71 protein-coding genes are annotated in these 82,224 nt (G+C 71.1%); 38 read left to right on the top strand and 33 right to left on the bottom strand.

What is annotated here, in order from left to right; all coding sequences use genetic code 11:
- Positions 1 to 376 precede the first annotated feature (376 nt).
- On the top strand, positions 377 to 1,513 hold the full coding sequence (locus VFB40_RS05265; protein ID WP_324848144.1) for a winged helix DNA-binding domain-containing protein: 1,137 nt from the start codon (positions 377 to 379) through the stop codon (positions 1,511 to 1,513).
- Positions 1,514 to 1,660: 147 nt separating this feature from the next.
- Positions 1,661 to 3,364, top strand: a complete 1,704-nt coding sequence (locus VFB40_RS05260) for an aminotransferase class V-fold PLP-dependent enzyme (RefSeq protein WP_324848145.1) — start codon at positions 1,661 to 1,663, stop codon at positions 3,362 to 3,364.
- 22 nt (positions 3,365 to 3,386) lie between these two features.
- Here VFB40_RS05260 and VFB40_RS05255 read toward each other — a convergent pair whose 3' ends face one another.
- The gene (locus tag VFB40_RS05255; protein ID WP_324848143.1) at positions 3,387 to 5,147 is read right to left on the bottom strand and encodes an acyl-CoA dehydrogenase family protein; all 1,761 of its coding nucleotides are present in this window, start codon (positions 5,145 to 5,147) and stop codon (positions 3,387 to 3,389) included.
- Between the two features lie 239 nt (positions 5,148 to 5,386).
- Here VFB40_RS05255 and VFB40_RS05250 point away from each other — a divergent pair, with 239 nt between their 5' ends.
- The gene (locus VFB40_RS05250) at positions 5,387 to 6,001 is read left to right on the top strand and encodes a malonic semialdehyde reductase (protein WP_324848142.1); all 615 of its coding nucleotides are present in this window, start codon (positions 5,387 to 5,389) and stop codon (positions 5,999 to 6,001) included.
- 270 nt (positions 6,002 to 6,271) lie between these two features.
- On the opposite strand, the gene VFB40_RS05245 is transcribed toward VFB40_RS05250, so the two are convergent.
- From VFB40_RS05245 to VFB40_RS05230, 4 genes are all read right to left on the bottom strand, one after another.
- Positions 6,272 to 7,219, bottom strand: coding sequence for an aromatase/cyclase (locus VFB40_RS05245; RefSeq protein ID WP_324848141.1), 948 nt, complete (start codon positions 7,217 to 7,219; stop codon positions 6,272 to 6,274).
- A 61-nt stretch (positions 7,220 to 7,280) separates the two neighbouring features.
- Complete coding sequence (gene fabG / locus VFB40_RS05240) at positions 7,281 to 8,066, bottom strand: 3-oxoacyl-ACP reductase FabG (protein ID WP_324848140.1); 786 nt, start codon at positions 8,064 to 8,066, stop codon at positions 7,281 to 7,283.
- A gap of 67 nt (positions 8,067 to 8,133) precedes the next feature.
- Positions 8,134 to 9,228, bottom strand: coding sequence for an acyltransferase domain-containing protein (locus VFB40_RS05235; protein ID WP_324848139.1), 1,095 nt, complete (start codon positions 9,226 to 9,228; stop codon positions 8,134 to 8,136).
- On the bottom strand, positions 9,225 to 10,010 hold the full coding sequence (locus tag VFB40_RS05230; protein WP_324848138.1) for a cyclase family protein: 786 nt from the start codon (positions 10,008 to 10,010) through the stop codon (positions 9,225 to 9,227). The genes VFB40_RS05235 and VFB40_RS05230 overlap by 4 nt, the downstream gene beginning before the upstream one ends.
- A 236-nt stretch (positions 10,011 to 10,246) precedes the next feature.
- Between VFB40_RS05230 and VFB40_RS05225 the strand changes: the two genes are divergently transcribed.
- The gene (locus VFB40_RS05225; RefSeq protein WP_324848137.1) at positions 10,247 to 10,693 is read left to right on the top strand and encodes a nuclear transport factor 2 family protein; all 447 of its coding nucleotides are present in this window, start codon (positions 10,247 to 10,249) and stop codon (positions 10,691 to 10,693) included.
- 78 nt (positions 10,694 to 10,771) lie between these two features.
- Here VFB40_RS05225 and VFB40_RS05220 read toward each other — a convergent pair whose 3' ends face one another.
- The 7 genes from VFB40_RS05220 to VFB40_RS05190 form a co-directional block, all read right to left on the bottom strand.
- Positions 10,772 to 11,035 carry an acyl carrier protein gene (locus tag VFB40_RS05220; protein ID WP_324848136.1) on the bottom strand — a complete coding sequence of 88 codons (264 nt, stop codon included), beginning with the start codon at positions 11,033 to 11,035 and terminating at the stop codon, positions 10,772 to 10,774.
- A 50-nt stretch (positions 11,036 to 11,085) separates the two neighbouring features.
- Positions 11,086 to 12,324: a ketosynthase chain-length factor gene (locus VFB40_RS05215; RefSeq protein ID WP_324848135.1), complete on the bottom strand. Its 1,239-nt coding sequence runs from the start codon at positions 12,322 to 12,324 to the stop codon at positions 11,086 to 11,088.
- Complete coding sequence (locus VFB40_RS05210) at positions 12,321 to 13,589, bottom strand: beta-ketoacyl-[acyl-carrier-protein] synthase family protein (protein ID WP_324848134.1); 1,269 nt, start codon at positions 13,587 to 13,589, stop codon at positions 12,321 to 12,323. The genes VFB40_RS05215 and VFB40_RS05210 overlap by 4 nt, the downstream gene beginning before the upstream one ends.
- Before the next feature lie 332 nt (positions 13,590 to 13,921).
- Positions 13,922 to 14,905, bottom strand: coding sequence for an alpha/beta fold hydrolase (locus VFB40_RS05205; RefSeq protein WP_349261351.1), 984 nt, complete (start codon positions 14,903 to 14,905; stop codon positions 13,922 to 13,924).
- Between the two features lie 129 nt (positions 14,906 to 15,034).
- Positions 15,035 to 15,247 (bottom strand): acyl-CoA carboxylase subunit epsilon, encoded by a 213-nt coding sequence (locus tag VFB40_RS05200; RefSeq protein ID WP_324848132.1) that lies wholly within the window; start codon positions 15,245 to 15,247, stop codon positions 15,035 to 15,037.
- 9 nt (positions 15,248 to 15,256) lie between these two features.
- Positions 15,257 to 16,897 (bottom strand): acyl-CoA carboxylase subunit beta, encoded by a 1,641-nt coding sequence (locus tag VFB40_RS05195; RefSeq protein WP_324848131.1) that lies wholly within the window; start codon positions 16,895 to 16,897, stop codon positions 15,257 to 15,259.
- A gap of 171 nt (positions 16,898 to 17,068) precedes the next feature.
- Positions 17,069 to 17,884, bottom strand: a complete 816-nt coding sequence (locus VFB40_RS05190) for an AfsR/SARP family transcriptional regulator (protein ID WP_324848130.1) — start codon at positions 17,882 to 17,884, stop codon at positions 17,069 to 17,071.
- Positions 17,885 to 18,114: 230 nt separating this feature from the next.
- Here VFB40_RS05190 and VFB40_RS05185 point away from each other — a divergent pair, with 230 nt between their 5' ends.
- From VFB40_RS05185 to VFB40_RS05165, 5 genes are all read left to right on the top strand, one after another.
- Positions 18,115 to 18,438 (top strand): hypothetical protein, encoded by a 324-nt coding sequence (locus VFB40_RS05185; RefSeq protein WP_324848129.1) that lies wholly within the window; start codon positions 18,115 to 18,117, stop codon positions 18,436 to 18,438.
- Positions 18,435 to 20,711, top strand: a complete 2,277-nt coding sequence (locus VFB40_RS05180) for a TOMM precursor leader peptide-binding protein (RefSeq protein WP_324848128.1) — start codon at positions 18,435 to 18,437, stop codon at positions 20,709 to 20,711. Before VFB40_RS05185 ends, VFB40_RS05180 begins: the two co-directional genes overlap by 4 nt.
- A 61-nt stretch (positions 20,712 to 20,772) precedes the next feature.
- The gene (locus tag VFB40_RS05175) at positions 20,773 to 22,338 is read left to right on the top strand and encodes a SagB family peptide dehydrogenase (RefSeq protein WP_324848127.1); all 1,566 of its coding nucleotides are present in this window, start codon (positions 20,773 to 20,775) and stop codon (positions 22,336 to 22,338) included.
- Positions 22,339 to 22,499: 161 nt separating this feature from the next.
- Positions 22,500 to 23,813, top strand: a complete 1,314-nt coding sequence (locus tag VFB40_RS05170; RefSeq protein ID WP_324848126.1) for a sensor histidine kinase — start codon at positions 22,500 to 22,502, stop codon at positions 23,811 to 23,813.
- 128 nt (positions 23,814 to 23,941) lie between these two features.
- A complete protein-coding gene (locus VFB40_RS05165; RefSeq protein ID WP_324848125.1) occupies positions 23,942 to 24,556 on the top strand; it encodes a response regulator transcription factor in 615 nt (204 codons plus the stop codon).
- A gap of 10 nt (positions 24,557 to 24,566) precedes the next feature.
- Here the strand turns inward: VFB40_RS05165 and VFB40_RS05160 are convergent, their stop codons facing one another.
- From VFB40_RS05160 to VFB40_RS05145, 4 genes are read right to left on the bottom strand one after another with little or no spacing between them, the layout of a single operon-like run.
- Positions 24,567 to 25,412 (bottom strand): 4'-phosphopantetheinyl transferase family protein, encoded by an 846-nt coding sequence (locus VFB40_RS05160; protein ID WP_414642044.1) that lies wholly within the window; start codon positions 25,410 to 25,412, stop codon positions 24,567 to 24,569.
- Positions 25,412 to 26,653: an acyltransferase domain-containing protein gene (locus VFB40_RS05155; RefSeq protein WP_324848123.1), complete on the bottom strand. Its 1,242-nt coding sequence runs from the start codon at positions 26,651 to 26,653 to the stop codon at positions 25,412 to 25,414. The genes VFB40_RS05160 and VFB40_RS05155 overlap by 1 nt, the downstream gene beginning before the upstream one ends.
- Positions 26,650 to 26,997 (bottom strand): acyl carrier protein, encoded by a 348-nt coding sequence (locus VFB40_RS05150; protein WP_324848122.1) that lies wholly within the window; start codon positions 26,995 to 26,997, stop codon positions 26,650 to 26,652. The genes VFB40_RS05155 and VFB40_RS05150 overlap by 4 nt, the downstream gene beginning before the upstream one ends.
- Positions 26,994 to 28,784, bottom strand: a complete 1,791-nt coding sequence (locus tag VFB40_RS05145; protein WP_324848121.1) for a fatty acyl-AMP ligase — start codon at positions 28,782 to 28,784, stop codon at positions 26,994 to 26,996. The genes VFB40_RS05150 and VFB40_RS05145 overlap by 4 nt, the downstream gene beginning before the upstream one ends.
- Positions 28,785 to 29,153: 369 nt before the next feature.
- Between VFB40_RS05145 and VFB40_RS05140 the strand changes: the two genes are divergently transcribed.
- The 3 genes from VFB40_RS05140 (at position 29,154) to VFB40_RS05130 (ending at position 33,248) form a co-directional block, all read left to right on the top strand.
- Positions 29,154 to 30,206 (top strand): CaiB/BaiF CoA transferase family protein, encoded by a 1,053-nt coding sequence (locus tag VFB40_RS05140; RefSeq protein ID WP_324848120.1) that lies wholly within the window; start codon positions 29,154 to 29,156, stop codon positions 30,204 to 30,206.
- 14 nt (positions 30,207 to 30,220) lie between these two features.
- On the top strand, positions 30,221 to 31,885 hold the full coding sequence (cimA, locus tag VFB40_RS05135; protein WP_324848119.1) for a citramalate synthase: 1,665 nt from the start codon (positions 30,221 to 30,223) through the stop codon (positions 31,883 to 31,885).
- Positions 31,886 to 32,141: 256 nt separating this feature from the next.
- Positions 32,142 to 33,248 (top strand): acyl-CoA dehydrogenase family protein, encoded by a 1,107-nt coding sequence (locus VFB40_RS05130; RefSeq protein WP_324848118.1) that lies wholly within the window; start codon positions 32,142 to 32,144, stop codon positions 33,246 to 33,248.
- A gap of 115 nt (positions 33,249 to 33,363) precedes the next feature.
- Here the strand turns inward: VFB40_RS05130 and VFB40_RS05125 are convergent, their stop codons facing one another.
- From VFB40_RS05125 to VFB40_RS05105, 5 genes are all read right to left on the bottom strand, one after another.
- Positions 33,364 to 33,699, bottom strand: a complete 336-nt coding sequence (locus tag VFB40_RS05125) for a 2Fe-2S iron-sulfur cluster-binding protein (protein WP_324848117.1) — start codon at positions 33,697 to 33,699, stop codon at positions 33,364 to 33,366.
- A 28-nt stretch (positions 33,700 to 33,727) separates the two neighbouring features.
- A complete protein-coding gene (locus VFB40_RS05120) occupies positions 33,728 to 34,924 on the bottom strand; it encodes an NAD(P)/FAD-dependent oxidoreductase (RefSeq protein WP_324848116.1) in 1,197 nt (398 codons plus the stop codon).
- A gap of 3 nt (positions 34,925 to 34,927) precedes the next feature.
- Entirely contained in the window at positions 34,928 to 35,248 is a 321-nt protein-coding gene (locus VFB40_RS05115) for a 2Fe-2S iron-sulfur cluster-binding protein (RefSeq protein ID WP_324848115.1), read from the bottom strand.
- Positions 35,249 to 35,389: 141 nt separating this feature from the next.
- Positions 35,390 to 36,598 (bottom strand): cytochrome P450, encoded by a 1,209-nt coding sequence (locus VFB40_RS05110; protein ID WP_324848114.1) that lies wholly within the window; start codon positions 36,596 to 36,598, stop codon positions 35,390 to 35,392.
- A complete protein-coding gene (locus tag VFB40_RS05105) occupies positions 36,595 to 37,740 on the bottom strand; it encodes a ketoacyl-ACP synthase III family protein (protein ID WP_324848113.1) in 1,146 nt (381 codons plus the stop codon). Before VFB40_RS05105 ends, VFB40_RS05110 begins: the two co-directional genes overlap by 4 nt.
- 227 nt (positions 37,741 to 37,967) lie before the next feature.
- Here VFB40_RS05105 and VFB40_RS05100 point away from each other — a divergent pair, with 227 nt between their 5' ends.
- Complete coding sequence (locus VFB40_RS05100) at positions 37,968 to 38,498, top strand: SRPBCC domain-containing protein (RefSeq protein ID WP_324848112.1); 531 nt, start codon at positions 37,968 to 37,970, stop codon at positions 38,496 to 38,498.
- Positions 38,498 to 39,634 carry an alkene reductase gene (locus tag VFB40_RS05095; RefSeq protein ID WP_324848111.1) on the top strand — a complete coding sequence of 379 codons (1,137 nt, stop codon included), beginning with the start codon at positions 38,498 to 38,500 and terminating at the stop codon, positions 39,632 to 39,634. Before VFB40_RS05100 ends, VFB40_RS05095 begins: the two co-directional genes overlap by 1 nt.
- Positions 39,635 to 39,856: 222 nt before the next feature.
- Here the strand turns inward: VFB40_RS05095 and VFB40_RS05090 are convergent, their stop codons facing one another.
- From VFB40_RS05090 to VFB40_RS05080, 3 genes are all read right to left on the bottom strand, one after another.
- Positions 39,857 to 41,101 (bottom strand): condensation domain-containing protein, encoded by a 1,245-nt coding sequence (locus VFB40_RS05090; protein ID WP_324848110.1) that lies wholly within the window; start codon positions 41,099 to 41,101, stop codon positions 39,857 to 39,859.
- An 81-nt stretch (positions 41,102 to 41,182) separates the two neighbouring features.
- Entirely contained in the window at positions 41,183 to 41,932 is a 750-nt protein-coding gene (locus tag VFB40_RS05085; RefSeq protein WP_324848109.1) for a hypothetical protein, read from the bottom strand.
- A gap of 65 nt (positions 41,933 to 41,997) precedes the next feature.
- Positions 41,998 to 43,581: a sialidase family protein gene (locus VFB40_RS05080; protein WP_324848108.1), complete on the bottom strand. Its 1,584-nt coding sequence runs from the start codon at positions 43,579 to 43,581 to the stop codon at positions 41,998 to 42,000.
- 255 nt (positions 43,582 to 43,836) lie between these two features.
- Between VFB40_RS05080 and VFB40_RS05075 the strand changes: the two genes are divergently transcribed.
- Positions 43,837 to 46,443: a fibronectin type III domain-containing protein gene (locus VFB40_RS05075; RefSeq protein ID WP_414642042.1), complete on the top strand. Its 2,607-nt coding sequence runs from the start codon at positions 43,837 to 43,839 to the stop codon at positions 46,441 to 46,443.
- Positions 46,444 to 46,597: 154 nt separating this feature from the next.
- Positions 46,598 to 49,993: a GH92 family glycosyl hydrolase gene (locus VFB40_RS05070; RefSeq protein ID WP_324848106.1), complete on the top strand. Its 3,396-nt coding sequence runs from the start codon at positions 46,598 to 46,600 to the stop codon at positions 49,991 to 49,993.
- Positions 49,994 to 50,068: 75 nt separating this feature from the next.
- On the opposite strand, the gene VFB40_RS05065 is transcribed toward VFB40_RS05070, so the two are convergent.
- From VFB40_RS05065 to VFB40_RS05055, 3 genes are all read right to left on the bottom strand, one after another.
- Positions 50,069 to 50,521: a hypothetical protein gene (locus VFB40_RS05065; protein WP_324848105.1), complete on the bottom strand. Its 453-nt coding sequence runs from the start codon at positions 50,519 to 50,521 to the stop codon at positions 50,069 to 50,071.
- A gap of 7 nt (positions 50,522 to 50,528) precedes the next feature.
- Positions 50,529 to 51,821 (bottom strand): hypothetical protein, encoded by a 1,293-nt coding sequence (locus VFB40_RS05060; RefSeq protein ID WP_324848104.1) that lies wholly within the window; start codon positions 51,819 to 51,821, stop codon positions 50,529 to 50,531.
- Between the two features lie 99 nt (positions 51,822 to 51,920).
- Positions 51,921 to 52,484, bottom strand: coding sequence for a hypothetical protein (locus VFB40_RS05055; RefSeq protein ID WP_324848103.1), 564 nt, complete (start codon positions 52,482 to 52,484; stop codon positions 51,921 to 51,923).
- A gap of 119 nt (positions 52,485 to 52,603) precedes the next feature.
- On the opposite strand from VFB40_RS05055, the gene VFB40_RS05050 reads away from it, so the two are divergent.
- From VFB40_RS05050 to VFB40_RS05010, 9 genes are all read left to right on the top strand, one after another.
- A complete protein-coding gene (locus tag VFB40_RS05050; protein ID WP_324848102.1) occupies positions 52,604 to 54,265 on the top strand; it encodes an APC family permease in 1,662 nt (553 codons plus the stop codon).
- A gap of 23 nt (positions 54,266 to 54,288) precedes the next feature.
- Positions 54,289 to 54,516 (top strand): hypothetical protein, encoded by a 228-nt coding sequence (locus tag VFB40_RS05045; RefSeq protein WP_324848101.1) that lies wholly within the window; start codon positions 54,289 to 54,291, stop codon positions 54,514 to 54,516.
- 129 nt (positions 54,517 to 54,645) lie between these two features.
- On the top strand, positions 54,646 to 55,605 hold the full coding sequence (locus VFB40_RS05040; RefSeq protein WP_324848100.1) for an ATP-binding cassette domain-containing protein: 960 nt from the start codon (positions 54,646 to 54,648) through the stop codon (positions 55,603 to 55,605).
- Positions 55,602 to 56,255 carry a hypothetical protein gene (locus VFB40_RS05035; RefSeq protein ID WP_324848099.1) on the top strand — a complete coding sequence of 218 codons (654 nt, stop codon included), beginning with the start codon at positions 55,602 to 55,604 and terminating at the stop codon, positions 56,253 to 56,255. Before VFB40_RS05040 ends, VFB40_RS05035 begins: the two co-directional genes overlap by 4 nt.
- Positions 56,256 to 56,481: 226 nt before the next feature.
- Complete coding sequence (locus VFB40_RS05030) at positions 56,482 to 58,068, top strand: rhamnogalacturonidase (RefSeq protein WP_324848098.1); 1,587 nt, start codon at positions 56,482 to 56,484, stop codon at positions 58,066 to 58,068.
- Positions 58,069 to 58,236: 168 nt separating this feature from the next.
- A complete protein-coding gene (locus VFB40_RS05025; RefSeq protein WP_324848097.1) occupies positions 58,237 to 59,037 on the top strand; it encodes a C1 family peptidase in 801 nt (266 codons plus the stop codon).
- A gap of 395 nt (positions 59,038 to 59,432) precedes the next feature.
- Positions 59,433 to 62,090, top strand: a complete 2,658-nt coding sequence (locus tag VFB40_RS05020; RefSeq protein ID WP_324848096.1) for a pectate lyase-like domain-containing protein — start codon at positions 59,433 to 59,435, stop codon at positions 62,088 to 62,090.
- Positions 62,091 to 62,230: 140 nt separating this feature from the next.
- The gene (locus tag VFB40_RS05015) at positions 62,231 to 63,043 is read left to right on the top strand and encodes an SAM-dependent methyltransferase (protein ID WP_324848095.1); all 813 of its coding nucleotides are present in this window, start codon (positions 62,231 to 62,233) and stop codon (positions 63,041 to 63,043) included.
- 145 nt (positions 63,044 to 63,188) lie between these two features.
- A complete protein-coding gene (locus VFB40_RS05010; RefSeq protein WP_324848094.1) occupies positions 63,189 to 63,839 on the top strand; it encodes a DUF998 domain-containing protein in 651 nt (216 codons plus the stop codon).
- 27 nt (positions 63,840 to 63,866) lie between these two features.
- Here VFB40_RS05010 and abmR read toward each other — a convergent pair whose 3' ends face one another.
- The 3 genes from abmR to VFB40_RS04995 all read right to left on the bottom strand — a co-directional run bounded on the left by abmR (position 63,867) and on the right by VFB40_RS04995 (position 67,472).
- Positions 63,867 to 64,394 carry an ATP-binding transcription factor AbmR gene (abmR, locus tag VFB40_RS05005; protein ID WP_324840419.1) on the bottom strand — a complete coding sequence of 176 codons (528 nt, stop codon included), beginning with the start codon at positions 64,392 to 64,394 and terminating at the stop codon, positions 63,867 to 63,869.
- 207 nt (positions 64,395 to 64,601) lie between these two features.
- Positions 64,602 to 65,612, bottom strand: coding sequence for a hypothetical protein (locus tag VFB40_RS05000; protein ID WP_324848093.1), 1,011 nt, complete (start codon positions 65,610 to 65,612; stop codon positions 64,602 to 64,604).
- A 372-nt stretch (positions 65,613 to 65,984) separates the two neighbouring features.
- Positions 65,985 to 67,472 (bottom strand): glycoside hydrolase family 6 protein, encoded by a 1,488-nt coding sequence (locus VFB40_RS04995; protein ID WP_324848092.1) that lies wholly within the window; start codon positions 67,470 to 67,472, stop codon positions 65,985 to 65,987.
- 451 nt (positions 67,473 to 67,923) lie between these two features.
- On the opposite strand from VFB40_RS04995, the gene VFB40_RS04990 reads away from it, so the two are divergent.
- Complete coding sequence (locus VFB40_RS04990) at positions 67,924 to 68,313, top strand: YccF domain-containing protein (protein ID WP_324848091.1); 390 nt, start codon at positions 67,924 to 67,926, stop codon at positions 68,311 to 68,313.
- A 13-nt stretch (positions 68,314 to 68,326) separates the two neighbouring features.
- Here VFB40_RS04990 and VFB40_RS04985 read toward each other — a convergent pair whose 3' ends face one another.
- From VFB40_RS04985 to VFB40_RS04975, 3 genes are all read right to left on the bottom strand, one after another.
- Entirely contained in the window at positions 68,327 to 68,938 is a 612-nt protein-coding gene (locus VFB40_RS04985; protein WP_324848090.1) for a DUF5134 domain-containing protein, read from the bottom strand.
- Positions 68,939 to 69,007: 69 nt separating this feature from the next.
- Complete coding sequence (locus VFB40_RS04980) at positions 69,008 to 69,748, bottom strand: DUF899 domain-containing protein (RefSeq protein WP_324848089.1); 741 nt, start codon at positions 69,746 to 69,748, stop codon at positions 69,008 to 69,010.
- Between the two features lie 108 nt (positions 69,749 to 69,856).
- Complete coding sequence (locus tag VFB40_RS04975; protein ID WP_324848088.1) at positions 69,857 to 70,849, bottom strand: sigma-70 family RNA polymerase sigma factor; 993 nt, start codon at positions 70,847 to 70,849, stop codon at positions 69,857 to 69,859.
- Between the two features lie 64 nt (positions 70,850 to 70,913).
- On the opposite strand from VFB40_RS04975, the gene VFB40_RS04970 reads away from it, so the two are divergent.
- The 12 genes from VFB40_RS04970 (at position 70,914) to ptsP (ending at position 81,991) form a co-directional block, all read left to right on the top strand.
- Positions 70,914 to 71,342 carry a protein-tyrosine phosphatase family protein gene (locus tag VFB40_RS04970; RefSeq protein WP_324848087.1) on the top strand — a complete coding sequence of 143 codons (429 nt, stop codon included), beginning with the start codon at positions 70,914 to 70,916 and terminating at the stop codon, positions 71,340 to 71,342.
- Between the two features lie 171 nt (positions 71,343 to 71,513).
- Positions 71,514 to 72,821, top strand: a complete 1,308-nt coding sequence (locus VFB40_RS04965; protein WP_324848086.1) for a GAF domain-containing protein — start codon at positions 71,514 to 71,516, stop codon at positions 72,819 to 72,821.
- A gap of 136 nt (positions 72,822 to 72,957) precedes the next feature.
- On the top strand, positions 72,958 to 74,481 hold the full coding sequence (exaC, locus tag VFB40_RS04960; RefSeq protein WP_324848085.1) for an acetaldehyde dehydrogenase ExaC: 1,524 nt from the start codon (positions 72,958 to 72,960) through the stop codon (positions 74,479 to 74,481).
- A 43-nt stretch (positions 74,482 to 74,524) separates the two neighbouring features.
- Entirely contained in the window at positions 74,525 to 74,905 is a 381-nt protein-coding gene (locus VFB40_RS04955; protein ID WP_349261350.1) for a DUF779 domain-containing protein, read from the top strand.
- A gap of 206 nt (positions 74,906 to 75,111) precedes the next feature.
- Positions 75,112 to 75,873 carry a DeoR/GlpR family DNA-binding transcription regulator gene (locus VFB40_RS04950; RefSeq protein ID WP_324848083.1) on the top strand — a complete coding sequence of 254 codons (762 nt, stop codon included), beginning with the start codon at positions 75,112 to 75,114 and terminating at the stop codon, positions 75,871 to 75,873.
- Positions 75,870 to 76,808: a 1-phosphofructokinase gene (gene pfkB / locus VFB40_RS04945; protein WP_324848082.1), complete on the top strand. Its 939-nt coding sequence runs from the start codon at positions 75,870 to 75,872 to the stop codon at positions 76,806 to 76,808. The genes VFB40_RS04950 and pfkB overlap by 4 nt, the downstream gene beginning before the upstream one ends.
- A 163-nt stretch (positions 76,809 to 76,971) precedes the next feature.
- Positions 76,972 to 78,144 carry a mannitol-specific PTS transporter subunit IIC gene (mtlA, locus tag VFB40_RS04940; protein ID WP_324848080.1) on the top strand — a complete coding sequence of 391 codons (1,173 nt, stop codon included), beginning with the start codon at positions 76,972 to 76,974 and terminating at the stop codon, positions 78,142 to 78,144.
- Positions 78,145 to 78,147: 3 nt separating this feature from the next.
- Entirely contained in the window at positions 78,148 to 78,456 is a 309-nt protein-coding gene (locus VFB40_RS04935) for a PTS sugar transporter subunit IIBC family protein (protein ID WP_324840405.1), read from the top strand.
- A 19-nt stretch (positions 78,457 to 78,475) separates the two neighbouring features.
- A complete protein-coding gene (locus VFB40_RS04930; RefSeq protein WP_349261349.1) occupies positions 78,476 to 78,913 on the top strand; it encodes a PTS mannitol transporter subunit IIA in 438 nt (145 codons plus the stop codon).
- A gap of 31 nt (positions 78,914 to 78,944) precedes the next feature.
- The gene (locus VFB40_RS04925) at positions 78,945 to 79,985 is read left to right on the top strand and encodes a zinc-dependent dehydrogenase (RefSeq protein ID WP_324848078.1); all 1,041 of its coding nucleotides are present in this window, start codon (positions 78,945 to 78,947) and stop codon (positions 79,983 to 79,985) included.
- A gap of 28 nt (positions 79,986 to 80,013) precedes the next feature.
- Positions 80,014 to 80,304 carry an HPr family phosphocarrier protein gene (locus tag VFB40_RS04920; RefSeq protein WP_324848077.1) on the top strand — a complete coding sequence of 97 codons (291 nt, stop codon included), beginning with the start codon at positions 80,014 to 80,016 and terminating at the stop codon, positions 80,302 to 80,304.
- Positions 80,297 to 81,991 carry a phosphoenolpyruvate--protein phosphotransferase gene (ptsP, locus tag VFB40_RS04915; RefSeq protein WP_324848076.1) on the top strand — a complete coding sequence of 565 codons (1,695 nt, stop codon included), beginning with the start codon at positions 80,297 to 80,299 and terminating at the stop codon, positions 81,989 to 81,991. The genes VFB40_RS04920 and ptsP overlap by 8 nt, the downstream gene beginning before the upstream one ends.
- The last annotated feature ends 233 nt before the right edge of the window (positions 81,992 to 82,224 follow it).

The raw sequence follows: 82,224 nt of genomic DNA, 5'->3' as shown, positions 1-82,224 counted from the left end.
ACCTCGCCGTCGCGGATCAGGGTCACCATGCTCGCGACCCGGTCGCCGACGTATCCCTCGGCTAGGGCGTGTTTTGGAACTAGCGCCGGTTAAGGCCGCGGTGTCTGGCGCGTGCGATCGCAAGGCGGAGGGTCGTCCTCGTACCGGGCGTACGTGGACGATCCGACAACGCAGCGAGCGTGCGTGGCAGGCGCCGCGGCCCAGGCGAGACTTTCCAAACAGGCCCTAAGCGCGACAGACCCGCCGAGGGCTTCACGAATCCGTGCGACCACGGGCGGAAGCCCTCGGCGGGTCGTCGCCGCGCACAAGCGCCGGTGGATACAGTCAGACCCGACCGAAGCGCCCGCGAGCGGGCCCGATCACGGAAGGCTGTCGCATGCCCGCGCAGCAGCGAAGCCGGGCCGGGACCGAGCGCCTGCGGGCGCTGCCGGTACTCGACCGCCGCGCCCTCAACCGCGCCACGCTCCACCGGCAGGGGCTGCTTGAGCGCTGGCGGATTCCGGCCGCCGAGGCGGTGCACCGGCTGTTCGGGTTGCAGTCCCAACTGCCTGATCCGCCGTACTTCTCGCTGTGGACGCGCGTGGACGGCTTCACCCAGCCCGATCTGACCCGCCTGATCGAAGACAGGACGGTCGTACGCTCCGGCCTGATGCGCGCGACGCTGCACGTCGTCACCGCGGCGGACTTCCTGTGGCTGCGGCCGCTCCTGCAGCCGGTACGCGAGCGCGCGCAGCGGACGTACTACGGCAGGCAATTGGCCGGAGTCGACCTCGAGGAGCTCAAGCGAGTCGGCCGCGAACTGTTGGACGAGCGGCCGTTGAACAACCTCGAGCTGCGCGAGGCGCTCGGCGCGCGGTGGCCCGGCCACGACCGGACGGCGCTGATGCACACGGTCCGCTACCTGCTCCCGCTGGTGCACGTGCCGCCCGCGGGCATCTGGGGATCACACGGCTCCGTGCCGTGCACGACGGACGTCGCATGGCTCGGGCGCCCGATCTGCACGGACGCGAGGCCCGAGGAGATGGTGCTTCGCTACCTGGCGGCCTACGGTCCGGCGACCGTCAAGGACGTGCAAGCCTGGTCGGGGCTCACGAGACTCGCCGAGGTCGTCGAGCGGCTGCGGCCCCGGTTGCGCACGTTCGCCGATGAGCACGGTAGGGAGCTGTTCGACTTGCCGGACGCGCCGCTGCCGGATCCGGACACGCCCGCCGCGGTGCGGTTCCTTCCCGAGTTCGACAACCTGCTGATGGCGCACGCCGACCGGACGAGGGTCATCAGCGATGAGCATCGGGAGATCACGCATACGAAGAACGGGCTGGTGGCCCCGACGATCCTGGTCGACGGCGCGGTGCGGGGCCAGTGGCGGATCGAGCGCGGGCAAGGGAGCGCCGCGTTGGTCATCCAGCCGTTCGCGCCGATCACGCCGGCCGAGCGGCAGGAGCTGGAGGAGGAGGGGCTTCGGCTGCTCGCCTTCGCGGCAGGCGGCCGCGCCCACACGGTGACCTTCAAATGAGCACGGCCGCCGACACCGTGCCGCGATAGGCGGCCGCATCGAACCCTCTGTTCCGTGTTCTGAAGCAGCGCCAGGCCAAGCTCGCGCGGCCCGGCGCCCGCGCACTCTCGCATCGGGTCGCGAACACCTATCCTGGGCAACGTGTCCATGTCCACACGTTCCGAGGCCCCTCCCGCCGACTTGCCGACCTCGCCCCTGCTCGAGCGGGTACGGCGAGGACTGATCGGTGACGATGAGGTGCTCGACGGCCCCTACGGGCCGTGCCGCGCCGTGTACGCCGACTACACCGCCTCGGGACGTGCGCTCGACTTCATCGAGGACTTCATCCGCGGCCAGGTGCTGCCCCGCTACGCCAACACGCACACCGAGAGCTCAAGCACCGGCCGGGCCACCACGCGGCTGCGGGAGGACGCCCGGCGGATCATCCGGGACGCGGTCGGCGGCACCGAAGACGATCTGGTGATCTTCACCGGATCCGGGGCGACGGCCGCGATCAACAAGCTCGTCGCGATCCTCGAGTTGCGCGGGCGCGAACCGCGCCTGGCCGAGCAGGACACCCCCGTGGTGTTCGTGGGACCGTTCGAGCACCACTCCAACGAACTTCCCTGGCGCGAGTCGATCGCTGACGTCGTGGTCGTGCCCGAGGACCGCGACGGACACATCGACCAGCGGTACCTGGCCGAGCAGTTGCGCAAGTACGCGGACCGCCCGCTGCTTATCGGCAGCTTCTCCGCCGCGTCCAATGTGACCGGACTGCTTTCCGACACCGACGCGATCGCCGCCCTGCTGCACTCGCACGGCGCGTTGTCGTTTTGGGACTACGCGGCGGCCGGGCCCTACGTGCCGATCCGGATGCGGGAGAGCGCTCCGGGGCGCGGCGACCACAAGGACGCCGTCTTCCTGTCCCCGCACAAGTTCCCGGGCGGGCCGCAGACGCCCGGCGTGCTCGTCGTACGCCGCGATCTCGTGCGCAACCGGGTTCCGACAGCCCCGGGCGGCGGCACGGTCTTGTTCGTCGACCCGTTCGGGCACCGCTACCTCGATGATCCGGTCGCGCGGGAGGAGGGCGGCACTCCCGCGATCGTCGAGTCGATCCGCGCCGGGCTCGTCTTCGCGCTCAAGCAGGCGGTCGGCACCGATCTGATCCGGGCGCGCGAAGAGCGGCTGTGGCGCCACGCCCTGGAGCGCTGGTCCGCGAATCCGGCCGTCGACATCCTCGGCAACCGGGACGCGCGGCGGCTCTCGATCGTCTCCTTCCGGATTCACGCGCCGGAGCCGGGGCTGTTCCTGCACCACAACTTCGTCGTCGCGGTGCTCAGCGACCTGTTCGGCATCCAAGCCCGCGGCGGCTGTTCCTGCGCCGGTCCGTATGGGCACCGTCTGCTCGCCATCGACGCCGAGCATTCCCGCGCCTTCGAGCACGAGATCGGACTCGGCTGCGAGGGCATCAAACCCGGCTGGGTCCGGGTCAACTTCAACTACTTCATCAGCGATTGCGTGCGCGACTACCTGGTCGACGCCGTCGACCTGCTGGCGACGCACGGTCACCGGTTGCTTCCCCACTACGCGTTCGACGCGGCCACCGGCCTGTGGCGGCACCGCGGCGAGGTCGGCGAGCCGCCGGTGCGCCTCACGGACGTCCGGTTCGAGGGTGGAGAAGCAGGCATCGAGTATCCGCACCGGCGTACGACCGCGGGTGAGGAAGTGCTCGGGCCGCAGCTGGAGCGGGCGCGCGCGATCCTCGGCGCACTGCCGGACCTGGCGGATCAAGGGCCGACGGGATTGCCGGAGCGAGTCGAGGCGTTGCGGTGGTTTCCGCTGCCGGCCGAGTGTCTCGCGCCGGACGTCTGAGAAGGGCCGGGCACGACGCGGGTCAGTGCGGGTGCGCGGCGAGCGGGCTGTTGTAGAGGTCGTAGCTGCGCTCGCCGGTGAAGCGGGCCATCACCTCGTCGAGCAGGCGCTGTGAAGTGGCCACGGGCAGCTTCGCGGCGGGCAGGCCCAGGCGCCCGCCGATGCGGACGAGCGCGCACAGCAGCCATGCCGGGTCCGCGAGGAACGGATCGTCGCCGAGCTGCGCGCGCCAGACGCCTAGGCACGCGGCGGCGGCGCACAGCAGGGCGTAGCGATCGGCCAGCGCGTAGCTGAACGGCGTGGAGAGCGTGTTGTGGCCCCTGCCGGCGAGCGCCGCGCATGCCTTGCGCAGATCGGCGAGCTCCTTGGCGAAGTGGCCGCCCACCTCGCGCAGCGCCGCGCGTTCCGCCTCGTCCGCGCCGTCCGCGTCGTCGAGCAGTCCCTGGATGCCGAGCAGAGACGCGGCAAGCGGATCGGCCTCACCGAGAACCTCCAGCCGGTCGAGTTCGAGCGGCGGGAGGCAGTCGCTCGCCCGGAACAGGGTCTCCGGGGGCTGGGTGGCCGTCGCCGGGTCGGCGCGGGCGAACAGCGGCAGTTGCGGGATGATCGTGGCTTGGCGGGCCGCGCTTCCCGCGTGACCGAGGCCCATCACCGGCAAGTCGCGCAGCTGCTTCTGGAACATCCCGTACGGGCCGAAGCGGTGGTACTGGGCATCGCCGAGGATGACGGTCAAATCGTCGCAGCTCTCGGTCAGGACCTTGGGCACCAGGTACGCCGCGGCGGCGGCGCCGGCGGACATCCGGTCCGGCAGCAGGTGCGCGGCGCGGGAAGCGACGAGGGTGACGCAGTCGCTGAGCAGCAGGTCCAGGAACGCCCCTACGACGACCGTACGGGCGTGCGGAGTGCGCAGCGGTACTCCGCCGCGCTGGTTGTCTACGGCGTAGCGTACGGCGGTGCGCAGGGCCGAGTCACCGCACGCGATGAGAGTGGCCGGCACCAATCCGCGTATGAGCAACGAGGAGCGCAGCGAGAGTTCCAGCGCGCCGTTGGCCTCGCCGACCACGCAGTCAGCCGGTGCCGGACAGTCGATCATCTCCAGACCGCCGAAGTGGCAGCCGCGCATTCCGACGGTCGGGTACCTGGGCAGGTCCTCGACGCATTCGGCGGGCAACTGCTCGCGGTCGAGCAACAGCAGGCTGTGGCTGCGCGCCGTGGGGCGGTCGTCGACGCGCGCGAAGATGACCAGGCCGCGCGCTCTGTCGGCGTTGGCGACGACTGTCTTGACTCCGTTGAGGCGGAATCCCCCGGACGCCGGCCGGGCCGCGATCTCGTCGCGCACGAAGTCGTTGGCGTGCGGCTCGCCGCGGCGCGCGACGGCGACCCGGCCGCCGGACAGCAGCAGGCCCGCGACCCAGCGCTGCTGCCGCTCGGTGCCGGCGAACCAGACCGGCGCCGCCGCGATGAAACTGGCCAGCCCGTAGCCGAAGCCGAGCGAGGGATCGCGGCGGAACACCGGTCGCAGGATCCTGCCGAGCGTGTCCAGCCGGTCGAGCCTCCCGCCGAGCCACGCGGGCACGAACTCGGCGCCCATGCCGAAATCGTCGAGCAGCGCCTCGCCCTCCCCCAGCACCTCCCAGTGGTCGTCCGCGGCGAGCACCGCCTGCTGCCCGAGCGGATTGGCAGGGTCGGCCATCACGCCGAAGCGGCGCTCCAGTTCGTCCGCGCGCACTCGCGCCCCCGGCGGCGTCGCGGCCGGGACAGCTGGGGCAGTACCCTGATTCACTTGTGGCTCCTCATGTCATGTGCCGTGGTGCGGTGGGGCGTACGCGGTGGGCGCGCGGCCGACGAGCGCATTCGCACGGACTGTCCCAATTCGCGTTGGAGGGTGGCTGGAGGACGGGTGAAAGGCGGAACGGGCCGGGGTGCCCGCGGCGCGGCGGCCGGCTCGCGGCTCAAGGGATCCTCGGCCGCGCGACGAGCCCGCCGCACGACCGTGGAGGCATCCGAGGAAGGACGGTCCCGATGTCCGAAACCCTTGTCCGCGCCCCGCTGGTCCTCGACGACGCCGCCGCGGACCTGCTCTTCCGCGACGCGCGCACGCCGAACAACTTCAGCTCGGAGCCGGTGTCCGACAAGCAGCTGCGGGCGATCTACGAGCTGATCAAGTGGGCCCCCACGGCGTTCAACGCCCAGCCGCTGCGGGTGGTCCTGGTGCGCTCCGCGGCGGCGAAGGACCGCCTGCTGCGGCATCTTTTCGGCAGCAACGCCGAAAAGGCCCGCTCGGCCCCGCTGGTGGCGATCCTGGCCGCCGACCTGCGCTTCGACCAGGAGCTTCCACGCGTCTTCCCGCATTTCCCGCAGGCGAAGGACGTGCACTTCAGCGACCCGGCGACGCGCGAGGAGGCCGCGCTGTCCTACGCGCAGCTGCAGGTCGGCTATTTCATCCTGGGCGTGCGTGCCGCCGGCCTCGCCGCCGGTCCGATGATCGGCTACAACGCGAGCGGCATCGATCTGGAGTTCTTCCCCGACGGGGAACACAAGGTGCTGACGGTCGTCAACATCGGCAAGCCCGGCGACGACCCGTGGTTCCAGCGGCTGCCCAGGCTGGAGTACGAAGAGGTGTTCAGCGAGGTGTGAGCGCGCTCCGCACCCGAGCCCGCGTCCCGCCGCGCGAGTGCGTCGTAGACATCTGGCGACGAAGTCCGGGAGCTCTTCGGCGGTCTTCTGCCGCACGAGCGGCCTCAGTCGTCGCTCCGCGTCCGTCGGGCAGGGTGCCCCGCCCGACGGACGCGGCCTGTCGGCGAGACGCTTCGGACAGGACGAAGCCCGGCGGTCCGGACGAGCGCAGTGCTCGCACCGGACCGCCGGGCTTCGCGCTTCACCGCGATTCGACGGCTTTGTTCGCGCTCACGCGGGCGGCGCCTCCACGTGCTCTTTGGCGTGGCGCAGTGTGGTGAGGCTGTTGGTGCCCAACGCGTGCCGCACCTTCTGCCTGGCCTCCTCCATGCTCGCCTCCTGGCCCAGCGCCTCGCGCACGCCCGCCGGGTTGAGCGTGACGGTGTGCCAGGACCTGGCCTCGACCAGGCCGTCCGCAGCCGCGCGGAACTCCCACCGGCCGGTGTGAGCGCTCATCACCGGCGGGACCTGCAGCTGCTTGTAGAGGATCTCGCCGCGGTCCGCGAAGCACAGCCGGACCGACTCGGTGGTGTGGATCGAGCCGTCCGGGCTGCGGGTGTCCATGACCATCCGCTGCACGCCCGGCACCCGCTCGGTCAGGTCGAGCCGGCTGACGTGCGGCAGCCGCCGCGGCCACAGGTCGGCCCGGTTGATGAACTCGAAGATCTCGGACACCGGGCCCCTGATGGACACCCCGTCGCTGAAGGTGAAGCGCAGCCGGTCCGGTCCGTCCTGCTGCTCGGCCGCGGTCTTGAGCGCGGCCAGCTCGGCGTTGCTGTTGCGGTCGACCGCCTGCTGGATGAACGCGACCGCGTCCGGGTCGTCCGCGATCGCCTCGAACTCGTGGGTCAGCGTCACCGAGCAGCGCTCGCCGTTTCCGAGCGGCTCGATGATCCACTTTCCGCCCATCGAGGCGACCGGCGGGCTGGAGACCACCTGCTGGAAGGAGATGGTGCCGGCGGCGCGGTCCAGGGTGCGGCGGGAGGTCCAGTCGCGCACCTCGCCGTTGGCCATCGCCCAGATCCGCAGCAGCTGCTCGCCCGCCTCGTCGCGCAACAGGTCGACGTGCACGGTGGGGCCGAAGACCTGCGGCCAGCCCGCGACGTCCGCGACCAGCCCGAAAACGGTTTCCGCCGCGGCCTCGACGGTGATGTCGTGCTTGGTGTTGTGGGTCGCCACTGTGGTTCTCTTTTCGTTCGCTGCGACCGCCGGCCCGGGCTCCGCGCCGGCGCCGGGGTCTTCAGTAGTTGCCGAGGCCGCCGCACACGTTGAGCGCCTGGGCGGTGATGGAGGCGGCGGTGTCGCTCGTCAGGTATCCGACGAGTCCGGCCACCTCCTGCGGGGTCGAGTAGCGGCCGAGCGGGATCTTGGCCTGGAACTTGGTGAGGACCTCGTCCTGGGTGGTGCCCCAGTGGTCCGCGTAGCCCTGCCGCACCTTCACCGCGAGCGGGGTCTCGACGTAGCCCGGGCAGACCGCGTTCACGGTGATGCCGCTGGTCGCCAGCTCGAGGCCGAGGGCCTTGGTGAAGCCGACCACGCCGTGCTTGGCCGCCGAGTAGGGCGCCCCGAACACCACTCCCTGCTTTCCGCCGGTGGAGGCGATGTTGACGATCCGGCCCCAGCCGCGTTCGCGCATGCCGCCGTGCGCGAGCACCTGCCGGGTGACCCGGAAGACGCTGTTGAGATTGGTTTCGATGACTGAGTACCACAGCTCGTCGGGGATTTCGGCGGTCACGCCGCCGCCGTTGCGCCCGGCATTGTTAACCAGGATGCCGAGCGGTCCGTAAGTATCCACCGCGGCCGCGACGAGGTTCTCGACGTCCCGTCCTTCGGTCACGTCGGTGCGCAGGCCGGCCGCGGTGTGGCCGTCCGCGCGCAGTTTCTCCACGGCGCCGTCAACGTCCTCCTGGGTACGTGCGCACAGGAATACCGGGTGCCCCCGCTCGGCCAGCAGCCGGGCGGTGGCCAGCCCGATGCCGCTGGTGGAGCCGGTGACCAGCGCCGGTGCCGGTGTTTTCGCTGACATCATCCCAATTCTTTCCGCTCGGTTGGTAAGAGTTCGAATGTGGTGGTGTGTCACGCCGGGGCCGGGGTCACAGCGCGATCCCGGCCGGGATGAGCACGGCGGGCACGGCGGCGGCCGGCTGCTCGTCGACGAGGCAGTCGCGGACCGCCGGCGGCACCCGGTAGCCCTCGGAGACCAGCCGGTCGACGGCGCGCACCACGGCGGCCCGGTCGGCCTCGGGCCCCGCGGGCCGGTGGCCGAGCAGCGAGACGACCGCGCTGCGGCGGGAGAGCACCTCTGGGTGGCGGCGGGCCAGCACGGAGAGGCCTTGCCCGGGCCCGGTTTCGACCAGCAGGTAAGAGCCCTGCGACAGGAGGTGATCGAGCGCCGGGCCGAAGAGCACCGGCACGCCGGGCACCATCGCCCAGAACTGCGGGTCGCGGGCGGTCGCCTTGTCCAGGAACCCGGGGCGCGAGGCGGACACGATCCGGATCGCCGGGGCGTTCAGCTGGATCCCGGCGAACGCGGGGACGGAGGCGGCGCAGGCCGGCAGGATCGAGGGGCTGTGGAAGCCGCGCAGCGCCTTGGCGGGCATGCAGGTGATCTCCGCGCGCTCCAGGGCCGCGCGCACCTCGGAGAGCTGCGGCTCCGGGCCGGCGACCAGAAGCTGGCCCGGGCCGTTGACCGCGCCGACGACCACCTCGTCGGTCAGGAACGGCGCGACCCGCTCCTCGTCGGCGACCACGGCGAGCATCCCGCCGAGCGGGGCGTGCTGGAACAGCTCGACGCGGGAGAGCAGCAGCGCGGCGGCGTCTTCCAGGCTGACCACCCCGGCCAGCGCGGCCGCGACGTACTCCCCCGCGCTGTGGCCGAGCAGAACCGAGGGCTCCACGCCCCAGGACTGCAACATCCGGCCCATCGCGTAGCCGATGCCGAACAGCAGCGGCTGCGCGCGAATCGCCTCGTCCACGGCGACGCGCGGGTTCGAGGAGAGCCAGTCGGCGCGGATCGCGGCGCCCTCGCGGCCGAGCAGGACGAAGAAGTCGTCGATGGCGTCGGTGAAGGCGGGTTCGCGCTCGTAGAGGCCGACGCCCATGCCCTGATGCTGGGCGCCCTGGCCGGGCAGCAGCAGCGCGACCGGGCGCGGCGTGGACGTGCCCGTCGGCACTGCGCGGCCGATCACGAGGCGTCCCCGATCATCGCGACGGCCCGGGTCCAGCCCGCGCCCGCCCCGGTCAGCTTGACCGGCAGGCAGCTGACCTGGAAGCCGTGTGCGACCGGCAGCGCCTCGAGGTTGGCGAGGCGCTCGATCTGGCAGAACTCGCGGCGGCGGCCGGTGAAGTGCGCGGGCCACAGGACGCTGCGATCCCCGGTGCGCTGGTATTCGCTGATGATGTGCGGGAACGGTGCGTCCAGGCTGAAGGCGTCGGTGCCGATGACGCGCACGCCGAAGTCGAGCAGGTATTCGGTGGCCGGGCCGTCGAGGCCGACGAACTTGGTGAAGTACTCCTGGGTTCCCGCCCGCGCCGAGGCCCCGGTCCACAGCAGCGCGATGTCGTAGGGCCGCGGGGTGTAGCCGATGCGGTCGAGGGCTGATTCGAGGTCGCCGACGCCCGCCGCGCCGGAGCCGATCTCGGTCAGGTCGAGCACGAAGGCCGGACGCACGAACCAGTCCAGCGGCAGCTCGTCGATGGTGCGCGGGACGCCGCTGCCGTACTCGGTGCGGGAGCCGTAGTGCGCGGGGGCGTCCACGTGGGTGCCGGTGTGCGCGGTCAGCGTGAAGGTGTCGTTGTTGAGAAACTCGCCGTCGGGCAGTTCGTCGACGGAGAGGTCGAGGCCGAAGTGCTCGCGCATCGCGCCGGTCATGTGCTCGGCCCCCTGAGCGGGGGTCATCGGCTCGTGCCGCACCGGTTCCGGCTCCCAGAAGCGGGCGTCGACCGGCGTGGACAGATCGATCAGGTGCATCGAGCCACTCTCCTCACGGGCTGTCTCCTCACGGCTGAGGTCAGCGTGGGGGGTGGCGCTCGAGAGCCGGTGGACGGCCGCTTCGCAGGGTTCTGGTGCCGCACGGCGCGGTCCGGCGGGGGCCGGCGAGCTCGAGACGGGCTCCACACGGCGTCGAGCAGCGTTCCCGACCCTCAGTGCACGGAGACGGCCACCGCGCGGGGCCGTCTGTGGGCTGACGAAAGAGGAGTACTCGCATGGATGCCCTGTTGGAGGCGGCCGGCAAGCCGGTCTCCGCGGACCTCTACCTTGAGGTCCAGCAGTTCTACGCCTGGCAGATGCGCCTGCTCGACGACGGTCTGACGGCGCAGTGGGCGCAGACCTTCACCGAGGACGGCGTCTTCGACGCGAACGGCCACCCGCACCCGGTGCAGGGCCGCGACAAGATCGCCGCGGGCGCGCTGGCCGCACGCAAGGCGCTGGACGAGGCGGACATCCGCCACCGGCACTGGCTCGGCATGATCACCGTGACCGAGCAGAGCGACGGCGAGCTGCTGGTGCGCAGCTACGCCACGGTCATCGAGATCCCGCACGGCGGCACGGCCTCGCTGAAGTTCAGCACGGTCTGCGAGGACCTGCTGGTGCGCGTTGACGGCGAGCTGAAGATCAGGGACCGCCAGGTGGTCCGGGACGATCTGCGCTAGCCGCACGCGGCACGCAGGACAAGCACAGCCGCCGCCTCCCGGGGAAGGGAGACGGCGGCTGCGTCGTGTAACGGTTCGTCAGGAAGCGATTACCGGGGCGGACTGGATCATCTCCAGCAGGCTGCGGAAGGTCTCTGCGTCCGAGACCGCGTCGTCCGGCAGATCGATACCGTACTCGCGGCGGATGCGGCCGGTGACCTGGAGCAGCGCGAGCGAGTCGTAGCCGATCTCGACGAAAGGCGTGTCCAGGACCTCCTCGCCGTCCAAGTCCACTCCCTCCTCCACCCCGGCGCTTTCGCGCAGCAACCTGGTCAGCACTTCGCGGTCGATCGTTTGGGCCATGCTCGGCACTCCTTGCTCGGTTGGCGGTTCTTCTTCGGTACGTGCGGTGCTCAGGCGCCGACGACGAGAGCCGCGTTGAACCCGCTGTAACCCCTGGCCAGGACCAGGGCCGTGCGCGCGTCGGTCTCGCGGGCCTCGGTGACCAGGTCGATCGCCAGGCCGGGGGCGGGCTCGGGGACGTTGATCGTCGGCGGGATCACGTGGTCGCGCAGGCTCAGCAGCGCGGTGGCCACGTCGAGGGACGCGCCGCCGCCGATCAGCCGGCCGGTCATCGTCTTCGGCGCGGTGACCGGCACTCCGTTCGGGCCGAACAGCGCGCTGATCGCCAGCGCCTCGGCCCGGTCGAGCCGCGGCGTGCCGGCGGCGTCGGCGAACACCACGCCGATGTCGGCCGGGGCGAGGCCCGCGTCGGCGATCGCCTGGCGGGCCGCGCGCAGCAGTCCCCCGCCGCCGGCCAGCGGATCGTTCTCAGCGTCCTGCGAGGACGGGCGCGGGTCGAAGGTCGCGGCGTAGCCGAGGATCCGGCCGTACTCGCGCTCGACTCCGCGCGCGCGAGCCGCATCGGCGTCTTCGACCACGATGATGGCTCCGCCCTCGCCGGGCACGTAGCCGTTCGCCGCGGCGGAGAACGGCAGGAAACCCTGCGCCGGGTCCTCGGAGCGGCTCAGCAGGCCGGTCGCCAGCTGCCCCATCCAGCCCCACGGGCACAGCGCTCCATCGACCCCACCCGACACCACCAACTCAGTCCCCTTACGGATCTGCCGGCGGGCGTGGCCGATCGCGTCGAGGCCGCCGGCCTGGTCGGTGACCACGACGCCGCTCGGGCCACGCAGGCCGTGCCGGATCGAGATCTGGCCGGTGTTGGCCGCGTAGAACCAGGCGAAGGACTGGTACGCGCTGACGTACTCCTTGCCCTTGCTCCACAGCAGCCCGAGCTCGCGCTGGCCGAACTCGACCCCGCCGCCGGAGGCCGAGGTGATCACGCCCATGCCGTACTCGGGCAGCTCCTGCGGGTTCACCGCCGCGTCGCCCAGTGCCTCCTCGGCGGCCACGAGCGCGAACTGCGTGCTGCGGTCGGTCTGCGGCAGCAGCCGGCTCGGGATGCGCGCCTCGGCGTCGAATCCGGTGACCTCGCCGGCCAGGCGGGAGGGGTACTTGCTGGCGTCGAAGCGGGTCAACTGGCCGATCGCCGGGCGTCCGGCGAGCGTGGCCTGCCAGTGCTCCTCGACGCCGAGCCCGGTCGGCGCGGCGATGCCGAGCCCGGTGACTACGGGTGCTGACGCGCTCATGCTTCCCTCCTGCCGACACGGTTGAGCACCAGCGCGCTCTGGAAGCCGCCGAAGCCGCTGCCGACGCTGAGCACGGCGTCGGTGCGGTGCTCGCGGGCGGTGTTGGGGACGTAGTCGAGGTCGAGGTCCGGGTCCGGCTCGTGCAGGTTGGCCGTGGGCGGCACCACGTTCTCCTCGATGGCCAGCGCGCAGGCGGCGATCTCCAGCGCGCCGATCGCGCCGAGCGAGTGCCCGATCATGGACTTGATCGAGCTGACCGGGGCGCGGTACGCGTGGTCGCCGAGCGCCGCCTTGAACGCGCCGGTCTCGTGCCGGTCGTTCATCTTGGTGCCGGAGCCGTGCGCGTTGATGTAGTCGATCGCCTCCGGGTTCAGCCTCGCCTCGTCCAGCGCGACCCGGATCGCTTCGGCCATCTCGCGGCCGTCCGGCTTGAGGCCGGTCATGTGGTAGGCGTTGCAGCGCGAGGCGAATCCGCTGATCTCGGCGTAGATGTGCGCGCCGCGGCGGCGGGCGCTCTCCAGCTCCTCCAGGATCAGCACCGCCGCGCCCTCGCCGAGCACCAGGCCGTTGCGGGTGCGGTCGAACGGGCGGCAGGCGTGTTCGGGGTCGTCGTTGCGCGGGGTGGTGGCGTGGATCGCGTCGAAGCAGGCGGCGGTGATCGGCGCGATGGGCGCCTCGGTGCCGCCGGCCACCACGACGTCGACGCTGCCCTCGCGGATCAGGTCGACCGCGTAGCCGAGCGCGTCGAGGCCGGAGGTGCAGCCGGTCGAGACGATCGACGCCGGGCCCTGCGCGCCCGCGGCCCAGGCCACCTCGGCGGCGACCGAGCTGGGCACGAAGTGCCGGTACAGCTCGGGCACCACGTATTCGTGGTCTACTTCCCACTTGGTGCCGGTGTCGCTGACCACGACGTACTCGCGCTCCAGGCTCGTAGTGCAGCCGACCGCGGTGGCGATGGTGGTGCCGACGCGGCCCGGGTCGAGCGACTCGACGTCGAGGCCGCTGTCGGCCAGCGCCTCGCGGGCGCAGACCACCGCGAACTGGGAGGCCCGGTCCATCCGGCGGGCGTCCTGGTGCGAGAGCCCGGCCTTGATCGGGTCGAAGTCGACCTCGGCGCCCACCCGGGAGCGGAACGGCGAGGGGTCGAAGTGGGTGATCGTGCGGGTGGCGGTGCGCCCGGAGGTCAACAGCTCCCAGTACGCCTTCGTGCCGACGCCGCCGGGGGCGACCACGCCCAGGCCGGTGATGGCGACCGCGCGGCTCATCGCCGACCCCTGCTCTGCCCGGACGGGCCGCTCGCGGACGGGCGGCGCCGGCCGGGGTCGGGTGTGCGGATAGTCCTCACTGAGGTCGGTCCCTTCTCAAGTCCGATTCCAGCCGGGTGCCGGGACGGGCGGGATCGTGTCCCGCCCGGTCCCGGCAGCTACCGGGCGCGCCCGCGGTGGCGGACGGCTGCCGGTCCTCGGTCCGGCTCCCCGCGGATGAGCGGGGAGCGGGACCGTGTACGCGCATGGTTGGCGACCTTCCTCGACGTCCGCTCGAGCGGCTGCGGAAGGCGATCGCCGGAAATATCAAAACCCTGGTTCGCGCCGCCGGATCAGGCGGCTTCGGGCCGGGCGGCCGGGTCGGGGGCCCCGGCGTCCTGCGGCGGCGCGGCGCTCGCCGGCCGGGCTGCGCGGCGCGGCTTGACCCTGCGGTTGCGCAGCATCTGCCGCCACTCCTCCGCGGAGAAGCCGGCCGCCTCGGTGGTCGCCATGAAGTCCAGCAGGATGTCCAGGAACCGCTGCGGCTGCGTGTGGAACGGGAAGTGTCCGGTGTCGCTGAACAGTTCCAGCCGGCTGCCGGGCATCGCGATGTGCGCGAGCCAGGCGTGCGAGGCCGGCAGGATCGGGTCCTTGTCGCCCCACACGAGCATGGTGGGCATGCCCTCGGTCAGGTAACAGCGGTCCAGCAGCGTGCCCAGTTGTCCGCGCCAGTCCACCACCGCGCGCAGCGTCCTGCCGAAGGCGAGGCGGGAGTCGGCGTTCGGCAGGGCGTCCAGCACGCGCAGCAGTTCGGGCGCGTCCCGGCCCAGCGGCAGCCCGGACAGCTGTAGCAGCTTGACCGCGGCGGTGACCTGCCAGCGCACCGTGGGCAGCTTCATCCCGGCCATCAGCAGCTCGGCGCCCGGCAGCGAGGCGGCGCGCAGCAGCGGGGTGACGTGGCGTGCGACCCCGCCGGTGGCCACCAGCACGATCCGTTCGGTGCGCTCCGGGTACTGATACGCGAACTGCATCGCGACCCCGCCGCCGAGGGAGTGGCCGACGAGCGTGACCCGGTCGATGCCGAGCACGGACAGCAGGTCGCGCATCCCGTTGGCGTAGCCGCCGATCGAATAGTCGCCGCGCGGCTTGTCCGACTCGCCGTGCCCGAGCAGGTCCGGCACGATCACCCGGTGATTACGGGCCAAGCCGGGCACGATCGGCGCCCAGGTCTCGGAGGAGTCGCCGATTCCGTGGATCAGCAGCACCGCCGGACCGTTGCCCGCCATCCGGAAGGCGTGCTTGTGCCCGTGTATGGTCCGATACCGCAGGCGGGCCATCGGCAGCGGCACCGACTCGGGCACCACGCGCAGGGCTCTGCGATTGCGTGCTGAGGTCGGCGCGGCCGTCGCGGTGCTGTCGGTGGTCACAGTGCTCTCCCTCACTGATGCAGGCGCCGCGTTCGGCCCTCATGGACGCCGCCCGCGCCAGGACGCGGCCGAGCGGTGTTGGTACTGACGGTGGCCGCTCCGGCGGCGGACGAGTCGGGGCTGGGCGTCATCAGTGCGCGGCCGGCCCGCGCCCAGCATCGCCACGACCGCGACCAGCGCCGCGATCTCCTGCTCTGTGGGGTGCCCGCGCAGGATTCGCACGTCGGCCTCCCCCGGCGCGAACCTGGTCATCGCACCCGCCTAGACCGGCTGGTTGCCGTGCTTGCGCTCCGGCGTGTCGGCGTGCTTGTGCCGCAGCATCGCGAGCGAGCGGATCAGGACTTTGCGGGTGTCGGCCGGGTCGATCACGTCGTCGACGAGGCCGCGCTCGGCCGCGTAGAACGGATGCATCAGTTCGCTGCGATACTCGTCGATCTTGCGGGCCCGCGTCGCCTCCGGGTCCGCGGACTCGGCGATCTCCTTGCGGAAGATGACGTTCGCCGCGCCCTGCGCGCCCATGACCGCGACCTCGTTGGCCGGCCAGGCGAACGACAGGTCCGCGCCGATCGACCGCGAGTCCATCACGATGTACGCGCCGCCGTACGCCTTGCGCAGGATGACCTGCACGCGCGGAACGGTGGCGTTGCAGTACGCGTACAGCAGCTTCGCGCCGTGCCGGATGATGCCGTTGCTCTCCTGATCCACGCCGGGCAGGAAGCCGGGCACGTCCACCAGCGTCACCAGCGGGATGTTGAAGGCGTCACACAGCTGCACGAACCGCGCGGCCTTCTCGCTGGCGTGGATGTCCAGCGCCCCGGCCATCACCAGCGGCTGGTTGGCCACGATGCCGACGACGTGCCCATCCAGGCGCGCCAGCGCGCACACCACGTTGCCGGCCCAGTGCTCGTGGACCTCCAGCAACTCCCCGTCGTCCACGATCTCACCGATGACCGCGCGCACATCATAGGCCTGATTCGGTTCGGTGGGCACCAAGTCGAGCAGCGCTTCGACGCGGCGGTCCGCCGGGTCGCCGCACTCGGCCGCCGGCGGCAGCTCGGCGTTGTTGGACGGCAGCAGTGAGAGCAGGAACCTGACGTCCTCGAAGCAGGCTGCCTCGTCGTCATGAATGAACGCTGATACGCCCGAGGCGCGTGCGTGCACATCCGCGCCGCCGAGGCTTTCATGCGTCACCTGCTCGCCGGTGACCGCGCGCACCACGTCCGGGCCGGTGATGAACATCTGCGCGTTGCCGCGCACCATGAACGTGAAGTCGGTGAGCGCCGGGGAGTACGCCGCGCCGCCGGCGCACGGCCCGAGGATCACACTGATCTGCGGTACGACCCCGGACATGCGCACGTTGCGCTCGAAGATGCCGCCGTAGCCGGCCAGCGCGGTCACGCCCTCCTGGATCCGCGCGCCCGCCCCGTCGCACAAGCCGACCAGCGGCGCTCCCGCCGCCGCGGCCAGATCCATGACCTTGTGGATCTTCTGTGCGTGCGCCTCGCCCAGCGCCCCGCCGAACACCCGGAAGTCGTGTCCGAATGCGAATACGGTCCGGCCGTGCACCAGGCCCCAGCCGGTGACTACCCCGTCGCCGTACGGCCGGCGCCGGTCCAGCCCGAAGGCATTGGCCCGGTGCCGGCGCAGCGTCTCGACCTCTGTGAAGGTGCCCTCGTCGAACAGCAGGTCAAGCCGCTCGCGCACGGTCAGCTTGCCGCGCTCGTGCTGCCTGCGGGTGGCCTCCTCGTCCGGGCCCGCCTGCACCAGCTCCCGCAGCGCGGACAGGTCGACGGTTACTTCGCGCAGTCCCGGCCGGGCGGCGGCGCCGACGGCCTGCTCGGCCTCGGCGATCGCCTCGGCCACCAGCTTCGCGTCGAGTTCTTCGAGGGCCGCGGTTTCCATGCACTCTCCCTGTCTGCGGGGCGCCACGCGCCCCGCGCGGGGGAAGGCGGCCGCGCGGGGCAGTCGGCGGACTGCCGAACTGGCGGGACCGTAGGCAGCGCTCCTCGCGGCGTGGTGGAGAACCGGCAGGCGCCTGATATCGCGGCGACCGCAGCCCGTCGGCAGAGCGGCTCAGGCCACGAAGCGGTCGAACGAGGCCTCGCGCGGCGACTCGAGGTCCAGCGCCGGGTCGGAGCGCAGGATCGCCTGCTGCAGCCGGTGCACCCGCCCGGACGGCTCGAGGCCCAGTTCCCGGTTGAGGGTGTTGCGCAGCTGGTGGAACGACTCCAGGGCCCGCCAGGCGCTGCCGGAGCGATAGAACGCGAGCATCAGCTGCATGCACAGGTTCTCGTGCATCGGATACCGCGCCACCAGCACCCGTAGCTCGCCGATCAGCGCGCCGTGCCGGCCGAGTCGCAGATCCGCCTCGATCCGGCGCTCGAGGGCGCCCATCCTGGCCTCTTCCAAGCCGAGCACGTCGAGTTCGAGCACCCGCCCCGCCCGCACGTCGAGCAGCGCCGGACCGCGCCAGAGCCGCAGCGCCCGGCTGAGCGTCTCCGAGGCCAGATGGTCGTCGCCGGCCTCGTAGGCACGGCGTCCGGCGGCGGCCAGCTGGTTGAACTCGTCCGCGTCGATCCGCCCCGGCTGCACCTCGAGCAGGTAGCCGCCGTGCCGGGTGACCAGCACATCCTTGGCGTGCCTGCTCGGGTCGGGAGCCAGCGCGGCGCCGATGAGGCGGCGCAGTTGCAGCACGTAGGTCTGCAGGGTGGTGGCGGCGCTGCGCGGGGCCTCCGCGCCCCACAGCTCCTCCACCAGCGTCGGAACGGTGACCACACGATCAGCGCGCAGGGCGAGAAGGGCGAGGACCTGACGCGGTTTGCTCGCGCTCGGCACGATCGAGGTGCCCTGCTCCTCGATGCACACCGGACCGAGAACTTTGACATCCATCTCACGGCCTCCCTTCGAGGTGGCGTCCAACGGCCAAAGACCGTGACGACGACCGCCCGTCGAGAATGGCACCACGGCCGATCCAGCAGCCAGTGACGGGCTCATGAGTGCGGATGTGAAGAACTCACGCCCCGCGGGTGAGCCCGACACTGTTCGGCGCCGAACACCGGCGCGCACTATCGATGGTGTCAGCGCGAACGGCTGACGAAGATCCGGAGGGGAGATCCGTCATGTCGAACGTCAGCAACACGCCGGTCGAACGCGACTGGCGCTTCGCCGAACTCGTCGCTCGTAGCTGGATGGAGCCGGAGCTGGTCGTGCGGTACGCCGCGGATCCGTGCGCCGTACTGGCCGAGTTCGGGCTCAAGGTCGCCCGCCGCGAGGAGGCGCCGGCCCTGGAGCCGTACTGCGGCGCCGATCTGATCATCGAGGATCTGGAGCACGCCCGCGGCCACCGGCTGACCCAGACGGTGAACTTCTGCGGCACCGAGCCGGGCGACGACGAGCCCGAGCCGCAGGGCGACCCGGTTCCGGTCAGGAGGAACTCGGCGTGATCACCGCAGACGGTCCGGACACGGGCCGGCTGGTCGGGTTCAAGCGGCATCTGCGCAGCGCGGTCATCCCGGGCGAGGCGGCATATCTGCTGTCTCCGCTCGGGGTGACTGCTCTGGAGGGAGATTTCATCGAGGTGCTGGCGCCGCTGCTCGACGGCAGCCGCACGCTGGCCGGCGTCGTGCGCGACGCCACCCCCGCGATGACCGCAGCCCAAGTCGGCCGCCTGATCGGCCAGCTCTTCGACGCCGATCTGCTGGCATTCCGAGACAGCACGCGAACAGGTCCGCCGCGCGACGCCGCGGCCGAGGCCTACTGGGATCTGGCCGGCCTCGACGGCCCGCTGGCCGCGGAGGCGCTCGGCAGGACGCCGGTGCGCCTGATTTCGATCGGCGAGGTGGACCACGCCGCCGCTCGCGAGGCGTGCCGGGCCTCCGCGCTGAGCACCCTCGAGGGCGAGGCGTGTCCGGCGGGCGCGTTCACGCTCGTGTTCTGCGATGACTATCTGGCTCCCGAGCTGGCCGCGATCGACGCGGCGCAGCGCGCGAGCGGCCAGGCGTGGCTGCTGGCCAAGCCGTGCGGACCGCAGCCCTGGATCGGGCCGCTGTTCCAGCCCGGCGCGGGGCCGTGCTGGTCCTGCCTGGCCAAGCGGCTCGGCGACCATCGCCGCTGCGAACCGTGGATCAGCCGTGCGGAGGCGGCTGGATCACGGGTGCGCTACCCGGAGGCGTCCATAGCCGCCGCCCGGTCCGTCGCGATCCAGTTCGCGGTGCTGGAAGCCGCCAAGTGGCTGGCCGGGGTACGGCAGGCGGAGCAGAATTCCGTCTACACGCTGGACACGATGACGCTGCACGGCACCCGGCACACGGTCGCGCGCCGGCCGCAGTGCCCGGAGTGCGGCGACCCCGCGATGATGGCACGGCTCGCGCGCAGGCCGATCACCCCGCGCTCGCAGCCGAAGGCCGCGGATACCGGCGGCGGTCACCGAGCCCTGTCCGCCGAGGCGATGCTGGCCCGCTACCAGCACCTGGTCGGCCCGGTCACCGGGATCACGAAGGCGCTCGAACCCGCCGCGGGGGTGCCTGACTTCCTCAACTGCTACGTCTCCGGCCCGAATCTGGCCGTGCGAACGCGTTCGCTCGCCGGGCTGCGTTCCGGGGTCCGCGCGCAGAGCAGCGGCAAAGGGGTCACCGCGCTGGAGGCCCGGGTCGGCGCGCTGTGCGAGGCCGCCGAGCGCTACAGCGCCGTCCGGCAGGGCGACGAGCTGACCGTGCGGGCCAGCTACCGCTCGCTCGGCGAACTGGCCGTCCATCCCGATCGCTGCCAGCTCTTCCATGAGCGCCAACTGTGTGACCGCCGGCGCTGGAACAAGACGCACTCGGCGCTCCAGCACGTGTGCGAACCCTTCGACGAGAAAGCCGTGCACGAGTGGACCCCGGTCTGGTCGCTGACCGGGCAGACCCAGCGGCTGCTGCCGACCGAACTGCTCTACTTCGGCCGCGGCCCGCAGTGGTCCGGGCAGTTGTCCGCGAACTCCAACGGGAACGCGGCCGGAAGCTGCCTCGAGGACGCGATCGTGCAGGGTTTCCTGGAGCTGGTGGAGCGGGACGCGGTCGCGCTGTGGTGGTACAACCGCACGACGCACCCGGCGCTCGACCTCGACTCCTTCGACGAGCCGTGGATCGAGGCCCTGCGCGCGCACTACCGACGGCTCGGCCGCGAGGTGTGGGCGCTGGATCTGACCTCCGATCTCGGCATCCCGGTGTTCGCCGCGCTCTCGCGGCAGGCGGGCGCCGAGGGCGGACGGATCGTCTTCGGCTTCGGCGCGCACTTCGACCCGCGGATCGCGCTGCGCCGGGCGTTGACCGAGATGGGCCAGCTGTTCGGCGCGGTCGTGTGCCGCGACAGCGCCGGAGACCCGGATCTCGACGCGTGGTGGGCCCATTGCGCGAGACGGTGCCCTGAATATCTGTTGCCGGCCGCGGGCGGCAAGGCGGTCGGGGCGCAGGACTACCGGTACACCCCCGCCGCGGATCTGCTCGACGACATCGAGGCGATCACGGCGCTGACCCGCTCGCGGGGGCTCGAACTGCTGGTGCTGGACCAGACCCGACCCGACCTCGGCATCCCGGTGGTGAAGGTGATCGTGCCCGGCCTGCGGCACTTCTGGGCGCGGCTTGCCCCGGGGCGCCTGTACGACGTGCCGGTCGCGCTGCACCGGCTGGCCGAACCGACGCCTTATGAGCGACTCAATCCGATTCCGCTGTTCGTCTAGGCCTCTGAAGCAGAACCCACCAAGCGCGGCCCGGCCCCCGGGGCGCAGGAGACCGATCACCATGTACACGCTTCACCTGGGGGATCCCGGCGAGGGATCGAAGGAACTCTGGTCACTACGCGAAGACGTCTTCGTCGAGCCGTACGCGCCGGACGGCTCGGTGACCCTCTACGGCCGCTGGGGGGATGTCGTCCTGCAGCAGCTGCCGGAGACGGTCACCAAATTCCTGCACCGGATGCAGCTCGGCCCGGTCTCGCTCACCAACGTGCTCGGCGAGCCTTCGGGATCGGGGCCGCTGAGCACGGCGGACCGGGCGACGCTGTTCGTCACCCTGGAACGGCTGCGCCACCTGATCGTGCGCTCGCTCAGCGCGGGACACGGGGAGCAGCCGCTGGTGTCGGTGATACCCATGTCGCCGCGCGCCGCGTTCCAGGTCAAGCCGCTCGACCCGGACCTGCCGGTACGCCTGTCGGTGTTCGCGACTCTCGGCTCCGACGGCACCGCGCTGAGCTTGGAGTCACCGCTCTCCCTGCACCATGTGCTGCTGCACGCCCCGCAGGCCGCGTGGCTGGTCGCGACGCTGGCTCGGCCGCGCACCGCGGCCGAGGCCGCGGCGCTGGCCACCATGCCGCAGGAACTGGCGTCCAACACGCTCGCCTACCTGGTCGCGGCCGGGATGGTCGTGCAGAGCGAGCCGGACAGCGCGCCCGGCAGCCCCCGCTTCGCCGAGGACCACGACCCGTCGCTGCGCGGCTGGACCAGGACCGATCTGGCGTTCCACGTCTCCAGCACGCTCGGCCGGCACGACCGCGACTTCGGCGCCACCTACCCGCTCGGCGGCGAGGCGCGCCTGACCCTGCTTCCCGAGCTGCCGCGCCACGGCCCGAGGATCCCGCTGAGCCGGCCGCGGCTGACGGAGCTGCTGGACCGCGATCCGCCGTTCACCGCGGTGCTCGAGGGTCGCCGCTCGGTCCGCAGGTTCGGCAAGAGCCCGCTGACCGCCGCGCAACTCGGCGAGCTGCTGTACCGGAGCCTGCGCATCAGGTCTCTGATCGGCGCGGAAGGCTCCGCTCCCGAGCAGGCCACCACGATGGACCGGCCCTACCCGGCCGGCGGGGCGATCCACGAGCTGGGGTTCTTCGTCGTCGTCGACCGCTGCGAAGGCGTGGCCCGGGGCGTCTACGCCTACGACGCCGCCGAACACGCCCTGGCGCCCGTCGACGCCGAAGCCGCGGACACGGACCTGCTGCTGGCGCAGGCGCGCACGGCCGCCAACATGGCCGGCGCGCCGCCGGTCCTGATCGTCATCACGGCGCGGTTCGAGCGGCTGTTCTGGAAGTACGCCGGCCTCGGCTACGCGCTGGCGCTCAAGCACGTCGGCGTCGCCCAGCAGACCCTTTACCTGGTCGCCGCCGCCATGGGCCTGGCGGCGTGCGCGATCGGCACCGGGGAGATCGAGGACTCGGCCCGGATCCTCGGCCTCGACTGGCTCACCGAGTCCTGCGTGGGCGGCTTCACGGTCGGTCGCACCGCGCGCCGCGCGGCGGCGGACCGCGGGGCGCGGCACCCGGTCAACGACGCGGACTGGGCCGAGCTCTGCCGCGCCCGGCTGCCGCCGGCCCGATGACCGCAGCGCCGCGGCGGCGGGTGCGGCCGTCGAACCGGCAGATCAGGCTCCTGATCGCGCGCGGACGCGGACTTCCGCGTGCCGATATGCTCCCGCAACCTCCCTTAGAAACCGATCCGGCCATATATTCAAGGTCTACGTCGTTACTCGCGAGGAGTGGCATGGCCACCGACCGCACAATGCCGCAATGGCGCGCCGCACCGGGGTCGTTTCGGGAGTCGGACGCCGACACGCAGGACGAGCTGGCGCTGGCTGTCGATGTGGGCCGGGACGCGCCCGCCCCGCTCATCGCGCGAAACATCCTGCTTTTCCTGCTCTGCACGTATGTTTTCGTCGGAGCGCTCACCCTCCCGACCGACAATCCGGGGGACCCGCTGGCGAACAGCGGCTCCTACGTCTGTATGGCAGTAGTCTTCATCCTCCAGATCGCGCACAGCCTGACGCGGGCTTATGACTGGACGCTGCGTACGAAGATCGCGACCCTTGCCGTGCAGGCCACAGCCACCTACCTGCCGTTCGCGCTCTTCCACGAGCTGTGGGGCGGCATGGCCGGCTTCCTGGCCGGCTCCCTGCTCATCCTGCTGCGCGGCCCGGTGGCCTGGGCGCTGTTCGCCGTCTGCGCGGGCAGCATGGCGGTGATCGCGGCCGTCACCCACGAGCCCGCGGTGTGGATCGCCTACTTCGGCGTGGCGACGGCGAACACCGGCCTGGCGCTCCTCGGGCTGACCAAGCTGACCGACCTGGTCACCAAGCTGCACTCGGCGCGCGCGGAACTGGCCAGGACGGCGGTCGCCAAGGAGCGCAAGCGCTTCTCCCGCGACCTGCACGACCTGCTGGGATACAGCCTGTCCTCGATCACGCTGAAGAGCGAGCTGGCCTATCGGCTGGTGGAGGGGGAGACCGAGCGGGCGCGGCAGGAGCTCGAATCCATCCTGGAGATCTCCCGGCAGTCGCTCTCCGACCTTCGCACGGTGGCCAGCAGCTACCGCGATCTCTGCTTCGCCGAGGAGGTGGCCAGCGTCGAGTCGATGCTGCTGGCCACCGGCGTGGACCTGTCGGTCGATGTCGCCATGCCGCAGCTGCCGGCGGCCGTGGACACGGTGTTCGCGACGGTGCTGCGCGAGGGCGTCACCAACATGCTGAGGCACAGCAAGGTGGAGCGCTGCAGCATCACCGGGCGCGCGGCCGACGCCATGGTGCAGCTGGAACTCGTGAACGACGGCGTCGGCACGCCAGGCGAGCAGGCGGGGGACGCGGCCGGCAGCAGCGGGCTGGGCAGCCTCGCCCAGCGGCTCGCCGCGATCGGCGGCCGGCTGATCGCGGGGCCGGGCGCGGACCACACCTTCAGACTCGTCGCGCAAGCGCCGCTGCGCCAGGGCCGCCCGGTGTCCGAGCGGGCCGGACCGGTCGCGTTGTCGGCGGGCCCGGCCCCCGATCCGACGCGGAGGTCTGCCGATCAGGCTGTCGATGAGTAGTCTTGACGGGTAATCTGAATCGAACGGGCACGATCGCGGACCCGCTTGTGACTGTCAACGCGAACACGGGCGCCCGCGCAGCCATCGGTGGAGCTGACCTCGGCGATCACGGGGAGCCGGATCATGCGATGAAGCAGTTGACCATTCTGCTCGCGGAGGATGTGAACATGGTGCGCGGCGCCCTGGTGGCGCTGCTGAACCTGGAGCCCGACCTCACGGTGGTCGCGGACGTCGACAGCGGCGACGACATCGTGCCGACCGCGCTCGCGCACCGGCCGGACGTCGCCGTCATCGACATCGACCTGCCGGGCATCGACGGGCTGACCGCCGCGGCACTGCTGCATGACCGGCTGCCGTCCTGCAGAACCCTGATCCTCACCAGCCTCGGCCGCCCAGGCACCCTGCGCCGCGCGTTGAGCGCGCACGTGGCCGGATTCCTGCTCAAGGACGCTCCCCCGGCGAAGCTGGCGGACGCGGTGCGCAACGTGGCGGCCGGCCTGCGCGTGATCGATCCGCAGCTGGCGGTCGCCGCGTGGGACTGCCGGGACAATCCGCTCTCCCAGCGTGAACTGGAGGTCCTGCGGCTGGCCGCGCGCGGCGCCGACGCGGTGGAGATCGCCGCGCGGCTCTACCTCTCACCGGGCACGGTGCGCAACTACCTGACGACGATCGTCACGAAGCTGAGCGCGCGCAACCGGGTCGACGCGATCCGGATCGCCGAGAACGCCGGCTGGATCCCCTAGCCGGCCGCGGCTAACCGCGGCCGGCCCCGGTCAGGGCCTCGAACAGCCCGGGATCGAGCATGGTTCCGGCCGCCGTGTCCACCGTGTCGCCGAAGCCCGCGTCGAACAGCGCGACGCTCACGGTGTAGCGCCGGTCCACCGCGCACGTGCCGAAGGTCCACTCGTCGCCGGTGCCCGGGGAGCCGTCCGGCCGCAGGACCCTGGCGCGCGGGTCGCCGAGCCGGAAGCCGAACTCGGTGAACTGGAACCGCAGGCCCTGCCCGATGGCCTTGCTGTAGGCCTCCTTCAGCGTCCAGAGACGCACCAGCGCACCGTTCCTGCGGGCCTCCGCCATCGCCTTGAGCATCGCCAGCTCGTACGGCGTGCAGGCCTGGTTCTCGGTACCGGTACCCGACATCGGGCGGTCGGCCAACTCGACGTCGACGCCGATCCGGCCGCGCCGGGTGATGCCGACGACGAGCAGCTCATCGGTGTGGCTCAGGCTGATGTCGATCTGGTCGCAGCCGCGCAGGTAAGGCCGTCCACCCGGCTTGTAAGCAAGCTCAAGCAGCTCGGGCCGGCTCTCGATCACGGCGGCCGCCGCATGCTTGAGCAGCAGCCGCGCCGCGACGAACCGCGACCGGATGTGCCGGTGCGCCATACGCTGCGCGCGTGACCAGTCGCGGCCGAGCAGCAGCCGCAGTCGGGGATCGTCCGGATCCTCCGGCAGCCAGTCGGCGAGCCGCCCGTACACCATGACCCCGCCGGCCTCGGCCAGCCGCCGGCGCACCGCCTCCCACGGCCCGTCAGGCCCCTCAATCAGCAGCGGACGGCCCAGCGGCCCTCCGGAAACGCCCCCGGGGCCCACACCGGCCATCATGCGGCCAGGTCGGCGGAGAGCTGGCCGTGCAGGTACTCCACCAGGGTCGCGGGCGTGACGATGCTGTCGAGCATGTCCGGCAGCGAGAGCTTGCCGAGGGCGGGCAGCTGCTGTTCGAGCTGATACGTCAGCTGCATCACCATCACCGAATCGAAGCCGAGGTCGCCACGCAGCGCGACGTCCGGTCCGAGACGCACCGAGGGGTCGTTGACCAACCGCGCCACCGCGGCGTACACCGCCTTCCGCACCGGGTCGTCGGCCAGGGCGTCGTTCGGCAGCAGGTCGGCGATCAGCGCGGCCAGCGCGGCCGCGTCGGTGTCCTCGCTGCGGCAAACCGGCACACAGGCCGGGCCGCCGTCGCCGGCCATCGCCTTGATCAACTTGGCCAGCACCGGTTTCGGGCCGATCTCCAGTACCGTGTCAAGGCCCTGCTCCGCCAGCAGCCGCTGCGTGGCCTGGGCGAACCGCACCGGCGCGCTGATGTGCTCGGTCCAATAGAGCGCGCCCAGCGCCTCGTTCAGCAGTCTGCGGCCGCGCACGGTCGAGTAGAACGGCAGCTTCGGCGCGCGCGGCGGCACCCGCGAAGCGACCCGGGCGAAGCGTTGGAGCATCGGCTGCATCAGCGGCGAATGGAATCCGTGCGACACCTGGAGCGGCCGGGCGAGCACATTGAGCGCCGCCAGCTCGTCCTGGATGCGTTCGAGCGCACCGAGGTCGCCGGAGAGCACCGTGGCACGCGGACCGTTGAACGCGCCGAACCCGACCTTCGCCTCGCGCCGCACGAACCGCTCGAGCTGCTCGGGCGCGGCGCGCACCGCGAGCATCCCGCCGCCGCTCGGAAGGTACTGCATGTACGCGCCGCGTACCGCTACCAGCAGCGCGGCGTCATCGAGGCTGAGCGCTCCGGCGACAACCGCGGCGGCGAACTCGCCGATGCTGTGACCGATCACGGCCACGGGCCTGACCCCGGCGTCCAGCAGGGTGGCGGCGAGGGCGTATTCGACGGCGAACATAGTCGGCTGGGTGAATCCGGTCTGATGGACCCTCAGGTCGCCCCGCACGATCAGGTCCGTGATCGAAGTCCCGGTGTACGGACGCAGCGCCTCCGCGGCGGCGTCCAGGCGGCGGCGATAGCCGTCGTGTCCGAAGTAGAGCCGGGCGGTCATTCCCGGGTACTGCGCGCCCTGCCCGGTGAAAGCGAAGGCGATTCGGGGCGCGGGTTCGCTCCCTGCGTTCATGGCCGGCTCCTGTCTGAGGTTCGCGTATCGCCGGGGTGGGCAGCGCCGGGAGCGGCGGCACGAGGTCGCCCGGCGTTGTCCTCAGCCTGCTGCGACAGATGCTCCGCAAGGGCGGCGACGGTCGGATAGTCGAGCACTACGCACACGTCGACGGGTAGGCCGAGTTCCTCTTCGACATCGCCGTAGAGATTGAGCGCGACCAGCGAGTCGATGCCGTACTCGGCGAGCGGGACCAGCGGGTCGATGTCCAGACGGCCGAGGTACCTGGCCAGCCGGCGCACCAGCCACTCGCGTAGCGCGGCCTCGCGCTGCGCGTGCGGAAGAGTGAGCAATCGCGCGTTCACGCCGCCGCCTTCCCGGCCGACCCGCCGGCTGTCCGTACCCGGCCCTTGGGCCGCACCAGCTGCCGGATCCGGGGGTCGATCAGCTCGTGCAGCGGTTCCAGCCGGTCTTCGAGGAACATCGAGCGCACCGCGCTGCGCGCCAGCTTGCCGCTGGTGGTGCGGCGCACCGTACCCGGCCGCACCAGTACCACTCCGGCGGCCTGCACCGCGAACTCCGCGGACACCCGCTCCCGCACGGCGGTCGCCAGTTCGGCCAGGTCCGCCTCGCCGCCCGTGGAACCGGGGCGCACCTCCTGCACCAGCACCACGTGCTCGCGGTCCGCCTCGACCGGGAAGGCGACCGCGGCGCCGAACAGGGCGCTGATCCGCTGGATCGACTGTTCGATGTCCTGCGGATGCAGGTTGCGTCCCGCCACGATGATCAGATCGCTGATCCGGCCGGTGACGTACAGTTCGCCGTCCTTCAGGAAGCCTAGGTCCCCGGTGCGCAGGAAGCCGCGCTCGTCGGCGCAGGTGCGCGCGGCGAAACCCTCCGCGCTCTCCCGCGGGCGGCCCCAGTAGCCGGAGGCGACGCTCGGACCGCGCAGCCAGATCTCGCCGACGGCGCCGTCGGGCAGCTCGGCCGCGGTCTCCGGGTCCACGATCCTGACTTCGTGTCCGTATACGCGCCCCGAACTGCTCAGGGTCCGGCTCGGCCGGTTCGCCGCGGGCGGCCAGAGCCGACGCTGCTCCAGCGCGGCGCGGTCCGCCTCGACCGCCGGGGCTCCCCGTCCGCCCGCGGTGCAGGCGACCATCAGCGTCGCCTCGGCCAGGCCGTAGCCCGCGCGCAGCGCGGAGGGCCTCAGCCCGAACGGGGCGAAGCGCTCGGCGAAGCGGCGCATGGTCTCCGGGCGCACCGGTTCGCCGCCGTTGACGGCGCAGCGCCAGTCGCTCAGGTCCACTCCGGAGAGCTGCTCGTCGGTGATCTTGCGCAGGCACAGGTCGTAGCTGAAGTTCGGACCCGCGGACACCGCAAGCCGGTGCTCGGAGATCAGCCGCAGCCAGTTGGCCGGGTGCTTCGCGAAGGAGATCGGCGACATCAGGACGCTGGTGGCGCCGAGCCACAGCGGGTGCAGGAGCTGCCCGATCAGGCCCATGTCGTGGTGCAGCGGCAGCCAGCCGCCGACCGCGGTGTCCGGTGTGGTACGCAGGGTCTGCTGAATCGCCGCCTGGTTGGCGAGCAGGTTGGCGTGGCTCACCATGACGCCGCGCGGGTCGCCGGAGGAGCCCGAGGTGTATTGCAGCAGCGCGACGGCGTCCGGGCTGATCTCGGGCATGCGCCAGTCGGACGGCTCCGGGGCGGAGGGCAGGCTCAGCAGCGTGTCCGTCGCCACACAGGTGACCTCCCCGTAGCCGCCGAGCGCGAGAACCTGGCTGGCCGCGCCGGCGTTGTGACCGTCTGTCATGACGAAGCGGACCCCGGCGTCCCGCACGATCCCGAGCACCCTGCGCTCGGAGTGCCGCAGCCCGCTGGGATTCGGGCCGGGCACGGCGATCGCGCCGGCGTACAGGCAGGCGAACAGCGACACGGCGAACTGGTAGGCGTCGGGCTGTTGGATCAGCACGCGTTCGCCGGTCGCGCCGTGGATGTGCAGCCACGCGGCGAGGGTTCTGGACTCACGATCCAGCCGCGCGTAGCCGATCCGCCGCGTCCGGCCGGTCTCGTCCACCACGATCAGCGCGTCCCGTCCGGGCCGGTTTGCGGCGTGCCGCCGCACCAGCTCGGTGAACGTTTGGCGTCCGGTCATCTCCGTCCCCCTGTCCCGTCTGTGGCCCGGCGCCCCGGCGCCGCGGAAGGATTCCGCGTGTGTCGCGCCGAGGCCGGTGGGCCTCAGGTCGGAGTATGTGTCCGCATTCTCGAAGGCTCCTCGAACAGCCGTTGCCGTCCGGCGGGGCGGGCCCGGACCGACCGGCCGACCAATCGGGCATTTCAGTACTCTTCCGCTCCGGTTGCCACGGACTGCGGCGTACCGGGACCGGGACTCCGCCGCGGTTCGAGCGGATGCGGAGGCATCGTCAGCCGCGCCGCTATGCGCGACTCTCGTCCTCCGGCGCCGCAGTGGGCGCCGGAGCGTCCCCTCCAGCGGGAGTCGAGCCGGGAATCCCACACTGCGGACATGAGCCCGCTCGAAGGACTGCGCGTCCTGGAACTCGCCGCGATTGGGCCCGTCCCCTACGCTGCGACGCTGTTGGCGGACCTGGGCGCCGAGGTGGTGCGCATCGACCGGGCCGAGGGCGAACGCCCGTTCGCCTCCTGGCACCGCGGCCTCGACCGGGGTCGGCGCTGCGTCGCGTTGAATCTCAAGCGGCCGCGGGAGCTGGCCGAGCTGCTGCGCCTCGTCGAGGGCTGCGACGTGCTGCTGGAGGGATTCCGGCCGGGAGTGGCCGAGCGGCTCGGCTTCGGCCCGCGCGAGTGCCAGGCACGCAACCCGGGGCTGATCTACGGCCGGATGACCGGCTGGGGACAGCACGGTCCGCTGGCCCACACGCCCGGCCACGACATCAACTATCTGGCGCTCTCCGGCGCGCTGGACGCGATCGGTCCCGAGGGCGGGGATCCGGTGGTGCCGCTCAACCTGGTCGGAGACTTCGCCGGAGGTGCGCTGCCGCTGGCGGTCGGCGTCCTGGCCGCGGTGATCGAGCGCCGCACGACCGGGGTGGGACGGGTCATCGACGCCGCGATCGTCGACGGCACCGCCAGCCTGCTCACCATGCTGGCCGCGATGGCGGCGGCCGGGCAGTGGGGCCGCGGGCGCGGGCGCAACCTGCTCGACGGCGGCGCCCCCTTCTACACCGTGTACACCTGCGCGGACGGCCGTCATGTCGCGGTGGGTGCCCTGGAGGAGCGGTTCTACGCACAGTTCGTGCGCGGACTCGGCCTGGATCCGGATGAGCTGCCCGACCGCGACGACCCGGAGCACTGGCCCGCGCTGCGCCGACTGTTCGCGCTGCGCTTCGCCGAGGCGGACCGAGACTCGTGGGCCACGCGGTTCGAGGGCACGGAAGCCTGCGTCACCCCGGTGCTCAGCCTCGAGGAGGCGGCCGAGCATCCGCATCATCGCGCCCGAGGCACCTACCGCGACGAAGCGGGCCTTCGGCTGCCGGCCGCCGCGCCGCGCTTCCTAGACCACCTGGACCGCTCTCCGGCCGCCGCAGAGCACGCGCCGTGACGCAGAGGAGAAAGATGGCCGCGAACCACCGCCGAGCGGTGCAGATCTACGACACCACCCTGCGCGACGGCGTCCAGCAGGAGGGCCTGTCGCTGACCGTCGCGGACAAGCTCGCCGTCGCCCGGCGGCTCGACGCTTTCGGCGTGGACTTCATCGAGGGCGGCTGGCCGGGCGCCGTACCGCTGGACACGGACTTCTTCCGGCGCGCCGCCCGCGAGCTGGAGCTCAGCCACGCGCAACTCGCCGCGTTCGGCGCGACCAGGCGGCCGGACGCCGACGCCGGCCGCGACCCGCAGATCCTCGCGCTGCTCGAGGCCGGCACGCCGGTGGTCACGCTGGTCGCCAAGAGCCACGACCGCCACGTCGAGATCGCGCTGCGCACCAGCCTGGCGGAGAACCTGCGCATGATCCGCGACTCGGTGCGCCAGCTGCTCGCGCAGGGGCGCCGAGTCTTCGTGGACGCCGAGCACTACTTCGACGGCTATCGCGCGAACCGCGCGTATGCGCTCGCCGTCGCAGACACCGCGATCGCCGCCGGAGCGGAGAAGGTGGTGCTCTGCGACACCAACGGCGGCACCCTGCCCACCGAGCTTGCGGATATCGTCGCCGCCACGACGGAGCGCGGCATCCCGGTCGGCATCCACTGCCATGACGACGCCGGCTGCGCCGTCGCCAACACGATGCTCGCGGTCGGCGCGGGTGCCGGACAGGTCCAGGGCACCGCCAACGGTTACGGCGAGCGCTGCGGCAACGCCAACCTGTTCAGCGTGGTGGCGAATCTGGCGGTCAAGGAGGGACGCGCGCTGTTGTCCCCCGCGCAACTGGCCGGGATGGCGCGCACGGCGCACGAGATCGGCGAACTGGCCGCCGCCCCGGTGGCGTCATCGGCCCCGTACGTGGGCTCCTCCGCGTTCGCGCACAAGGGCGGCCTGCACGCTTCGGCGGTCCGGTTGGATCCGAGCCTTTACCAGCACATCGAGCCGGAGCGGATCGGCAACCGCAGCCGCGTGCTGGTTTCCGACCTCGGCGGCCGCTCGTCCGTCGAGCTGAAGGCGCGCGAGCTCGGCTACCAGGTGCGCGCGGCGGACGAGCGGGTCAACCGGGCGATGCTGCGGATCAAGGAGCTGGGCAGGCTCGGCTACGCCGTCGAGGCCGCCGACGCCTCGTTCGAGCTGTTGTTGCGGGAGCACCTTGCCGACGAACCGGTTCCCAGGGTCTTCCAGATCGAGGCCTGGCGGCTCTCCGCGGCCGGGTCCCGGGACCGGGCGCAGACCTCCACACGCGCGGTGCTGCGCGTCGAGCGGGACGGCCGCACCGTGACCGCGACCGGCGTCGCCGACGAGCCTGTCAGCGCACTGTTCCGGGCCCTGCGCGCGGCCCTGCGCCCGGCAGTACCGCAGATCGAGACGCTGGACCTGCTCGACCACGAGGCGCGGCCGATCACCACGGAGGACGACGGCCGGCCTGCGACCAGGGTGCTGATCCGGTTCGGTCTCGGCGGGCGCACCTGGCGCACGGTCGGCGTCGGCCGCGACCTGGGCGCGGCCGCCCTGCTCGCCCTCAGCGACGCCGCGGACTACGTGCTGGCCTGCGGCCCCGGGGGCGCGCCGCCGGCGCTCGAGCAGCGGCACACCGAAGCACAGGCGTCCACGGCCGCGGGCTCCGGGGTCGCCGGATGAGCGACCGCCACCCGCCCGCCGCCGCCGGGAAGGGGATAGTGCCGAGCCGTCCGGGCGGCCCGCTTCCAGCGGGCGGCAAGCCCGGTTCGAGCCCGCACCAGGATGCTGCGATCGGTCATCCGCGACCCGAACGCGACCCGAGCCCGGCGGCGGACCCCCGTACTCGCCGGGCCGGCGAATGCTGAATCAGCGCACGAAATCGAGCAGGCCACGGGCTAGGCGTGTCCTGCCACCCGAGCACGAGAGGCAGCAAGCGATGTCCATTGCACTAGCGCCACCCTCGACCGGGCTGCTCGGCGCGGCCCATGGCGTGGCCGAGTCCGCAGCCCGCAACGCCGCGCAGGCCGACCGGGACGGCGACCTGTCACCCGAGGTGATCGCGGCCGTACGCGAGGCCGGATTCGCCCGGCACCTGGTGCCGGCCCGCTACGGCGGCACCGAGGGCACCTTCGCCGAGCTGACCCGCGCGGTCACCGCGGTGGGCGAGGCCTGCGCCGCGACCGCGTGGTTCGCCTCGCTGTCGGCGTATTCGGCGCGGTTCGCCGCGTACCTGCCCGTCGAGGGCCAGGACGAGCTGTGGGCGGACGGAGCGGACGCGATCATCGCCACCGGCCTGATCCCGTCCGGTGCGGTCACCAAGACCGACGGCGGCTGGCTGGTCAGCGGCACCTGGCGCTATGTGAGCGGCGTCGCATGGAGCGACTGGGTACTGCTGTGCGCCCTCGGGCCGGTGCAAGGAGTCGGGGACGCGCGGTTCTTCGCGCTGCCGGCGTCCGCGTGCCGGGTCGAGCAGACCTGGGACAGCACCGGCATGCGGGCGACCGGCAGCCACAGCGTCGTGCTGCCGGAGACCTTCGTGCCGGACCACCGCTCGGTCGCGCGCGCCGAGGTGCTGGCCGGGCCGAACCGCACCTCGCAGGCGGTCTGCCACAACACGTCCTTCCAGGCCGTGGGCACACTGACCTTTGTCGCGCCCGCCCTTGGCGCGGCGCTCGGTGCGCTCGGCTCGTGCGTAGAGCTGCTCAAGCACGCTCGCCGCACTCCGTCCGGCGACGAAGGGCTGGCGCGGTCGGCCGCGCTGATCGACGGCGCGCGGCTGCTCGTGGAGCGCAACGCCGCGACCGCCGATGCCGGGAACTGCACGCCGCAACTGCTCGCACGCAACGCGCGGGATGCCGCGTTGGCAGCCGAAATACTGGTGAGCGCGGTCAACGCGCTGGTGCGCGCGGCCGGCACGCACGGCCTGTCCCAGTCCCACCCGCTGGAGCGGCACTGGCGCGACGTGGTGGCCGCGGCGAGCCACGTCGCGCTGCGCTTCGAGACGGCGCCGGCGAAGACCTTCGCGGACATTCTGCTGGCCTGAGCAACGGCCGCAGCCGGGCCCGATCGAAGCCGGGCCCGGCAACGCCTCGGGGCGGCATCCGGACACCGGATGCCGCCCCGAGGCTTTCGTTCGGCGCGACGCGACGTGTGGCGCGTTAAGGCAGGACCTGGTGTTCGGGCAGCTCCACGGTGAGCCCGTCGCACTGCTCAGTCACGGCGAGTTGGCAGCCGAGCCTGCTGGTCGCCCGTCGCGGCGTGGAGGTGATCTCCAGTACCTCGTCCTCCAGGGGGTGGATCGGGGTGATGCCGCGGGCGACCCGCTCATGCTCCGGCAGGAAGATGTGGCAGGTGCCGCACATGCCGGCGCCGCCGCACTCCGCGACGATACCTGCCACGCCCTCCCGTACCGCCCCGCGCATGACGCTGGTGCCGAGTGGGACGTCGACGGTGTCGCTGGTTCCGTCGGCTCGCAGATAGGTGATGTGAGGCACGTCGTCTCCTCGTCCTGTCGAGGCCGGCTCAGCGCGCGCCGGCCAGGTCGCCCGTGGCGGCCAGCTGCCTACGAGCCTTGATATGTTCGGCCGGCCGGTTGATCGATTCGACGCCGACCAGTCGGTCTCCGCGGAAGCAGGACACGGAGAACCGGCCCTGCTCCTGCTCGCCGAGCACCTCGACCCGGTCGTGTCCCGTAGTGATCCCGGCGATCTGAATCTTGTCCGAGTACTGATCGGTCCAGAACCACGGGACCGCGCGATACGGCTGAGCGGCCAGGCCGTCGCCTGCGATGTACTGGGCCACGCACTTGGCCTGGTCGACCGCGTTCTGCACCGATTCCAGCCGCAGCGGGTCGGCGGCGTATGGGCTGGGGAACAGGGCGCAGTCGCCGATCGCGTGGATTGCGGGGTCGCTGGTGCGCAGGTATTCGTCGACCACGACGCCGTCGGCCACGGCGAGCCCGGCCGATTCGGCCAGCGCGGTGTCCGGCAGCACGCCGATGCCGACCACGACCAGGTCCGCGGGCACGTTCTCGCCGCCGGCCAGCCGCACGCCGCGCAGCGGCCCGTCCGGGTCGCCCTCGATCGCCTCGACCCGCCTGCCGAACAGGATGCTGACGCCGCGGCCGCGGTGCAGCCGGGTCACGTGGCGGGAGACCGGCGCCGAGACCGCGCGGGCCAGAACCCGGTCGAGCGCCTCGATGACGGTCACCTCGTGGCCTGCCGTGCGCGCGGCGGCCGCGACTTCGAGGCCGGTGAAGCCCGCGCCGATCACCGCGACCCGCCGCGGCTCGGCCAGCCGGTCGCGCAGGCTGCGGGCCTCGGCGAGGGTGCGCAGCACCAGCACGTCGGAGTGGTCGGCGCCGGGCACCGGCAGGCACCGCGGGATGCTGCCGGTGGCCAGGACCAACCGCTCGTAGAGCAGAGCGGCGCCCGAGTCGAGCACGACGACCCTGTGCGCCCGGTCGATCCCGACGGCCCGCGTGCCGGTTCGAAGATCGATGTTCTGGGTCTGGTAGAACTCCGGCGTGCGCAGGGCGAGGGCAGCCGCGTCGGCCTCTCCGTTGAGGTACCGCTTGGACAGCGGCGGGCGGTCGTAGGGCGGGTGCGGCTCGGCCCCGACGAGGGTGAGCGGACCGTCGAAGCCCGCCTCCCGCAGCGAGGCCGCGACCTGCATGCCGCCCTGCCCCGCGCCGACGATGACGATCGGCGTTCCGGCCATGTGTCAAACCTGCTTTTCCGGGAGGAGCACCACCAGGGTGCTCAGTTCGTCGGTGATCGGCAGCTGGCAGGAGAGCCTGCTGTTGTCGCGGCGCGGACTGGCGGTGCAGTCGAGCAGCTCGTCTTCGTTCTCGTCGGCCGGCGGGAAGGCGATCGGGCAGTGCTCGACGTACACGTGGCAGGTGGCGCAGATGCCGTCGCCACCGCACTCGCCCTCGATGCCCTCCACGCCGTTGGCGAGGGCGCCGCGCATGACATTGCTTCCGGAGGGCACGTCCAGCACGGTCGTGGTCCCGTCCGGGTGGCGGTAGGTGATCGTGGCCATCAGACCTCCGGGAGCTTCGCCGACGCGGCGGTCGGGTCCGAGAACTTCGCCGGCGGGTTCGAGCCCCGCCGGCCTGGTGCGGCCTCGGCCGAGTCACCGTCCGGGTCCGAGCGGCAGTGCGGCCGCGGTCAGCGCGCCGCGTTACCAGGCGACCGGCATCTCGTAGACGCCGTACATGACGTTGCCGTCCTTGTAGCGCAGCTCGTTCCACGGCTTGGCCAGCCGCAGGTTCGGCAGCCGCCGGAACAGGGTGCTGATGACGATGGCGAGCTCCACCCGCGCGATCTCCGCGCCGATGCAGTGGTGAATGCCGTGCCCGAACGCGACGTGGTTGCGCGACTCCCGGTCGATGTCGAGGGTGTCGGGCTCGTCGAACACGGCGGGGTCCCGGTTGGCGGCCATGCCGAGCACGATGATGCCCTCGCCCTTGCGCACGGTGACGTCGCCGATCTGCATGTCCTCCAGTGCGACCCGGGACGTGGCCAGGTCGCCCGGGGAGAGGTAGCGCAACAGCTCCTCGACCGCGGCCGGGACGAGCGACGGGTCCGCCTTGATCCGCTCCAGCTGGTCGGGGTGTTCAAGCAGCGTCATGGTGCTGAGCGCGATCATCGCGGCACTGGTTTCGTGGCCGCCGTTGAGCAGCAGGCGCGTGACGTTGCACATCTCTCTGCGGTCGTAGATCCCCTCGGCGCGATACTTGGCGATCATCCGGCTGATCAGGTCGTCGCCGGGCTCCTGCTCCTTGCGCTCTACCAGTTTCTGCAGGTACTGGCCGAACCCGGTGATCGCCCGCTCGCGGTCCTCGGCGGTACTGCCGCCGCCGAACAGCACCTCGGTGAAGGAGTGCAGGGTCGCCTGGTCCTCGTTCGGCACCCCGAGGATGCCGCAGACGATGGTCAGCGGGACCTTCAGCGCGACCTCGTGCACCAGGTCGGCGGGCGAGCCCTTGGCGATCATCGTGTCGATGCACTCGTCGACGATCTCCTGCATCCGCGGGCGCATGTCCAGCACCCGCTTCTTGGTGAACTCGCCGGACAGCGCGGCCATGCGCCGGTGCAGGGTGTGCTTGGGCGGGTCCCAGCCGATGAAGGAGCAGTCGGTCTTGAACTGCTCGGGGATCGGAATGTAGTACGGGAAGCCCTCGTGGGCGCGGTCCGAGCTGGAGCGCGGGTCGGTGAGTACCTGCTTGACGTACTCGTAGGAGGTGACGACCCACGCCTCGCGCCCGGTCGCCAGCTTCACCCGGGCCACCGGCTCGCTCTCGCGCAGCGTGGCGTACTGCTCGGGCGCCTTCATCGGGCAGCCGCGGAACCAGGGGAACAGCGCGGTCTCAGATGCCGTCTCGGTCAAGGCTGGTCCTTTCTCTGGGTGGGGCCGTCGGCCAAGCACGCTGCTTCAGCGCGGCCCGGTTCTGTTCGAGGTGCCGTTCCATCCGCGGCGTCCGCGGCGAAGCCCGCGCGCTGCGCGCTCCAGGCGGGCTGCTCGGTGATCTGCACGACGGCGGCGCCCCAGCTGTATCCGGCGCCGACCGAGATCAGGACACAGTGATCGCCGGGCCGGGCCGCCCCGGTGGACACCAGATGGTCGAGGCCGGCGAACTGGTCGGCGGCGCCGAGATGGCCGACGGTGCGACTCCACTCCCAGGTGGTGCGTTCGATGGGGATGCCGTACTGGTGGAGGTAGATGGATTCGATCCGGCGCCGGCCGAAGTGCGGCAAGATGATCCACTGCGCCTCCTCGAGTTCGAGCTCCGCGTCGGCCAGCGCCTCCTTGACGACGGCGCGCTGACCGGCCGTGGTGCGTCCGATCGCGAAGGAGAGGCCGTAGCGGCTGGTGAAGAAGCGCTTGGCGGCGGCGAAGTCCACGGGAGTGCGGATGCTCAGCGGAGCCGGGCTGAACGGCTCCTCGCCGCGGTGCATCTCCTCGAGTTCCGAGTCCGCGGTGACCGCCACCGAAAGCAGCCGGGCGAAGCCGCCGCGCCGGGAGAGGACCAAGGCCGCGGCGCCGTCCGCGTACGGCGTGCCCGGATCGGTGCGCCAGCGGTCGATCCCCGGAGGGCAGAACCTGTCGGCGGCGGTCAAGAGCGCATCCGCCCGGTGTTCGGCCCGGCGAAGGTAGGCGCAAGCCAGGTCGAGCGCCGCCAGGCCGCCGTTGGACATCTGCCGGATCTCGACCGCGAGGCACTGATTGCGCACGGTCTCGCGCTGGATGTAGGAGGCCACCGGCCACAGGTCTTGGCCCTGGTGGTAGGTGTCGGCGTGCAGGATGAGCTCGATGTCGTCGGGGGCTGATCCGGCGCGGCGCAGCGCGTCACGGGCCGCGCAGACCGCCATCTCAGCTGCCGACTCGTCGGCCGAGATGCAGACCGAGACGGCTCCCGTACGCGCGACCAGCTGCGGATCGCACTCGCCTGAAGCGACGGCGTCCTGCACCATCAGCCGCGCGGGCAATCGCACGCCCGTGCCTCGGATGTAGACGTCTTCGATTCTCACCAGCGCTCCCCGGATCGACGGTTCGGTGCCGGCAGCGTGCGCGGATCGGCTCGACGCACGGTGCAGCCGCGCCGGAGAGCGGATCGACCGCGGCGGGCGCGGCATCCCGGGCGCCGCGGGTCGATCAGGCGTCCGGAGCGGCGGCGCACTCCATCCCGGCTCCACCGCGCGGCGAGTTCGGCGCGGGAGCATCGCGGCGCCCTGTACCGCCGATCCGGGAGGTTCCCTTGTCCACCTCGTCCTGGCAGGCGGAGCCGGACGCCGACGCGGCGTCGGTTCCACCGGTGCGCAAGCATGTGACGGTTCCGGTCCGCGCCGAGCGCGCGTTCGAGATCTTCGCCGATCGCCCCCTCGGCTGGTGGCCGGCCAACCACAAGCTGGTGCCCGGCCGGCGGATCCGGATCGAGTTCGAGAAGCGGCCGGGCGGCCGGTGGTACGAGGAGGACGCGGACGGCGTCGTCGCCGACTGGGGCCGGGTCCTGGCCTGGGAGCCGCCGGTTCGGATCGCGCTGTCCTGGCGGATCGACGGGCGCTGGCGGCCGATCGAGGACGACGAAAGGGCCAGCGAGATCGTGGTGTCCTTCACCCCGGACGGTCCGCACCGCTGCATCGTCGAGCTGTCGCACGAGAAGCTCCACAAGCACGGCGAATGGGCCGCGTCGATGCGCGCGGCGCTGGATGGTCCCAGCCCCGGTGAGACCCTGGCGAAGTTCGCCGCGCTCGTCGATCAGGTGCTGGCCGACGCGGCAGCGCTCTGATGACTCTGTTTCAATCCCCTGAGACGTTGAATACGAGCGCGCTGTTCGACGAGGTGACGATAGGCGATTTGAAGCTGGCCAACCGACTGGTCATGGCGCCACTCACCCGGAGCCGCGCGAACGCGGACGGCACGGCGAACGCGCTGATGGCCGAGCACTACAGCCAGCGTGCCGCCGCCGGCCTCATCGTGAGTGAGAGTGCTTATGTATCCGCGCAAGGCAAGAGCGCGATCAAAACTCCCGGTCTGCACACCGATGCGCACATTGCATCGTGGCGGCAGGTTACTGATGTCGTACACGCCCGAGGTGGACGCATATTCGCGCAGCTCGTACACGCCGGGAGGGTGAGCCACCACGATCTGCAACCAGACGGGGGCGCACCGGTGGCGCCCTCGCGGATCGCGGCACGCGCGAAGACGTTCACCGCGAGCGGTATGGTGCCGTGTCCTGTTCCACGCCCGCTCACCGGCCGGCAAATCCAGGCCGCGATCGGTTCCTTCGCCCATGCCGCGCAGGCGGCGGCGCACGCGGGTTTCGACGGTATCGAGCTGCACGCGGGAAACGGCTACCTGGTCAATCAATTCCTGGACTCCGCCGCGAACCAGCGCTCTGACCGCTACGGCGGGAGCGTCGCCAACCGGATCCGATTCGCGCTTGAGGCGCTCGAAGCGGCGGCCGGCGCGCTCGGACCGCAGCGGGTCGGGATCCGGATCGCGCCGTGGAACGCCGCGTTCGGCATGGAGCCCGACGATGACGACGTCTTGTACCCGGAACTGGTGCGATCGCTGCCCTCGGACCTGGCGTATCTGCACGTACGGGAGGTCGGCGACCGACCGCTGACCCAGCGGCTGCGCGAACTGTGGCGCGGCCCGCTGATCCTCAATCCCCATCCAGGCGGCCCCGAGGCCGGAGCGGCCACGGTCGAGCAGGCGTGCCAGGCGCTCTCCTGCGGCATGGCGGACGCCGTCTGCCTCGGCACGCTGTTTCTCGCCAATCCCGACCTCCCGGCGCGTATCGCGGCCGGCGGTCCGTATAACGAGCCTGATCCGACGAGCTTCTACCAAGGCGGCGCGGCCGGCTATATCGACTACCCGCCGCTCGTGCAGCCGGATCTGACTCCGGCTCAAGCGGCCTGACGCACAGTGTGCGCATGACTTCCGTCGGAGTACCTCAAACGGTGAAAAGCCTCACCTGGCGCTGGATCGCGTACGGTCTCGGCGCCGTTGGCTCAGCCATGGCGATAGGGCGGATCCCGCTCGAATTCACGATGCACGCCCTGCACTTGGAGCCTGAAGGCGGCGCGGCCGGGCGAACGGCTCACCACAGCGCCAAGCAGGACTGAGCAAAGCCTGGCGGCGCTACGCGGCGCGCGCCGATCGGACCCCGACGGCTCGACGGTCGTCGATCCGGTCCAACCGGCAATCAGGCGCATAGGCGGCCGCTTCCAGGAATGCCACCGCGTGGCCGAGTCCGGATCGCGCGACGCGCGCCGGCAGCGCGGCGGGCTGGAAGTCCACTCGCGCGATCCACGACGGACCGGGCACGATCGAGAAGCTCAACGGGAAGGGCTTCGCATCAAACATACTCAACGTACTGATGCGGATACCGAGCCGTGGCATGACCGGTCCGATCGGCTCGGGTTCGAGTACCGCGACAGTGTCAGATGCGCGCCGTTCGGCGTCCCAGCACGGATCGGTCCGGTCGCCGCGCCGGCGTGGAGCGCTGTCGATGGTGTGCCGTGATGCGGCGCGCAGCAGGTCGCCGGGCGATCCCTCGGCTTCCACGCGAACCGTCGCGGGCAGGATCGCGCGCGTCACATCGAGCGCCGTGGGATCGTGCGACGAACCGGTTCGCGGCACGGTCACCGTCGCCCCGAAGACGACGTCCCGGCGTCCCGTCAATCGGCTCAACGCGAACGCCCACGCGGCGTGCACGACGCTTTCCGCGGCGACCCCCAACTCGGCCGCACGCAGCTCAATACGCCTTGTCAGCTCGCGCGGCAGTTCGCGGGTCAACCGAACCGGGTCCTCGGTGCCGCACGGGGCAGCGAGATCGAAACCGCGGTGCGCGTCCGTTTCCAGGCGCTGATCCGCGGCGCGGAGCGTGGTCCTGGCGGGCTCGGCGGTCCGGCCGTCGAGCGTGCACTGCCGAGCGGTGCCGCGATCCGTGCCCTCATTGCCCCAGCCCGCGCGGAACGCGGCGAGCACGGCGCGAATCAAGGCCGCGTGAGACCAGTCGTCAAGGAGCAGGCGATGACTCGTCACGGCCAAGCGCCGCTCCCGATCGCCGGTGCGAATCAACAGGAGCCTGACAAGCGGCGGCGCGCCGAGGGCGAACTCTTCGCAGCGTTCGTGCTCCTCGAGCCGCGATGCCGCGGCTTCCCGATGCCCCGCCGGGTATTCGCGCAAGTCCACCGCGCGCAGCCGCGGTACCGCGTCACGTCGCTCGACGGATATCAGGCTGCCGTGCGCGGTACGGCCGAATCCGCGCAGGAGGTGGGGGTGCGCCCGGAACACGGTGTCAACGGCCCGCTGCAACGCTGCGACGTCCGCGAATCCGCTGATCTCGAGCACCGTTTGGACCGGCGGCCAAGCACTACCCATCCGACCACTGTGCTGACAGCTCCTCGATGACGCCTCGACAGCGTCTCGGCGACAGGCCTGGGATGGGTTCTCGGCCTGCGGTTAGGCCCCTGCGGCAGGTGACGCGGTGCCGGTCTCCTGGTCGTTCGGTTTCGGGATCTCGGACGCGATCACGGTGGCGGCTACGGCCCCGTCAGGGTCCTTACGCAGCCGCGCGACGACCTTCGCGCCCGGCACGAGCTGGGCGCGCGTGAAAGGGCGCGCGGCGGTGCCGAACCGCGTCTCGGAGGTGATGTGTACGACTACTGTCTCGCCTCGCGCGGTCGTTGCGGTGAAGGAGTCGGAGCCGACGGAGGTGACCGTGAGACGCGCGTTGACGGCCTTGCCGGCTTTCGCCGCCTTCGGTCCGGGCGAGGCGGGGGCGCTCGCCGACGGCGTCCCGGCCGCGGCCGCCGGTGAGCCTCCGGACGAACCGGTCACCGCCCACACGCCCGCGCCCACGCCGATGACGAGCGCCGCGACGCCGCCGAACACGATCGCCGAACGCAGCCGGCGACGCGGCGCGCGTGAGGCCGCCTCGTCGAACGGCATCGGCGGCACGACTTGGTTGTACTCCTGGTATGGCAGCGGAGGCTCCGGCGGGAAGTAGGCGCCGCCATACGTTTCCGCGCCCGGTCGGATCGGCCCGGCGGATTCGCTCGCGAGCTGCTCGGGGAACGGCTCCTGCTCCGCGCGTTCCTGCGCCCGCCGCGCTCGGAAGGCGTCGAAGGGGTCGACGGAGCCGGCGCCGTCCGGCTCGCCGGGAGCGGCGCGCGTCTCGCCGTACGGATCGTGTTCGTCGTAGTCGGGCACGGTGGCCTTCCCGGAAATCGGTGGTCCTCTCCGGCTAGTGCACCGTGCCCGACATAAAGATGACGTCAGTGCGCGGTCTTGCGCTCCGCGAGGTGCGCCGCGATGCGCTGCGCGGGACTGGGCGGTCCCGCTGTGTGCGGCGTCGCGGTCCCCGGGTTCGGCTGGCTGAGTGCGAACGGGTCGCCGAGGGGCGTCTCGAAGGTGCCGCTGAACACGTTGGTCTGCGGCGCGTTCAGCGTCGTGGAGAAGAACGGCCGCACCGCGTCGAACCCGGCGGCGGCCAGGCCCTCGTAGTCGCCGAGGAAATGTCCGCCGGCGCTCGGCGCGAGCAGCCAGTCGAAGTCGGGCGCGATGCGGCGCTCGACCGCGTCGTGCTGGTGGCCGCGCGGGAAGGAGTAGAGCCACGTGGAGGTCGGCAGCGTGGTGGTGTTGCCGGGCTTCAAGTCACGCACGTCGTAGTACGTGACGCTCACGGTCCCGGCCGGGTCCACCGCGATCGACGGCGTGTACGAGGGAGCCTGCGGTCCGTGGCTGATGCGGACGGGAGCGGACCAGGAGCGGCCGTGGTCGCTCGAGTGCACCAGTTCCACCTGGTCGGTCGCGCCGCCGGTGAAGGTGGTGCCCTCGAAGGCCAGGTAGAGCTCGCCGGTCACCGGGTCGATCGCCACGTTCGGCAGGCCGGAGCCGGTGCGCAGGAACTTCGTCGGGTCGTTCGGGTCGACGTCGCCGACCGAGGTGTCCGCGGTGATCCTGGACGGCGCGGACCAGGTGCGGCCGCCGTCGGTGGAGGTGATGAAGGCGTAGTGCGCGTCGATCACGCCGTCGGTGTTCGGATCGGTGTACGTGATCTGATCGAAGAAGTCGTACAGGCGCCCGGAGCGGCCGTCGGCCACGATGATGTTGCCGATCGTCTGCATGTTCGGTGTGACCGAGGTGTTCACCAGCACCCGGGGCGCGGACCAGGTGCGGCCGTGGTCGTGCGTGATCGAGATGTAGGCGGGCCCGTCGAAGGAGATCGCGTGGCCGCTCGCGTCGAAGGGCTGGTCGAGCCGATCCCAGACCTGGTACGCCGTTCCGGGCCGGCGCGGATCGGCGGTGACCGAGTTCTTGTCGTTGAAGTGCGCCGTGTCGTCGTCGGCGATCACCGGCTGGGCGAACTTCCAGGTGCGCCCGCCGTCGAAGGAGGTCGCGGCGCCCAGGCCGTTGCGGTTGTCGGCGTCGTCGAACTCCAGGCCGCTGGAGTACGCGGCGCCGTCCGGGCCGAAGCTGACCCAGAGGTCTGAGACGCGCTCGTAGTTCGTGCCGCCGGGCGCGCCGCAGGTGCCGAAGGGCAGCAGCCCCTCCGCGTAGTGCACGCCGTCGCGGGTCCACACCACGCCGCCGGCGTGCGCGCCGCCGTCGGTCCACCGGTCCTGCTGGAAGACTCCGATGGCCTGGTGCGCGTTCCAGGGGTTGACCGCGATGTAGGGCTCCACCTCGGTGTTCGGGAAGTTGGTGCCGCTTTCGGCCCCGGCGGTGCACGCGGCGGTCGGATCCCCGGATGAGGCCTGCACCAGGCCCGAGCCGGTGTGTGCCCAGGCTGCGGTCGGCCCCAGAGCAAGCGGCGCGGCCGCCAGGATCACTGCCGCCGCGCGTCGTCGTGCTCGCATCTTCGCTCCCTTATGCCCGACAGGTTCACTGAGGGTTCTTGCTCACCCGACCACCGTAACGGTCGATCACGGGATGGCAACCCTACGAGCAGGGCGAATCGGCGAACGGCATAGATCCTATGAATCGCCTTTGTTAGGGAGATTGACAAGGGAGCTAACGGCCCATACGGTCCCTACCGGCGCCACACATCCGATGTATGTCGTGATGGCTCCCGCGCGCTGCTCTGCCCGGCGCGGGCGCCGTGGAGGAAACGTATGCCCTTGTCCCGCTCCTTGACTCTCGCGGCCGCGGCGTTGCTGGCCGCGGCTTCTCTATCCCCTGCCGCCAGTGCGGCTACGGCCACCGCGCCCGCGACGATACTGTTCGCCTCGCCCGAAGGCTCCGGCTCATCCTGTGCGCTTTGGCAGCCCTGCTCGATCGACGCCGCGCAGATCCGCGTGCGCGCCCTCGACCAAGACATGCGCTCGGATATCAGGGTCGAGCTATTCGGCGGCACCTACCGGCTGTCGGCCCCGCTTCAACTCGACGCGCGCGACTCCGGGACCAACGGCCACAGCGTCGTGTGGGCTGCCGCGCCCGGAGCCAGGCCCGTGCTCAGCGGCGGCGAGCGGATCACCGGCTGGCACCAGTCAGATCCGTCGAAGAACATCTGGTCCGCGCCCGCTCCCGCCGGGCTGCAGACGCGCCAGCTCTACGTCGACGGCGTGCGCGCCGATCGGGCCAGCGGGCCGCTGCCGGTGCACCTGACGAAGACCACCTCGGGCTATACCGCCGACTCGGACGCGATGGCGAGCTGGCGCAACCCGAGCGATATCGAGTTCGTATACAGCGGCGGCGCGCCCTACTGGTCGCTGAAGACCGGCGGCGAGGGCGCCTGGACCGAGCCGCGCTGCCCGGTGGCCGCGATCTCCGGCACCGGCATCAGCATGGCGCAGCCCTGCTGGAACAACTCCACGCTGCGCATCCAGCGCACCGACGGCTCCGGCCGCAGCTACAACCTGGTGCACAACGGCAATCTCGGCAACGGCTCGATCCCCGCCTACGTCGACAACGCCTACGAGCTGCTGGACCAGCCGGGCGAGTGGTACCTGGACCGGTCGGCCGACACCGTCTACTACATTCCGCGCGCCGGGCAGAACCTGCGCTGGTCCGACGTCGAGGCGCCGGTGCTGCAACAGCTCGTGGTCGGTCAGGGCACTACGACCGCACCCGTGCACGACATCACGTTCTCCGGCATCCAGTTCTCCTACGCGACCTGGCTCACGCCGAACACCGGCGAGGGCTTCAACGAGATCCAGGCGAACTACACCCTCACCGGGCCGCACGGCTACGACCAGGAGGGCCTGTGCCAGTTCATCGCCGGCGGCACCTGCCCCTACGGCGCGTGGACCAAAGAGCCCGGCAACCTCAGCTTCGGCTATGACAGCGACATCCGCTTCGAGAACGACGCCTTCGTGCATCTCGGCGCCGCGGGCCTCGACCTCGGCGACGGCTCCCAGAACGACACCGTCGCAGGCTCCGTATTCACCGACATCTCCGGCAACGGGCTGGAGATCGGCGGCGTGGACATCCCCGAGCCGGCGGCGCAGGCCGACCACACCTCGGGCGTGCAGGTGCTCGACAACCACCTCTACAGCCTGCCGGTCGAATACCACGGCGGCGTGGCGATCGACGTCGGATACGCCGAGCACACCCTGATCAGCCACAACCAGATCGACCACACCGCGTACACCGCGATCTCGCTCGGCTGGGGCGGCTGGCCGGACAAGATCAAGGTGCAGGCGACGCCGAACTACTCGAACGGCAACACCGTCTCAGACAACTACATCACCGACGCGATGCAGTTCCTCGCGGACGGCGGCGGGATCTACACCCAGGGCATCACCGGCAGCTCGATGGACACCGGCGAGCACCTGACCGGCAACGTCATCACCGACACGCTGGACAACGGCCACGCGATGTACTGCGACAACGGCTGCACCTTCTGGACGGCCAGCGGCAACGTGCTGACCGGCAACGTGTCGAACGACTGGGGCGCCCGGCACACCGACTACCGGCCCGGCGCCAGCGGCCCCGATCCCCTGCTGGTGAGCGGCAACTACTGGTGGCAGGGCGACCGCGATTCGGCGGACGGCAACGCGGTCGTCTCCGGCAACCACGTGATCCAGAGCGTTTCGCAGGCTCCTGCGTCGATCGTGCGCGCCGCGGGGCTCGAGCCGCGCTACCGGTGGATCCTGGCCGAGCGCTTCGGCGCCAGCGTCCCCGAGGCGCCGGGGCAGGTGGCCGCGTTCGCCGCGAACGGCACCGGGTACGTCGGCTGGAACCCGACCTTCGTCGACAACGGGCTGCCGGTCACCTCGTACACGGTCACGGCCTCTCCCGGCGGCGCGAGCGCGACGATCTCGCCGGCCGACCTCGCCAAGATCGGGTACACCACCATCAGCGGCCTGACGAACGGAACCCCGTACACGTTCACCGTCACCGCGCACAACTGGATCGGCGACAGCGCCCCCTCACTGCCGAGCGCCGCCGTGACGCCCGCAGTGACGACGACGGCCGTGCCCGGTGCGCCGACCTCGGCCAGCGCCGATCCCGGCGACGGCACGGTCAGCATCCACTTCACTCCCCCGGCCAGCACCGGAGCGACACCGATCATCGGCTACACGATCACCGCGCCGGGCATCGCGCCCGTTCACGTGACAGGGCACGACTTCCTGTGGGCGGGCAGCGGAAACGGCCTGTACACGGTGGTCAGTGGTCTGACTAACGGCACCGCGTACACGTTCCAGATCACCGCGGACAACGCCGTCGGATCGAGCGCCCCGGCGTCAGTCACGGCGACGCCTGGTCCGACGCCGTGACGTCATAGCCCGTATTCGGACCGTGGCTCCTGGCAATCGTCGATTGCCAGGAGCCACTGCCCACCTCTTGCGCCGGCGGCGACTGATCCGGTACAACGTTGAAAGCTCTGACAACGTTGTCATGCTGCCGAACAACACCGGGAGGTCGTCCCGAATGCTCTATCGCCCAGGACAGGCAGGACGGCTGCGCACCGCGGTGGTGGCGGCCGCGTGCGCGGGACTGATCGCAACAGGCGGCGGTGCAGCCCACGCGCAGACCGCGATTCAGGGTTCGGACAGCGCGGCCGGGAACGCCCTCGTCGGCGATCCCGCCGCGCTGGTCGATCCGCTCATCGGCACCGGCTCCGGGGGCGCGACCGTCGGCCAGGTGGACACCTTCCCCGGCGCCTCGGCCCCCTTCGGCATGCTGACCTTCAGCCCGGACACGCCGTCGCGCCCGGACGGCGGCGGCTACAACTACGCCGACTCGTCCGTCACCGGCTTCAGCCTCACCCACATGTCCGGCCCCGGCTGCGGCGCCTTCGGCGACGTGCCGATCCTGCCGACCGTCGGGGCGATCGGAACCGACCCGGTCGACACCACGGCAGCGTTCAGTCACAGCAGCGAGCACGCGACCCCGGGTTCGTACTCCGTGACGCTGAATCCGGGCACCGCCAACGCGATCCAGTCCGACCTGGCGGCCACGGCGCGCACCGGGATCGCCAAGTTCGGCTATCCGGCGAGTAAGTCCTCGAACGTGCTGTTCAAGATGGGTGACGCCCAGTCCGGCAACGTGGCGGCCGACGTGCAGATCCTCAACGACCACCAGATCGCCGGCACCGAGACGGCCGGGCAGTTCTGCGGCTCGCCGGGTACGTATCCGCTGCACTTCGTCGCGACCTTCTCCCGTCCCTTCTCCTCCTACGGGACCTGGCACACCGCGCCCACGGGCGCGAACGTCTTCACCCAGCCGACCGGCGACCTGCCGTGGAGCTACCACGAGATCAGCGCCGGCGGCACCGCGGCCACCATCAGCCCGACCGCGGCCCCGGACGGCCAAAGCGCCGTCGCCTGGCAGCAGGGCAACGCGCTTGCCAACACCTGGATCCAGGCCACTCCCCCGGCTTTGACGCAGGGCGCGAGCTACGAAGCCAGCGTCACGCTCCAGGGCGCCGGCACCGTGTACCTCGACTTCTACAACGGGCAGGTGGACGTCGGTAGCCAGCCGGTCACCCTCAGCTCGACGCCGGTGACGCTGACCGTGGACGCCGCGGTACCCACCGGTTCGATCCGCGACCCGCAGTTCCAGGTCCGCACCGCCGCGGCCGGACCGGTCGACCTGGTGGCCTCCGCGGTCTCGCTGCGCCAGGAGTCGGTGGTGGTGACCTCCGGCTCGACGCAGGCCTCTGTCAAGGTCGAGGGCTCCTCGGTGCGCCGTCCGCAGATCCCGAGCACACGGACCACCAGCCCTCAGATCACGGGCACGCAGGGTCTGCAGTCCGGCGCGTGGGCCGGCTTCGACACCACGACCCGCCGCGACGTGACGATGAAGGTCGCGATCTCCTATGTCAGCCAGGCCGACGCGACCGCCAACCTCAAGGCCGAGGACCCGGGCTGGAGCGTCGGTGCCGTCAGCCGGCAGACCTACGCCAAGTGGAACGACCTGCTCAGCCGGATCCGCATCGGCGGCGGCACGGCCGCTCAGCGCACTGAGTTCTACTCAGCCCTCTACCACACGCTGCTCGAACCGAGCGTCTTCTCCGACGTCAACGGCGACTATCTCGGGTTCGACAACCAGACTCACCGCACGTCGCACGGCCAGGTCCAATACGCGAACTTCTCCGGCTGGGACGTCTACCGCTCGGAGATACCGCTGCTCGCGCTCATCGCGCCGGAGCAGACCAGCCAGATGATGACCTCGCTGCTCAACGACCAGGCGCAGGGCGGCTGGCTGCCCAAGTGGGGCTTCGCCAACGACTACACGGACGTCATGAACGGTGACGCCGCGGACCCGATCCTCGCCGAGGCCTACGCCTTCGGCGCCCGAGACTTCGACGCGCGCGCCGCGCTGGCCGCGATGGTCAAGGGCGCCTCGGTCGTGCCGACGCAGAGCCAACTGGGTCAGGGCACGTACACCGAGCGGCCGCAACTGGCCGACTACATGTCGCTCGGCTACGTGCCGAACACCACCGAGAGCTCCCTCTCGCCGACGAACAACGGCGCGTCGGAGACGATCGAATACGCCATCGCGGACTTCGGCATCGCGCAGCTGGCCAAGTCCCTCGGCCAGGACGCGACCGCCGCGACGTACCTTCAGCGCTCGCAGGACTGGACCAACCTGTTCAACGTCGACACCGGCTACATCCAGCCGCGCGACGGGAACGGCCAGTTCCCCGAGTTCGATCCGACGACCGACGGGATGGGCAGCTTCGGCCAGTCCGGGTTCCAGGAGAGCAACGCGGCGCAGTACACCTGGGTGGTCCCGCAGAACCTCAGTGGCCTGATCACCGCGATAGGCGGCGACGCGGCGGCGATCACCCGGCTGGACAGCTTCTTCCAGCAGCTCAACGCGGGCCCGAACCTCCCGTACGAATGGGCGGGCAACGAGCCCTCGTTCGGCACGCCGTGGATCTACGACTACGCCGGGGCGCCGTACAAGTCCGAGGCCATCGTGCACAGAATGCTGACGGAGGTGTACGCCGACTCCCCCGGCGGCGAGCCGGGCAATGACGACCTGGGCGCGATGAGCTCCTGGTTCGTGTGGTCCGCGCTCGGCATGTACCCGGAGACCCCGGGCTCGCCGGCGCTGGCCCTCGGCGCGCCGATCTTCCCGAAGGCCACGATCGCGCTTCAGGGCGGCCACCAGGTCGTCATGAACGCTCCGGGTGCGTCAACGAGCACGTATGTACACAAGCTGTCGGTGAACGGCAGGACCCGGGCCCCGGTGTGGCTCGACGAGAACCAGCTCGTCGGCAGCCGGGTCACCCGCCTCGACTACGCCATGACCTCGACCCCTGACACGGCCTGGGGCGCGGCCGCGGCGGACGCACCGCCCTCCTACCCCTCCGGCCCGCTGCAGTTCCCGCCCGGCCGCCAGCCGACGATCCTGGTGCCGACCGGGCCGAACCTGCTCGGCGACGCCCCCACAGGACAGCTGAACTGGCAGGGGCCGGTGGAGAACGGCGTGGGCTCGGTCCCGGGCAGCCTCGCCGCGGCCACCACGCCGCAAGGCGCCAGCGCGATCCACTGGACCGAGGCCGACGCCGGGTCGAACACGTGGATCTGGGTCGATCCCGCGAGTCGGCCGCCGGCCGGCCAGAGCTATCAGGCCTCGGTCACGCTGCAGGGCACCGGCGTGGTCTACGTCGACTTCTGGAACGGCCAGCAGGACCTGACCAGCGCGACGGTCCAGCTCTCCGACACACCACAGACCCTCACCGTGCAGGGTGTGGTGCCCTCGGCGGCCGACGACACCCACGTGCAGGTCCGCACGGCCAATCCCGGCCCGGTTGACCTCTACGCCTCCGCTGCCGAACTGCAGCTGCTCACCGCGCAGCAGCAGGGCGGCTGACCGCGGAAGCAGCCGCGGAATCGTGGAACAGCGTCCGCCGGACCACTGCGGGATGTGGGTGGTCCGGCGGAGCCGTCACGACTCGCTCGGCGTCCTGGTCGGCGCGGTCGTGGAGGCCTGCGCGGCCGGCGCGGCGGCAGCCGATGCCGGCGGGGTCGGCGCGGACTCACCCGGCTGCGCACCGCGAGTCGGGATCCAAGGCGCCCACCAACTCACGCGCCCCTTGCCCTGACGTCGGGAGCCTTCGCTGCTCTTCACCTCGGCGAGGGTTGCCTGCTGCACACCGGTCGCGGTGAGAAACAGCAGGCAGCCGTTGAGGACGGCCAGCAGGTAGTCCAGGGGCGTGTGCAGCTGATGCGCCGTGCCGGCCAGCACGAACGCCACGCCGAGGCCCGTGGCCAGCGGAAACAAGGGCCAGTCACGGCGAACGGCGAGCCGCACGGTATTGCCGACCACCCACACCGTGGTGGTCGCGCCGGCAAAAGTGCCGATGCTTTGATTCGTAACGAAGTCGGTCGTGCCGGCCACGGTCACCTCACAGGTTCGCTTCGGCTAGGAAAGGTTGCATCGGGCCGTGCTTGAACCAGGTCTCGTCTTCTGGTTGCGGCATGGCGCCCGACAGCTCGAGTTCGAGCCAACGCAGCAAGGCTGACGCGTCGTGGGCAGCTGATCCCTTCTTGCTGCCGCTGACAATCATGCCCAGCCACCGCTTCTCCCCGTCCATGACCGTCGAGACCCATGATCCCGAATCCCCGGAAACGCTGAACGCGCCCTTGAACGGCGGCCAGGCCACCCCGAAGTAACGCGTACGCTCCCGGGAGATATGGATCGTGGGGAAACGGATCGCCCCTTCGGTGTCCGATGCGTAGAGGCTCGCAGAGCATACGTACCCTGCCATCCTTTTGCCGCGATGGTTGGTGAACTCGGCGACAGCGTGGTCCAGCACCAGTTCGGACACCCGGCCCCAGCCCGGGCTCGCCACCTGCGCCCGTGACGCCGGGGCGGAGAAACAGCCGCCCATCTGCACCAGCGCCGCATCGGGAGCCCAGCGATCCCGGCTCGGCAGGAACCTGCGGTACGCCGACACACACGCCGGTCCGAGCACATGGCCGCAGGTAAGGCCGAAGTCTCCGGAAGGTGTTGTGATGTAGCCCCCGACCACGCCTTCACGCCCGCCGAGCGCTTTGCATCCGAGCCTTTCAAGCGGCCGGCCTTCCTGAACGTGCACCGCGATGCCCCACCATTGCGGGATGCCTTTCAGCAGGGCGCGCATTTCGTCCGGTCGGTTACTTTCGACGAGGACTCGCCACGGGTACGCGGTGCGACTGACCAGGCGAACCAGCCGAGGCAGACGCCGCAAGGTCACAGTCGGCCGGAGGGGATCGTCGGCGGTCGCCTCAGCTTCCGGTGGCTCCGCACTGCGGACGAACGCGTCGACGGCGTCGCAAGCCCGGCCCAGCAGCGTGAGCTCCGGTCTGGCCAGTTGCCACTCCAATGCCACGCGATGCCCGGTATCCCGCTCACGCGGTTCTCGCTCGCTGCGCGGTGCACCGGGCGGGTACTGCACGAACTCGCCGTAGCCGTCGCTGAGCCAGGCCCTCACCTCGCGCGCGCGTTGCACGGCAGTCGTTCGTGCGGTTTCCGTCGGCACGAAGCCCGTGAGGTTACAAAGCCGCCGCGCCAGCAGCCGAAGCAGGAGGCGGCGCAGCCAGCCGAAGAAGCCGCCGCTGCCGCCGCCGGCCGCGGGCGGCCTGGCAGAACCTCCGCTGCTGCTTCCGCCGGCCGACTCGGCAGCCGGTTCCGGTCCAGGTTGAGCCACGATGCTCATGTCGGTCCCCCCTCCTTGAGCCACGTGGCCAAGGAAGCCGACTTCAGCGTAACTCGGGCTCGAACATCATCACGGGGACTTGCGAAACTTGGTCCGGCGTCAGCCGGCCGGGCCCAGCAGCACGGCCGCCGCCAGGCAGATCCCCGCGAGGGCTTCGGCCTGGCGGGCGGCCGCGTCCTCCAGCGCGCGCAGCCGGTCGCGGTCCAGCCGCGGATCGCGTTGCGCGGCGACGGAGAGCGATCGCCAGCCCTGCAGCTTGCCGAGCACGCCGAGCCGCAGCGCCTCCAGTTCCACGAGGGTGCTCAGCTGGGAGCCGCGCACCACCCGGCCGTTGAGCTTGAGCCGCCCGAGCCGTTCGCCGAGCCGGCCGAGCCAGGCGAAGCTGCGGCGCGGCGTCACGCCGACCGAGCGCATGACCTCGACCAGCGCCGCGTAGTCGTCGCTGATCTGCGCGGCGATCGCATCCAGCTCACGGCCGAGCGGCGTACCGCGCTGCGCGCCTGCGGTACGCAGCGCCAGCTGCACATTCGCCGCCGCGCCCATCAGGTGGTCGTTCAGATACACCTGGAGCCGCTTTTGCACCGCCCTGCGACCACCCACACCGGCGAGACGTTGCACCGTACCTGCGCGAACGGCGTCGCCTTCGATGGGATCGATGCCCATACGCAACCTCCCGCACCTGGCCGCCGACGACCGCTCGGCTCGTGTAGCCACACCCACTACTCGGTGAATGCTGATTTGAAACCCGATTGATTCTGCCGCGACGTGGTATTTCGAGGCCCATGGCCCAAGACGTCCTCCAGCCCACGTACGCTCCGGACCGCCTGCTCAAACGGCATCTCGGCTTCTGGCATCTGACCGCCGCCGGATTCAGCGGCGTCATCGGGTCCGGTTGGCTGGTGGGCGCGCTGTACGCCGCCCAGGTCGCCGGGCCCGCGGCCGTGCTGACCTGGGGCATCGGCGGGATCGCGTTCCTCGTCATCGCGCTGGTGATGGCGGACCTCGGCTCGACCCACCCGGAGTCCGGGGCGCTGGTGCGCTGGCCGCTGCACACCAACGGCCGGCTCGCCGCCACCATCGTCGGCTGGGGCATCTGGATCGCGTACTGCACCAACCCGCCCAGCGAGTCGGCGGTCGTCGTGCAGTACGCCTCGCAGCACATCTCGGGGATCTACCGCAACAACCGGCTGACCTGGGCCGGAATGCTCATCGCGCTGGCGCTGATGGTCGTCTTCATGATGATCAACTGGTACGGGATCCTGCTGCTCGGCCGGGTCAACGGCGCGCTGTCCCTGATCAAGTGGCTGGTGCCGACGCTGACCATGGTCGTGCTGCTGGCGACCTCCTGGCACGGCGGGAACTTCACCGACCACGGCGGCTTCGCGCCCTACGGCTACTCGGCCGCGCTCTCCGCGATCTCGACCGCGGGCGTCATCTACGCCTACACCGGCTTCCAGGCGCCGCTGGACCTGTCCGGCGAGGCCCGCAACGCGCACCGGGACGTGCCGCGCGCGATCATCGTCGGCCTGCTGATCGCGATGGCGCTGTACATCGGCCTGCAGATCGCCTTCATCGCCGCGGTGCCCGGCTCGCACCTCGCGCACGGCTGGGGCGGCATCGACTTCACCTCACCGTTCGCGCAGCTCGCGGTGGTGCTCAACCTGGGCTGGCTGTCCTGGGTGCTCTACGGGGACGCGATCCTCTCGCCCTCCGGCTCGGCGCTGGTCTTCACCGCGGCGATCAGCCGGGAAGCGCGGGCGATGGGCAAGAACGAGTCGATTCCGCGCTGGTTCGCGGCCATCCACCCGGGCTCCGGCGTGCCGCGCCGGGCGCTGCTGCTGAACTTCGTGCTCGGCGCGGCGTTCCTGCTGCTGCTGCCCAGCTGGCACGACATCATCAAGGCCACCAGCGAGCTGGGCCTGTTCGTGTACTCCATCACCATGGTCTGCCAGGCGGCGCTGCGGATCGCCGAACCGTCCCGTGCCGCGGTCTGGTTCCGCGGCACCTCGGTGCTCGCGCCGATCGGCTTCGTCCTGGCGACGCTCATCCTCTACTGGGCGAAGTGGACCAACCTGCGTATCGCGCTGCCGCTGCTGGCCGTCGCGGTCGCCGTCTACCTCTGGAACACGCGCAGCAACCGGCACACACCCGGGCAGGTGCGCGTGGACGTGCGCGCCGGGGCGTGGCTGGTGGTGTACGTCTGCGCCGTGCTGCTCATGTCCTGGCTCGGCAGCTTCGGCGGCCGCGACTGGATCGCGCAGCCGTGGGACTCGATCGCGGTCGGCTTCATCGGCGCCGGCGGATACGTGTGGGGCGTGGCCGAGGCCGTCCGGTTCCTGCGCTCGCACCCCGCCGACTATTGGCGGCAGCCGTCCGATCTCGACGCCCAGGAGCCGGACGCCGACGGCGGAGCCGGCGCCGGACCGATGACCGAGCCCGTATAAGGCCTCTTCGAAAGGAAACCGAGATGTTCGACCCGTTCACGGCCAGCGACCCGCCGGTGCTCGTCCACGAGGTGGACGGCCCCGACTTCGAACGCTCCTGGCACGGCTTCGAGCGCGCGGACGAGGGCTGGCGGTGCCCGGTGTGCGGCGAGGGCAAGCAGCGCGACCGCGGCGTGTCCGAGCACAACCAGCGCCCGTGGATCCGCTTCTCGTGCGGCGACGTGGTCGCGCAGGAGATCACCGCGGGCTGACCCGCCGCGCTCGGCCGAGCCCTAAGCCAGAGTTAACAGAACCCTGTCATTCGCGCCGGGCAGATCCCGATGGTCACGGTTGTCTAATGACCTGTACGAAGCCGCCCGGGTTCCGGCTAGGGTGTCCGCATGCGGCTGAGCGCAGTCGGATATCGCTATGGCTGGCGGGCACCCTGGGTGCTCGGCCGAGTCGACCTCGACGTGCAACCGGGCGACCTGGTGCGGATCGGCGGGTACAACGGCTCCGGCAAATCCACCCTCATGCGGATCATCGCGGGGGCGCACCGGCCCGGCCGCGGCACGATCACCGACCGCCCGAACCGGGTCGCGTACGTGCCGGGGCAGTTGCCGCCGCTGCCGTTCAAGGCGAACGACTACCTGCGGCACTTCGGCCGGATCCACGGGCTCTCCGGCGAGGCGGCCGAGGAACGCGCGCTCGGCTGGCTGGAGCGGTTCGAGGCGCTGAGCTACCGCAAGCACCGCATCGGCGACCTCTCCCGCGGCACCGCGCAGAAGATCGCGATCATCCAGGCGCTGCTGGCCGAGCCGGACCTGCTGATCCTGGACGAGGCCTGGACCAGCCTGGACGCGTACGGGCAGCAGACGCTCGACGAGGTGGCCCGCGAGACGACGCGGCGCGGCGGCCGGGTGGTGTTCGTCGACCACGACCCGCAGCGGCTCGCCGACGACGCGACCGCGGCCTACGTGCTGCGCGACGGGCTGCTGCACCAGGCCTCCGCGGTCGACTTCGAGCTGCCGCTGGTGCTCATCGACCTGGAGAACGCGCCGGATCCGTGGCCCGGTCCCGGCCGCGGCCGGGTGCTGGCCGACGACGTGCTGCGCATCGAGGTCGAGCCGGACGGCTCGGACCGGCTGCTGCACGAGATCCTCTCGGCGCACCGGGGAATCCACGTGCTGTCGGTGCGCACGGTGGACGGCCGGGCGGTCGAGGCGGCCAAGCAGCAACAGCAGGGCGCGAAGCAAGGGCAGCAGTCCGTGCCCAAGCAGGGCGAGCGCGGCCGAACCGAGCATCAGCAGTCTGCGATTCCAAGGGCTTCGGTGCCGCAGCAGAGCAGGAGGCAGCCGTGACGACCCGTGACGCCGCCGTCGCGCGCTACTACGTCGTCCTGCTCGCCCGCTCGCAGCGCTGGCTGCCGCCCGTGCTCTTCTACGCGATCGCGCTGGCCATCGACTCGGCGGGCGGCGACAGCGCGGCGGACGCGTTCGCCTACAGCGCCGCCTTCCTGCTGCCGGTGAGCGCCTGGCTCACCCGCGCGATCCTGACCACCGAACCCGCCGAGGCCGCCGCGATCACCGCGACCGTGGCCGGTCCGGTGCGCGCCCGCCTCGCCGCCCTGTGCGCCGCGACCGGCTACGGCCTGCTGTGCGCACTGGTCGGCGCCGTCGTCGCGGCCGCCACCGGTGCGCTACCCGGCAGCGGTTCGACCCTTCTCACCGGCCTGAGCACGGAACTGGTCTGCGTGCTGCTCGGCACCGCGGCCGGGGTGCTCTCCGCTCCGCCGCTGGTCCCGGCCGCCGGCTGGGGCGTGCTGCTGGCCGGCCTGCTCGCGCTCGGCCTGCTGGTGGCCCGCTTCTCCCCCGCCGCGATGGGCATCCGGGCCCTGACGACGGCGAACGGCGCCGCGCCGCACTACCCGCTCGCCGCGCTGCCCATCGCGCTCATCGTGGTGGCCGCGGCCTGGGCCGCCTCCACCGCAGCGGCCGTGCGCCACATCTGACGCCTGGTCAGCCGCGCGGCTCAGGGCGAGCAGTGAAACATCCGATGTAAATGATCGTGAGCGCGCCCCTTCCGCGCTGTCCGCCATAGCGGCTTCGGGCTGCGGAAACATGGGCCGAGACCGCGGTGAGCGCGTCCAGTCCGCGACCTTGGTCGTGGACAAGAGATCGGATCTCACCTTAAGTGGTCTGCGCACAAAGCCGTGCAGATCACCGAAGGGAGACGTCATGTCCAACCCGGTCAGCCGCCGCAGGCTCGTCGCGTTCGGCGCGGCGGGCGCGACCGGAGCCGCCCTGCCCCTCGCCGGCGCGGCCGGCGCCCGCGCCGCCTCCGCCCCGGCCCCCGCCCCAGGCCTGAGCGACGTCTTCGACGTGACCGCCTTCGGTGCGACCGGAGACGGGAGCACGATCGACAGCGACGCGATCAACCGCGCGATCACCGCGGCCGCGGCGCACAACAACGGCGCGGGCGGCACCGTCTACTTCCCCGCCGGAACCTACGCCAGCTACTCGATCCGCCTAGCCAGCAACGTGGCGCTCTACCTGGCCAACGGCTCGCGGATCCTGGCGGCCGCGCCCACCGCGACCCAGGGCTACGACCCCGCCGAGCCCGGCGCGGGCAACCCGTATCAGGACTATGGGCACAGCCACTGGCACAACAGCCTGATCTGGGGCGAGAACCTGCAGAACGTCACCATCTACGGCCCCGGCACCATCGACGGCAAGGGCCTGGTCAGCGGCGGCAGCAAGGAGTCCGCGCCGCTGCAGGGCAACAAGGCCATCGCGCTCAAGCTGTGCCGCAACGTCGGGATCTACGACGTGACGATGGTCAACGGCGGCCACTTCTGCATCCTGCCGACCGGGGTGGACAACTTCCGCATCGACGGGCTGGTCATCGACACCAACCGGGACGGCATCGACATCGACTGCTGCAAGAACGTGCGGATCTCCAACACCGTGGTCAACTCGCCCAACGACGACGCGATCGTGCTCAAGAGCTCCTACGCGCTGAACGAGGCGCGCTCCACCGAGAACGTGTACATCGACAACTGCATGGTCAGCGGCTACGACCTGGGCACGTACGTGGACGGCACGTTCAAGGTCGGGCCGTACGGGCGCACCGGCCGGCTCAAGTGCGGCACCGAGTCCAACGGCGGCTTCCAGAACATCGCCATCTCCAACGTCGTCTTCGAGCACTGCCGCGGCCTGGCGCTGGAGACCGTGGACGGCGCGCTGCTGCAGGACGTGACGATCAGCAACCTGACCATGCGCGGCGTGCAGACCCCGATCTTCATGCGGCTCGGCGCGCGCATGCGCGGACCGGCCGGCCTGGCGATCGGCAGCCTGCGGCGGGTGAGCATCAGCGACGTGACCGTGATCGACGCCGACCCGAGATACCCCTCGACGATCGCCGGCATCCCGGACCACCCGATCGAGGACGTGCGCATCAGCGGCCTGCGTCACATCATGGTCGGCGGCTTGACCCCGGCCGCCGCGGTCAACCCGGTGCCGGAGCTCGTCAACGCCTATCCCGAGAACTACATGTTCGGCACGCTGCCCGCGTACGGGTTCTACGTGCGGCACGTCTCGGACATCGCCTTCGACGACGTGACGGTGGCGTTCGAGCAGCAGGACACCCGCCCGGCGTTCGCGCTCGCCGACGTGAACGGCGCCGACTTCCACCACGTGCGCGCCGAGAAGGCGCGCGGGGTGCCGACCTTCTCCCTCAGCGGGGTCGAAGGGCTGCGCATCAGCGACAGCTGGCCGGTCGAGGACGGGCGATTCGACACGAAGATCCAAAACCGCACCCTCTGAGGTGAATCCGACGAAACGCCTGTACGTAGCGCCACTGCAGGGTTACTCTCGGATTCAGGCGGCGTTCGGGGCCCGCGCGGGGGTGGGGAGATCCCCCGCGGTGGGACCGGCGCGGCAGTGCGGCCGGCACACCAGGGCGCGCCGCCTTCCGAATGGGGGGAGCCATTCATGGGACGAACCGTTTCCCGCTACGGCTGGGTGCCGGACCTGCCGGACGCGCGCGACCACGTGTATTCCGCGCCGCACCTCGGCCTGGTCAACCCGCCGCCGCAGGTGGACCTGCGCCCGCAGCTGCCCGCGGTCTACGACCAGGGCAAGATCGGCAGCTGCACCGCGAACTCCATCGCCGCCGCGGTCGAATTCGAGCTGCTGCGCCAGCAGCTGCCGGACTTCGTGCCGTCGCGGCTGTTCATCTACTACAACGAGCGGGCGGCCGAGGGCCACGTGGAGTACGACTCCGGGGCCCAGATCCGCGACGGCATCAAGTCGATCGCCTCGCTCGGGGTGTGCCCGGAGGCCCAGTGGCCTTACGACGACACGCCTCCGGCCACGGACGGCGGGGCATGGCCGCCGCAGGCGCGCGCCGGGCAGCGGCCGTCGCAGAACTGCTACGAGGACGCGCTCAAGACCAAGGCGCTCTCCTACCGCCGGGTGCTGCGCTCGATCGAGCAGCTCAAGGGCTGCCTGGCCGAGGGGTTCCCGTTCGTGTTCGGCTTCACCGTCTACGAGAGCTTCGAGAGCCAGGCGGTGGCGCAGAGCGGGGACGCGCCGATGCCCAGCGCGGGCGAGCAGGCCCTCGGCGGGCACGCGGTGCTGGCGGCCGGGTACGACGACGCCACCGGGCGTTTCCTGGTGCGCAACTCGTGGGGGCCGGAGTGGGGCAAGGGCGGCTACTTCACCCTGCCGTACGCGTATCTGACCGAGCCCGGCCTCGCCTCGGACTTCTGGACCGTGCGCCTCATCTCGTAGCGCACCGCCGGCGGCCTGAATCTGAATACTGACACACCGGCGTCCGCCGGCGGCCTCGGACCGGGGCCGCCGGCGGACGTGTTTCGGGTGGCAATGCAGTGATAGGCGGGTTCTCTCGCGACCTTGCCCGTCCGCGCTAGGAGAGCGCTCTCCTAGTGAGCAGATTTCTACGCCCAGCCACCTGCGCTGTCAACCCCTCCGGGCGGTCGGCACCGCGGGCATCCGATCTTGAGCTGGCGACCCGCTCCGTTCCGGAACTGTGCGAGACCCTTGACACGCCGGAAACCCGGGCGCGACTATCCCATCTTGGAGAGCGCTCTCCGAACCGCCCGGACTCCGCGCTCGAAGCAAGCCACCCACCACCCACACCTCCCCCGGTGAAGCTGGAGACGCCAATGAAGGCACGCTCCTCCGGCGCGTTAGCGCCTCGGAGACCTCTACCGCGCTGGGCCAGGGCCGCCGCCGCGGTGGTCGCGGCCCTGAGCCTGACCGTGTACGCGCTGGTCGCGTCCACCACCGCGGCGCACGCAGCGCCGACCCTGCTCTCCCAGGGCAAGCCGACCACGGCCTCGTCGCTGGAGAGCGCCGCGTATCCGGCCTCGAACGCCACCGACGGCAACACCGGCACCCGCTGGTCCTCGGCGTTCAGCGACCCGCAGTGGCTCCAGGTCGACCTCGGCCAGAGCGCGTCGATCAGCCAGGTCGTGCTCCAGTGGGAGGCCGCCTACGCGACCTCGTTCCAGATCCAGACCTCGAACGACGCGAGCACCTGGACCTCGATCTACTCCACCACCACCGGAACCGGCGGCACCCAGACCCTCAACATCACCGGCACCGGCCGCTACGTGCGCATGTACGGCACCGCCCGCGCGACCGGCTACGGCTACTCGCTCTGGGAGTTCCAGGTCTACGGAACCCTCGGCGCAGGCGGCGGCTGCGGCACCTCCGACGCCGCGCTGGGCAAGCCCGCGACCGCCTCCTCGCTGGAGAACGCGACCTTCCCCGCCTCCAACGCCGTGGACGGCAACACCGGCACCCGCTGGTCCTCCGCGTTCAGCGACCCGCAGTGGCTGCAGGTAGACCTGGGCAGCACCCAGTCCATCTGCCAGGTCTCGCTGAACTGGGAGGCCGCGTACGCGAGCGCATTCCAGATCCAGACCTCGAACGACGCGAGCACCTGGACCTCGATCTACTCCACCACCACCGGAGCCGGCGGCACCCAGACCCTCAACGTCAGCGGATCAGGCCGCTACATCCGCATGTACGGCACGACGCGCGCGACCCCGTACGGCTACTCGCTCTGGGAGTTCGGCGTATTCACCGGCAGCGGCACCGGCAGCCCCTCGCCCTCTCCCTCCTCCAGCAGCACCGGCGGCCCGCCGCCCGGCTGCACCGGCCAGTCCAACACCCCGAACTTCGGCCCGAACGTCGACATCTTCGACCCGAGCATGTCCGCGAGCAGCATCCAGTCCACGCTGGACTCGGTGTTCAACACCCAGAAGCTCAACCAGTTCGGCACCCAGCGCTACGCCCTGCTGTTCAAGCCGGGCGCCTACAGCGCCGAGGCCAACATCGGCTACTACACCTCGATCCAGGGCCTCGGCCAGAACCCCGACGACGTGACCATCAACGGCGACGTCACCGTGGACGCCTTCGACGGCACCGGCAACGCCACGCAGAACTTCTGGCGCTCGGCGGAGAACCTGGCCATCAACCCCTCCTCCGGCAGCGACCGCTGGGCGGTGGCGCAGGCCGGCCCGTTCCGCCGGGTCGACGTGCACGGCGGCCTTGAGATGTACCCGGCCAGCTACGGCTACGCCAGCGGCGGCTACGTCGCCGACTCGAAGGTCTCCGGCCAGGCCTCCAGCGTGTCGCAGCAGCAGTGGTACACCCAGGACAGCAACCTGGGCAGCTGGAGCGGCTCGGTGTGGAACATGGTGTTCTCCGGCGTGAACGGCGCCCCGGCGCAGAGCTTCCCGAGCCCGCCGATGACCACGCTGGCCACCACGCCGGTCTCCCGCGACGTGCCCTACCTGTACGTCGACTCGGCGGGCGGCTACCACGTGTTCCTGCCCTCGCTGCGCACCAACGCCTCGGGTCCGAGCTGGAACAGCGGCCCGACGCCGGGCAGCTCGGTGCCGATGAGCCAGTTCTTCGTGGTGACCCCGTCGAACACCGCGGCGCAGATGAACGCGGCGCTCGCCCAGGGCTGCAGCCTGTTCTTCACCCCGGGCGTGTACAACATCGACCAGACCCTCCAGGTCAACAACCCGAACACCGTGGTGATGGGCCTCGGCTTCCCGACCCTGATCCCGGTCAACGGCGTCGACACGATCCACGTGGCCGACGTCGACGGGGTGCGTCTCGACGGCCTGCTGCTGGACGCCGGCACCACCAACTCCAACGCGCTGCTGACCGTCGGGACGCAGGGCTCGACCGTGAGCCACGCGGCCAACCCGGACTCGATCCAGGACGTGTTCTTCCGGATCGGCGGCGACATCGCCGGCAAGGCCACCAACAGCCTGATCGTCAACGCCGACAACACCCTGATCAATGACATCTGGGCCTGGCGGGCCGACCACGGCAACGGCGGCACGGTCGGCTGGACCACGAACACCGCGGCGCACGGACTGGTCGTGAACGGCGACAACGTGCTGGCGACCGGCCTGTTCGTCGAGCACTACCAGAACTACGAGGTGCAGTGGAACGGCAACGGCGGCGAGACGATCTTCTTCCAGAACGAGAACCCGTACGACCCGCCGAACCAGGCCGCCTGGATGAACGGCTCGACCAACGGCTACGCGGCCTATGAGGTCGCGCCCGGGGTCACCAGCCACCAGGCGTACGGCATGGGCAGCTACTGCTACTTCAACGTCAATCCGGCGGTGGTCAACGACCACGCCTTCGAGGCGCCCTCCACCTCCGGCGTGCAGTTCCACGACCTGCTGACCGTCTCGCTCGGCGGGGTCGGCGTGATCGAGCACGTGATCAACGGCACGGGAGGCGCCACACCGTCCAACACCACCCCGGTCAACGTGACCAGCTATCCCTGATAAGGGCCGCTTCGAGGTCTGACCCCGATTTGGCATAGAGCTGCCGCGTTCCCCGCCCCAGGGAACGCGGCAGCGCTAGCATCGGGACCACAGCGCGGCGCGGGACGACAGCGCGGCGCGGAACCGAACGGAGGACCGTCATGTCCGAGCGGGGCCTGACGGCCGACCAGATCGACACGAGCATCGCGCATCCGGCGCGGATGTACGACTACTACCTCGGCGGCCGGGACAACTACGAGGTCGATCGCCAGGCCGCCCAGCGCATCATCAGCGCCCTGCCCTCGATAGTCACCGGCGCCCGCGCGAACCGGGCGTTCCTGCACCGAACCGTGCACACGCTGGTGGCCGAGTGCGGCATCCGGCAGATACTCGACATCGGCACCGGCATCCCCACCTCGCCCAACACACACGAGGTGGCGCAGCGCGTCGAGCCGACCACGCGAGTCGTGTACGTCGACAACGACCCGATCGTCGCCGTGCACGCACACGCGCGACTCACCGACGCCGGGCACACGGCCTTCCTCCCCGGCGACGTGCGCCGGCTTGACGAGATCCTGGAACGCGTGCGGGCCGAGAAACTGATCGACTTCACGCAGCCGGTCGGCGTGTTGATGCTCGCGCTGCTGCACTTCCTCCGCGACGAGGAGAACCCGGCCGCGGTGGTGGCGCGGCTGCGAGACGCGCTGCCGGCCGGCAGCTACGTGGCCATCAGCCACGGCACCCGGGACCGGGCCACCATGGAGAACTTCGAGCCGCTCGCCGAGCTGGCGGACGTCTACCGGCACGCCACAGCCTCGCTCACCCTGCGTACCCACGCGCAGGTGCTCGGCTTCTTCGAGGGCTTCGACCTGCTGGAGCCGGGCCTGGTCTCGGTCTCCTCCTGGCGGCCGGCTCCGGACTCGACCGAGCCGCCGTGGATCGGGATCTACGGCGGCGTCGGCCGCAAGCGTTAGGCGTTACTCCGAACGGGCGATATGCCCGTGATCAGGCACGATCACGGTTTGTTAACGCTGGGTTAGGGGACCATCACAGAAGGGAGTTTCGTCCCGGCTGCCAAATTGGGGGGCTGCCATGACGCCGGATCAAGATGTAAGAACCGTGCAACGGCTGCGTTTCGGCATCGGCGCGATCGGACTGCTTCTGCCGATCGTCCTGCCGTTCGGAAACTGGATCTTCGTGCAGTTCGGCCACCACACCGAGATCATGCCGAGCTCGATGAGCAGTTCGTACTACACCAGCACACGCAACATCTTCGTCGGGGGCCTGTGCGCGCTCGGCGTGTTCCTGATCGGTTACCGGTACAACACGCGCGATGACAAGTGGAGCACCGTCGCCGGGATCTTCGCGATCGCGGTCGCGCTGTGTCCGACGGCGCCTAAGGTGCCGACGTCGTATCAGTCCACGATCGGTTACGCACACCTGAGCTTCGCGGGCGTGCTGTTGACCGCCCTGGCGATGTTCTGCATCTGGTCGTTCCGGGATCCGGCCGTCGCGGAGCGCCGCAGGGTCAACCACGCCTACCTGACCGCCGGGATCCTCATCCTGGCCTTCCTCGCGATCGCGGTGATCGCCGGCGTGGTGCACTGGGGCGACCACTGGACGGTGACCCCGCTGTACGCCTGCGAAAGCCTGTCGGTCTGGGCCTTCGGCGCCGCCTGGATCGGGGCGGCCCTCGAGCTCGGCACGCTCCAGCCGCAGGCGCCCCCGGCGACTCCGCCGGTGCCGATGACCGGCGCGCTCCAGCCCTGACCGGGCTGAACCGGAAGAGCCGGTTCGTCAGTCCAGATCCGGACCGGCATCCCGCACCTCTTCCACCTTCTGCATCGCGTCGCGCAGGTCGGACAGCCAGCTCTCGGCTCGCTGGCCGACCTGCCGCACGCACCAGGCCAGCGCGTCGCTCCGGCTGCGCGCCACGCCCGCGTCCACGAGCGTGTCGAGCAGCTGCCGATCGGTCTGCTTCAGTCGCGTCATCACCGGCACGGACAGCGTGGTGAACGGCTGCGTGGTCTCGCCGCAGCGCACCCACCACGACACCTTGCGCCGGAACTCGTGCTCCGCCTCGCGGGCGACCCGCATCCGCGCGGACCGGGTGCGCTCGCGGAACTCCTTGATCCGCCCGGCGACCGCGGCCGCCTTCTCCGCCGCCGAGGCGCCCTCGGCCGTCTCCGGCTCGGGGATGCGCCCGATCACGGTGATCTCCTCGCGGTCGACGGTCACCTCGGGCGGCCCGTCGAACAAGCCTTCCGGCAGCCGGCCGGTGAACCAGCCGCGCAGTGTCTCGGTGGTTTCCTGATGAGTAGCCATGCAACGATGATTACACGATTACAGCATTACGCGATGGCGCGGCCGTACGCCGTCAGCGAACGCGAAACTGCCTGGCACGAGCCGGGAAGGGCTCGTGCCAGGCAGGCGGTCAGACGGGCCGGACGCGCTAGGACCAGCCCGTCGGTGCGTTAGTGCACACGACCATCAACCACTTGCGGTTCGGCGGAGTCCGGCTGGAGGCGGAGCTCAGCCGGAGGTGGCGCAGCCGCCCGCGTTGTTGCTCCAGGTCGGCTGGATCGCGTAGGTGCCGGTGGACAGGCTCAGGGTGGTCAGCCCCTGCCAGGCGCACAGGTCGCCGTTCTCCTCGCCGTCGGAGGCCACCCAGCCGCTGGAGGGCTCGGGGTCGGTGACGGCTTCGGCGTACTCGTGCCCGCCGACGATGCTGTAGCCGTCGAGCTGGTTCTGCACCGAGTTGGCGCCGCAACCGGAGCCGGCGTCCAGGACGTACGGCATGTTCGTGTACGCGGTGGTGCCGTTCCAGTCGTGCCAGGCGCAGAAGCCGGAGTTCGGGAAGCCGTCGGGGCTGGTGCCGCTCGGGCTGACCACGAACACGTCCGCGTCCGGGCCGGAGACTCCGAAGTGCTGCGCGCCGACCACGGCCTCGGCCGCGATGTCGGACTGCGACGCGTTGCTCGGAGCGGAGGAGGAGTCGTCGACCCAAGTGCCGCCGAGCACCGAGCCGTTGAAGGATGGGCCCGAGCCGCTGCTGTCGGTGTACTGCGTCATGATCGTGGACCAGTTGTCGCCGGAGCCGCCGAGCCCGCCGAAGAAGCCCTGCAGGTACGACTGCACGCCGTTGCTGTCGCTGTCCCACTGGTTGCCCCAGAAGACCAGGTACACCGTGGGGCTGTGCTCGACCGGACCGCCGTTGTAGATCAGGTCGCCGCCGGCCTGCGGCCGGACCCGGGCCTGGGACCGCGCGCCGTGCTGGGCGACCACGCCGTGGCGGCCGTGGGTTTCGACGCGGACGGTGCGGCCGTGCGTGTGCACGTAGTGGACGGTGCCGCTCGACGAGGCCGCGGTGTTGGCGGGCGCGCCGCCCGCAGCATCGGCGACGACGTTCGCGGACGCGGCGCCCGCCGTCAGCGAGGCGCCGAATGCGACCAGGGCTATGGTGCAGAGTCCGGCCACGGTCCGGCGCGACCGCGGCGTGGTGCGTCCGGCACGGGTGGTGCCCGCGCCGTTGTGGTTCAGCATGGAATTTGTCTCCTTGCGCAGTTCCCCGCGCGGCCGGTCGGCCGCTGTGGGTTTGTCGGGGTTGTCGCAGGATGCAGACATGAGGGTACGAGCCGAGCGCTTGCCCTCGGATCACGACGAGCTGTAGTCGGCCCGAGCGGTCTGCAACCCGTACGCATTCGACAGCGGAAAGCCTCACGTGTCCGCAAAGTAAGCTGAAAATAAGCTTAAAAGAATCTCCAGGTTTCATGAAAGCCGCAGGTGGGCACCCTTGTTCACCGGGAGCCGTAAGCGTTTTGATTCGCGGTGGTCGGTATCGCACACGCGGACGGCCGGTCCGTCGCCGGACCGGCCGTCTTCCCCGTCCCCGTTATCCCGGGCAGCGGCTGCGGCTCAGGAGCAGGCCGCTCCGTTGAGCGTGAAGTTGCTCGGGGCCGCGTTGCTCGACGTCCACGTGCCCTGCATCCCGACCCCGGTCAGTGTTCCGCCGGGAGCGATCGATCCGTCGTAGGACACGTTCGTGAGGGTCACGGTCGCACCGCTCTGCGACGCGGTGGCGCCCCAGGCGTTGGTGACCTTCTGGTCGCCGTTGTAGCGGAACGTCACCGTCCAGCCGTTGATCGGCGCGGTGCCGGTGTTGTTGATCGTGATGCTCGCGGTGAAGCCGCCGGGCCAGCTGCTCGAGTTGGCGTACGTCACGTGACACGGTCCCGATCCCGCGCTGGCCGAGGGCGAACTCGACGGGCTGTGCGAGGGCGAGGCCGACGGGGACGCGGACGGCGAATTGCTCGGCGAGGCGGACGGGCTGGCGCTCGTCGCGGAGGCGGACGGAGTCGGCGAGTAGCTGTGAATCGGACCATTTACGATCAGCGCGTAGGCGAGCGCGGGGTCGAAGGTGCCCGCGGCGTCAGCGCAGCCGTCTGATTCACCCGGCGGCTTGACCCACAGATACGCGTCCACGGCGGAGTCGCCGGTGTTCGCGGTCGGCCACTGGCCGAGCGCGCGCCCGCTCGGGTCGCACCACGGGTTGCCGGGCGCCGGACCGTTGCCGTTGCGGCTGGTGTCGACCACGATGTGCAGGTTCGAGGGGTTGCCGAGCGCGGAGAGCACCTGCTTGTCGTAGTTCACCTCGTCCGAGGTGTTCATGAAGTTCGAGACGTTGGAGAAGATGCCGTCGGCGCTGGTCTTCACGCTCGCCGCGTTGAGTGCGGCGGCCTGGGTCGAGGGCGAGTTCCAGCCCGAGTGCCCGGCGTCCATGTACACCTTCGCCGCCGGGTCGGCGCTGTGGATCGCCTGGCCGGCGAAGGCGAGAGCCGAATCCCGATCGGCGGCCTGCTGCGAGGAGAGGCAGGTCTGCAGCGCCAGCGAGTCCGGCTCCAGGATCACGATCACCTGGTGCGTGCCGAGACCGTTGGCGAAGCTCTGCACGTAGCTCTTGTAGCTGGCGATGTCGGGCGCGCCGCCCGCGGAGGCTCCGCCGCAGTCCCGGTTCGGGATGTTGTACATCACCAGGACCGGGGTCTTGCCCGCGGCGGCGGCCGCGCTGGTGATCGCCGAGGCGTCGGACTGCACCGTGGCGGGGGTGTAGTTGGCGAACCAGATGCCCTGCGGCTGCGAGGCGATCTGGGAGGCGATGAGCGGTTCGCGCGAGTCGCCGGGGTTCGCCGCGTCCCACTTCATCACGGCCGAGTTCGGGTAGACGTAGAACTGCGTGCCGCTCGCGATGCTGCCGGCGGCGGCGACGCCGGTGAGCTGGGTGACGGCGGCGAGCGTCAGCATGGCCACGGTCGACGCGCCGACGGCGACGGCGCCTCGGCGCCTGCGGGCGCGATCCGGACGCGCCGAGTCGCGCCTCCGGTCGAAGAGGTCTGGTACGCGCATCCCGAAGCAATCCCTTCCCGGTGAGCGGCGGCCTGCGCCGGTGCGGGCCGCGCGGATCGCCGGGCCGCCCGCAGGTCCCGGCGCGCCGGAAAACTAGCGGGGCGCGGCGGTGCCGGTAAATGCCGGGTAACCAAACATGCGCGGGACCGAGCGGCTGCGGCCGGCGCCTTGCCCGGCAAACCGGACGTTCAGCAGCGGCTTTACTCGGCGATCCGGCGCGGCGGCGGATTCGGGCTGCAGGAAGTTGACAACCCCCGCTCCTGAAACTTGCACGTGCCGCACGGCGCGTCGGCGTTTCGGCGCGCCGCCGGGCAACGCCGCGACATGTGTCGAACGTCGGATCGACGACAGCGGCCGGATGCCGTAACTTTCGCGGCGCGGACCGGCCGCCGTGGATCGCGGGCGCCCGGCGGAGGTGCATTGAACGGCGCGATGCGGTGAGCTTGTAAGTATGAGACTCATCCTGAACGTCATCTGGTTCGTGCTGTGCGGACTGTGGCTCGCGATCGGCTACGCGCTGGCCGGACTGCTGTGCTTCGTCCTGATCATCACGATTCCGTTCGGGTTCGCCGCGTTCCGCATCGCCAACTACGCGCTGTGGCCCTTCGGCCGCTCGATCCTGCCGCGCCAGACCGCGGGCGTGGCCTCGGTCATCGGCAACGTGGTCTGGGTTCTGCTGTTCGGCTGGTGGCTGGCGATCGGGCACCTGGTCACCGGGGCGGTGCTGTGCCTGACGGTCATCGGCATCCCGCTCGGCCTCGCCAACTTCAAGCTGATCCCGATCTCGCTGGTCCCGCTGGGCGTGCAGATCGTGCCGAGCGGCACGCCGGGCTCGATCTGACCGGCGCGGTCGTTCAGATCATGGGCAGGAGCATGACCGCGGTGCTGATCAGCATCGTGATCTCGCAGCCGCGGCCGAGCGGATCGGCGGCGCACCGGCGCGAGGGGCCGGACTTGCCGTAGCCGGCGAAGGCGGGCATCCGCCACACGAATACGCACGCCGACGCGGCTGCGTAGCAGAACGCGGCGATCAGGAGCAGCGAGGCACCGGACCCACCGGACGACATCGCCATCTGCATCGCCCCGGCATGCACGGGCTCGCCGGTTGGCCTAGCGCTGGTTGGCAAGGCACTGATCGACATCGGCGTCCGTTCGCCATGCGTCATCAGCGCCATGATTCCAGTCATCACCGCGTGATGCAGCCGGCCCCGCGCGATCAGCGCGACTGCCGCCGCACCGAAACCGATCGTCAGCGCCGTCGTCATCGTCATCGTCGTTGTCATCGGCTCGCCGTGCGGCAGCAGCATCGCCGCCATGCCCAGCGCCATGAGCAGATGCAGCGCCGAATCCGTACGCTGATGCGGCACGGTCCGGCGCGCCGGCGGCCGGGTGAGCCGCCAGACGGCGACGGAGGCGACCATGGCCAGAGCCGCACCGAGCCCCCAGCTCACGGCCGTACCGGTCATAGTCGCCTCCGTACCCCCGTTGCACGTCCCCCGTGCGCTCTGCCCCTGCTGTCGCGATCGGGCGACGGTTCAGTCGGTGAAGCTGGGGTCGGCGCCGTGCGGCTTCTCCACCCTGCCCTTGGGTTCCTCCCAGGCCTCCTGCCGGCCGAGCGCGGTCATGTCCAGCACCCCGTACGAGCCGCCGAGCTGCTCGGTGCCGCGGGCGAAGGTCGAGTAGGTGTGGAAGACCTGGTCGCCGTCGCGCAGGAAGCAGCTCAGGCCGGGCTGCTCCGAGGTGCCCTCCAGGATCCAGGTCAGCCCGGCCCCGGCCAGTTCGTGCTCGTCGCGGTAGTTGAACTCGACCGGGGCGACCGAGCGGTCCAGGGTGACGTGGAAGTCGTAGTTGAAGTCGCTGCCGAAGGAGGAGTACCACGGCAGCGTCCAGCCGCGGCTCGCGGCGTACGCCTGGAGCTTCTCCAGCGGCGCGCGGGAGACCAGCGCGTAGGTGGTGTCCCGCGAGTGCAGGTGCGCGAGCAGGCCGGGCGACAGCTCGTCGATCCCCGCGGTGCAGCCCTTGCAGGCCCCGTCCCAGTCCGGATCGAACATCACGTGCTGCACCACCAGCTGGCGGCGGCCCTCGAACAGGTCGGCCAGCGAGGCCGGCCCGCCCGGGCCCTGGAACGTGTACGGCTTGTCGATCCGGACCGTCGGCAGCCGCCGGCGGTCGGCGTTGAGCGCGTCGCGCGCCCGGGTCATCTCCTTCTCCCGCAGCAGCAACCGCTTGCGGGCCTCGGTCCACTCCTCGCGCGAGACGACCTGCGGAAGGCTCATCTTCGGTCCCCTTCGGTTCGGGTGCGATGGTTCGCTTTCACCGGCTTGGACGATCCGGTTCGGCGAAACTCATCGCTCCCTCGCCAACGGGTTCCGAGGGCGGTCGGGTCAGAGGGTCAAGGACAGGCCGAAGAGCGGGAACAGCAGCTCGGGCATGAGGAAGCTGTGGATCTCGGCGATCCGGTCGCCGTCGACGCGAACGAGCTGGAGCGCGAACGGCGTGAAGCCGCCGTGCCCGTCGCTGCGGTACTGCCCGAACGCGACCGCGCCGTTCGCGGTGCCGGCCGGCAGCAGGCGCGAGCCGCGGCATTCCGCGCCGGGGCCGAGCATCCAGCGGCCGATCTCCGCCGCGCCGCGCAGCCAGAGCTCGTAGGGCGGCATCGCCTGCACCGCGTCGTCGTGCAGGAGCGTGGTGAGCCGGTCGACGTCGTAGCGTTCGAAGGCGTCCACGAACTCGGCGAGCAGGTCGCGCTGCGCCGGGTCGTCGGCTGTCGGATCGTCGAGCTGCTGCGCGGCGAGGGTGGCCCGGGCCCGTTGCAGCGCGCTGTTCACCGCGGCGACGCTGCTGTCGAGCAGGTCGGCCACCTCGGCCGCGGACCAGTCGAGCACCTCGCGCAAAAGGAGTACCGAGCGCTGGCGCGGCGGCAGGTGTTGCAGCGCGGCTATGAACGCCAGCCGGACGCTGTCGCGCTGCGCGGTCACCTGCGCCGGATCGGCGTGCTCGGGCAGGACGCGGGAATCGGGCACCGGCAGCACCCAGCTGCCCTCGCCGATCTCCGGGCCGATGTCGCCGGTCCGCATCACCTCCGCGGCGGTGGTCGACGGGACCAGGCCCATCGGCAGCGCGCGCCGCTTGCGCCCGCGCAGCATGTCCAGGCACACGTTGGTGGCCACGCGGTGCAGCCAGGTGCGCACCGAGGAGCGGCCCTGGAAGCCGCCCTGCGCCTTCCACGCGCGGATCAGCGTCTCCTGGACCGCATCCTCCGCCTCGGCGAACGAGCCGAGCATGCGGTAGCAGTACCCGGTCAGCTCGCGGCGGTGCAGTTCGAGCTGCTCCGGCTCGAACCCCTCGACTGCGACAGCGGCGGTGATAGCGGACATAAGAGCGATCGTAGGCGGCGCTGCCGACAGAAGCAGGCCGAAGCGGGTCGGTTACGCTCGCCCGATGACCGCCGCGTGGGAGCCGGGGACCGCAGGGCTGCTGACCCTGCCGTCCGGTCGGCGCGTCCGGGGCCGCGGCCTGCGCGGGCCGCTTCCGGACGGCCAGGAGCCGACGTTCGCGTTGTATCTGCTCGGGAAAGAACCCCCCGCCGTTCCCTGGCAGTCGCGCTGGCTGCGGTGGCCGGACTTCCGGCTGCCGGCCGAGCCTTCGGCTGCCGTGGACGCGCTGCACGACGCGTGGGCCCGAGCGGCCACCGAGCGAGTCGAGATCGCGTGCGGGGGCGGCATCGGCCGCACCGGTACCGCGCTGTCGTGCCTGGCCGTGCTCGACGGCCTCGCGCCGCGCGACGCAATCGCATACGTGCGCGAATGCTATGCCCGACGCGCCGTGGAAACGCCCTGGCAACGCCGCTTCGTCGAACGCTTCCGTTGACGTCCACGGCCGAACGAGTCAGCCCACGTATATCTGAGTGCGCCGAATTCCCTTGTCCCGCAAGAGTGAATCGCGGCACCAGTCTGCCCAAGTCCGGCACGCTCCGTTGCCTTACCGTGCAGGATAGGTGACGATGGCGTCGGGAACGGCCCTCGCCATGGAGGAGCGCTGGTGGGCAATCCCTGGCTGGCATTGGAGATCGGCGCCGACCCGCGACGGCGGGCCGGGCAGCTGCGCAGAGCGCACGAGGCGTTCGTGACGGGCTCGTCGATCGCGGGTCCGGTGCGCCCCGTGGTCGCCGATTCCTGGCGCAGATCGGCCGGCGCGCAGGTGCCGCCGGACGCCCTGGCCCCCGTCGATCTGGTGGACGAGGCGCTGGAGGAGTACCGGCGTTCGCATCCGCTGGCCACGGTGATGCCGTTGCTGCGCGACCTGCTCGGCGCGGTCGCCGACGACGGCGAGCACGTCCTCGCGGTCTGCGACGCCGTCGGCCGGCTGCTGTGGGTGGAAGGGCACGCCGGAGTGCTGCGCAAGGCCGAGGCGATGAACTTCGTGCCCGGTGCCAGCTGGGACGAGGGGCACGCCGGGACCAACGCCCCCGGCGTCGCGACCGCCGTCGACCACGCGGTGCAGATCTTCGCCGCCGAGCATTACAGCAGCCTGGTTCAGCCGTGGACCTGCGCGGCGGCGCCGATCCACGACCCGCGCACCGGCGTCCTGCTCGGCGCGGTGGACATCACCGGCGGCGATCATCTGGCCAGCCCGCAGAGCCTCGCGCTGGTCCAGGCCACGGCGCGCGCCGCGGAAGCACACCTGGCCGGCTCGCTGCCGCCGCTGGGTCCGGTGCTCGGGACCGTCGGAACCGCGGCCCTTCAGGCGCTCGGCCGGGACGAGGCGCTGCTGAACTTCGGTCCGCAGTCGCTGCGGCTCGGCCGCAGGCACAGCGAGATCGTCGTGCTGCTGGCCCGCCACGGCGACGGGCTGACGGGCGATCAGCTCTGCCTGGAGCTGTACGGCGAGCGCACGGTCAATCCGGTCACGCTGCGGGCCGAACTCTCGCGGCTGCGGCATCTGCTCGGCCCGAAGCTGCTCGACTCGCGGCCGTACCGGCTGCGCGTCCCGGTCGAAGCAGACTTCCTCGAGGTGGCTCAAGCGCTGGAGCTCGGCGCGGTCTCAGAAGCCGCGCGTGCGTATCGCGGTCCGTTGCTGCCCGAATCTGACGCACCCGGTGTCGCGCGGATGCGTGACCGTCTCGCCAACCAAATGCGCGCCGCGCTGCTGACCCGCCGCGATCCCGGCCTGCTCGACACATGGACGCGAACCGCCTGGGGCGACGAGGACCTTCAGGCCTGGGAGGCGCTGCTGGCTTCGCTGCCTGAGTCCTCGCCGCGACGCGCGATGGCGGCCGTACGGGTCGGGCAGCTGCGACGTGAGTACGGATTGCCGGTGCTGCCCAGGAGCGGCAACGACTCCTGGTGACGCATCCGCCGACTGCGGAAGCCGGGCTCAGAGGCCGGGCGCAGCATGCAACGTGGTTGCAACGTAGCCGAACTTAACGTGCCGACATGTGTTCGCCCGCGCGGGAGCGGGCGGCGAAGGTGCGGAAGGCAGTGCGATGGCGCGCTACGCGGCCCCGGGGCAGTCCGAGGCGAAGATGAGTTACCAGTCCCGCTACGACCACTGGATCGGCGGCGAGTACGTCGCGCCGCACCGTGGTCAGTACTTCGAGAACCCGAGCCCGGTGACCGGGCAGGCCTTCACCGAGATCGCCCGCGGCACCGCCGAGGACGTCGAGCGCGCCCTCGACGCGGCGCACGGCGCGGCGCCCGCGTGGGGCCGCACCCCGGTGGCGCAGCGCGCCGAGGTCCTCAACAAGATCGCCGACCGGATGCAGGAGCACCTGGAGGCGCTCGCGGTGGCCGAGACCTGGGAGAACGGCAAGCCGATCCGGGAGACCCTGGCCGCCGACCTGCCGCTGGCGATCGACCACTTCCGCTACTTCGCGGGCGCGATCCGGGCACAGGAGGGCAGCCTCGCCGAGCTGGACGACGACACCGTCGCGTACCACTTCCACGAGCCGCTCGGCGTGGTCGGCCAGATCATCCCGTGGAACTTCCCGATCCTGATGGCCACCTGGAAGCTGGCCCCGGCGCTGGCCGCGGGCAACGCGGTGGTGCTCAAGCCGGCCGAGCAGACCCCGGCCTCGATCCACTACCTGATGAGCCTGATCGCGGACCTGCTGCCGCCGGGCGTGGTCAACATCGTCAACGGCTTCGGCGTCGAGGCGGGCCGGCCGCTGGCCTCCAGCGCGCGGGTGGCGAAGGTCGCCTTCACCGGGGAGACCACCACCGGCCGGCTGATCATGCAGTACGCCAGCGAGAACCTCAAGCCGGTGACCCTGGAGCTCGGCGGTAAGAGCCCGAACATCTTCTTCGACGACGTGAGCGCCTCGGACGACGAGTTCTTCGACAAGGCGCTCGAGGGCTTCACCATGTTCGCCCTCAACCAGGGCGAGGTGTGCACCTGCCCCTCTCGCGCGCTGATCCAGATTGGGCACTACCGGCGCTTCCTCGACGCGGCGATCGCGCGCACCGAGAAGATCGTGCAGGGCCATCCGCTGGACACCGAGACGATGATCGGGGCGCAGGCGTCCAACGACCAGCTGGAGAAGATCCTGGCGTACCTGGAGATCGGCCGGCAGGAGGGCGCCAAGGTGCTGACCGGCGGCCACCGGGCCGAAATGGAGGGCGAGCTGGCCGGCGGCTACTACGTGCAGCCGACCATCTTCCAGGGCTCGAACCATATGCGGATCTTCCAGGAGGAGATCTTCGGCCCGGTGGTCTCGGTGGCCCCGTTCAGCGACTTCGACGAGGCGATCAAGATCGCGAACGACAGCCTGTACGGCCTCGGCGCCGGCGTGTGGACCCGTGACATCAACACCGCGTACCGCGCCGGGCGTTCCATCCAGGCCGGTCGGGTGTGGACCAACTGCTACCACGCCTACCCCGCACACGCGGCCTTCGGCGGCTACAAGCAGTCCGGGATCGGGCGTGAGAACCACAAGATGATGCTCGACCACTACCAGCAGACCAAGAACCTGCTGGTGAGCTACTCGCCGAAGAAGCTCGGCTTCTTCTAGGCCGCGCGCCGTGAACTCGAGTGGGCGGTCGAGCGAGCCCGCGATGGCGCGGGTGGACGTGACCGAGGCCGCCGCGCGGATCCTGCGGGATCTGCGCGCGGCCCACGGTCCGCTGATGTTCCACCAGTCAGGAGGCTGCTGCGATGGCAGTGCCCCGATGTGTTTTCCGCAAGGCGAGTTCCGTACCGGAGCCTCGGATGCGTTACTCGCCGAGTTGCAGGTCGAGGGCGTGCCTGAACCCATCGGCTTCTGGATGTCAGCCGCGCAGTTCGAGCTGTGGCGGCACACGCACCTGACGGTCGACGTGGTCCCCGGTCGAGGCAGTGGATTCTCCCTGGAAGCACCGGAGGGAGTTAGATTCCTGACCCGCTCGCGGCTGCTGACCGACGAGGAGGACGAGGTACTCAACAAGACAGGGCACTGAGGGCACACTCAGGTACACACGCCGCGGGCGGGAGACTGGTCCAGTCTCCCGCCCGCTGCTCTGTCCGCCGCCATGTCCGCTTCTTCGTTTGTGTTGGTTTCGATCCGGGCAGCCTCGCTGCTCACTCGCGAAGCCAACCATTGACGAGCCACAGACTCGGGTGTAAACAATGCAAAGACAACATTGATTGGCGGTGAACCAACATCATGTACGCCGAGGAGCGCCAGCAGGCCATCCTGGCGAAGGCCCGCGCCCACGGCCGGGTCGACGTCGTCGGGCTGGCCAACGAGCTCGCGGTGACCACTGAGACGGTGCGGCGCGACCTGACCGTGCTCGAACGCGCCGGAGTGGTGCGCCGGGTGCACGGCGGGGCGATCCCGGTCGAGCGCCTGGGCTTCGAGCCCGCGGTCGCCACCCGCGACGCGGTGATGACGGCGGAGAAGGAGCGCATCGCGAAGGCCGCGCTGGCGGAACTGCCGCAGGAGGGCTCGGTCATCATCGACGCGGGCACCACCACCGGCCGCCTGGTCGAGGCGCTGCCGGCCGACCGGGAGCTGACCGTCGTGGTCAACTCCCCGGCGCTGGCCACCAGCCTGGCCACCCGGGCCAACCTCACCGTCCTGCTGCTCGGCGGCCGGGTGCGCGGGCGCACGCTCGCCACCGTCGACGAGTGGTCGCTCGCGCCGCTCTCGCAGCTGTGCGTGGACGTGGCGTTCATGGCCACCAACGGGGTCTCCACGGCGCACGGCCTGACCACCCCGGACCTGGCCGAGGCCGCGGTCAAGCGCGCGATGATCGGCGCGGCGCGGCGCACCGTCCTGCTCGCCGACCACACCAAGTTCGGCAACGACTGCCTGGCCAGGTTCGCCGGCCTGGCCGACCTCGACGCGCTGATCACCGACTCGGGGCTCGACGACGAGACGGCCGGCGAGTTCGAGCAGTGCGGCGTGCGGGTGGTGCGGGCATGATCGTCACGCTCACCCTCAACCCGAGCCTGGACCGCACCCTGGAGGTGGACGCGCTGCGCCGCGGCGAGGTGCTGCGCGCCGCCTCGGTGCACCTGGATCCGGGCGGCAAGGGCGTGAACGTGGCGCGGGCGCTGCTGGCCAACGGCGTCGGCTCGCGCGCGGTGATCCCGTGCGGCGGGGCCGAGGGCGAGCAGCTGGTGCTGCTGCTGGCCGAGGAATCGGTGCACACGGTCGCCGTTGCGATCGCCAGCCGCACCCGGTCCAACGTCACGCTGGTCGAGGCGGACGGCGCGGTCACCAAGGTGAACGAGCCGGGCGCGCCGCTGACCGCGGCCGAGTTCGACGCGGTCGCCGCCGCGGTGCTCGGCAGCGCGGGCACCGCCGACTGGGTCGTGATGTGCGGCAGCCTGCCGCCGGACGTGCCGGTCGACGTGTACGCCGGCCTCACCGCGCAGTTCGCGGCGGCCGGAATCCGCGTCGCCGTGGACACCAGCGGCCCGGCGCTGCTTTCCGCCGTCGCGGCCGGACCCGATCTGGTCAAGCCGAACCGGGACGAGCTGGCCGAGGCGGTCGGCGCGCCGCTGACCGAACTCGGCGACGTCGTCGAGGCCGCGCAGACGCTGCGCGAGCGCGGCGCCGGCGCGGTCCTGGCCAGCCTGGGCGCGGACGGCGCGCTGCTCGTCGACGACGACGGCGTGCTGCTGGCCCAAGGCACGCAGATCGAACCGCGCAGCACGGTCGGCGCGGGCGACGCGCTGCTGGCGGGGTTCCTGGCCGGCGGCGCGCGCGGCGAGAAGGCGCTGACCGAGGCGGTGGCCTGGGGCGGAGCGGCGGTCGGCTTGCCCGGCAGCCGGATGCCCGGCCCCGCGGACATCCGCCGCGAAGGCATCGTCGTCATCGACCTCACCCGAGAACCGGGCCTTCCGGTCTCGTAGTCCGACATCACCGCCCTGACTCGAACCGGATTCCAACTCAAGTCAGGCTACTTACTCGCACTGCTCACGTCACTCACGTCACTCACCTCACTCACCTCCCGCTCCACATTCCGCGAGGCTCGACACCCACGACTGAAGGCCGTCTGTCAAGGAGGACGACGACATGGCCATGGCTTACACCCCGCAGCCCACCGGCACCGGGCTGCGCGCGTCAGTGCAGCGTTTCGGCAGCTTCCTCGCCTCGATGGTGATGCCGAACATCGGCGCGTTCATCGCCTGGGGCCTGATCACCGCCCTGTTCATCCCGACCGGCTGGCTGCCGAACGCCCGGTTCGGCGCACTCGTCGGCCCGATGATCACCTACCTGCTGCCGATCCTGATCGGCTACACCGGCGGCCGGGCCATCCACGGCCAGCGCGGCGCGGTGGTCGGCGCGATAGCCACCGCGGGCGTCGTGGTCGGCTCCAGCGTGCCGATGTTCCTCGGCGCGATGATCGCCGGGCCGCTGGCCGCGTACGTGCTCAAGCAGTTCGACCGGCTGATCGAGGACCGGGTGCGTACGGGCTTCGAGATGCTGGTGGACAACTTCTCCCTCGGCATCATCGGCGGCGCGTTCGCCCTGCTCGGCGTCTGGGGCATCGGACCGGTGGTCAACCATGTGACCACCTGGGCCGGCAACGGCGTGCAGTCGCTGGTCAACCACCACCTGCTGCCGCTGGCCTCGGTCGTGATCGAACCGGCGAAGGTGCTGTTCCTCAACAACGCCATCAACCACGGCGTGCTCGACCCGCTGGGCGTGACCCAGGCGCTGCACAGCGGCAAGTCGATCCTGTTCATGCTGGAGAGCAACCCCGGCCCCGGCCTCGGCATCCTGGTCGCCTACCTGCTGTTCGGCCCGCGCAGGCTGCGCCCGAGCGTGCCCGGCGCGATCATCATCCAGTTCCTCGGCGGGATCCACGAGATCTACTTCCCGTACATCCTGATGAAGCCGCGCCTGATCCTGGCCACCATCGCCGGCGGCATGGCGGGCATCGGCTGGTTCGAGGCCACCGGCGCGGGCCTGGTCGCCTCCCCCTCCCCCGGCAGCATCTTCGCCTACGCGGCGGAGACCCCGCGCGGCGGCTACTTCCCGGTGTTCGCGGGCGTGCTGATCGCGGCAGCCGTGTCCTTCGCGGTCGCCTCGGTGCTGCTCGGCTTCGGCCGCGGCGAGAAGCCGCAGGACGTGGAGACGCCCGGGGCTGTCCAGTCCAGCGAGACACAGACCCCTGGCACCGTCCCGCAGGAACGTCCCGCCGACGCGGTCCTGGCCCGCGACGTCGCGGCCGGGGAGGCGTGACCGATGACCGCGATCAGCGCTGCCGACGTGCACAAGATCATCGTGGCCTGCGACGCCGGGATGGGCAGCAGCGTGATGCTGGCCGCGCAGCTTCGCAAGTCCCTGAAGAAGTACCCGGTCACCGTCGAGCACTCCCCGGTCAGCCAGATCCCGGCGGACGCGGACCTGGTGGTCTGCCACGCCGGGCTGGCCGAACGGGCCAAGGCCGCGGCCGGCAGCAAGCCGGTGATCCCGTTCCAGATCTTCCTCGGCGACCCGGCCGTGGAGGCGATCCTCAAGGCCATCAAGGAAGGCGGCGTCATCAATGTCTGACACGCCGCCGGACGCCGCGATGACCGGCCTGCTGCGCACGGACGCTGTCCGGCTGAACGAGAGCGCGGCCGACCGGACCGACGCCGTGCGCCGCTGCGGCGCGGTCCTGGTCGAGATCGGCGCGGTCGAGCCCGCGTACATCGACGCGATGCTCGAACGCGAACGCGACATCCCGACCTACGTCGGCGAGGGCGTGGCCATCCCGCACGCGACCCTCGCCGGCAAGCAGGCCGTGCTGCGCGACGCGCTCGCCGTGGTCAAGCTCGCCGAACCGGTGGACTGGGACGGCAACCCGGTGAGCGTGTGCGTCGCGATCGCGGCGCGCGGAGACGGCCACCTGGCGATCCTCTCCGAGCTCGCCGAGATCCTGCTCGACCCCGACCGCGCCCGCGACCTGCGCGAGGCGCGGGACCCTGACGAAGTCGTCCGGCTGCTCCAACCGACCGCAGCCTCCTGACACAGCTCTCCCTGAACCGGAAGGTTTGCTCATGAAGGTCACCCGCTTCTACGCCCCCGGGGACGTGCGCGTCGAGGAGGCGCCGGAACCCGAGGCCGGACCCGGGGAGGTGAAGATCAGGGTGCGGAACTGCTCCACCTGCGGCACCGACCTGAAGATCTACCGCTACGGGCACCACCGCATCGACCCGCCGCGGGTCATGGGCCACGAGATCGCCGGCGAGGTGGTGCAGGTGGGCGCGGGCGTCGGCGGATGGTCCGCAGGCGACCGGGCCCAGGTGATCGCGGCGATCCCGTGCGGGCAGTGCGCGGAGTGCCGGCACGACCGGATGACCGTCTGCCCGAATCAGGAGTCGATGGGGTACCAGTACGACGGCGGTTTCGCCGAGTACATGATCGTCCCGGCGAAGGTGCTCGCGGTCGGCGGGCTCAACCCGATTCCGCAGGGCGTGGGCTTCGACGAGGCGTCCGTAGCCGAGCCGCTGGCCTGCGTGCTCAACGGCCAGGAACTCGCGCGGGTCGGCGCGGGCGACGACGTGGTGGTGGTCGGGTCCGGGCCGATCGGCTGCCTGCATGTGCGCCTGGCCCGCTCACGCGGCGCGGCGCGCGTGTTCCTGGTCGAACTCAACCGCGAGCGGCTGGAGCGCGCCGCGGCCCTGGTCGCCCCGGACGAGGCGCTCTCCCCTGAGGACGGCGACATCGCCGAGCAGATCCTCAAGCTGACCGACGGCCGCGGCGCCGACGTGGTGATCACGGCCGCCGCTTCCGGGAAGGCACAGGAGCAGGCACTGCGGTACACCGCACGGCAGGGCCGGATCAGCTTCTTCGGCGGGCTGCCGCAGGACGCGCCGACGATCACGCTGGACTCGAACCTGGTGCACTACCGCGAGCTGACCATCGTTGGCGCGAACGGTTCGAGCCCCGAGCACAACGCCCGCGCGCTCGGCCTGATCGCCACCGGCGCCGTCCCAGTCAAGGACCTGATCACGCACCGGCTGCCGCTCGACGGCACCCTCGAAGCCCTGGACATCGTCAGCCGCGGCGAAGCCATCAAGGTCACCATCGAACCCTGATCCGCTTATTCCACATTGGAGACCGTCCATGCCTGAGCGCACCGTCACCGTCGCCTCCACCAGCGGATTGCACGCCAGGCCCGCCGCGATGTTCGTCAAGGCCGCAGCCGCGCAGCCGGTACCGGTCAAGCTGCGGATCGGAGACGGCCCGGCCGCCGACGCGCGCAGCATCCTGGCCGTGCTCGCGTTGCGCGTCGAACACGGCACGGCGGTGACGCTCAGCACGGGCACCGAGGACGGACCCGCGGCGCACGAGGCGCTGAACACGCTGGCCGACCTGCTGTCGCGCGACCTCGACGCGGAGCCGGCCAATGGCTGACGTCCTGCGGGGACTCGGTGTGAGCGCGGGTGCCGCGGCCGGCCCCGCGCTGCGCATGGGCCGCGTCCCGCGACTGCCGGCACCCCGCACGGTGACCGACCAGGCCGCGGAACGCGCGGCCGCCCGCGACGCGCTCGACCAGGTGGGCCGGGAACTGGCCGAGCGCGCGACGCGGGCGGCCGACCCGGCGGCCCGCGCCATCCTCGAGGCCCAGGCGCTGATCGCGAAGGACCCGATGCTCGCAGAGTCCTGCGACGGTGCGATCGGCGCGGGGCTCGACGCGGCCCACGCCGTGCACACCGCGTTCACCGAGCAGGCGGACGGCCTGCGCGCCGCCGGCGGCTACCTCGCCGAACGCGCCGCGGACCTCGAAGACCTGCGCGACCGCGCGGTGGCCTGGCTGCTGGGCGAACCGATGCCCGGCATCCCGGACCCGGGCCGTCCGTTCGTGCTCATCGCCGAGGACCTCGCCCCGGCCGACACCGCCACCCTCGATCCCCGGCGGGTCCTCGGGCTGGTGACCGCGCGCGGCGGACCGACCAGCCACACCGCGATCCTCGCCCGCGCCCTCGGCCTGCCCGCCGTGGTCGCCTGCCAGGAGGCGCTCACCATCGAAGACGGAACCCTGATTCACATCGACGGCGACACGGGAGCCGTCACCCTCCGCGTCACGGCCGATCGCGTCGCCCAAATCGCCGCCGATGCCGCCCGTTCGCGCGCCGAGACCTTCACCGGCCCCGGTCGCACCGCCGACGGCCACCGCGTTCCGCTCCTGCTGAACATCGGCTCCGCCGACGACCTGCCGGCCGACGCCGCGGCCGACGTCGAGGGCGTCGGGCTGCTGCGCACCGAGCTGCTCTTCCTCGGCCGCCACGACGCGCCGGGCCTCGACGAGCAGCGCGAAGCGTACACGCGCGTCTTTCGCGCCCTGCCCGGCCGCCGCGTCGTCCTGCGCACGCTGGACGCGGGCGCCGACAAGCCGCTCCCCTTCCTCTCCCTCGCCGACGAGCCGAACCCGGCCCTTGGAATCAGGGGCTTGCGAACCTCGCGCACCCGCCCCGAAGTTCTCGACACACAACTGGCCGCCGTGGCCGAGGCCGCGGCAGCCGCCGATGCCGACGTGTGGGTGATGGCCCCCATGGTCTCCACGGCCCGCGAGGCGGCCGACTTCGCCGCGCGGGTACGCGCCCACGGCCTGTCGAAGGTCGGCGCGATGATCGAAGTCCCGGCGGCCGCGCTGCGTGCGGCGCAGATCCTCGATCACGTCGACTTCCTGAGCATCGGTACCAATGATCTCGGCCAGTACACGATGGCCGCGGACCGCCAGTGCGGAGAACTCGCCGATCTGCTCGATCCGTGGCAGCCCGCGCTGCTCGACCTCATCGCGTCGTGCGCCCGGGCCGGAAAGGCGGCGGGCAAGCCGGTCGGCGTGTGCGGCGAGGCGGCCTCGGATCCGTGGCTCGCCTGCGTCCTCGTCGGCCTCGGAATCAGCAGTCTGTCAATGTCGCGCGCCGCTGTCGCCCGAGTGGGCTCACAGCTGAGCATGCACACGTTCGACGACTGCGCCCGGCTCGCCGAGACCGCTCTCGCCGCCGCCGACGCCATCACGGCGCGCGCTGCCGTCATGGCCGCATCATCGCTCTTCAGGGCGACAGGGGGCTTTCCTTCTCCGGTCGATGGGTTTTAACTCGAATAGGGGCGTGAACCCACGAAGTTCGCGTCTACCGCGTCATACCCACGGACAGGCACTGGAGGATAACCGTGTCCCCATTCCACCGTTCGCTGCGCGCCGCAGCCGCCGCGGCGCTCGCCGCGGCACCGCTCGCGGGTTCCGCCGCCCTCGCCGCGCCGCTCGCCGCCCCGCTCGCGCAGGCGCCGATGCACCACGCGAGCACCGGCACCCCGTTCTTCATCAGCCAC

It is taken from the genome of Actinocrinis sp. (genome assembly GCF_035650855.1).
Classification (GTDB): domain Bacteria; phylum Actinomycetota; class Actinomycetes; order Streptomycetales; family Catenulisporaceae; genus Actinocrinis.
Note: the sequence above shows the minus strand (reverse complement) of the source record. Positions and strands in the feature narration are given on the sequence as shown.

Bases quoted from the DNA above. Each gene is read 5' to 3' on its own strand.
- VFB40_RS05265 (WP_324848144.1), top strand. From the start codon at position 377: ATGCCCGCGCAGCAGCGAAGCCGGGCCGGGACCGAGCGCCTGCGGGCG.
- VFB40_RS05260 (WP_324848145.1), top strand. From the start codon at position 1,661: ATGTCCACACGTTCCGAGGCCCCTCCCGCCGACTTGCCGACCTCGCCC.
- VFB40_RS05250 (WP_324848142.1), top strand. From the start codon at position 5,387: ATGTCCGAAACCCTTGTCCGCGCCCCGCTGGTCCTCGACGACGCCGCC.
- fabG (WP_324848140.1), bottom strand. From the start codon at position 8,066: ATGTCAGCGAAAACACCGGCACCGGCGCTGGTCACCGGCTCCACCAGC.
- VFB40_RS05230 (WP_324848138.1), bottom strand. From the start codon at position 10,010: ATGCACCTGATCGATCTGTCCACGCCGGTCGACGCCCGCTTCTGGGAG.
- VFB40_RS05225 (WP_324848137.1), top strand. From the start codon at position 10,247: ATGGATGCCCTGTTGGAGGCGGCCGGCAAGCCGGTCTCCGCGGACCTC.
- VFB40_RS05220 (WP_324848136.1), bottom strand. From the start codon at position 11,035: ATGGCCCAAACGATCGACCGCGAAGTGCTGACCAGGTTGCTGCGCGAA.
- VFB40_RS05215 (WP_324848135.1), bottom strand. From the start codon at position 12,324: ATGAGCGCGTCAGCACCCGTAGTCACCGGGCTCGGCATCGCCGCGCCG.
- VFB40_RS05210 (WP_324848134.1), bottom strand. From the start codon at position 13,589: ATGAGCCGCGCGGTCGCCATCACCGGCCTGGGCGTGGTCGCCCCCGGC.
- VFB40_RS05205 (WP_349261351.1), bottom strand. From the start codon at position 14,905: ATGGCCCGCCTGCGGTATCGGACCATACACGGGCACAAGCACGCCTTC.
- VFB40_RS05200 (WP_324848132.1), bottom strand. From the start codon at position 15,247: ATGACCAGGTTCGCGCCGGGGGAGGCCGACGTGCGAATCCTGCGCGGG.
- VFB40_RS05195 (WP_324848131.1), bottom strand. From the start codon at position 16,897: ATGGAAACCGCGGCCCTCGAAGAACTCGACGCGAAGCTGGTGGCCGAG.
- VFB40_RS05190 (WP_324848130.1), bottom strand. From the start codon at position 17,884: ATGGATGTCAAAGTTCTCGGTCCGGTGTGCATCGAGGAGCAGGGCACC.
- VFB40_RS05185 (WP_324848129.1), top strand. From the start codon at position 18,115: ATGTCGAACGTCAGCAACACGCCGGTCGAACGCGACTGGCGCTTCGCC.
- VFB40_RS05175 (WP_324848127.1), top strand. From the start codon at position 20,773: ATGTACACGCTTCACCTGGGGGATCCCGGCGAGGGATCGAAGGAACTC.
- VFB40_RS05170 (WP_324848126.1), top strand. From the start codon at position 22,500: ATGGCCACCGACCGCACAATGCCGCAATGGCGCGCCGCACCGGGGTCG.
- VFB40_RS05165 (WP_324848125.1), top strand. From the start codon at position 23,942: ATGAAGCAGTTGACCATTCTGCTCGCGGAGGATGTGAACATGGTGCGC.
- VFB40_RS05160 (WP_414642044.1), bottom strand. From the start codon at position 25,412: ATGGCCGGTGTGGGCCCCGGGGGCGTTTCCGGAGGGCCGCTGGGCCGT.
- VFB40_RS05155 (WP_324848123.1), bottom strand. From the start codon at position 26,653: ATGAACGCAGGGAGCGAACCCGCGCCCCGAATCGCCTTCGCTTTCACC.
- VFB40_RS05145 (WP_324848121.1), bottom strand. From the start codon at position 28,784: ATGACCGGACGCCAAACGTTCACCGAGCTGGTGCGGCGGCACGCCGCA.
- VFB40_RS05140 (WP_324848120.1), top strand. From the start codon at position 29,154: ATGAGCCCGCTCGAAGGACTGCGCGTCCTGGAACTCGCCGCGATTGGG.
- cimA (WP_324848119.1), top strand. From the start codon at position 30,221: ATGGCCGCGAACCACCGCCGAGCGGTGCAGATCTACGACACCACCCTG.
- VFB40_RS05130 (WP_324848118.1), top strand. From the start codon at position 32,142: ATGTCCATTGCACTAGCGCCACCCTCGACCGGGCTGCTCGGCGCGGCC.
- VFB40_RS05120 (WP_324848116.1), bottom strand. From the start codon at position 34,924: ATGGCCGGAACGCCGATCGTCATCGTCGGCGCGGGGCAGGGCGGCATG.
- VFB40_RS05115 (WP_324848115.1), bottom strand. From the start codon at position 35,248: ATGGCCACGATCACCTACCGCCACCCGGACGGGACCACGACCGTGCTG.
- VFB40_RS05095 (WP_324848111.1), top strand. From the start codon at position 38,498: ATGACTCTGTTTCAATCCCCTGAGACGTTGAATACGAGCGCGCTGTTC.
- VFB40_RS05090 (WP_324848110.1), bottom strand. From the start codon at position 41,101: ATGGGTAGTGCTTGGCCGCCGGTCCAAACGGTGCTCGAGATCAGCGGA.
- VFB40_RS05080 (WP_324848108.1), bottom strand. From the start codon at position 43,581: ATGCGAGCACGACGACGCGCGGCGGCAGTGATCCTGGCGGCCGCGCCG.
- VFB40_RS05075 (WP_414642042.1), top strand. From the start codon at position 43,837: ATGCCCTTGTCCCGCTCCTTGACTCTCGCGGCCGCGGCGTTGCTGGCC.
- VFB40_RS05070 (WP_324848106.1), top strand. From the start codon at position 46,598: ATGCTCTATCGCCCAGGACAGGCAGGACGGCTGCGCACCGCGGTGGTG.
- VFB40_RS05060 (WP_324848104.1), bottom strand. From the start codon at position 51,821: ATGAGCATCGTGGCTCAACCTGGACCGGAACCGGCTGCCGAGTCGGCC.
- VFB40_RS05055 (WP_324848103.1), bottom strand. From the start codon at position 52,484: ATGGGCATCGATCCCATCGAAGGCGACGCCGTTCGCGCAGGTACGGTG.
- VFB40_RS05050 (WP_324848102.1), top strand. From the start codon at position 52,604: ATGGCCCAAGACGTCCTCCAGCCCACGTACGCTCCGGACCGCCTGCTC.
- VFB40_RS05045 (WP_324848101.1), top strand. From the start codon at position 54,289: ATGTTCGACCCGTTCACGGCCAGCGACCCGCCGGTGCTCGTCCACGAG.
- VFB40_RS05040 (WP_324848100.1), top strand. From the start codon at position 54,646: ATGCGGCTGAGCGCAGTCGGATATCGCTATGGCTGGCGGGCACCCTGG.
- VFB40_RS05030 (WP_324848098.1), top strand. From the start codon at position 56,482: ATGTCCAACCCGGTCAGCCGCCGCAGGCTCGTCGCGTTCGGCGCGGCG.
- VFB40_RS05025 (WP_324848097.1), top strand. From the start codon at position 58,237: ATGGGACGAACCGTTTCCCGCTACGGCTGGGTGCCGGACCTGCCGGAC.
- VFB40_RS05020 (WP_324848096.1), top strand. From the start codon at position 59,433: ATGAAGGCACGCTCCTCCGGCGCGTTAGCGCCTCGGAGACCTCTACCG.
- VFB40_RS05015 (WP_324848095.1), top strand. From the start codon at position 62,231: ATGTCCGAGCGGGGCCTGACGGCCGACCAGATCGACACGAGCATCGCG.
- abmR (WP_324840419.1), bottom strand. From the start codon at position 64,394: ATGGCTACTCATCAGGAAACCACCGAGACACTGCGCGGCTGGTTCACC.
- VFB40_RS05000 (WP_324848093.1), bottom strand. From the start codon at position 65,612: ATGCTGAACCACAACGGCGCGGGCACCACCCGTGCCGGACGCACCACG.
- VFB40_RS04995 (WP_324848092.1), bottom strand. From the start codon at position 67,472: ATGCGCGTACCAGACCTCTTCGACCGGAGGCGCGACTCGGCGCGTCCG.
- VFB40_RS04990 (WP_324848091.1), top strand. From the start codon at position 67,924: ATGAGACTCATCCTGAACGTCATCTGGTTCGTGCTGTGCGGACTGTGG.
- VFB40_RS04985 (WP_324848090.1), bottom strand. From the start codon at position 68,938: ATGACCGGTACGGCCGTGAGCTGGGGGCTCGGTGCGGCTCTGGCCATG.
- VFB40_RS04980 (WP_324848089.1), bottom strand. From the start codon at position 69,748: ATGAGCCTTCCGCAGGTCGTCTCGCGCGAGGAGTGGACCGAGGCCCGC.
- VFB40_RS04975 (WP_324848088.1), bottom strand. From the start codon at position 70,849: ATGTCCGCTATCACCGCCGCTGTCGCAGTCGAGGGGTTCGAGCCGGAG.
- VFB40_RS04970 (WP_324848087.1), top strand. From the start codon at position 70,914: ATGACCGCCGCGTGGGAGCCGGGGACCGCAGGGCTGCTGACCCTGCCG.
- exaC (WP_324848085.1), top strand. From the start codon at position 72,958: ATGGCGCGCTACGCGGCCCCGGGGCAGTCCGAGGCGAAGATGAGTTAC.
- VFB40_RS04955 (WP_349261350.1), top strand. From the start codon at position 74,525: ATGGCGCGGGTGGACGTGACCGAGGCCGCCGCGCGGATCCTGCGGGAT.
- VFB40_RS04950 (WP_324848083.1), top strand. From the start codon at position 75,112: ATGTACGCCGAGGAGCGCCAGCAGGCCATCCTGGCGAAGGCCCGCGCC.
- pfkB (WP_324848082.1), top strand. From the start codon at position 75,870: ATGATCGTCACGCTCACCCTCAACCCGAGCCTGGACCGCACCCTGGAG.
- mtlA (WP_324848080.1), top strand. From the start codon at position 76,972: ATGGCCATGGCTTACACCCCGCAGCCCACCGGCACCGGGCTGCGCGCG.
- VFB40_RS04935 (WP_324840405.1), top strand. From the start codon at position 78,148: ATGACCGCGATCAGCGCTGCCGACGTGCACAAGATCATCGTGGCCTGC.
- VFB40_RS04930 (WP_349261349.1), top strand. From the start codon at position 78,476: ATGACCGGCCTGCTGCGCACGGACGCTGTCCGGCTGAACGAGAGCGCG.
- VFB40_RS04925 (WP_324848078.1), top strand. From the start codon at position 78,945: ATGAAGGTCACCCGCTTCTACGCCCCCGGGGACGTGCGCGTCGAGGAG.
- VFB40_RS04920 (WP_324848077.1), top strand. From the start codon at position 80,014: ATGCCTGAGCGCACCGTCACCGTCGCCTCCACCAGCGGATTGCACGCC.
- ptsP (WP_324848076.1), top strand. From the start codon at position 80,297: ATGGCTGACGTCCTGCGGGGACTCGGTGTGAGCGCGGGTGCCGCGGCC.